The following is a 114364-nucleotide window of genomic DNA, read 5'->3' on the forward strand; positions in this document are numbered from 1 at the left end:
TGGCGTCCCCTAGGGGATTCGAACCCCTGTACTCACCGTGAAAGGGTGATGTCCTAGGCCTCTAGACGAAGGGGACATGATCTTTTCAGATCTGTCTGACTTTCGCTATCACTTACGGTCAACAGCGAAGGCCGAAATTCTAACTGCTTTGAATCATTTTGTGAAGCATTTATTACTACCGCTGCTTCGCAAATCAATCCAGCTTGTTCTGTTGGTGGAGGTAAGCGGGATCGAACCGCTGACCTCTTGCATGCCATGCAAGCGCTCTCCCAGCTGAGCTATACCCCCTTGCAGAACAGAAATGAGATTATATGGACCTACTTTGAACTTGTAAATACCCTTTTTGCGATTCGCACGAAATATTTTGCGAAGCTGCCGTGCGCTCACGCGCAGACAGCTTCACTGACGCACGAACCTCAGGCGAGCGCGCCCTCGATGCGCGACACCACGACGTCACGACCGAACAGCACCAGCACCGCGTCGATCGACGGCGTGTGCGTGGTGCCCGCCACCAGCAGGCGCACCGGCATCGCGAGTTGCGGCATCTTCAGCTTGTGCGTGGCGAGCGTCGCCTTCAGCGCCGCGGACACCGCTTCCTTCGTCCAGTCGGCCGCCTTCAGCGCGGCGGCGAGATCGGCCAGCGCCGGCCGCACCGCATCGGTCACGTGCTGCGCGAGCGCGTCGGATTCCGGTGCCGGCACACGGTAGAACATCGCCGCGCCTTCCGCGATCTCCTTGACCGTCGTCGCGCGATCCTTCATCAGGCCGACCACCGCATCGAGCGCGGGGCCCGTCGCGATCGCCGCGTCGTCGACGCCGAGCGCGTCGAGGAACGGCTTCGCGAGTCCGGCGAGGCGCGCGTTGTCGGCTTCCTTGATGTAATGCGCGTTCAGCCAGCTCAGCTTGCTATGGTCGTACTGCGCGGGCGACTTGCCGAGATGCTCGAGATCGAACCACTCGACGAACTGCTCGCGCGAGAAGATCTCGGCATCGCCGTGCGACCAGCCGAGGCGCGCGAGATAGTTGACGACCGCTTCGGGCAGGAAGCCTGCGTCGCGGTACGCCATCACGCTCATCGCGCCATGGCGCTTGCTCATCTTCTCGCCCTGCTCGTTCAGCACGGTCGGCAGGTGTGCATAGACGGGCGCTTCGCCGCCGAGCGCATTCAGGATGTTGATCTGGCGCGGCGTGTTGTTCACGTGGTCGTCGCCACGGATCACGTGCGTGATGCCCATGTCCATGTCGTCCACCACCACGCAGAAGTTGTAGATCGGCGTGCCGTCCGGGCGCGCGATCACGAGGTCGTCGAGCTCTTCGTTCGAGATCTCGACACGCCCCTTCACCGCGTCTTCCCAGACGACCGTGCCCGTCAGCGGATTGCGGAAACGCAGCACGGGCTTCACGCCGGCCGGCGGCTCCGGCAGCACCTTGCCGGGCTCCGGACGCCACGTGCCGTCGTAGCGCGGCTTCAGGCCGGCTTCGCGCTGGCGTTCTCGCAGCGCGTCGAGCTCTTCGGCCGACATGTAGCACGGGTACGCGAGGCCCTTCTCGAGCATTTGCGCGAGCACTTCGCGATAGCGGTCCATCCGCTGCATCTGGTAGATCGGGCCTTCGTCGAAATCCAGGCCGAGCCATTGCATCCCTTCGAGGATCGCATCGACCGCTTCCTGCGACGAACGCTCGACGTCGGTATCCTCGATGCGCAGCACGAACGTGCCTTCCATCTTGCGGGCGAACGCCCACGGATAGAGTGCGGAGCGGATGTTGCCGAGGTGAATGAAGCCGGTGGGACTCGGCGCGAAGCGGGTACGGACAGGACGGGTCATAAACGGTAACTCGAACGCCTGGGGCGCATGAATGATTCGACGCGGGACGGCAGCAGCAGCCCGGACAGCAACGGAGCCGGCGACGCCCGGAACGGGAAAGAAGCCGGAATTATACTCGCGCCGGACAGCGCGCCAAGCGCACCGCTTGCTTTATGATGTGCGCGCCGCGGCCGCCAGCCGGCGCGGCGCCGGTCGCACGGAACCCGCCGCGCGGCCGCTCGAAACCTATCGCCGCCGCGGGCCGTGTAACCCGCCGCCAAGCCGCCGGAGAACCATTCGATGTCGTCCCCTCGCCTGTCGCGCCGCCACTTCACGATCGCCTGCGCGTCCGCCAGCCTCGCCGCCTGCACGTCATTCGGCGACAAGTCCCGCCCCAACACGGCGCAGCCGCAAGAGAAGCCCGTGAAGATCGGCATCGCGCTCGGCGGCGGCGCCGCGCGCGGCTTCTCGCACATCGGCGTGCTGAAGGCGCTCGAGGCGCGCGGCATCCCGGTCGAGATCGTCGCCGGCACGAGCGCGGGCTCGGTGGTCGGCGCACTCTACGCGTCGGGCATGAGCGCGCTGCAGATCAACAAGATCGCGCTCGACATGGATCAGGCGGCGATCAGCGACTGGGCGCTGCCGTTCCGCTCGCGCGGCCTGCTGCAAGGCGTCGCGTTGCAGAACTTCCTGAACAAGACGCTGAACAACCGGCCGATCGAGAAGATGGCGAAGCCGCTCGGCATCGTCGCGACGGATCTGCAGAGCGGCCAGCCGATCCTGTTCCAGCAGGGCAACACGGGGCTCGCGGTGCGCGCGTCGTGCAGCGTGCCGTCGGTGTTCGAGCCGGTGAAGATCGGTAACCGGGAATATGTGGACGGCGGCCTCGTGAGCCCGGTGCCCGCGTCGTACGCGCGCAAGATGGGCGCGAGCTTCGTGATCGCGGTCGACATCTCGGCCCGGCCGGACGGCGCCGCGACCAACAACCCGATCGAGATGCTGCTGCAGACCTTCACGATCATGGGCCAGACGATCAAGACCTACGAGCTCGACAAGTACGCGGACGTCGTGATTCGCCCGAACCTCGCGGCGATGGGCGGCAGCGACTTCAACCAGCGCAACGCGGCGATCCTCGCGGGCGAGGAAGCCGTCGCGCGCATCATGCCGGAGCTGCAGCGCAAGCTCGCGGCCGCGCGCGGCATGGCTGCTGCGTAAGCACGCGCGTCACGGGAAGGGGCGCTCCATGCCGGCGCCCCGCTGCTGCCCGCAGAGCGATGTCCGCCGCGCCGCCGGCGCCGGCCCAAAAACAAAAAACCCTGCCGCCTTTCGGTGACAGGGTTTTTTTCCGGCCTGGCTGACCGGCAAACGTCAGTTGTTGCCGTTCGCCGAATCGTCGCCGATCGTCGCGCGCACGCGCTGACGGAGGTCTTCTGCCTTCATCGGGAATTCCGACTCGATCCGGCGCGCGCCGGTGAACCGCTTTTCCCAGTAGCCGCTATCGAGATCGTCGACGCGAACGGTGCTGCCCGTCGACGGCGAGTGCACGAACTTGTTGTCGCCGATGTAGATGCCGACGTGCGAGAACGTGCGGCGCATCGTGTTGAAGAACACCAGATCGCCCGGCTTCAGGTTGCTCATGCTCACCTTCTCGCCGACGCGGCTCATCTCTTCCGCGCGACGCGGCAGCGACATGCCGAGCGTGTCCTGGAACACGTAGCGCACGAAGCCGCTGCAGTCGAGGCCCGAATCCGGCGAGTTGCCGCCCCAGCGATAACGCACGCCGATCATGTTCAGCGCGCCGACGACCACGTCGCCTGCCTTGCCCGCCATGCCGGCAAGGAACGACTTCGCGCCGCCGCTCGACGGCTGTGCACTGGTCTGCTGGAGGGAGGAACCCGACCCGATCTGAGTCGAATTGGTGACATTCTGGTTAAAACTGCTGACTTCGTCGGCGAACGCGCCGGGAGCTGCTGCGAACAGGGCGCCGATGAACAGCCCGGCGATGGTGCGCGCGCATGCCTGGGTCAGGGATCGATGCTGCATTGGTCGATGGAATGTGCTTAAAAATCAGCTGATTGGCGGAAAATTTCGGTCGATACTAGCCAGCGCGTAATCGTTTGTCAAAACAAATTAAAAAATACAATCGAGATGGTCAGACCATTGGACACCTATCACGCTTTCCAGACCGCTTTCAACAGCTTTTGTGTGTAAGGATGTGACGGTCTCGTGAAAATGTCGGACACCTCTCCCGACTCGACGACGGCACCGTCCTGCATCACCGCGACGCGGTGCGCCATCGCGCCGATCACCTCCAGGTCGTGGCTGATGAACACGTAGCCGAGGTTGTATTTCTGTTGCAAATTCGCGAGCAGTTTCAGCACCTGCTGCTGGATCGACACGTCGAGCGCCGACGTCGGCTCGTCGAGGATCAGGATCCGCGGCTCCAGCACCAGCGCCCGCGCGATCGCGATCCGCTGGCGCTGCCCGCCCGAGAATTCGTGCGGATAACGGTGCAGCACCGTGCGGTCGAGGCCCACTTCGCGCAGCACCGCGAGCGACTTCGCGCGGCGCGCATCGGGCGTCATGTCCGGGCGATGCAGCTCGAGCCCCTCGCCGACGATCCGCTCGATCGTGTGCCGCGGCGAAAGCGAACTGAATGGATCCTGAAAGACCACCTGCATGTTCGAGCGCAGCGCGGTCTGTTCGCGGCCGCGATAGGTCGACAGCGCGCGCCCCTGGAATTCGATCTCGCCGCCGGCCGTCTTCTGCAGCCCGAGCAGCGCCATCGCGAGCGTCGACTTCCCCGACCCCGATTCGCCGACGATGCCGAGCGTCTCGCCCTGCCGCACCGACACCGACACGTCCGCGACGGCCGTCACCGGCAGCGTGCCGAACCAGCCCGCGATGCCCGGCCGCTTGCGCGCGAACTGCACGCTCACGTGCCGCGCGTCGAGCACGACGGGCGCGATCGGCATCACCGGCATGACGGCGCGCTGCGGCCGGCTGTTCAGCAGCCGCTGTGTATACGGATGCTCGGGTTCCGCGAAGATCCGCTCGACCGGCCCGCTCTCGACGAGCCGGCCGCGCTCCATCACCGCGATGCGCTCGGCGAAATGTCTGACGAGATTCAGGTCGTGCGTGATCAGCAGGATCGCCATCCCGCGCTTTTCCGCTTCCTCGCGCTGCAGTTCCAGCAGCAGGTCGACGATCTGCGCGCGGATCGTCACGTCGAGCGCGGTGGTCGGTTCGTCGGCGAGCAGCAGCCGCGGCCGACATGCGAGCGCCATCGCGATCATCGCGCGCTGCCGCTGGCCGCCCGACAACTGGTGCGGGTAGCTGTCGACGCGCTTGTCCGGCTCCGCAATGCCCGTGCGGGCGAGCAACGCGATCGCGCGCTTGCGCGCCTCGACCGCCGAGACGCCGTCGTGCAGCACGATCGTCTCGCCGATCTGCACGCCGATCGTATACAGCGGATTGAGCGCCGTCATCGGCTCCTGGAAGATCATCGCGATGTCCGAGCCGCGCAGCCCGCGCATCTCGCGCTCGCTCTTGCCCACCAGGTCCTGCCCCGCGAAACGGATCGCGCCGCTGACGTCGGCGTCGCGCAACAGGCGCAGGATCGACAGCGCGGTCACGCTCTTGCCGGAACCCGACTCGCCGACGAGCGCGACGCGCTCGCCGCGGCCGATCGCGAGCGTCACGTCGTCCACCGCGACCGTGTCGCCGAAGCGCACGTGCAGATGCTCGAGCGACAGCAGCGGTTCGCGTTGCGCCGATACGGTCGACTCGCTCATCGCTGGCCTCCCGCTGCGCGCACCGAATCGGCGATCCGCGTGTCGAGCGCGTTGCGCAGCGCGTCACCCATGAAGGTCAGCAGCAGCAGCGTCGCGACCAGCACGCCGAACGTCGACAGCGAGATCCACCATGCGTCGAGGTTGCCCTTGCCTTGCGCGAGCAGCTCACCGAGGCTCGGCGTCGGCGGCGGCACGCCGAGCCCGAGGAAATCGAGGCTCGTGAGCGCGAGGATCGAACCGCTCATCCGGAACGGCAGGAACGTGATCACCGGCGTAAGACTGTTCGGCAGCACGTGGCGCCAGATGATCTGCCCGTTCGTGAGCCCCATCGCGCGGGCCGCGCGCACGTAGTCCTGCGTGCGGTTGCGCAGGAATTCCGCGCGCACGTAGTCGGCCAGCCCGATCCAGCCGAACAGCGACAGCAGCACGATCAGCAGCAGGAAGCTCGGCTCGAAGATCGACGCGAAGATGATCAGCAGGTACAGCTCGGGCAACGAGCTCCAGATCTCGATCAGCCGCTGCCCGACGATGTCGATGCGCCCGCCGAAGAAGCCCTGCACGGCGCCCGCGGCGATCCCGAGCAGCGTGCCGATCACGGTCAGGATCAGCCCGAACTCGACCGAGATGCGGAACCCGTACACGAGCCGCGCGAGCAGGTCGCGCCCCTGTGCGTCAGTGCCGAGCCAGTTCTCGCGCGACGGCGGCGCCGGGTTCGGCACGTTCGAGAAGTAATTCAGCGTGTCGTAGTAATAGTGGTTCGGCGGATAGACGACGAAGTTGCCGGGTGCCTCGAGCCGCTTGCGCACGTACGGATCGAGATAGTCGGCCGGCGTCGGGAAATCGCCGCCGAAAGTCGTCTCCGGATACGCATGGAACATCGGGAAATAGGTCTGGCCGTCGTAGCGCACGACGAGCGGCTTGTCGTTCGACCACAGTGGCGCCGCAAGGCTCGCGGCGAACGCGACGACGAAGATCACGAAGCTCCAGTAGCCGAGGCGCTGCTGCCTGAAGCGCTGCCACACGCGGCGCGCCGGTGACGGCGACACGCGCGCCCGCGCGGCGTCGATGCGGGATGATGCAACGGCCCGGTTCATCGCGCTCCTCGCCCCATGGCGCCCGGCATGCGGATGGATCGTTTCATGTCAGCGCTCCAGGTTGTCGAATTGAATGCGCGGATCGACCCACACATAGCAGAGATCGGAGACCAGCTTGGTCGCGAGCCCGATCAGCGTGAACAGGTACAGCGTGCCGAGCACGACCGGATAGTCGCGCCGCACGACCGACTCGTACGACAGCAGCCCGAGGCCGTCGAGCGAGAACAGTGTCTCGATCAGCAGGCTGCCCGTGAAGAACGCACCGATGAACGCGGCCGGGAAGCCGACGATCAGCGGCAGCATCGCGTTGCGGAACACATGCTTCCACAGCACGCTGCGCTCGGAGAGCCCCTTCGCGCGCGCGGTCAGCACGTATTGCCGGCGGATCTGGTCGAGAAACGCATTCTTCGTGAGCATCGTGACGACCGCGAAGCTGCCGACGACCGACGCCGTGATCGGCAGCGCGATGTGCCACAGGTAGTCGAGCACCTTGCCGACGAGCGACAGCTGCGCGAAGTTGTCCGATGTGAGGCCGCGCAGCGGAAAGAGCTGCCAGAACGAGCCGCCGCCGAACAGCACGAGCAGCAGCACGCCGAGCACGAAACCCGGGATCGCATACCCGACGAGCACGACGAGGCTCGTCGCGACGTCGAACGGCGAACCGTTGCGCACGGCCTTCGCGATGCCGAGCGGCACCGAGATCAGGTACGTGAGGAAGAACGTCCACAGCCCGATGCTGATCGACACGGGCAGTTTCTGCACGACCAGCGACCACACGCTCTGGTGGCGGAAATAGCTGTCGCCGAGATCGAAGCGCGCGAAGCGCTTCAGCATCAGCCAGTAGCGTTCGAGCGGCGGCTTGTCGAAGCCGTACAGCGCCTTGAGCTGCGCGAGCTGCTGCGCGTCGACACCGGTGTGCGCGCGCATTCCGAACGGCACCGCGCCCTGCTCCGTCGCGCCCTTGCGCAGCTCCTGCACGGCCTGCTCGACGGGCCCGCCCGGCACGAACTGGATCACCGCGAACGTGAGGGTCAGCACGCCGATGAGCGTCGGGATCATCAGCAGCAGGCGTTTGAGGATGTAGCTCCACATAGGGCGTCGACTCGTGATCGGTGGCGGGTTGGACGAAGGGGCGGCGCGGGTCAGTGATCGGGCTTCGCCCACCAGGTCGACACGACCCAGCCCTCGGCCGAATAGTACAGCGGCAACGTCTGCGGATAGGCCAGCGTGTGCCGGTACGCGATCCGGTGCGTCGTGCTGTACCACTGCGGCACCGCGTAATAGCCGTGCATCAGCACGCGGTCGAGCGCGTGCGTCGCGTCGAGCAGGTCTTCGCGCGTCTGCGCGGTGCCGAGCGCGTGCAGCAACGCGTCGACGGCCGGCGACTTCAACCCGATGAAGTTGTCGGAGCCCGGTTCGTCGGCGAACTTGCTCGCGTAACGCGAGTATTGTTCGGCACCCGGCACCTGCACGCCCGGCAAGCGGATCGTCGTCATGTCGTAGTCGAACGCATCGAGGCGCTTCTGCAGCAGCGCGAAATCGGCCGTGCGAAAACGTGCGTCGATGCCGAGCTTCGCGAGATTGCGCTGATAGGCCGTTACGACACCTTCCATCGCGGCGCCCGAATCGTCGAGGATCTCGAACGTGAACGGTTCGCCCTTCGCGTTGCGCAGCGCACCGTCGCGATAGGTCCAGCCGGCCTGTGCGAGCAATGCGCGCGCCTTCAGCAGGTTCGCACGCAGCGAGCCCGGCGGGTTCGTGTCCGGTTGCGTGACCATCGGGCCGAACACGGCCGGGTCGAGCTGCGCGCGCAGCGGCTCGAGCAGCTTCAACTCGCCTTCACCCGGCGTACCGGTCGCCTGCAGGTCCGTGTCGGCGAAATAGCTGTCGAGGCGCGTGTACGCGCTATAGAACAGCTGGCGGTTCAGCCATTCGAAGTCGAACGCGAGGTCGAGCGCCTGGCGCACGCGCACGTCGCGAAACAGCGGCCGGCGCAGGTTCATGAAGAAGCCCTGCATGCCGGCGCCGTTGTGCTGGCGGAATTCGCGCTTGACGAGCTCGCCGCTGTCGAAGCGCTTGCCGACGTCGCGCCGTGTCCAGTTGCGTGCGATGTACTCGACGAGCACGTCGTATTCGCCGGCCTTGAACGCCTCGAGCCGCGCGACGCCGTCGCCGTACAGCTTGTAGACGATCCGCGCGAAATTGTTGGTGCCGATCCGCACCGGCAGGTCGGCGCCCCAATACGCAGGATTGCGCCGGTAGGTGATCGTGCGGCCGTTGTCGTAACGCTCGATCAGGTACGGGCCGCTGCCGATCGGCTGCTCGAACGCGAGCTGGTCGAACGGGATGCGCGAGCCGTCCGCGCGCAAGCCCCACTTGCGCGAGAACACCGGCACGCCGCCGGCGATCAGCGGCAGCTCGCGATTCGCGCTGCGGAACTCGAAACGCACGGTGGCCGGATCGACCACCACGGCCTTCGCGATCTCCGCGAAATATGCGCCGAACTGCGGCGCGGCCTGTTTGCTCTTCAGCGTATCGAATGAGAATTTGACGTCGTCGGCGGTGACGCGGTCGCCGTTCGAGAAGCGCGCGCGCGGATTCAGGTGGAACGTGACCGAACGGCGGTCGGGCGCGACGTCGATGTCGTCGGCGAGCAGCCCGTAGGCGGACGCCGGTTCGTCCGAACTCCCCGTCGCGAGGCTCTCGAACAGGTTGTCGATGCCGGGTGCGGGATTGCCGCGCATCGTGAACGGATTGAACTTGTCGAACGACGTCAGCCGGTTCGGGTTCGCGAGCACGAGCGTGCCGCCCTTCGGCGCGTCGGGGTTGACGTAGTCGAAATGCTTGAAACCCGGCGGATACTTCGGCTCGCCGTACTGCGCGATCGCATAGGCCGCGTGTGCGGCCGGCGCGGCCAGCGCCGCGTACAGCGCAAACGCCGCAGCGACGCGGCCGGCGGCCCGTACGCCACGCTGCGCGCCGAGGCAGGCTCGCGCGGCGGCGGCCCGGGGCGAACCCTTCGTCATAGAGGCCCTGTCGGTCGAATGGGGGATGTAACGTGGACCGATTCTACCCATTCAATCCGTCGGGCCAAAAGAAAACCGCCACGCGGGCGGTTTTCTCGTTGACCGGCAGTCGCGGCGCACGCGTCACGCGTGCGCGACGCGCCGATCAGCGCCAGCCGTTGTGGCGGCCGTGATCCCAGTGACCACGATCGTCGCCCCAGCCGCGACCATGGCGGCGATACCACTCGTCGCGGCCCCAGTAGCGGCGGCCGTCCCAGTAACGATCGCCGTGCCAGCCGATCACGATCGTCGGCGCCGGCGCATAGGCCGGCGCATACACCGGCGCAGGCTGATAGACGACCGGCGGCGGGGGCGGCGGCGCATACACGGGTGCGGGCGCGACGTAGACCGGGGCCGGCACGCCGACGTTGATCCCGACATTGACTCCCGCCATTGCTGCGCCCGACACGAGCAAGGCCGTCATACCGGTCAAGAGCGAGGCAACACGCAAAGTCTTCATGGATTCCTCTTCTGGTTGTGTCATGTGTGATTCGACTATAACGGCAAGCCCCGTTTCCGCATATTTCAAGTTTGTAAGAACTGATGCGCCGCATCGCAACGGGAAGCTCGCGCTAACGTCTTGTAACAATCGGCGCCCGTTTGCCCTCTCCGCACCCATTCCTAAAACATCTTTCATCCTGCCCCGCGCCCGGCGTTAAGCGGCGCCACGCACACTGCGCGAGCCGAATCGGGCTCCCGCCACGCTTCGGCACTTCGCTGACAGGCCGGCGCCCGCGCCGGCGGAGACCTCGCCGATGCTGAAACTCGTCCGACTCGCGCTCGCGCGCCCCTATACGTTCATCGTCCTCGCGCTGCTGATCCTGATCGCGGGGCCGCTCGCGGCGCTGCGCACGCCGACCGACATCTTCCCCGACATCCGGATTCCGGTCATCAGCGTCGTATGGAACTACGCGGGCCTGCAGCCGGCCGACATGTCCGGGCGCATCGTCACCTATTACGAGCGCACGCTCGGCACGACGGTCAACGATGTCGCGCACATCGAGTCGCAATCGTTCCGCAGCTTCGGGATCGTCAAGATCTTCTTCCAGCCGAGCGTCGATATCCGCACCGCGACCGCGCAGGTCACGTCGATCTCGCAGACCGTGCTCAAGCAGATGCCGCCCGGCACCACGCCGCCGCAGATCCTCAACTACAACGCGTCGACGGTGCCCGTGCTGCAACTCGCGCTGACGAGCGACACGCTGAACGAACAGCAGCTCGGCGACTACGCGACCAACGTGATCCGGCCGCAGTTGCTGTCCGTCGCGGGTGTCGCGATTCCGTCGCCGTACGGCGGCAAGGTGCGCCAGGTGCAGATCGATCTCGATCCGCAGGCGCTGCAGGCCAAGGGGCTGTCCGCGCAGGATGTCGCGACCGCGCTCGCGCAGCAGAACCAGATCATTCCGGCCGGCACGCAGAAGATCGGCGGCTTCGAGTACAACATCCGCCTCAACGACAGCCCGCTGTCCATCGACCAGCTCAACGCGCTGCCGATCCGGACCGTCAACGGCGCGGTGATCTTCATGCGCGACGTCGCGCATGTACGCGACGGCTTTCCGCCGCAGGGCAACATCGTGCGCGTCGACGGCCGCCGCGCGGTGCTGATGAGCGTGCTGAAAAGCGGCTCGGCGTCGACGCTCGACATCATCGCGGGCGTCAAGGCGCAGTTGCCGCGCATCGAGGCGACGCTGCCGCCGTCGCTCCGGCTCGTCGTGATGGGCGACCAGTCGGTGTTCGTCAAGGGCGCCGTGAGCGGCGTCGCGCGCGAAGGCCTGATCGCCGCCGCGCTCACGTCCGCGATGATCCTGCTGTTCCTCGGCAGTTGGCGCTCGACGCTGATCATCGCCGCGTCCATTCCGCTCGCGGTACTGGCGGCGATCGCCGCGCTTGCCGCCGCGGGCGAGACGCTCAACGTGATGACGCTCGGCGGGCTCGCGCTCGCGGTCGGCATTCTGGTCGACGACGCGACCGTCACGATCGAAAACGTCAACTGGCATCTGGAACAGGGCAAGGACGTGCGCAGCGCGATCCTCGACGGTGCGTCGCAGATCGTCGCGCCGGCCTTCGTATCGCTGCTGTGCATCTGCATCGTGTTCGTGCCGATGCTGCTGCTCGACGGCGTCGCGCGCTTCCTGTTCGTGCCGATGGCCGAAGCCGTGATCTTCGCGATGATCGCGTCGTTCGTGCTGTCCCGCACGTTCGTACCGATGATGGCCCGTTACTTGCTGAAACCGCATGCCGCGCATCCGGTGGCCGTGCTCGCACCGCACGGCGCACCGTTCACGCCGCCGCGCGCACGCAATCCGCTCGTCGCGTTCCAGCAGGGTTTCGAGCGCCGCTTCGCCGCACTGCGCGCCGGCTACCGGGTCTTGCTCGGCCTCGCCCTCACCTGCCGCGCCCGCTTCGTCGTGTGGTTCCTCGCGGGGGTCGCCGTATCGTTCGCGCTGGTGCCGGGGCTCGGCCGCAATTTCTTCCCGTCGGTCGACTCCGGCGAGATCGTGATCCACGTGCGCGCACCGATCGGCACGCGCATCGAGGAAACGGCCGCGCTGTTCGACCGCGTCGAGCGCACGGTGCGCGCGGTCGTGCCGCCGCATTCGCTCGCGAGCATCGTCGACAACATGGGGTTGCCCAATAGCGGGATCAACCTCACGTACAGCAACAGCGGCACCATCGGCCCGCAGGACGGCGACATCCTCGTGTCGCTCACGGGCGACCACGCGCCGACGGCCGGCTACGTGAAGCAACTGCGCACCGAGCTGCCGCGTGCCTTTCCGGGCGTGACGTTCTCGTTCCTGCCCGCCGACATCGTGAGCCAGATCCTCAACTTCGGCGCACCGGCGCCGATCGACGTGCAGGTGACGGGCCCCGACCGGGCGGCCAACCGCGCGTATGCGACCGCGCTGTTGCGGCGCATACGCGCGGTGCCGGGCGTCGCCGATGCGCGCGTGCAGCAGGCGTCGACCTATCCGCAGTTCACGGTGTCGGTCGACCGCGCGCGCGCCGCGCCGCTCGGCATCACCGAGCAGGACGTCACCAATGCGGTGGTCGCCAGCCTGTCCGGCACGAGCCAGGTGTCGCCGACCTACTGGCTCGATCCGCGCAACGGCGTGTCCTATCCGATCGTCGCGCAGACGCCGCAATACCGGATGACGTCGCTGTCGGACCTGCGCGCGCTGCCCGTCACGGGCCGCACGGGCGCCCCGCAACTGCTCGGCGGTCTCGCGACGATCGTGCGCGGGCAGACCGACGCGGTCGTGTCGCACTACGACATCGCGCCGCTCTACGACATCTTCGCGACCACACAGGATCGCGATCTCGGCGCGGTCAGCGCCGACATCGAACGCGTGCTGCGCGCGAGCGCCGCCGATCTGCCGAAGGGATCGCGCGTGACCGTGCGCGGCCAGGTGCAGACGATGAACGGCGCATTCGGCGGGTTGCTCGCCGGCCTCGCCGGCGCGGTGCTGCTGATCTACCTGCTGATCGTCGTGAACTTCCATTCTTGGCGCGACGCGTTCGTGATCGTGAGCGGCCTGCCTGCCGCGCTCGCCGGCATCGTCTGGATGCTGTTCGTCACGCGCACGCCGCTGTCGGTGCCGGCGTTGACGGGCGCGATCCTGTGCATGGGGGTCGCGACCGCGAACAGCATTCTCGTCGTCACCTTCGCGCGCGAACGGCTCGCGCACACCGCCGACGCGGCCGCCGCCGCGCTCGAGGCCGGCTTCACGCGCTTTCGGCCCGTGATGATGACCGCGCTCGCGATGATCATCGGCATGGCGCCGATGGCCCTCGGTCTCGGCGACGGCGGCGAACAGAATGCGCCGCTCGGCCGTGCGGTCATCGGCGGCCTGCTGTGCGCGACCGTCGCGACGCTGGTGTTCGTCCCCGTCGTGTTCAGCCTCGTCCACCGGCGCGATCGCGCGCCGCGCTCCGATTCCCTTTCCGTCACTCCGGGAGAACAGCATGTCCACTGAATTCGAAGTCCGCCCCCCCGGCACGCCGCGCTATCTGAAGCCGCTCGCGATCGCAGGCGCCGTCGCCGCGCTCGCCGTCGCGGCCGCCGGTGTCTTCGCCCGCATGCATGACGCGCACGCGGTCGCCGCGTGGACTGCGCAGCAAGCGATCCCGACCGTCGCAACGGTCGCGCCGCAGCCGGCCGCGGCCGACGCACTCGTGCTGCCGGGCCGCCTCGACGCGTATGTCGACGCACCGATCTATGCACGCGTGCCGGGCTACCTGCATGCGTGGTACGCGGACATCGGCGCGCATGTGAAGGCCGGCCAGCTGCTTGCGTCGATCGATACGCCCGATCTCGACCAGCAGTTGCAACAGGCCCGCGCGGACCTGCAAAGCGCGAGCGCGAACGAACGGCTCGCCGCCATCACGGCCGCACGGTGGGCCGAGATGCTTGCGCAGGATTCCGTATCGCAGCAGGAGGCCGACGAGAAGCGCAGCGATCTCGACGCGAAACGCGCGGCCGTCGCAGCGAGCACCGCCAACGTACGGCGGCTCGACGCGCTCGAATCGTTCAAGCGGCTCGCCGCGCCGTTCGACGGCATCGTGACGGCCCGCAAGACCGACGTCGGCGCGCTGATCGACGCGGGAAGCGGCAGCGGCGCCGAACTCTTCACCGTGTCGGATGCGCGGCGGCTGCGACTGTACGTCCACGTGCCGCAAGACGACGCGGCCGCGATCCGTGCGGGCATGCAGGTCGCGCTGACCGTGCCCGAGCGCCCCGGCACGACGTTCAACGCAACGCTCGCGGATTCCGCGCAGTCGATCGACCCGGCTTCCGGCACGCTGCTCGCGCAGTTTTCGATCGCCAATCCGGCAGGCACGCTGTTTCCCGGCGAATACGCGCAGGTGCGGATCGCGATGCCCGGCGCCGCGCATGCGTTGACGATTCCGGCCAGCACGCTGATCTTCCGCCAAGACGGGTTGCAGGTCGCGGTGCTCGACGCGAACGGGCACGCCAGGTTGCGCAACGTGTCGATCGCGACCGACCTCGGCACGCGTGTCGAGATCGCATCCGGGCTCGCAGCCGGCGATCGCGTGATCGACAATCCGCCGGATTCGCTCGCCGATGGCGACCCCGTGCGCGCCGCCGGCACCGCGACGACGGAGCACGCGCATGGCTGACCGACCGCTTGCTGCATTGTTGGGCAGTGTCGCGCTGCTTGCCGGCTGCTCGCTCGCACCGACCAGTCGCGCGCCGGATGTTCCGGTGCCGGCCGCGTTTCGCGAAACGGGCCCGTGGGTCGATGCCGCCCCGGCCGACCGGCTGCCTCGCGACGGCTGGTGGCGCGTGTATGGCGATGCGACGCTCGACCGGCTCGAACCGCTCGTCGCACGCGCGAATCCCGATCTCGCGGTCGCCGTCGCGCGGCATGACGAAGCTGCCGCGCTGTTCGACGCAGCGCATGCGGCATTGCTGCCGACCGTGGGCATCGATGCCGAACCCGACCGCGACCGGCAGTCGGCGCGCCGGCCGCTGCGCGGCAGCGGCCAGCCCGACGTCTACGAGTCGAACACGCTCGAAGCCGGCATCGGCTATGACGTCGATCTGTGGGGCAAGGTCCGCAACACGGTCGCGGCCGACCGCAACGAGGCGCAGGCGGCCGACGATGATCTCGCGTCGGTCCGGCTCAGTCTGCAGGCCAGCGTGGCCGGCACCTACTTCGACCTCGCGGGCCTCGACCGCGAAGCCGATACGCTCGCGCAAACGATCGATACGTACCGCCGCGCGTGGCAGCTGACGGTCAGCCGTCATCGAGGCGGCCTCGCATCGGGGCTCGACGTGTCGCGTGCGCAAACGCAACTCGCGCTCGCCCAGGCGCGCGCATCCGACATCGCCGCGCGCCGCGCACTCGACGAACACGCGATCGCGGCGCTCGTCGGCGCATCCGCGTCGACGTTCACGCTGCCGCCCGTCGCGGCGCTGCCGGGCGTGCCGTCGATTCCGACCGGGCTCGCGTCGACGCTGCTCGAACGCCGGCCGGACGTCGCCGCCGCCGAACGCCGCGTCGCAGCCGCGAACGCACGCATCGGCGTCGCCCGCGCGGCCTATTTCCCCGACCTGTCGCTCGGCCTCGACGCCGGCTTCCAGAGCGATACGTTTTCGCCGTGGCTCGCCGCGCCGAACGAGATCTGGTCGATCGGGCCACGCCTCGCGATGACGCTGTTCGACGGCGGCCTGCGTGCCGCGGGCGTACGCAAGGCACGTGCGCAGTTCGCCGAACAGGGCGCGCGCTATCGCGCCGTCGTGCTGCAGGCGTTCCGCGAAGTCGAGGACGATCTCGCGCTGCTGCATCGCCTCGGCGACGAATCGGACCAGGACGACGCCGCGCTCGTCGCGGCGCGACAGTCGCTTGCACTCGCGATGTCGCGCTATCGCGACGGTGCGGTCAGCTATCTCGACGTCGTCACGGCGCAGACGACCGAACTCGATACGCAGATCGCGTCGCTCGATGCCGACGCGCGGCGCCTGCAGGCATCCGTCGGGCTCGTGCGCGCGCTCGGCGGCGGCTGGCACCGCGCGCATTCATGAACGTTTCTTCATCGGCACGCCCGGCGCCTGCACTGACGCACCCGATAACGTGGTTCCTGCCGGCATCGCCCTCGCGGCACCGGCCACCGACACTTGAAAAGGACTCCGCCATGAAGACCCTGATGTTCGCCACCCTTCTCTCTGCGCTCTGCGTCGCGCTGCCCGGCCGGGCCGGCGCGACGCCGCCCGGTGCGGCGACGGCATCGCAGACGCTCGCATCTACCGCGCCCGCGCCACTGCCGTCTCGACCGGCATGGAACTGGAACGCCTCGCCAGCCACGCCGCTGACACGTGCGCAGGTCTATCGTGAACTCGTCCACGCCGAACGCGACGGCCAGCTCGCGCAACTCGATCGCGAACTCTATTCGCACTGACTGTATGCAAGCGAGTGTGCCGTGCGGCGCGCGGCACCTCTGCGATACGGACGCGCGGCGCAATGCCGTCCCGTCATCCGCCCGCGTCGAACCGGAACCCGAATCGCGCGACCGTTTCGATCCGCGCGGAGAACGCATGCGCGGCCAGCTTGCGCCGCAACCTCACGACCAGCGCATTGACCGTTTCGGGTTCGATGTCGGCATCGCCCCATGCGTAACGCAGCACGGCATCGCGCCCGACCGGCCGCCCCGCTTCGCGCAGCAGGCATTCGACGAGACGGAATTCCCGTGCGCTGAGCGCCAGCCGCCTGCCACGCTCCTCGAGTGCGCGCGTCGCCGTGTCGAGCCGGACCGATTCCCGCGTTTCGATCGCGCCCGTCCGGCGCCACAACGCGCGCAGCCGCTCGTGCAGCTCCACGAACGAACACGGATGGGCAAGACACACGTCGCAGCCGGCCTGCAGCATCCGCGCACGCTGCGCGGGCGTTGCGCCGCTGACGATCGCGGCGATCGTCGCGCCGCCGGCCGATACGGCGAGTCGCGGCAATCCTGCGAGGATCGCCGGGTCGGCCGCCGCATCCGGTGCGGCAATCACGATGGCATCGAACCGGTCCTGGGTCGCCGCGAAGCAGCCGTCGCGCCATCCGTCGACGCGCTCGACGCCGTGCATGCTCTCGCGAAACGCCTTGTCGAGCCGCGCAGCCTCCGGCGTCGGCGGCGCAATCAGCAGGATGCGCATCGAGCGGTCTCCTGCGCCGTCATGCGAGCGAGCGCGGCCAGCATTCGACCGTAATCGCTGCGCCGGCCGGCTGCGCATCGCCAATCCGCAGCGCGAAACCGTGCACGCGCATCACGGCCGACACGATGCTCAACCCGAGCCCCGACCCGTTCACGTGACGCGTGCGCTCGCCGCGATAGAAGCGTTCGAGCACGGCGTCGCGCTCGCCTGGCGGGATGCCCGGCCCGGTGTCCTCGAACCGGACGAGCGGGCCGCCCGGTGTCGTGTGAAGCACGACGCGCACGCGACCGCCGGGCGGCGTGAACTTGATGGCGTTGTCCGCGAGATTGCTGAACGCCTCGAACAGCAATGCGCGGTCGCCATGAATACCGTCGACCGGCAAGGCTTCGAGTTCGAACGACACGTCGACGGCTTCGGCCAGCGGCTCGTATAGGTCGCACACGTCGCGCAGCAATGCCGCGACGTCGACCGCGGCAAAGCCGCCGCGCCGGCTCAGCGTGCCGATCTCGGAGATGCGCAGCATCGCGCGAAAGCGTTCGAGCAGCCGGTCGGTCTCGTCGCGCGCGGAAGCCAGCAGTGCCGCCGACGCAGGATCGTCCGCGCAGAACGGCTGGTCGGCGAGCCGGGCCAGCATCGTATGGACCCGCGCGAGCGGCGTGCGCAGGTCGTGCGCGATGCCGTCGCAGGTATGACGCACCTCGCCCATCAGCCGCTCGACTTCGTCGAGCATGTGGTTCACGAGATGCGCGAGCAGATCGAGTTCGTCGTAGCGGCCGACCGGCAGCCGCTTGCCGAGATCGCCCTCGGCGATCTGCCGCGTGACGCGCCGGATCGCGGCGACGCGGCGCATCTGCCGCATGCCGAGCATGCTGCCGCCTGCAATGCCCGCGATCAGGATCATCACGCCGCCGATCACGAGCCCGCGGATCGCGACATCGCGGATCTGGATGAAATGCGACAGGTCGCGCGCGACGACCAGCGTCATCCCGTTGTCGCGGCGCACGGCCATCGCGCGCGTGATCGGCGCGGGCTGGCCGTCGAGCGGCGCGAGCGTGCGGTTCAGCGTGCGTCCGTCGCGATCCGTGCGCAGCGCGGGCGGTGTCGCGATGTCGCCGGCCACACGGCGACCGGCCGCATCGAACAGCCCGTAGAAACTCGTATGCATGTGCTCGTGCTCGAGCCGCCGGTGAATCGCGAGCGGCAGCTCGGCATCGGGGATCGAATCGAAATAGATCAGCTGCCACGCGAGCACCTCGTCGGTGTCGCGCGTCATCGTGTGCGTCGCGGCGACGTTGATCACGCCCGCGAGCAGCAGCAGCGACACCGAGAAGATCGCCGCATACGCGCACAGCCAGCGAAACGTCGTCGTATGCCAGCGGCGCGTGAAATTCGCCGCGCGAGCCGCGTCCATGCCCGCCTCCGTCACGCGAGCATGTAGCCCGAGCCGCGCACCGTCTGGATCATCGGTTGCGCACCGGGCGGATCGATCTTCTTGCGCAGCCGGCCCATGTGGACGTCGATCAGGTTGGTACCCGGATCGAAGTGATAGCCCCATACGGTTTCGAACAGCATCGTGCGCGTGATCGTCTGGCCCGCGTTGCGCATCATGAATTCGAGCACGCGGAATTCCGTCGGCAGCAGCGGAATCTCGTCGCCGCCGCGGCGCGCGCAGCGCGAAATGAGGTCGAGCTCGAGTGCGCCGACTTTCAGCAGCGTCTGCTGCGGCACGCCCGATGTCTGGCGGCGGCGCAGCAGCACCTCGATGCGCGCGCTCAGCTCGCCGGAATCGAACGGCTTCGTCAGGTAGTCGTCGCCGCCCGCGCGCAGCCCGCGGATGCGCTCGTCGACGTCGCCGAGCGCGCTCAGCATCAGCACCGGCGTATCGATGCCGACCGTGCGCATCGCGGTCAGGATCGCGAGGCCGTCCGCGCCCGGCAGCATCCGGTCGAGCGTGATCGCATCGTACGAAGCGCTCATCGCGCGCATCATCCCTTCGCGGCCGTTGTCGATCCAGTCGACCTCGAACCCGCGCGCGGTCAGTTCGCCGACGATTTCGTTCGCGGTCACCGCATCGTCCTCGACCGTCAGTACTCGCATGCTTGTCCTCGCAATGAACGTCACGACGGGCGCACACGATGCGCCCGCGACTATCGTAGGCGACGCGGTCGCCCTTCGGCGTTACATGAAAAATGCTTCATCGGATGACACGGCAGGCATGCGTGAAACTTGTTTCATCCGTGCGTCGCCCGCGCGGCGGCACGCGCCGCCTACGCTGACGTCATGCGGCATCGGGCCGCCAAACCAGGAGTTACCGGATGAAACTGTCGACCACCGTCGCCTGCATGCTGCTCGCATGCGCCAGCACCGCCGCGTTTGCGGGACCGCACCTCACCCCGCAGGAATGCCACGCGTACCCGTTCGTTCACACCGGCCATGACATCACGCATGCGGATCTCGTGCGCGAGCTGACCGAACTCGAACAGGTCGGCTACGATCCGGCGCACGCGAGCCCCTACTACCCCGACGATCTCGATGGCGCGAAGCATCGCCTCGCCGCCGAATACCGCGCGGACTGCACGCATGCGCTGACGGCCGACGCGGGCGGGCCGTACTGACCGCATGGCCGGGCTCAACGCGGCCGGAAAAAACGAAAAGGCGGCACTCGCGTGCCGCCTTTTTTCATGAACGCGCATGGATATCGACCGCTGCGCCGCGACACCGCTCAGCGCGACATCATGTTCATGCTGACGTTGTGCATCACCCACAACGTGCCGACGATCAGGATCGCCGCGGTCAGCACCGTGTAGCTGAACGCCATGACGTTCCAGCGCTGGCCCGACGAGCCGTTCATGTGCAGGAAGTACACGAGGTGCACGACGATCTGCACGAAGGCGAGCACGGCGAGCGCGATCAGCGACGCATGCGGCGACAGCACGCCGCCCATCACGAGGCCGAACGACGCGGCCGTGAGCAGCACCGACAGGATGAAACCGGCGACATAGCCGCCGACGCTGCCGTGCCCTTCTTCGAGTTGAGACGAATGCGAATGGGCCATTTAGATCACGCTCGCGAGATAGACAAAGGAAAACACGCAGATCCACACGATGTCGAGGAAGTGCCAGAACAGGCTCAGGCACGTCAGGCGCCGCAGGTCACGATCGGTCAGGTCGCCGCCGCGGAACACGATCTGCCCGGCGAGCACGATCATCCACAGCAGGCCGGCCGTCACGTGCAGCCCGTGCGTGCCGACCAGCGTGAAGAACGCCGACAGGAACGCGCTGCGCTGCGGGCCCGCGCCTTCCGCGATCAGGTGCGAGAACTCGCGCAGTTCCATCGCGAGAAACGCCGCGCCGAGCACGAACGTCACCGCGAGCCACGCGAGCAGCGCGCCGCGCCGCTGCTTGTACGCCGCGAGCATCGCGAAACCGTACGTGATGCTCGACAGCAGCAGCGCGGCGGTTTCCACCGCGACGCCCGGAATGTCGAACAGCTCCTTCGCGGTCTGGCCGCCCGCATACTGGTGGCCGAGCACGGCGAACGTCGCGAACAGTGCCGCGAAGATCACGCAGTCGGTCATCAGGTACAGCCAGAAACCGAACACCGAATGCGACGGCGGATGGTCGTCGTGCTCGAGCAGGGTTGCGCTCAAGGTTTTCTGCAACATCAGTTGGCCTCCAGTTCCACGTCGTCGACGCGCGCGGCCACGCGCTGCGTCGGCTGCTTGTCTTCGATCTTCCGCACCGTCGACGCGGGGATGTAATAGCCGTCGTTATCGCGCGAGCTGTAGATCACGAGCGTCGCGATGATCCCGACGAGCCCGCCGATCGCCATCCACCAGATGTGCCATACCAGCGCGAAGCCGAGCACCAGGCTGAAGATCGCGATCACGAGGCCCGCGCAGGTATTCGACGGCATGTGGATATCGCGGATCGTCGCCGGGTTCGGCCGGCCTTCGCCGCGCGCCTTCATGTCGGCGTACGCGTCGAGCGTGCGCACCTGCGGAATCACCGCAAAGTTGTAGTCGGCCGGCGGCGACGACGTCGCCCACTCCAGCGTGCGGCCGCCCCACGGATCGCCCGTCGTGTCGCGGTACTCGGGCAGGTGGCGGTTGCGGATGCTGACCACCAGCTGCAGCAGCTGGCATGCAATGCCGACCGCGATCAGCACGGCGCCGAACGCGGCGACCAGCAGCCACGGATGCCATGCCGGGTTGTCGTAGTGGTTCAGGCGGCGCGTCATGCCCATGAAGCCGAGCACGTAGAGCGGCACGAACGCGACATAGAAACCGATCTGCCAGAACCAGAACGCGGCCTTGCCGAGCTTCTCGTTCAGCTTGAAGCCGAACGCCTTCGGGAACCAGTAGTTGAAGCCCGCGAGATAGCCGAACAGCACGCCACCGATGATCACGTTGTGGAAGTGCGCGATCAGGAACAGGCTGTTGTGCAGCACGAAGTCGGCGCCGGGAATCGCCATCATCACGCCGGTCATGCCGCCGAGCGTGAACGTGACCATGAAGCCGATCGTCCACAGCACGGGCGTCGTGAATTCGATCCGGCCGCGATACATCGTGAACAGCCAGTTGAACACCTTCACGCCGGTCGGAATCGCGATGATCATCGTCATGATCCCGAAGAACGCGTTCACGTTCGCACCCGAGCCCATCGTGAAGAAGTGATGCAGCCACACGAGGAACGACAGCACCATGATCGCGCAGGTCGCGTACACCATCGTCTTGTAGCCGAACAGCGGCTTCTTCGCGAACGTCGCGATGACTTCCGAGAAGATCCCGAACGCCGGCAGGATCAGGATGTACACCTCCGGATGGCCCCACGCCCAGATCAGGTTCAGGTACAGCATCGCGTTGCCGCCGGCATCGTTCGTGAAGAAGTGCATGCCGAGGTAACGGTCGAGGCCGAGCAGCGCGAGCGTCGCAGTCAGGATCGGGAACGACGCCATGATCAGCACGTTCGTGCACAGCGCGGTCCACGTGAACACCGGCATCTTCATCAGCGTCATGCCCGGCGCGCGCATCTTGATGATCGTCACGAAGAAGTTCACGCCGGTCAGCAGCGTGCCGACGCCCGAGATCTGCAGCGCCCACAGATAGTAGTCGACCCCTACCCCCGGACTGAACTGCAGCTCCGACAGCGGCGGGTATGCGAGCCAGCCCGTCTGCGCGAATTCGCCGATCACGAGCGACACGTTGATCAGGATCGCGCTGACGGCCGTCATCCAGAACGAGAGCGAGTTGATGAACGGGAACGCGACGTCGCGCGCGCCGATCTGCAGCGGCACGATCAGGTTCATCAGGCCGACCATGAACACCATCGCCATGAAGAAGATCATGATCACGCCGTGCGCCGTGAAGACCTGGTCATAGTGATGCGGCGGCAGGTAGCCGGGCCCGTTGTACGCGAGCGCGAGCTGCATGCGCATCATGATCGCGTCGGCGAAGCCGCGCAGCAGCATGATCAGCGCGACGATGATGTACATCACGCCGAGTCTCTTGTGGTCGACCGTGGTCAGCCATTCCGTCCACAGCCATTTCCACCGGCCGGTGATCGTCAGCGCGGCGAGAATGCCCAGCACGACCAGCCCCATGAAGGCGCCTGCCCCCATGATGATGGGCTGATCGAACGGGATCGCCGAGAGTGTGAGTTTGCCGAACATGCGTTACCCCTTCGTGCCGCAGGCGGCGTCCTTCAGGTCGAGGACGTGGCCATCGTTGTATTTCGCGATGATGTTGTGGAAGAGCCGCGGATCGACCGACGAGAAGTAGCGCACCGGCGCCTTCTCGCTCGGCTGCGCGACGTTGCCGTACACGGTCGCGTCGAGCCGGTCCGGCGACGCCTTCACCTTCTGCACCCATGCATCGAACTGTTCGCGCGGCTCGGCGAGCGTGCGGAATTTCATGTCGGAGAAGCCGCGGCCGCTGAAGTTGGCGGACGTGCCCGCGTAGTTGCCGGGTTCGTCGGCGATCAGGTGCAGGCGCGTCTGCATGCCGGCCATCGCGTAGACCTGGCCGCCGAGCTGCGGGATGAAGAACGAGTTCATCACCGAATCCGACGTGATGTGGAAGTTCACCGGCGTGCCCACCGGAATCGCGAGCTGGTTCACCGACGCGATGCCGAGTTCCGGATAGATGAACAGCCACTTCCAGTCGAGTGCGACCACCTCGACGTCGATCGGCTTCACCGACGACTCGAGCGGCTTGTACGGGTCGAGCTCGTGCGTGGTCTTCCACGTGAGCACGCCGAGGAACAGGATGATCAGCGTCGGCACCGTCCAGATCACGACCTCGATCGCGGTCGAGTGCGACCAGTTCGGCGCGTAGGTGGCGTTGCGGTTCGATGCGCGGTAACGCCACGCAAACCACAGCGTCAGCAGGATCACCGGCACGACGACGATCAGCATCGCCCAGGTGGACGTCGCGATCAGCGCCTTTTCGGCGGCACCCACGCTACCTTTCGGATTTAGTACATCTAAATTACAGCCTGACAGGCTCAAAGCCGCGCCGATTGACATCAGCGCCGACCAGCCTCTTGAAGCTCTTCTTTTCATCACACAGCCCGAGGGTCATTGAATCCGTTTGCGTATGCCCGATGCGCATTCGATCCACGAAAGTGGCCGAATCATACGTCGCGCGAGTGCGATGAAAAACCGGTGGATGCGGCAAATCATCATTGCAAAATCTGCCGTGAGTCACATTGTCGCGGGGCAATTTCACGCAGCCGGAAGCGGGCCCGGCACACGCCGTGCCGGACCTCGATCGATGCGTGCGCAACGGGCCGCATCGCCGTGCGATGCAGCCCGCTTGCGCGGACCGGCGTGCCGCGATCAGTCGTGCGTCGACGCCATGTACGACGGCACCGGCCCGGCACCATCCCCTGCCGGCACCTTCGAATGGCTCGCTTCCTCGATCAGCTTGCCGACGGTCGGATCGATCGCGTCGGTGAACGGTTTCGGATCGATGCCGATTGCCAGCACGATCAGCGCAAGCGACGCGAACATCACGATCTCGCGACGATTCAAGTCGGCGAGCTTTGCGATCCGCTGGCTCGCGACCTTGCCGAACACGACGCGCTTGAGCATCCACAGCGTGTACGACGCGCTGAGGATCAGCGTGAGCGCCGCGATCGCGCCGATCCAGAAGTTGAAGCGGATCGCGCCCATGATGACCATGAACTCGCCGACGAAGCCCGACGTGCCCGGCAGGCCGACGTTGGCCATCGCGAACAGCACCGTGAAGGTCGCGAAGCGCGGCATCACGCCCGCCACACCGCCGTATGCGGCGATCTCGCGCTGCTTCGTGCGATCCGCGAGCACGTTTACGCACAGCAGCATCGCGCCCGCGACGAAGCCGTACGACACGAGCTGCACGATCGCGCCTTCGACGCCGATCCGGTTGAACAGGAACAGCCCGAGCGTGACGATCCCCATGTGCGCGACCGTCGAGTACGCGAGCAGCTTGCCGAGATCGGTCTGCGCGAGCGCGATCAGGCTCGCATAGACGATCGCGAACAGCGACAGCGCGATCACCGCCGGCGCGAAGAAGTGGCTTGCATCGGGCGTGACCGGCAGCGCGAAGCGCAGGAACCCGTAGCCGCCGAGCTTGAGCATCGCGAGCATCAGCGCGGCACCGGTCGGGCCGTCGGTGTAGACGTCGCTCAACCACGTATGGACCGGCCACATCGGCACCTTGACCGCGAACGCGGCGAAGAACCCGAGGAACACCAGCAGCTGCGGCGCGAAACCGAGCTGCAGCGTGCGCCACACGGCCATGTCGAACGTATGCGACTGCGCGTACAGGTACAGCATTGCCATCAGCAGCAACAGCGAGCCGGCGAACGAGATGAAAAAGAACTTCACGGCCGCATAAACGCGACGCTCGCGCCCCCACGTGCCGATCAGCAGATACAGCGGGATCAGCGTCGCCTCGAAGAAGATGAAGAACAGCAGCCCGTCCTGCGCGACGAACACGCCGACCATCAGCCCCGACAGGATCAGGAACGACGCGTAGTACTGCGCGACGCGCACCGTGACCGACTCCCACGACGCGATCACCACCACGAGCGTCGTGAAGGCGGTCAGCACGACGAGCCACAGCGACGCACCGTCGATGCCGACCCGCCATCCGGAATTGAACGCCGCCAGCCAGTCGCGGCTTTCGACGAACTGCATCGCCGCCGAATGCGTGTCGAAGCCCGCAACCAGCGGAACGACGGCCGCGAGCCCCACGATCGCGCCCGCGAGCGCGATCAGCCGCGTCCGGCGCGGGTGATGGTCGGAACCGGCACGCAGCAGGCACGCGCCGAACAGGATCGGAGCCCAGATGGCCAGGCTCAGGAAGGGGAAATCATGCATGTCAACAAGGCCTTGAGGAGGTCGCGCACTGCATCTGTGACAGGCGAGACGAAAGGAACGAAATCAAATCGACAGGTAGATTTCGTGAATCGCCAGTGTTGGCAAAATGTAAAGCGACATCACGGAAAAACTTGATGCCGCTCAAACGCGATCGGGTTAACCAGCATAAGGCGATTGATTATTTTCTGCAGCGCAGCAGAGCCTCAATTTTCCACACCGACGCACAACACTGATTTTATTGAGTAATTTTTTGTATTGCGCGTCATGGCAAATCGCGAAAAACGACGCAATGCCGCATTTTTGGCGTCAACGCGTCATTCCGAAGGGCCGGAACAGGATTATCTGGATCGCGCAGGGCGTTGATCCTGCACCTCAGTTTTCCTTACAACAATACTTACATGTGTATTTCACATCGCCGATGCGATACAGGCCGGGTGAATGCCCCCTACCCGCCCGGCGTCGTAGCGGGCATCGCATCCTTCACGCTCCCGGCCGTCAGCGCTGATGACTCAGCCGGTCCCAGACGCGCATCGTCACCGCACGATAGTGATCGTGTTGGGCGGGGAAATGAACGAAGCGGCTGTCGCGCGTTGCATAAACCGGCGATGACGCGAGCGTCGTCGCATCGACGATATGGCGCGCATCGATCATGCCGGACTCGAGCAGCTCCACATAGATCGCCTGCTGGTCGCCGCCGCTCGCGTAGACCGACGAACGATCGTCGAAACGCTCGATGCGTGCGCAGATGCGCTCGACCAGTTCGCGCATCGGCGCCACGTTGCGCACGCCGATCATGCACGAGTTGATCGCCCAGGCCGTGTGATCGGTGCCGATCACGAAGTCGCGGCCGTCGATCGTACTGTCGACGGTCTGGCTCTGGTCGATTGCCAGGATGTCCGCATCGACCCAGAACACGAACGCATGATGCGGCAGATGTTCGCGAATCAGATGCAGCTTCGCCCAGTTCGCACCGATGCCGTCCGGCAGGAATGCAGGCGCCTCGCGATACGTGTGATACGCATAGCCATGCCGTGTGCAGTAGCGCACGAAGTTCTCTTCGTGCAGGTCGCCGTAGCCGGCAATATGCGGCGTATGCAGGCTCACGAACGCAATACGCGCCTGCGGATTCACATGCCGCTCCGGTTCGCGTGTTCGCTGCTGCGCGGCGCGCCACTCATCCATGGCGTGCGGATGGTCGCCGCGCTGGTACCGTCCGGCATCGTCGACGAGCGCTGCCACGTAACGGAAGTCGTAATCGGCCGCCGGCGCCCAGGCCCCGTTCACCTCGCGCCACTCGGGCGCCTGGTGCGCGACGAGCGGCCGCGCACCGGCAATCGAATCGATCGAGATACCGTCGCTCCAGACCGTCTGGGCCGACGCGAAATGACCGTTCGCAAGCGGCGCATCGAACGGCAGCGGCGGAAAGAACGCCGCAAGCAGCGTCGCCTCGCACGCATGCTGCCGCTCCGGAAGGTGCATCGCCCACTTGCCCAGTTCGACCGCCAGCCTCCGCAAGCGCTCGCGCACGTCGGGCACGTTGCGGAAGATCATTCCGCTTGCGGCGGGCAGTGCCGATTTCGTCGCCTGCGTCGTGACGATGGCATCGTATCCGTGCGCGACATCCGCCAGCACGTGCGGATCGAACACGACGGAGAACGGATCGAGCACGAGCAGCAATGCCCCCTGCTCCATCGCGACGAGCTGCGCGATGATCGCGTGGTACTTGTACAGGATCTGCTGGCGCTCGCCGTACACGTGCATGCCGTCGACGATCGCATGCCGATAGCCGTGCAGCTGTGCGTAACGCGCGTGGTTGTCGACGAGTCCGTCGACAGGCCGATGGGAGAGGAAGGTCAGAACGGCATGCGGGCTTGCCAAGAGCATCACCTTGAGTTGCGCCAGACGATACGCGATATGTAGCGCATGACAGGTGCTCAAGTCGAGCATTCATTGCCCGAGGGGGCACGACGAAGGCCGCACGAGGATGCGATCCGGCAGCATCGAACCTGTCGCGCGCGACACGGCGCGAAATGGGCCCGCAAAAGAAAAAGCCCCGCAAGTCCGAGAACTTGCGGGGCTTTGTCACCGCTTTTGGCGGAGACGGAGGGATTCGAACCCTCGATCCAGGTTTTGGCCCAGATGCTCCCTTAGCAGGGGAGTGCCTTCGACCTCTCGGCCACGTCTCCCAAACCTTCGCTCGCACCAGGGAGGCAGTGCGACGAGAACAAGATCATATAGGGTTTGGAGCCGTTGGTCAATTTCCTTGATGCATTTTCTTCAATGCATCACGAAAAATTCACGATGCCTGGTCGAGTTCGAATGCCTTGTGCAGCGCGCGGACGGCCAGCTCCATGTATTTCTCGTCGATCAGCACCGAAATCTTGATTTCGGACGTCGAGATCATCTGGATGTTGATGCCCTCTTCCGACAGCGTGCGGAACATCTTGCTCGCGACGCCCACGTGCGAACGCATGCCGACGCCGACGACCGACACCTTCGACACCTTCGGGTCGCCCTGCACGCGCTCGGCGCTCACATGGCCCTGCACCTGGTTCGTGAGGATGTCCATCGCACGCTGGTAGTCGCCGCGGCCGACCGTGAACGTGAAGTCGGTTTTGCCTTCGACGCTCTGGTTCTGGATGATCATGTCGACGTCGACGTTCGCGTCGGCGACCGGACCGAGGATCTGATATGCGATGCCCGGCTTGTCGGGCACGCCCATCACCGCAATGCGTGCTTCGTCGCGCTGGAACGCGATGCCGGAAATGACTGCCTTTTCCATGGTCTCGTCTTCTTCAAAAGTAATCAGGGTGCCCGAGCGCATTTCTTCGTCGAGCGGAATCAGCGGATCGGTCAGGCTCGACAGCACACGCGTCTTCACCTGGTATTTGCCGGCGAATTCGACCGAGCGGATCTGCAGGACCTTCGAGCCGAGGCTGGCCATTTCCAGCATCTCTTCGAACGTCACGCGATCGAGGCGGCGGGCCTCTTCGACGACGCGCGGATCGGTCGTGTAGACGCCGTCGACGTCCGTGTAGATCAGGCACTCTTCGGCATCCAGCGCAGCCGCGACCGCCACCGCCGACGTATCGGAGCCGCCACGGCCCAGCGTCGTGATGTGGCCATCCGGATCGACGCCCTGGAAGCCCGTGATGATCACGACCTTGCCGGCGTCCAGATCGGCCTTCACGCGCTCGTCGTCGATCGAGTGAATGCGCGCCTTCGTGAACGCACTGTCGGTCTTGATCGGCACTTGCCAGCCGGCATAGCTCACGGCCTCGACGCCGATTTCCTGCAACGCGATCGACAGCAGGCCGACGCTGACCTGCTCGCCGGTCGACGCGATCATGTCGAGCTCACGCGGGCTCGGCTGGCTCGAAATCTCTTTCGCGAGACCGAGCAGACGGTTGGTTTCGCCGGACATCGCCGAAGGCACGACCACCATCTGGTGCCCGGCCTGATGCCATTTTGCGACGCGTTTCGCGACGTTCTTGATGCGCTCGACCGAGCCCATCGAAGTGCCGCCGTATTTGTGTACGATGAGTGCCATTGTCGTTCTGAACTGAAGGAGAAACCGCACGGGCGCGCTGGGCAGGCCGGGTAGCCGTTCGGTCACGCGGCTTGTGGCTGTGGACGGACGACGAGGGGGACGGCTGGGACGCAACACGCAAGCGTGACGGATTTTGCCCGGAAGGCCGATCAGGCCGCGCAAACCGGGTACGTCACGCGGAAAACCTGCACAAAACGCTCAAAAATCGAGCCGAGCAAACGACCGAGCGTACCCGATAGAAGCCCGCTTGACAAGCCGCTCGCCGTGTTGGCAGCCGTTCCGGCGCTGTTTACCAAATGGTGAAAATGGGCGCGCCATCGCGCCGCCGGAAGCCAGTCCGCCGCTATGCGATCAGCAGGTCGGGACGCCATTCGATCCGGCGCCATCCGGTGTCGCCCGGCGCGTCACTGTCCAGCGGGCCGACATCGCAATTGATGCCGAGCCGCGGCACGTAGATCAGCCGGTCGCCCGCGAACAAGAGCGGCACGTCGCGCTGCCAGGCCGGCACGCCGCGCTCCTGGAACAGATTCTTCAGCGTCCGGCCCGGCCCGCCCGGCGACGTACGCATCCGTTCGCCGCCGGCACGGGCGCGCGCCGCGAGCCGCGCCCCGCGCAGCAACGCCTCCGGCACCGCATCGGCGCCGTGCGCGTCGGCTGGCGCGAACACGAACGTGCCGCGCCAGCCCGGCAGGTGCCAGACTTCCTGTCCGCCCCACGCGAGCACCGCTTCCGGGTGCGGCGCGCCCGTGCCGTCGTCGGCCGGTTCGCTGCTGTCGCCCGCTTCCCAGTAGACGACATCGCGATAGAGCCGCAGGCACTGCCCCGCATGATCGACGCGCAGCGCGTGTGCGTCATGCGCGGCACGCAGCTGTCGCATCATGTTGGCGAGCCGGGCGGCCGACGCGCCCGGCAAGCCCAGCCGGCGCATCCAGAAACGCAGCAGGTTCGCACCGCGCGTGTCGTCGAACGCGACCAGCGCGTCGCGCGACAGCGCATGCCCGTCATCGCGCGCGGCGGCGGCGAAATCCAGTTCGGCCAGATCGTCGAGCAGCCGCTGCGCGGCGGCCGCATGCTGGGCCGCGCGGCCGAGCGCGTCGCGAAAACCCGGGAAATGCACGGCCAGCGCGGGCAGCACGTCGATCCGCAGCGCATTGCGCGCATAACGCGTATCGCCGTTCGATTCGTCGTCGATCCACACGAGCGCGTGCTGCTCCGCATAGCGCTCAAGTTGTGCGCGCAACAATCGCAGCAACGGACGGACGCGCTCGACGCTCACGCCGTCGGGGCGATAGCGCGGCGCCATCGCGGCGAGCCCGGCGATGCCCGCCCCGCGCAGCAATTGAAGCAGCACGGTCTCGGCCTGGTCGTCCGCGTGCTGCGCGAGCCACAGCGTGTTCGCGCCATGGCGTTCGCACATCGCGTCGAGCGCCGCATAACGACGCTCGCGCGCGGTTGCCTCGATACCGAGACCGCTGTCGCGCGGCACGTCGACGCGCCTCGATTCGAATGCGACACCGAGCCGCGCCGCTTCCGCTTCGGCATGCGCGAGCCACGCGTCGGCGTTCGCGCTCAGGCCGTGATGCACGTGCAGCGCGACGCAACGCGCAGCGCCCGCGACACGCACGGCCGCATCGAGCAGCACCGTCGAATCGAGGCCGCCGCTGTAGGCAATCGCAATGCACGCATCCGGCGGCAGGCCGGAAAGCGCAACGCCGACCGCGTCGAGGACGACGCGGTCGGCGGAGAATTCGGTCGGCGGGATCACGAGAGGCACGCGCGCGCAGCGGCGCGCGTATTGAATACGCAGCCGGTCATGCGCCGGGCGTGGTTTCCTTGAACTTGCCGTAGGCCATCAAGCGCTCGAAGCGGCGCTCACGCACGGCATCGATGCTCATGCCCTGGAACTGGCGCAGCGAATCGGCGAGCGCACGACGCAGCAGCGCGGCCATGCCCTTCGGATCGCGATGCGCGCCGCCGAGCGGCTCGTTGATGATCTTGTCGATCAGGCCGAGCGCCTTCAGGCGGTGCGCGGTCAGGCCCAGCGCTTCCGCGGCTTCCGGCGCCTTCGCCGCGCTCTTCCACAGGATCGACGCGCAGCCTTCCGGCGAGATCACCGAATAGGTCGAGAACTGCAGCATCATCACGGTGTCGGCCACGGCGATCGCCAGCGCGCCGCCCGAACCGCCCTCGCCGATCACGGTCGTGATGATCGGCGTCTTCAGCTCGGCCATCACGTACAGGTTGCGGCCGATCGCTTCCGACTGGCCGCGCTCTTCCGCGCCGATGCCCGGGTACGCGCCCGGCGTGTCGACGAACGTGAAGATCGGCAGCCCGAACTTCTCGGCGAGACGCATCAGGCGCTCGGCCTTGCGATAGCCTTCCGGACGCGGCATCCCGAAGTTGCGCGCGGCGCGCTCCTTCGTGTCGCGGCCCTTCTGGTGACCGATCACCATGCACGGATGACCGCCGAAGCGCGCGAGGCCGCCGACGATCGACAGGTCGTCCGCGAACGCGCGGTCGCCGTGCAGCTCGTGAAAATCGGTAAACAGTTCCGCGACGTAATCGAGCGTGTACGGACGCTGCGGGTGCCGCGCGATCTGCGAAACCTGCCACGGCGACAGGTTCGCGTAGAGGTCTTTCGTCAGTTGCTGGCTTTTCTTCGACAGCCGCTCGATTTCTTCCGAAATATCGACAGCCGAGTCGTCCTGCACGAATCGCAGCTCTTCGATCTTGGCCTCGAGTTCGGCGATCGGCTGTTCGAAATCCAGAAACGTGGTCTTCATGTGTTCGAATCCTTGGGTCTTGCGGCAGCGCGTATTCTACCCGCGCGAGCGACGCTCAAAACCAGCTCTCAACTATTGATGTTTAAAACCCGATAGCCGACGCTCAGGCACCGGTGTCAGGCGCGTCGAGGCTGCGCCACATGTACCAGGTCGCGACGGTGCGCCACGGCTCCCAGTTGGCTGCGACTTCCCGCGCCTCGCTGCGCGTGACGGGTTCCCCGCTGAAATAATTGACGCTGATCGCGCGGATCAGGCCCGGATCGTCGAGCGGCAGCACGTCCGGCCGCGACAGGTTGAAGATCAGGAACATCTCGGCCGTCCAGCGGCTGATGCCGCGGATCTGCGTGAGTTCCGCGATCACGTCCTCGTCGTCCATCGACGTCCATTTGTCGACGTGCAGCGCCCCCGATACGAAATGCTGCGCAAGATCGAGGATGTATTCCGTCTTGCGTTTCGACAGCCCGCACGCGATCAGCTTGTCCGCGCCGAGCCGGATCACCGGCTGCGGTGCGAGCTTCGGACAGGCGTCCTCGATGCGCGCCCACAGCGACTGGGCGGACGTCACCGAAATCTGCTGGCCGACGACCGAGCGTGCCAGCGTGACGAACGGGTCGCCGCGCTTCACGAGATGCGCGGGACCGAACTTCGGAATCAGTTTCTTCAGGATGCGGTCGCGCTTGACGAGGTCGGCGCATGCCTTGTCCCAGTATGCAGGACGCACGACGACCTCCTCGCCGTCCGCTTCGGACGCACGTGTCTTGCGGGCCGCGTCGGCGGCCGGCAACGCAGCCGCCGGCTGCGCATGACCGTTCAGCGCGCCGTTCGGCACGGCGCGCGTCGCGTCCGCCTTCGCCGCCGGCACGCGCTTGGCTGCCGGACGCGCGGCGACCGGGGTCGCGCGCCTGACCGGCGCTTTTCTGGCCGTTGCCATCTTGCCTCCTACCTGACGGATCGGTCAGTGGAACGCACCGCGCTCATACGCGACGCCATTCGGTCGATCCGCCCGGTTTGTCTTCAAGTGCGATGCCGGCTTCGAGCAGTTCCGCCCGGATCCGGTCCGCTTCGGCATAGTCCTTCGCTTGCTTCGCCGCGACGCGCGCGGCGATCTTCGCTTCGATCTCGTCGGCAGCGAGCCCGCCCGCCTGCGCGGCGCCGGACGCCTGCTGCAGGAACGCGCGCGGTTCGCGGCCCAGCAGGCCGAGCAGGCCCGCCAGCTGTTTCAGCTGCCGTGCGAGCGACGCGTCGCGCGTGCGATTCACCTCGCCCGCGAGTTCGAACAGCGTCGCCACTGCCACCGGCGTGTTGAAGTCGTCGTTCATCGCGGCCGCGAAACGCTGCGCGTGCGGCTCGTTCCAGTCGAGCGCGAGCGTATCGGCTTCGACATCCTTCAGCGCCGTGTACAGACGCGTGAGCGAGGCACGTGCATCGTCGAGATGCACGTCGCTGTAATTGAGCGGCGACCGGTAGTGCGTGCGCACGATGAAGAAACGCATGACTTCCGCGTCGTAGCGCTCCAGCACTTCGCGGATCGTGAAGAAGTTGCCGAGCGATTTCGACATCTTCTCGTTGTCGACCTGCACGAAGCCGTTGTGCATCCAGTAATTGACGAACGTCTCGCCGGTCGCGCCTTCGCTCTGCGCGATCTCGTTCTCGTGGTGCGGGAATTGCAGATCCTGCCCGCCGCCGTGGATGTCGAAATGATTGCCGAGCAGCGAGCAGCCCATCGCCGAGCACTCGATGTGCCAGCCCGGGCGACCCGTCCCGTACTTCGACGCCCACGACGCGCCCTCAGGATCTTCCGGCTTCGCACGCTTCCACAGCACGAAATCGAGCGGATCTTCCTTCGCGTCGTTCGCGGCGACGCGCTCGCCCGCGCGGAGATCGTCGAGCGACTTGCCCGACAGCTTCCCGTAGTTCATGAACTTGCGCACCGAGTAATTGACGTCGCCGTCGGTCGCCTGGTACGCGTAGCCGTTCGTCTCGAGCGTTTCGATCATGCCGAGCATCTGCGGGATGAACTGTGTCGCGCGCGGCTCGATGTCGGGCCGCTGGATGCCGAGCGCACTTTCATCCTCGTGCATCGCGCCGATGAACCGGTCGGTCAGCGACCGGATCGTCTCGCCGTTCTCGACCGCGCGGCGGATGATCTTGTCGTCGATGTCGGTGATGTTGCGCACATACGTGACCCGGTAGCCGATCGCACGCAACCAGCGCTGGACGAGGTCGAACACGACCAGCATGCGCGCGTGGCCCACGTGACAATAGTCGTAGACGGTGATCCCGCATACGTACATCCGCACTTCGCCGGACTGGCGCGGCACGAAAACTTGCTTGTCACGCGCGAGCGTGTTGTAGATGCGCAGTGATTCCATAGAGATGAACCGTGAGCCGAAGGAAACCGCCCTGGCGAAGCTCGCCCAGCATGCGACACGGACGGACCATCTGCTGCGGCGCCAGGCCGAGCGTCCTCGTATCACATGGGGCGGTCAGGCTGCAAGCACAGCGGTGACGGCCACAGAGGCTAAGAAAGACTGTCTGACGCTCGCCGGAACGCGCAGACGTTTTGTTAGAATGGCTCGGAGTATAACATTCCGATTTAGGCCTATGAAACCTCATCGCGGCCGCGCGCAGAGCGCTGCGACCCTCGTTGCGACCACCGTCATGGGCGTCGCGCTGACGCTTTTCGCGGCCCCCGCGGCGCATGCGCAGAAGGCCCCGCCCGTGGCCGACGGCACCCCCGAGGTCGATGCGTCGATCGCCGGCAAGCAGTGGAAACAGGCACTTGCGCAGCTCGACGCGCGCATCGCGTCGAACCCGCACGACGTGCAGGCGCAGTTCAAGCGCGGCACCGTGCTGGCCCGCCTGAACCGCGACGACGACGCGATCCAGCAGTTCGTCGCGATCACGCAGGCCTACCCCGAGCTGCCCGAGCCGTACAACAACCTTGCGGCGCTTTACGCGAAGCACGGCCGCTACGACGAAGCGCGCGCCGCGCTCGTCACCGCGACGCAATCGAACCCGGGCTACTCGCTCGCGTACGAGAACCTCGGCGATCTTTACCTCCGGCTCGCGGCCGAATCGTACAAGCGCGCGCAATCGCTCGGCCGCACGAGCGGCGCGACCGCGCAGCGTCTCGCCGATCTCCAGAAGATCGTGTCGCCGGCAAAGGCCGCGCCGGGCGCCCGCGCGGTGACGCCGGCCACGCGCGCCTACACCGACCGCGCAGCCGCGAACGTGGGCACCACCACGCTGCCGATGTCGCCGACGTTCCAGTTCAACGGTCCGTCGGGCGCACTGGCTGCGCCATACGTCGCGCCGTCGCAATAAGCGGCGCGGCCTTTCTTCCCTCCCAACCTGAGGATCGCAATGAAACGTCTGTTGCTGGCGCTTGGCGGCGCCGCCCTTCTCGCGACCGCGCCCGCATTCGCGCAATCGGCTACCGCGCACCCCGTCGTGCAGCTGAAGACCTCGCAGGGCGACATCCGCGTCGAGCTCTACCCGGAGAAGGCGCCGAAGTCGGTCGCCAACTTCCTCGATTACGTGAAGGCCGGCCAGTACAACGGCACGATCTTCCATCGCGTGATCAAGGGCTTCATGATCCAGGGCGGCGGCTACAAGACCAACTTCGAGGAGAAGCCGACCCGCGCGCCGATCCCGCTGGAGAGCCGCAATGGTCTGAAGAACCTGACGGGCACGATCGCGATGGCACGCACGAGCGATCCGAATTCGGCCACCGCGCAGTTCTTCATCAACACGGTCGACAACGGCGGCCTCGACTACCCGAACCCGGACGGCAACGGCTATGCGGTGTTCGGCAAGGTCGTGTCGGGCCTCGACGTCGTGAAGAAGATCGAAGGCGTGGCGACGACCTCGCGCGGCCCGATGCAGGACGTGCCGGCGCAACCGATCGTGATCGAATCGGCCAGCATCGTCTCGAAGTAAGAACCTGCCGGCACGTCCGGCGCCACACGCGGCCGCGTCGCACGACCGGCCGCGTGCCATTTAAACCGCCTCACCGAAGGAATTCATCATGGTTGAACTGCATACGAACCACGGCGTGATCAAGCTCGAGCTCGACGCCGCGAAGGCACCGAAGACGGTCGAGAACTTCCTGAACTACGTGAAGAAGGGCCACTACGACGGCACCGTGTTCCACCGCGTGATCAACGGCTTCATGATCCAGGGCGGCGGCTTCGAGCCGGGCCTGAAGCAAAAGCCGACCGACGCGCCGATCGACAACGAGGCGAACAACGGCCTGAAGAATGACAACTACACGGTTGCGATGGCGCGCACGAACGATCCGCACTCGGCCACCGCCCAGTTCTTCATCAACGTGAACGACAACGACTTCCTGAACCACTCGTCGCCGACGCCGCAGGGCTGGGGCTACGCTGTGTTCGGCAAGGTCGTCGAAGGTCAGGACGTGGTCGACAAGATCAAGGGCGTCAAGACGGGCAACGCCGGCTTCCACCAGGACGTGCCGGCCGACGACGTCGTGATCGAAAAGGCCGTCGTGGTCTGACGCACGGTTACGGAGACACTTCGATGTTGCAGGAGAGTCCGCCGCGAAGCGTCTCCGCGGGCGTGCCCGGCGAGCGCGAGTACGCGCAAGCCGCACGCCCGTTCCTGTTTCTCTCCGATCTGCATCTGAGCGAAGCGATTCCGAAGACGGTCGCCGCGTTCGAGCATTTCGTGAAATACACCGCCGACAGCGCCGACTCGGTGTTCATTCTCGGCGACCTGTTCGAATACTGGATCGGCGACGACATCCTCGACGACGATCCGTTCGCCGCACGCATGGCCGCGTTGATGCACACGTTCTCCGAGCGCGGGATCGCGCTCTACGTGATGCACGGCAATCGCGATTTCCTGCTCGGCCGGCGCTTCATGAAGGCAGCCGGCGCGATGCTGCTGCACGACCCGTCGCTGATCATGGCGTTCGGCCAGCGCATCGTGCTCGCGCACGGCGACGCGCAATGCACGGCCGACCGCGGCTACCAGGTGTTCCGCCGCTTCGCGCGCAACCGGGTCGCGCAATGGCTGTTCCTCGCGTGGCCATTCCGCATGCGCCGCGCGCTCGCGCAGCGCATGCGCTCGAACAGCGAAGCAGGCCGGATGCGCCCTGCTTCGGCCATCTACGATGTCACGCGTGAAGGTGTGGCCGCACTGTTCCGGAAGAGCCGGGCGAGCGTGATCATTCACGGTCATACGCACCGCCCCGCTTGCCACACGGAACCCGGCGGCATTCGCTGGGTGCTGCCCGACTGGGATCTCGATCACGGCACGCCGCGCGGCGGCTACCTGCGCGTCGACGCGGAAGGCATCCACCCGATGCCGCTCGACTGACGCCGCCGCGGCTGCCGCCGTACTTCGCACGACCGGCAGCCATCGGCGCCCGTCGCGTTACACCTGACGTTCGACCGTCTTTCCTTCCAGCACCGCCGACAGCCTGCGCAGGTCGAGACGCGCCGCATCGGCGCCCTGCAGCGTTTCCAGATGCGTGCCGAGCCGCTCGAGCGCGGCGACGATTTCGTCGACACGGCGGCTTTCCTTCGCCGCGTGATCGATCAGCCCGTGGATCGCGAGCGACATCGGATCGTCGGCGTTCGGCGTGATCCCGTACGCGCAGAATGCCGCGCGCTCGGGCTGCGGCTTCGGCTGCGCCGGCATCACGACGCGCGCCGGATTGCCGACCGCCGTGCCGCCTGCCGGCACCGGCTTCACGACCACCGCGTTCGAGCCGATCTTCGCCCCCGCCCCGACCGTGAAACCGCCAAGCACCTTCGCGCCCGCGCCGACGATCACGCCGGCTTCGAGCGTCGGGTGGCGCTTCGCGCCGCGCGTGAGCGACGTGCCACCCAGCGTCACGCCCTGATAGATCGTGCAGTCGTCACCGATGATCGCCGTCTCGCCGATCACGACACCCATGCCGTGATCGATGAACACGCGCCGGCCGATCGTCGCGCCGGGATGGATCTCGATACCCGTCATGAACCGGCCGGCCTGCGACGCGAACCGCGCGAGCCAGTAACGCTTCGCGCGCCAGCATGCGTGCGCGAAACGGTGCAGCACGAGCGCATGCAGCCCCGGATAACAGGTCAGCACTTCCCACGCACTGCGAGCGGCGGGATCCCGCTCGCGAATCGTTGCAACGTCTTCGCGCAGTCTCGTGAACATGATGTGGTCTGGGAAAAAGCCGGCGCGCATCGCCGGCAATGACCGGCCGTTATCGCGCCGGGTAATTTGCTTATGACGTCCGGCGATTGTAGGGCCAGTCGCGCACGGCCGCACGCGGTCGCGTGTTCACCCCGCCGCCGGCACGGGTATTCGGGCGGGAGGCTGGCTGGAGCGGGCTTCCGGGGAGGATTGGCCGGGTGGAATGCGCCGGACCCGGCGGCTCCGGCCGGCCGTCGCAGGACCCGCCCAGCCCGAAGCGGCACGCGGGCTGCGACCGAACGACCGGCAGCCGGTACGCCGGCCGCCTACGCGTCGCCGTCGGGCTTGCCCGACTTCAGCAGGATGTGCTTCGCGACGCCGCGCAGGATGTTGACCTCCTCGCGCTCGAGGCCCGTGCGCGCGAACAGGCGCCGCAGCCGCGGCATCAGCTTCTTCGGATTGCGTGGATCGAGGAAATCGAGCGCGATCAGCGCGTTCTCGAGGTGCATATACATCCGCTCGATCTCGTCGCTCTGCGCGAGCGTGCCGGCTTCGGCCGACGGTTGCGCCAACGGCCCGCTCGCCTGCTCGAGAAACGCGACGCGCAGCTCGTACGCGAGCACCTGCACGGCCTGCGCGAGATTCAGCGAACTGTAGGCCGGGTTCGCCGGGATGTGCGCGAGCGCGCTACACTGCTCGACATGCTCGTTCGCGAGACCGGTACGCTCGTTGCCGAACACGAGCGCGATGTCGCCCGTGCCGACCTGCGCACACGCCTGCGTGGCAGCCGCGCGCGGCGCGAGGCGCGGCGGCCCGTACTCGCGCGTGCGCGCGGTCAGCGCGATCGACCAGTGGACGCCGGACAGCGCGTCGCCGAGCGTCGGCACGACATGCGCGGATGCGAGGACGTCGTCCGCGCCGCTGGCCATCGCGATCGCCTCGGGATCGCTCTGCACGTGCGGCACGCGCGGCGCGACCAGCACGAGACGCGAAAAGCCCATCGTCTTCAGCGCGCGGGCGGCCGCCCCGACATTGCCGGGATGGCTCGGCTCGACGAGCACGAAGCGGGTGGACGTGAAGCCGCCGGACGGCGGCCGGGACGAGGCCGCGCCCGGCTCGGACGGCGCGGCGGTGTTCTGCGGGGTTTCCACTACGTGACGACTCGGTTCATCAGAATGGCAGTATGGTATCGCCATCGCCGCGGCAAACCCACTCGTCCGGACGGACAGTGGGGGTTTCCCCGTATTCCGGCTGCCTGAAACTGCCGAAAATCGGGTAAAATCATGCCTTTACGCGTCGTGCACCTTGTACGGCGCGGGTCGTACCCCGCTCTTTGTCAATTCGCGTCTCATCTCGCCCGGCATGCTTGCGCCGTTCCGGGCGGTTGTTCCACTTCGTGGCGGCCCGTGCCGCCGGCTACAGGATCCAGGCTCATGCATCCCATGCTCAACATTGCTGTCAAGGCTGCGCGCCGCGCCGGACAGATCATCAATCGCGCGTCCCTCGATCTCGACCTGATCGAGATCCGCAAGAAGCAGCAGAACGACTTCGTCACCGAAGTGGACAAGGCCGCAGAAGACGCGATCATCGAGACGCTGAAGACCGCCTACCCCGACCACGCGATCCTCGCGGAAGAATCGGGCGAATCCGACAACGAATCCGAATTCAAGTGGATCATCGATCCGCTCGACGGCACGACCAACTTCATCCACGGCTTCCCGTACTACTGCGTGTCGATCGCGCTCGAGCACAAGGGTGTCGTCACGCAGGCCGTCGTCTACGATCCGAACAAGAACGACCTGTTCACGGCCACCCGCGGCCGCGGCGCGTACCTGAACGACCGCCGCATCCGCGTCGGCCGCCGCGACCGCCTGGCGGACGCACTGGTCGGCACGGGTTTCCCGTTCCGTGAAAAGGACGGCCTCGACGCGTATGCACGCCTCTTCACCGAAATGACGCAGGCCTGCACGGGCCTGCGCCGCCCGGGCGCGGCGGCACTCGACCTCGCGAACGTCGCGGCCGGCCGCCTCGACGCGTTCTTCGAGCAAGGCATCAACGTGTGGGACATGGCCGCGGGCAGCCTGCTGATCACCGAAGCCGGCGGCCTCGTCGGCAACTACACGGGCGACGCCGATTTCCTGCATCGCCATGAGATCGTCGCCGCGAACCCGAAGATCTACGCGCAGATGATCCCGATCCTGAACCGCTACAGCCGAGTGCACCCGGCAGCGGAGTAAGCCCGGGCCGCGCCCGCATGGCGCGGCTTTCGCGCAAACCGCTCGCAGGCATCGTCGTGACCGCGCGCCGCCCGTCGCCCGGGAGGCCGGAAATCTTCCGTGCGCAAGGGGCGCTTCGTGCGCCTATCCTGAAGGTGCCTGAGTCGTTCGGGCGGGTCGGCATATTGCCGCCGCCCATACCGGTTGGCCGGCAACGACAATGAATGGCTTGCGTCCGGCATGCCCGCGCGGCGAACGACGCCGCCCGTCTGCCGGCCCCCGCACGTATCAACACCGCCACGACGCCGTGGCAATCGCATCCGAGTCCCCATGTTACGGCTAAGCGAAATTAAACTCCCCCTCGACCACCCCGAAAGCGCGCTCGAGGCCGCGATTCGCGCGCGCCTCGACGAGCTTGGCGTGGCGGCGGACGAGCTCCTCCGTTACACCGTGTTCCGCCGCGCGCACGATGCGCGCAAGCGTTCGGACATCAAGCTCACGTATATCGTCGATCTCGAGGTCAAGGACGAAGCGGCCGCGCGCAAGCGCATCGCCGGCAAGCCGCATTGCGGCGTGACGCCCGACATGGCGTACCACTTCGTCACGAAGGCGCCCGAGCACGCCGATTTCCTGCGGCCGGTCGTCATCGGCATGGGGCCGTGCGGCCTGTTTGCCGGGCTGATCCTTGCGCAGATGGGGTTCCGCCCCATCATCCTCGAGCGCGGCAAGGCCGTACGCGAGCGCACCAAGGACACCTTCGGCCTGTGGCGCAAGAGCGTGCTCAACCCCGAATCCAACGTGCAGTTCGGCGAAGGCGGCGCCGGGACGTTTTCCGACGGCAAGCTGTACAGCCAGATCAAGGATCCCAACCACTATGGCCGCAAGGTGCTGGACGAATTCGTCAAGGCCGGCGCGCCCGAGGACATCCTGTATCTGAGCCGGCCGCACATCGGCACGTTCCGCCTCGTCAGCATGGTGGAGAAAATGCGCGCGTCGATTCACGAACTGGGTGGCGAAGTGCGCTTCGAAACCCGCGTCGACGACATCGAAATCGATCAGGGCAAGGTGCGCGCGCTCAAGCTGTCGAACGGGGAAACGCTGCGGTGCGACCGCGTGGTGCTGGCCGTCGGCCACAGCGCGCGCGACACGTTCCAGATGCTGCACGATCGCGGCGTCTATATCGAAGCCAAGCCGTTCTCGCTGGGTTTCCGGATCGAACATCCGCAGGGGCTGATCGACCGCAGCCGCTTCGGCAAGTTTGCGGGCCACAAGCAGCTCGGCGCGGCCGACTACAAGGTGGTTCACCACAGCAGTAACGGACGGGCCGTCTACAGCTTCTGCATGTGCCCGGGCGGCACGGTGGTCGCGGCGACCTCCGAGCCCGGCCGCGTGGTCACCAACGGGATGAGCCAGTATTCGCGCGCCGAGCGCAATGCGAATGCGGGCATCGTGGTCGGCATCACGCCGGACGACTACCCCGGCGGCCCGCTCGCGGGCATCGCGTTCCAGCGCAAATGGGAAGAGCGTGCGTTCGAACTCGGCGGCGGCGATTACCGCGCGCCGGGCCAGCTGGTCGGCGACTTCATCGCAGGCCGGCCGTCGACGTCGCTCGGCTCCGTGGAGCCGTCGTACAAGCCCGGCGTGAACCCGACCGACCTCAGCACCGCGCTGCCTGACTACGTGATCGAAGCCATCCGCGAAGCCCTGCCCGAGATCGACAAGAAGATCTCCGGCTTCGCGATGCACGATGCGGTGCTGACCGGCGTGGAGACGCGCACGTCGTCGCCGATCCGGATTCGGCGCAAGGACGATTACCAGAGCATGAACGTCGAAGGGCTTTATCCCGCCGGCGAAGGCGCCGGTTATGCGGGCGGTATCTATTCGGCAGCCATTGACGGTATCGAGGTCGCGCAGGCGGTGGCGCTCAGCATGACGCCGGCGCACGCGTCCTGACGTGCTGTACGGAGCCGGCGCGTGCAGGTCCGTGACCTGAGCGACGCCGGCTTTCGTATGGTCACCCGGGAACGCGATCGGGCAGCGGCATGAGGACGGCCGCTGCCCGATCGCGCAAGCTCCGGCAACCTGGCCAAACGGCGAACTTCGCACGTGCACGGCGTAGCCACTGGCAAACTCGGGTCTCGTCCCGCAGGGGCGCCATATGCGGATGCGGTGCCTGGCGATCTCCGAACCTTGATCAGACTTCCGAACGCTCCACCACCACTTCGCTGATTTGCAGCACGGGTTGGATATCCGTGTAATTGGCGATGTCGGCCATGATCTCCTGCGCGTGCGGGTCGCGCGCCGCCTGGAAAGCTTCGACGGAAGTGCAGACGAAGTCGCACTTGGCCACGTAAACCGGATCAACGCCCGGAGCACCGCCTGCGATGCCCTTGTCCACCGTGTAATACAGACATGCAGCGCCGAGCCGCTGTTTCACCATTGGCATATGGCTCTCGCGGTAGTACGCATGATCGAATCGCGCACCTGCGGCGTACGGGTACATGACACTGACTTTGATCATCGGGTTCTCCTGTTGCTGTACGGTAATCGGGGCGGCGCCGCCCGCGAGACGACGTCGAGGTCGCCGATATAGGGCGTGGCCAGGGCTTCTTCCAGAATCGGGATACTCATTCTTCCGATTGTAAGCACCGGTGACCCCGTCTTGCCAGTTTGGCGGCGCTGGGAGTCCAACGATGCGGGAGCCGTTCGGCGACATCGGACGCTTTGTGGGTCGGCAGTGGGATGAGTACGCCCCTCAGATAGCGGCAGATCGCCATCACCCACACCCGGCCAAACGGCCCACTTCGCGCGCCTGCATCGAAGCCATTGGCAAACCCGGGCAACCCAAGCAACAACTTCATGCCCGACCTGTGACCACGCTGTCGCCCGAAGCCATCGCCGGCCACCCCCAACGATGCAGCAGTCCCTGCGCCAAGCCAGACAAGGCATGACAGCCGCATAAGTCAAACACACTCACGGCGTACGAATTGGCCATGAATCGACTGGAAACGTGGTGGATATAGGCGAATTTGCCCGACTGCCGGCGAGCATACTTGAGACCCCAATGCCCCTGCCGGACACATCCATGGCTTCCTCAAACCTGCAAGCGATCGTGTGCGGCAAGACTATCCAGGTTGTCTTGATGGCTGATGCTGGAACGGCCAGTATTTTTGTCGTGGACAATGATGACGGTTCCCATCAGTCAAAAATCATGAACGTCCGCCAGTACTTTGATGCCGGCATGGCTGATGAGGGTGTTGCCCGTCACGTACTCAATGTTGTCGTGGCGGCGATCGAGCGGCGTGGTCAGCGCTGGGCGCACTGAACTTCAGCTTGCTCGTTCGTCGGACCGTACAAGACTCACCCGCGCGTTGACGTCAGAGGGTCGTCAACAATCGCAACTGGTGCTCGGTTTCGGTTCCCTTAACCAGCGCATAGCACCGCGTCTCCCGCCGCTCGACGACAGAAAGGCCCTCCGCATCGGAGAAGGTGTTCCATACGACGCCGTCAATACTTGCAAATTCGCCGCGCGTTCGCGCAAAGGCACGCAACAGCGGACTTGCCTCACGACGAAGAACGACACGGTCCGCATTGAGCACATAGGTCGACCAGCCACCGCGGAGGATCAGGTAATAGGGTATCGAGCGGTGGTCAATTTTCATGAGCGGATCTGTTTCTTTCATTGTCATCGCTACGCGGTCTGACCGTTCGCCTTGCCGGTGACGTTACTGACTCGAGCAGTGCGCGACCGCGGCCGGATGGTGAAACTGGCCAGATCGCGGCGCTTCTCGATGGCGGACGCTTCTGCTTGCGCTGCCCCAACGGCCTCTCCGCTCGTGACAACCAAACAGGGAGGAGCAAATGCGCTTCAATACACCCCGATTCCGCATCGACCCGACGCCCCGCAGGGCCGACGGAGAGTACATCGCACACGCGAGAATTACGACGACACTGCTGGACGGAGGTGAGAGCGAGGTGCATTCCAGCGGCGATCTGGCGGGTAGCGACGCGCGCGACGATGCGATTGCGTACGCGACGCAATGGGCACAAGGATGGCTGGCCGCTCAGCCCGGCTGAAGACACAAGGGAGGTAGCGCAACTGCGGCTTGAGCTTCGGGCATCGTGGATGCGTTACCGCCTGGGGTGCTTCATTTCCTCGGCTTCCATCGCGGCGAGTCGCTCTTCACTTGCGGATACGGATTCCATGACTTCGTTGATCGAAGCCAATGCATATTCGCAGGCCAGCTTCGCTTCTTCGACGGTAGCCTCCGGCTTGTCATCGTCGCTTGGCGGAGGGGAAAGCATGTCTCCGAGCATCATCGCCAACTCGAGGGTGTCCCATTGCTCACCCTTATGCTCTTTCTTCTTTATGTAGTGCCGGATTTCCGCGTCTTGCTCGGGCGAGAGTGGAAGGTGTCGAAACGTGTTGCTTGGGTTAGCGTCAATCATGATGTTGCTCCGACGATCGAATGCGACTCCCTTGAACTGCGGCCTTCAATGCGAGCGCACCCGATAAAAAGATGAGCGTGATGGCGCAGGTTCCTATTTTCGGCCGCGCGAATCGTGAATGCGGTCGAGGCGACCCCAAAGCTCGTCCACTTGGAGTGCGAGGACCTTGTTTCGCACGGATTGTGTGCGGAGCCTGATGAGCTTGACTCGCCAATACGCTGGATCGCTCACGGACGATCTGTTGACGAACGCGTGTTGCGCTTGCTCAAGCATCCCGATCGATCGTCTGATATGGGCTAACTCGCGTTCCATGTCGCAGTACCAGCTCATGTTTGTCGCCTTCTGATTACGATCTTCATCTTGACGCGCCGCACGTCGAGCGCACATGCGCTCAATCGAAAGGCGATGCGCGAGTCAGTTTCGAGCAGTGTCACTGCCGCACGGCGCGACGGGCGCGCCAATCATTCTTCTTGCCGCTGCGAGGCGGCCGGCCGGCATGCCACCTGCGTCGTCCAGCCGCCTTACCTCATGCTGGGGGTCAAGATGGCGACGTGAGAAGGCCCCTCGGCCGGCACGTCGTGCACGATGTTCGTCTAGAACATCTTGCGGGGCGGCAGCATGCGCTTCGCCCGTAAGCGCTGCCTGGCAACGGCACTGGCTTTTTTCCGCTTGCGTTCCGTCGTGGGCTTTTCATAGCTCGTGCGACTGCGCAACTCCCGAATCAACCCGGTCTTCTCAATACCGCGCCGGAATCGCCGCAGCGCGACATCGATTGGTTCATTGACCTTCAGTGTGACGGTTGTCATGTAGCTCCTGTTTGAAAACGTTTGACTGGAAAACTAGCCGAGTCGTGTCATGACGGTGCTGGCTATCTCGTCAGATTCGAACTCCGAATACCCGGCTCCAATTGAAAATGCACGCACAGCCGCAAACATCTGCAGCTCTTGTTGATGGCACAGCGCAGAATGCGTCACTCCGGCGGGCAGTACAGCGCCGCTCCGAGCGACCTTGCACCGGCTGATCAGATCAAGAAGTTCGTCGACAATCATTTCGTCCTCCAAATTGCTCGCAGGTCACGTTGCCATAGCGAGTCGCGTTAGAGGGCGCTCGAAAAAAAGCCCTGTTTCTCGCGATTGTCGTCAATGACGCTCTCGGCATAGCGCAGCGACGCACGACGTGCGTTACCGGCGGTATCGAACGGGCCGTCGTCGAGAAGCCTGAACGTCTGGCTCTGCGTCAGCGTGTCGGTGGTGCCGCGAAGACAGATCTTGACCGCTGCATCGAAGCCGGCATCGTAGTTATGCGGGCAGCCATCCAACGCAGGCACGTGCGGGTAAATCAGTGGATAGATCTCGAATCCACGGTAGATATGCATGCTCACAATGAACTCCCAGCGATCGATTGCGGCGACTCGCAAGGACGAGCGTATGCAGCCAGCATCGCCTGATGCATGGCGCGACGGGTCGGGGTGAAAGGGACAAACGTTGCGAGCGAGGAAATGCGCGACGCAACACGGTGGCAGGTGGAGGGCGAGCGGTCAAACGGCAAACGGGTGCTCGAACGAAACCATCATACGCGCATCGTCGATTGGGCGTCCATCTTATTTCGACTGCGACCCGGCGGATGACGAAGTGCCTTGCCGCACCGCGCCAATGGGACACCACATGCCGTCGCGCCCTCGTTCACCGAGGCGCTTACGCCGTGGCCTGTTGACCGGATGAAGGCCACGCCGAGTGCAGCCGACGCGCTGAACATGTCGATCACTGTCGTCGATGAGGCTTGAGCACGCGCTCGCCCTGCTCAACCCCGGGTTGCGGGCAATCCGTGCGGCCACCGCCAACGGTCGGTCGCAATCGCCTACAACTGACCGGGCGTCGAACTTCGAGCAGTGCCGTACGGGCCACTGATCAACTTGGGCAGCCCAAGCAACTTTTCGCGGTCACATGAGCACGCCTCTGCCGCAGTACCCGCTACCGCCACTCCCATGATGCAGCAGTACCTGCGCCTTATCTGATAAGGCCCTATCGCAAAAGCTACGCTTCAACCTACGCCGGGTCGTTCGATCTAACGGCATTCATTCGACCACCGTGTGCCGGTCGGGCATACCAAGGACATCGCGCTTCCCTTTCCAGGCGACCAACACGAACATGGCAGCCCCCCCTGACCCGGTATCACGACTTCAAAAGCTACGTTTTGTTGTCTGCCCCAGACGACTTCCCCGCAGAAGACTATTTGTCAGCGGACGAGCAAATGACGCTTGAGAAGGCTTTTGTCGAGTTGCTAAGCGCCTTGCCTGTTGTCGTGCCCAAGGTTTCCTCAGATTGCCTCCCTCTTCTGAGAACAATGCTTGAGATGTCGCTGGAGGCGTACCAATGCGGCGACCCCATCCGCGGCGCTCACATCCTCCAGGAATTCGAGGGGCTAATTTGGCCCAGCCGCGTACTTCCCGAGCGGTTCGCCATTGAAGCAAAAAACCGACTGAGTCGGTAGCCAACTGTCCCTCATCTTCGGGCATCAATCCTATTCTTGCGGCCTCGGTGGCTCCGGCGGATGTGGCGGATCGTGCGGACCATTTGATGCACCACCGTGATCCGGATCGGGTGTCGGCGTTTGAGGCCCCCCAAGGCGTTCGCCATTGAGCAACCCCTTCTGCTGCGCGTGCATTTTTTTTGGCTTGACCACCGGATGGCCCAAAATTGGTCCGTGCCCCGAAGGTTGAGGCAGATCGACCAGGCCCGCTGACCACGCGAACGGCAATGCGACGACTAGCATTGCTCCAACGGCTAAACGTTTCGTCGCAGAACGACCCATATCGCCTCCTTACGTCTTCTATGCGATCAGCTTCAGGGGCATGCGCACGCGCGATAACGCGTCCATACAGACACAATCTAGACCGTCGACCGCAACCCGCCCCTCGGGGTTAGCACTACGTTGCGGGTTGCATTCGCGCTATGAAACGTGGGGCAGGGGTTCTGAAATTTGGGCGAAGGCACTGGAACATTCCGGCGCGCAAAGCAACTTTTTCCCGTCAAATGAGCACCAACCCTATCGCAGTCGCTGCAAACGTCACTCCAATGATGCAGCAGTACCTGCGGCTTATCTGACAAGACCATCTGCGCAAACCTACGCTTGATATTCAGACGGCAGGTCCTTGTCTCACGCGATCGCTTCTTCGCAAAAGTCTCCACTCAACATTCCGCACTGCTGTTGGATTGCGCCTGACTCGGCGCCGACTCATTTTTCTCCGGCGCGTGCATCCAATCACCGACCTTGAACGTACATGAGCTGACTGGCTCGGAGCGGTCCTGGGATCGCGATACGATGGCAGGTGCAGACCATTGCTATCGTTCCCGACTTCGTGACACCTCAAAGGCCGCTACGGATTCAGACCACCCGGTGGAGCATACAGTGCACATGAGAAGCAATCTCGCGTCTGAAGGTGATAGGTCGACCGGCGATTCCGAGAACCGCCGGCGCGAAGAACTCAACCGGCTTCTCCTCGACGTGGGTACCGGCGATCAAGATGCGTTCAGCATCCTCTACCGCCGCACCTCTGCAAAAATGTTCGGAGTGTGCGTGACGATGCTGCGAGATCGCGGTGAAGCCGAGGAGGTGTTGCAGGAGGTCTATGTCACGGTATGGCATCGGGCCGGGACGTTCGATCCGGCACTGGCCAGCGCAATTACATGGCTGGGGGCCATCGCGCGCAATCGGGCGATCGACTGCCTTCGACGTCACCGCGAGGTGCGCGTCGACGAGTCGACGATGGAAGAAGCGGTCGACGAACGACCGTCACCCGTCACAGTGGCTGAAAGCAGCGAGGAACGGCGACGGCTGGAGCATTGCCTGGAAAATCTGCCGGTCACGCAGCGGAGCGTCGTGCGAGAGGCATTCTTTTCGGGCGCAACGTATGCGGAACTGGCTGACCGCCTTCGTGTTCCGCTCGGTACGTTGAAAAGCTGGATTAGGCGCAGTTTGCTCCAACTCAAAGCTTGCCTCGAACGATGAACACCCCACTTTCCGGCCCGAATGACATTCGTTGTGCCGAATACGTGTTGGGCGTGCTCGACGGGACGGAGCGCTGGCAGTTCGAACAGGCCATGCAGCGCGATCCCCAACTGGCCACGAGTGTTGTCAACTGGCAAAACTATTTGATGCCGCTAAACGACGATATTGTCGACATCGAGCCTCCGTCGTACGTGTGGGTACGCGTCCAGAAAGACTTGGGATTGGCACCCGCCAACCGGCCCCGACCACGAGCCGGTTTCTGGAACAATCTGCGTGGCTGGCGCTGGATCGGTATCGGTTCAAGCATCGCGGCTGTTGCACTAGCCGTCCTGCTCGTTCTACCGCCCCGCGCACCCACCGTTACGGAAACCGGTCACGATGGCTACAGGATTGCAAGCCTCATCCGTGAAGGTGGCACCGCCGGCTGGACCGCGATCGTCGATGTGGAGCACGCGCGCATGCTCGTTGCGCCAGCTGGCAATATCCCCTTCGTGGCCAATCGCTCTACCGAACTGTGGTTGATTGCACCAGGTGGGCAACCCGCTTCCCTCGGCTTGATCGCCGCAGACCGTCCGACCGTCGTGGCGATTTCGAAAGCGACGCTCGCCTCGCTTGATGCCCACGCAGTGCTGGCCGTGTCGCTTGAACCGCGCGGCGGCTCGTCGACCGGGCAACCGACTGGCCCAGTGCTCGCACAAGGTGCCATCGGCGGCGTATAGGCCAGGCACACGGGCCGTCCATCGCAGTCGCGGATTAGCAAGGACGCATGCATCCGTCTCCGGGTTCGTCTCGTATCTTCGATTGCTTCCAGCCGGAAGCATCGATCTTTCGGGAGAACCCAGATGGAATCCTGCAGCAAACTGAGAATGACCGCCATGATGCTCACGCTGGCGATCGCCCTGGGCGCTACACATGCCTCTAACGCGGGTTCGATGTCCATGGAAAAAACCGTGGAGGTGGGCGGCGCAGCGATGTATCCGTCGAAGAATATCGTCGAGAACGCTGTGAACTCGAACGACCACACGACGCTGGTTGCAGCCGTGAAGGCCGGCGGACTGGTCGATACCTTGTCGAGCAAGGGCCCGTTCACGGTTTTCGCGCCAACTAACGAGGCATTCGCCGCGCTACCGACCGGAACGGTGCAGACATTACTTAAGCCGGAAAACAAGGCGACGCTGGTCAAGATACTCACGTATCACGTCGTACCCGGACGCCTCACCGCACATGATCTGGCCGTGGCGGTTGACCAAGGCGGCGGAAAGGCAATGCTGAAGACGATCGAGGGTGACTCGCTGATCGTCAGCCATGACGCAAAGGGATGGGCTATCACCGACGACAAGGGCAATGTCGCACATGTGACGATCGGCGACGTCATGCAGTCCAACGGAGTGATTCACGTGGTCGATACTGTACTGTTGCCGTGATACCCGTAAAGTGCCAAGGGAACGGGCCGCGATCGACTGATCTCCAATATGTCGCCCCGTTCCCGATACGAGCGTGCCCGACCACATTAGCCGCTGGCAAACAGAAGCAGCCAAAGCACCTTTCCCCGGCCACATGAGCACATAAACCGCCGCCGTACCTGCAACCGCCCCCCCGATGATGCAGCAGTACCTGCGCCTTAACTGACAAGGCTCAACGCGCAAACCTACGCCAAGACCTACGCTGAAGTTTTTCCGAATCGGCGCTTATCGCACCCGGTAAATCTCGGCTTTCCAGTCGAGCAGGAATTCGGCAACTCGCGTGGAATGTCCCGGATTCCCGTTCAGACCCATCCTCTCAGTGGCAACGTTATCCAAGTATGCCGCGATGGATGAGACGTCCGCTCCCCCCTGCAACATTGAGAACACTTCCGGCAAATAACTTTGGTATTCGTCACGTGTAACAGCATTTGGTGCAACACCGATAGGGTCCCATACGTAGTACAGAACCTCATCGACTCGTCGGTATAGCTCCAACTCAGTACCGCCCAGCTTCTGTCCCATACCGCCTCAATTCGCTTTCCGCGATCGCCCCTCAGCGAAGGGGCACGCCAATTGTCAACGATCTAGACCTCGATGCCGGCTGACCGCTCCTGGCTGGTAGCGGCGTCGGCCGACGGGAAGTGAGTGGGTTGCATCTCATGGCCAACCTCGTTCACTCGGAAGCCCCCTCGATAGCCTTTAAAATCATTTGTTGGTCGTCGATTACACTCTCATCTCCGGAAAAGCGGGACATCTCCATATGCCCATCGTCGAACACGTCGATCTCGATACGCTCACCTGGCACAGTTATCGAGATCAGAATGGTGTCCGGGCGATGTCGGCCCAATGTATAAAAGAGGCGGCGTTCGTCGAGGTTACTAAGCAATTCGTACAAGGGATGCGTCATATGTCCTCCGTCACGGTCGGCAGATCACGACAAAGCCGAAAATGACACGGTAGGTCGATTCGTTCACGTAGCGGTCTCCGGTCGACATATCGAGGAAATGGACAGAACGTCCGATGTTCGATCAGCGAACCCGTACAGTCACAATCTAGACTGCCGACCGCAACTGGTGTGCCGGGGTTAGCACTACGTGGCGGGTAGCGCCCGCAGCGCAAAGCCCACGAGCTGGGGCAGGAACACGGGTCGCTGCCGATTCCCAACGTCTGCAACTGGCCGAACGGCGAACTTCGCGCAGTCGTGTCCGGCCCGCTGGTAAACTCGGGCAACCAAAGCAACAACCTCATGCCTGACCTATGACCACGCTGTCGCCCGAAGCCTTCGCCGGCCACACCCCCATGATGCAGCAGTACCTGCGCATCAAGGCAGATCACCCCGACACGCTCGTCTTCTACCGGATGGGCGACTTCTACGAGCTGTTCTTCGAAGACGCGGAAAAGGCCTCGCGCCTGCTCGACCTGACCCTCACGCAGCGCGGTGCATCGGCCGGCACGCCGATCAAGATGGCCGGCGTGCCGCATCACGCGGTCGAACAGTATCTGGCGAAGCTCGTGAAGATGGGCGAATCGGTCGCGATCTGCGAGCAGATCGGCGATCCGGCCACGTCGAAGGGCCCCGTCGAGCGCAAGGTCGTGCGCGTCGTCACGCCCGGCACGCTGACCGATGCCGCGCTGCTGTCCGACAAGAACGACGTGTATCTGCTCGCGATGTGCACGGGCCACAACAAGCGCGGTGTCGCGGTCAATGTCGGCCTCGCGTGGCTGAACCTCGCCAGCGGCGCACTGCGGCTCGCCGAAATCGAACCTGAACAGCTCGCCGCCGCACTCGAGCGCATCCGGCCGGCCGAAATCCTGACGCCGGACGGCGCGACCGACGCCGTGCCCGCGGGCGCGGGCGCGAGCAAGCGCGTGCCGGCCTGGCATTTCGACATCGCATCCGGCACACAGCGCCTGTGCGACCAGCTCGATGTCGCGAGCCTCGACGGCTTCGGCGCACACTCGCTGACGAGCGCGTGCGGCGCGGCCGGCGCGCTGCTGCTCTATGCCGCGGCGACGCAAGGTCAACAACTGCGGCACGTGCGCAGCCTGAAGGTCGAGAACGAAACCGAATACATCGGGCTCGACCCGGCCACGCGCCGCAACCTCGAACTGACCGAGACGCTGCGCGGCACCGAGTCGCCAACGCTGTATTCGCTGCTCGACACCTGCTGCACGACGATGGGCAGCCGCCTGCTGCGTCACTGGCTGCATCACCCGCCGCGCGCGTCGGTCGCCGCGCAGTCGCGCCAGCAAGCGATCGGCGCCCTGCTCGACGCGCCGGCAAACGCGAGCCTCGATGCGCTGCGCAGCGCGCTGCGCCAGATCGCCGACGTCGAACGGATCACCGGACGTCTCGCGCTGCTGTCCGCGCGGCCGCGCGACCTGTCGAGCCTGCGCGATACGTTCGCCGCGCTGCCAGCGCTGCGCGAGCGCATCAGCGCGATCGTCGCGAACGCGGATGCGCTCACGCGCGTCGACGCGGCGCTCGCACCGCCCGCTGAATGCCTCGACCTGCTCACCAGCGCGATTGCGCCCGAGCCGGCCGCGATGGTGCGCGACGGTGGCGTAATCGCACGCGGCTACGACGCCGAGCTCGACGAACTGCGCGACATTTCGGAGAACTGCGGGCAGTTCCTGATCGATCTCGAAGCGCGCGAGCGCACGCGCACCGGCATCGCGAACCTGCGCGTCGAATACAACAAGGTGCATGGCTTCTACATCGAGGTCACGCGCGGCCAGACGGACAAGGTGCCCGACGATTACCGCCGCCGCCAGACGCTGAAGAACGCCGAGCGCTACATCACGCCCGAGCTGAAGACCTTCGAGGACAAGGCACTGTCCGCGCAGGAGCGCGCGCTCGCGCGCGAGCGCGCGCTGTACGACTCGGTGCTGCAGGCGTTGCTGCCGTTCATCCCCGAGTGCCAGCGCGTCGCGTCCGCACTCGCCGAGCTCGACCTGCTCGCCGCCTTCGCCGAACGCGCGCGTGCGCTCGACTGGGTTGCGCCGACTTTCACCGACGAGATCGGCATCGACATCGAACAGGGCCGCCACCCGGTCGTCGAAGCGCAGGTCGAGCAGTTCATCGCGAACGACTGCCGGTTCGGCACCGAGCGCAAGCTGCTGCTGATCACCGGTCCGAACATGGGCGGTAAGTCGACGTTCATGCGGCAGACCGCACTGATCGCGCTGATGGCGTACGTCGGCAGCTACGTGCCGGCGAAGTCGGCCTGCTTCGGGCCGATCGACCGGATCTTCACGCGCATCGGCGCAGCCGACGATCTCGCGGGCGGCCGCTCGACGTTCATGGTCGAAATGACCGAAGCCGCTGCGATCCTCAACGACGCGACGCCGCAAAGCCTGGTGCTGATGGACGAGATCGGCCGCGGCACGTCGACGTTCGACGGCCTCGCGCTCGCGTGGGCGATCGCGCGCCACCTGCTGGCGCACAACACGTGCTACACGCTGTTCGCAACGCACTACTTCGAGCTGACGCAACTGCCGGCCGAATTCCCGCAAGCGGCCAACGTCCACCTGTCGGCCGTCGAGCACGGCCATGGCATCGTGTTCCTGCACGCGGTCAACGAAGGCCCGGCGAACCAGAGCTACGGCCTCCAGGTCGCGCAGCTCGCGGGCGTCCCGGCGCCGGTGATCCGCGCCGCGCGCAAGCACCTCGCGTATCTCGAACAGCAGTCGGCATCGCAGCACACGCCGCAACTCGACCTGTTCAGCGCGCCGCCGGCCGCTGTCGACGGTCTCGAATGCGCGGACGCGCCGGCCCTGCCCGACACGCCGCATCCGGCGCTCGAAAAACTGCGCGACATCGATCCCGACGATCTCAAGCCGCGCGAGGCGCTCGACCTGTTGTACGAACTGCGCACGCTGGTCCGGTCGCATGATGCCGACGGGCACGCGTAAGCGCATTGCGCGGGGCCTGCCGGCTCGCGCCGTCGCCGCGCTCGTCGCGGCGGTACTCGCGCTCGCGCAGGCCGGTGCGCAGGCTGCACCGCCGAAGCGCACCGCCGCGCCCTACTCGTTCGCGGTCGTGTCGGGCGTCATCAACGCCCCGGCAGACGAGCCGTCGGCCCAGCGGCTGCTCGATTCGATCGCGCGCGAGCGCAACCTCGCTTTCGTCGTCTATGCGGGCGATCTCAAGGGTTCGAAGGAAGCGTGCCGCGATGCGCTGTATTCGCAGCGCGGCGCGATCCTGGATTCGGCGCGCGTGCCGCTCGTGTTCATTCCCGGCCACGACGACTGGCTGACGTGCAACACCGCGGCCGGCGGTGGCTACGATCCGGTCGAGCGGCTCGATTTCCTGCGGCAAACGCTGCTCGCCGATTCGGCGCTGCCCGACCCCGGTGCGCTGCAGATCACACGAGAGAGCGAAGTCGCCCGGTTCCGGCCGTATCGCGAGAACGCGCGCTGGATGCGCGACGACATCGTCTACGTTGCACTCAACGCGCCGGCGCCGAACAACCACTACCTGACGGCCGGCGGCCGCAACGGCGAGTTCGAGGACCGCATCATCGCGAACGGCTTCTGGATCGACCACGCGGCCGAATATGCGAAGCGTCGCGAGGCGCGCGCGATGGTCGTGATTTTCGAGGGCGATCCGCAGTTCGAACGCTATGAACGCTCGGAGCGCTTCGCATGGCTGCGCTTCAACCGGCCGCGCGTGCGCGACGGCTTCCGGGAACTGAAACGAACGCTGGTGAAGGCAGCGGCGACGTTCCGCGGCCCGATACTGGTGATGCACGCGAGCGGCGAACCGCTGGCGAACGGCTTTCTGATCGACCGTCCGCTACACGCTGACGACGGTGAACTGGTCGGAAACCTGACGCGCGTCGCGATCGGACCGCGCCATCCGGCGAATCAGTGGGTTAAGGTGAGCGTGTCGCCGTCACGGCAGACGATCTTCAACGTGAGCCTGCAGGAGGTGCCGAAGAACCTGCCCGTGCCGCCCGCATTGCCGCTCGTGCCGCGTGACGACGTGCCGCTGCCGCAGATGCCGGAAATCCCCGCGTTGCCGGCGCTGCCCGACTCGTCGTCGGTCGCGCCGCCACTGCAGGGCGACGGCGCCGCCCCGGGCGGCGCGTCGTGGCCGTCGCCGCCCCCTGCATCGGGGCCGGCGCCCGGCCTGCCTGCAAGCTCAGTGCAGGGTACGCCCTGACGGTGCTTCGCCGTCTTCGTCGTCATCCTCGTCGACGATCTCGAGCCCTTCCGCGCCATGCGCATGCTCATGCTCGATTTCGTCTTCGGTGGCTTCGCGAACGTCCTTCACGGTGAGCGCGAAACGCAGCGCCATGCCTGCCAGCGGGTGATTGCCGTCGAGCACGACCTTGTCTTCGGCGATGTCGGTGACCGTGTAGATCAGCGAATCGACTTCCTCGTCGCCGTCTTCCGGCGTGCCTTCGAACTGCATGCCCACTTCCAGCGGCTCGGGGAAACGATCACGCGGCTCGATCTTCACGAGTTCGGGATCGTAGTCGCCGAACGCGTCCTGCGGCTCGAGCTGAACCTCTGCCTCGTAGCCCGGCTCATGGCCGTCGAGTTGTTCCTCGATCTTGGGGAACGTGCCATCATAGCCGCCGTGCAGATAGACCATCGGCTCGTCACTTTCCTCGATCAGATTGCCCTGTGCATCCGACAGCTTGTAAGTGACCGACACGACGGTGTTTTTTGCGATTTTCATCCAATTCTCCCAAATACAACTGTCATTATACGATGCGCAACCGGTCTCAAGCCGAACCGCGGGATGCCGCTGCCGCCCCGCTCGGCGCGCCGCCTTCCGATCTTCCCACACCGCTGCTCGGCGGCCTTACGCCGGCGCAATTCATGCGCGGCTACTGGCAAAAGAAGCCGCTGCTGATCCGCCAGGCGATCCCCGGTGTCGCCTCGCCGGTTACGCGCGACGCCTTGTTCGAGCTGGCTGGCGACTATGACGCCGAATCGCGACTGATCACCCATTTTCGTAACAAGTGGCAACTGGCGCACGGTCCGTTCGAACCGGGCGCGCTGCCTGCCGTCACGCGCAAGTCCTGGACCCTGCTCGTGCAAGGGCTTGATCTGCACGTCGACGCGGCCCGCACGCTGCTCGACCGCTTCCGCTTCATCCCCGACGCGCGCCTGGATGACCTGATGATCTCGTATGCGACGGACGGCGGCGGCGTCGGCCCGCATTTCGATTCGTACGACGTCTTCCTGCTGCAGGTCGAAGGCCGGCGCCGCTGGCGCGTCGGTGCGCAGAAGGACCTGTCGCTGCAGCCGGACGTGCCGCTGAAGATCCTCGAAAACTTCGAACCGGGCGACGAATGGGTGCTGGAGCCCGGCGACATGCTGTACCTGCCGCCGCACATTGCGCACGACGGCGTCGCCGAAGGCGAGTGCATGACCTGCTCGATCGGCTTCCGGGCCCCGTCCGCCGGCGAACTGGGCGCCCAGTTCCTGTACTATCTCGCGGAGCGCGGCGGCCTGCGCGACGGGGGCGGCGACGATCTCTACCGCGACCCGAAGCAGCCGGCCGTCGACACGCCCGCGCAGTTGCCGCCGGCGATGGTCGAGCGTGTCGCCGAGATCGTCGACGCGATCCGCTGGCGCAAGCGCGACGTCGCAGAATTCCTCGGTTGCTACCTGAGCGAACCCAAACCGAACGTCGTTTTCGACCCGCCCGAGCGTCCGCTGTCAGAATCCGCGTTCGTCACGCAAGCGTCACGGCGTGGCGTGTGTCTCGACAGAAGGGCCGCATTGATGTATAACGCGCGCTCGTACTTCATTAATGGCGAGGAAGGACCGCTCGAGCAGGCCGGTGAATGGCTGCCCGAACTGGCCAATCAACGCCAGATGGAGGCGAAACGGTTTGTAACACTATCCCGGGTTCCCTCAATGACAGCCTTATTGCACGAGTGGTATCGTGCGGGCTGGATACGGGTCGGAAACCGGAATTAGTGTGAGTCGCCCCGTATGCCCGTACGGATCAAATTCTGTATGGGAAAGACAACGTATTGACCCCGCATTTGTCGACGGTCGATAGGAAAGTGCATATAATTTCCGCCCAAGCCGTAGGGAAGATTCACGCTCTAAGAAGTGCATCTCCACCAGCGGCCCAGGTCGGTGTTGGAGCACATTACCGGTATTGTTTCGCGCTGTTGCTTACCTTTAACCATAAAAGGACGTGATCATGAAGAAATCCCTCCTCGTAGCTTCCCTGTTGGCTGCTGTTGCACTGGCTGCTTGCAACAAGAGCGCTGATCAAGCTGCTTCGTCGGCTGCAAGCGACGCGGCTGCTGCTGCTTCGACGGCTGCTTCGGCAGTTGCTGGTGCAGCGAGCGACGCTGCTGCCGCTGCTTCGTCGGCAACGGCTGCTGCGAGCGACGCTGCTGCTGCAGTGGCGTCGGCTGCTTCGGCAGCGACGGCTGCTCCGGCTTCGGGCGCAAGCCAGTAAGCCTCAGCGTCAGCTGAAAAAAAACCGGCCCGAGGGCCGGTTTTTTTGCGTCTGCCGTTTCCGTACACATCGCCCGGCCGCCGCAGCGGGCCGCCGTAACGGCCCCGTCCTGCTCACCCGAGCATCAGCCAGTCGAAGCCCGCGTCCTGCGAGGCCACGATCACGTCCTCCCCATCCGTCCCCAGTACGCCGCCGAACGCCCGGCGAGCCAGTTCCGGCAGGTTGTTCTGCTGGCTCAGGTGCGCCGCGACCAGGTGCTGGAGGCGGCTGCGTTCGAGCGACGCGAGGATGTCGGCCGCCGCGTCGTTGCTCAGGTGGCCGTGATTGCCGCCGATCCGCGCCTTCAGCGACTGCGGATAGCGGCTGCCGGCCAGCATCGCGGTATCGTGGTTGGATTCGAGCACCAGCGCGTCACAACCGCTCAGGACGGCCGTAATGTGCGGCGTGGCCATCCCGACGTCCGTCAGCACGCCGAGCCGGCTGCAGCCGTCCATGAAGACGAACTGGAGCGGTTCTCGCGCATCGTGGGGGACCGTGTAGGGCATCACGGCCAGATCCTGTATCGCGGCCGTCTCGTCGCCCCACAGCACGTGGAGATCGACATCGGCCTCGTCCGCGCCGACCGCGCGCGCGGTACCCCAGCTCATATAGAGCGGCAGCGATGCGCGGCGGGCGAGCGTCAGCGCACTGCCGACGTGGTCGCTGTGTTCGTGGGTGATGAGGATCGCATCGAGATCATCGATGCCGAGATTCAGTCGGCCGAGCCGGCGCTCGACCTCCTTGGCGGAAAAACCGCAGTCGAGCAGCACGCGCGTGGTTGTCGTGCCGCTCGAGGCCTCGACAACCAGCGCGTTACCTTCGCTGCCGCTTCCGAGGCTGGCGAATCTCACGCGCTCAGTTCAGCTGAGCGTGCAGCAGCGAAATGATCCGCTGCGCGTCCGACGAGTTGTCGACCTGGCCGTTTGCGCCGACCACCGCGACCTGCGTGCCGCCGGCGCCTTGCGCGCGCACGTTGACGAGGTATTCCTTGCCCGGCTTCGCTGCCGACGGGCCGCCGTAGAACAGCTTGCCGAACAGGCCGTCACGCTTGAGCTCTTCCATCGTATTCGCATAGCGGACCGTGTACACGCCCTTCTCGCGGTCGCGATTGTCGACCGTGAAGTTGGTGCGGTCGAGCGCCAGGCCCACGCGCAGCCACGCACGGTCGAACGACTCGGCCAGCTGCAGCGTCGCCGCGCCGCCACTCGTGTCGCTAACCTGCGCGGGTGCCGTCGCAGGATGCGCATCGGTCAGCAGCTGTTTCGCCTGCGCGTCGGTCAGGCCGAACTTCTGCATCAGCTTCGACAGGAACACGGCTTCGAGCACCGGGTTGCGCGGACGCTCTTCCCAGCGCGACGACGTGCCGCCCTGCGGGCCGACCATCATTTCTTCCATCGCGCTGTGCGTGATCGAGATGTCGGTGTTGCCGTCCGACGTGCGGTTCACGAGCGTGCGGAAGCGGTCGCGCGTGCCCGACGAGTACGCGAAATCGATGACCTTGCCGATCGTGCGGCGGAACCAGTCATCCGGAATGTTCGCGCGGTTTTCAGCCCAGTCGGTGGCCATGATGCCCGTCGACGGCGCATCGGTCTTCAGCGAGAAGCCGTTCTCCTGCCAGAATTCCTTCAGGATCGGCCACAGTTGCTCGGGCGTGCGGCCATCAACGACCAGCCAGCGGCGATCGCCGTCGCGCTCGATGTGCATGCCGAGCGGATCCTGCGCGCTCGGGATGCCGTCGGTCGCATTGCCGGCCTGCGTCGTGACCCGCGGCGGCAGCGTGCCGAGCCCCGCGTTGCTCGGCGGCGCGACGAACTGCTGCGTCGTCGGCACCGGCTTCAGGTCGCTCGGCACGGCCAGCGGCGGCGCCGAACCGGTGTTCTTGTAGTTGACCCGGTCGGGGGCCAGGTAGTCGTTCAGCGTATCGCAGCCAGCGAGCGCGCCCAGCGCCAGCACCATCACCGACAGCTGGATGGTGCGAGAGGAAATGGCGAAACGTTTCATGAAATCCTTCGTCTTGCTAGAACGCTCGTCAGGAGCGGCGCCGGACGGAGCCGGCCGGTGCGGGTTGATCAGGGGTCGAGCCGGCGGCCGCAGGACGCGGCCGCCTCGGCATCAGAGGACGCCGGCCTCGACGAGGGCCGAACGCACGGCATCGTGGCAGCGCTCGTCGAGCGCCGTGAGCGGCAACCGGATGCCGCCCTGCATCTTGCCCATCGCCTGCAGCGCCCACTTCACCGGGATCGGGTTCGCTTCGATGAACAGGTTCTTGTGCAGCGACAGCAGCTTCATGTGCAGCGCGCGTGCCGTCTGGACATCGCCAGCCAGCGCCGCGCGGCACAGGTCGCTCATCGCACGCGGTGCGACGTTCGCCGTCACCGAGATGTTGCCGTGGCCGCCGAGCAGCATCAGCGCGATCGCGGTCGGATCGTCGCCGCTGTAGATCGCGAAATGCTTCGGTGCGGCCTTGATCAGGTGCGCGGCGCGATCGATGTTGCCGGTCGCTTCCTTCACGCCGATGATGCCCGGCACTTCCGCGAGGCGCAGCGTCGTCTCGTTCGCCATGTCCGCGACCGTGCGGCCCGGCACGTTGTACAGGATCACCGGCAGGTCGACCGCTTCGGCGATCGTCCGGAAGTGGCGGTACATGCCTTCCTGTGTCGGCTTGTTGTAGTACGGCACGACCTGCAGCGTCGCGTCCGCGCCGACAGCCTTCGCGTGCTTCGTCAGCTCGATCGCCTCGGCGGTCGAATTGCCGCCCGCGCCCGCGATGATCGGGATGCGTTTTGCCGCATGCTCGACCGCCGTGCGGATCATCAGGATGTGCTCTTCGACGTTGAGCGTTGCCGACTCGCCGCTCGTACCGACCACGACCAGCGCATCGGTGCCTTCCGCGATGTGCCAGTCGATCAGTTTGCGAAACGCCGGCAGGTCGAGACTGCCGTCTTCGAGCATCGGGGTGACGATCGCGGGGATGCTGCCGCGGATTTGAATGCCGTCTTGGGTGCCGTTAGCCATGAAACGCGATTGAATGTGTACCGGTAAACGTTGAGATTGTAGCGGATTAGCCGGGCAGTTCGTAACGTGGAATTCCCGCCCCCGCCTTCGGGGTCGCGCCCTCGCGCACCGCGCAGAGACGCTGGACGAACGCCTCGCGCGGCGCGGCGACGAAACCGTCCTCGTACGCAACCACCCGCAGGCGGCCGTGTACGGCGTCCAGCAGCTCGCCCGGGGCGAGCAGGAACGCGGGGTTGGACGGTTTGCCGACCGTTTCGTTTCCTTGCGCGAAGGTTTCGTAGATCAGCACGCCGCCCGGCGCCACTGCATCGAGCAGATGGGGCCAGAGCGGACGATGCAGGTAATTCGTGACGATCACGGCCGCAAACTGCTCGCCGGCCGGCAGCGGCCACCGCGCGCCTTCGAGATCGGCCGCGCGGGCATCGACGCCGGGAATCGCGCGCAACGCGGCCAGCGCGGCCGGATCGCGGTCGAGCGCGACGACCGGATGCCCGTGCGACGCGAACCAGCGCGCATGGCGGCCACCGCCCGCGGCGACGTCGAGCGCCGCGCCGCCGGCCGGGACGAGCCGCGACCATTGGGCGACCCAGCGCGACGGCTCGGCCTGCGCGACGTGGCCGCCCGCGGCGGCGATGACGGATTCGCTCATGCGCCGGATCAGTTGTACGACAGGCCCATCGCGTCGCGCACGTCACGCATCGTTTCCGTCGCGTACTTGCGCGCCTTGTCGCAACCGTCCGCGACGATCGCGCGCAACAGCGACGGATCGTCCATGTACTTCTGCGCGCGCTCGAGCATCGGCTGCTGTTCGCGCAGGATGCCTTCGACGACCGGCTGCTTGCAATCGAGGCAACCGATGCCCGCCGAGCGGCAACCCTTCTGCACCCACTCGTGCGTCGCTTCGTCCGTATAGACCTGGTGCAGCTGCCACACCGGGCACTTGTCCGGATCGCCCGGATCGGTGCGGCGCACGCGCGCGGGATCGGTCGGCATCGTGCGGACCTTCTTCGTGATCGTCTCCGCGTCTTCGCGCAGGCCGATCGTGTTGCCGTACGACTTGGACATCTTCTGGCCGTCGAGGCCCGGCATCCGCGATGCTTCGGTCAGCAGCGCCTGCGGCTCGACCAGGATGATCTTGCGCGCGCCTTCGAGATAGCCGAACAGGCGCTCGCGGTCGCTCATCGACAGGCTCTGCGATTCCTGCAGCATCGCGCGCGCCTGTTCGAGCGCCTCGTCGTCGCCCTCCTGCTGATAGGCGTTGCGCAGCTCGTGATAAAGCTTCGCGCGCTTGCCGCCGAGCTTCTTCGCGGCTTCGAGCGCCTTCTCCTCGAAGCCGGGCTCACGGCCATACAGGTAGTTGAAGCGCCGCGCGATCTCGCGCGTCATCTCGACGTGCGGCACCTGGTCTTCACCGACCGGCACGAGCGAGCCGCGATACAGCAGGATGTCGGCCGCCATCAGCACCGGGTAGCCGAGGAAGCCGTAGGTGGACAAGTCCTTGTCCTTCAGCTTCTCCATCTGCTCCTTGTAGGTCGGCACGCGTTCGAGCCAGCCGAGCGGCGTGCTCATGCCGAGCAGCAGCGCGAGTTCGGCATGCTCGGGCACCTTGCTCTGGATGAACAGCGTCGCCTGTGCCGGATCGATGCCGGACGCGAGCCAGTCGATCAACACGTCCCACACGTTCTTCTCGATGACCTCGGGAGTCTCGTAGTGCGTCGTCAGCGCATGCCAGTCGACGACGCAGAAGAAGCACGGGTACTCGGACTGCAGCTTCACCCAGTTTTTCAGCACGCCGTGGTAATGACCGAGGTGCAGCGACCCGGTAGGTCGCATGCCGGAGAAAATACGTTCTGGGAACATGATTATCGTTAGAAAAGCGAGGCGAATGGGGACAGGATGGCGCTCAGGACGGCGTAGCCGACGTTGACGAGCGGACGCAGCCAGAAGTTCGTCAGCACGCCCGTCGCGACCAGCGCGAGGACGATGATGAAACCGTACGGCTCGATGCGCGACAGCGCGATCGATTGCTTCGGCGGCAGCAGCGCCGCCAGAATGCGGCCGCCGTCGAGCGGCGGCAGCGGAAACAGGTTCAGCACGCCGAGCACGAGGTTCGCGCTGACGCCGGCAAACGCCATCCGCGTGAAGAACGGCTCGTCGACGCCGACGGCGGGCAGCACGAGGGTCAGCAGGCCCCAGACCAGCGCCTGCACGAAGTTGCAGGCCGGGCCCGCGAGCGATACCCACAGGCTGCCCCAGCGCGGATTGCGCAGGTTGCCGAACGACACCGGCACCGGCTTCGCATAGCCGAACAGGAACGCGCCGCCCGTCAGGAAGTACATCACGAGCGGGATCGCGATCGTGCCGAGCGGATCGATGTGGCGCATCGGGTTGAACGACACGCGCCCCATCACGTAGGCGGTGTTGTCGCCGAGCAGGCGGGCGGCATAGCCGTGCGCGGCCTCGTGCAGCGTGATCGCGAAGATCACGGGCAGCGCGTAGACAGCGATGGTCTGTATCAGGGAAGCATCCATATCGCGTTATTGTAACAAGCGCACTCGCGCAAAAATGAACGGCTCGCTTATGCGGCCGAGAGGCCGAACGGTTCGAGCGCGCCGCGCCCCATCCGCACGAGTTCGGGCTCGTCGCCGGTCAGGTCGATCACCGTCGACGGTTCCCGCGGGCACGCGCCGCCGTCGATCACGAGATCGACCTGCTTCTCGAGCCGCGTGCGGATTTCTTCGGGATCGTTGAGCGGCTCGTCATCCGGCGGCAGGATCAGCGTCGTGCCGAGCAGCGGCTGGCCGAGCGACTCCAGCAACGCGAGCGTGATCGCATGGTCGGGCACGCGCAGCCCGATCGTCTTGCGCGACGGGTGCGACAGCCGGCGCGGCACTTCCTTGGTCGCCTGCAGGATGAACACGTACGGGCCCGGCGTCACCGACTTGATCTGCCGGTACTGGCGGTTGTCGACCATCGCGAAGTTGGCAAGCTCCGACAGGTCGCGCACGAGCAGCGACAGATGCTGCTTCTCGTCGAGGCCGCGGATCCGGCGCACGCGCTCGACCGCATCCTTGTCGTCGAGATGGCACGCGAGCGCATAGCTCGAATCGGTCGGCATCGCGATCACGCCGCCCTTGCTGACGATCTCCACCGCCTGCTTGATCAGGCGCGGCTGCGGATTATCCGGATGAATCCTGAAGAACTGGGACATGGGGGTACGTAAAGGGGGAGAAATCGGCAACGCACGGCGGCACGGGCGGCGGTCAGCCGCCCGGCGTCAGAGCCAGCGCTCCCAGACCGGTGTGAGATCGGACGGCAACGGCGGCAGGCTGCCGAGCTCGACGCGGCCCTCGCCCGGCGCATGGAAATCCGAGCCGCGCGACACTTCGAAGCCGAAGCGGCGCGCAACGTCCGCGTATTCACGGTACTGGTCGGGCGTGTGGCTGCCCGTGATGACCTCGATCGCGCGGCCGCCCAGATCGATGAATTCGCCGAAGAACGCGTCGAATTCGACAGGCGTATAGCGGTAGCGGCCCGGATGCGCGACCACGGCTTCGCCGCCTGCCGTACGGATCCAGCCGACCGCGTCGGGCAGCGACGCCCAGCGATGCGGGACGAAGCCGGGCTTGCCGTCGCCGAGCAGGCGGTCGAACACGTCGGACGTCGATTCGGCGTGGCCGTTTTCGACGAGAAAGCGCGCGAAATGCGTGCGCGAGATCAGGTCGGGATTCGAGACGTACTTGAGCGCCCCTTCGTACGCGCCGGGGATGCCGAGCGTCGCGAGCTGCTCGCCGATCGCCACCGCGCGCGCCGCGCGGCCATGGCGCGTGCGGTACAGGCCGTCGACGAGCGCCGGGTTCGCGGGATCGATGTTCAACCCGACGATGTGCACGGTGCGCGACGCCCACGTGACCGAAATCTCGACGCCGCTCAGGTAGCGCATGCCGAGTGCTTCCGCCTCGCTGCGCGCTGCCGCCTGGCCGCCGATCTCGTCGTGGTCGGTCAGCGCCCACAGGGTCACGCCGCCGGCATGCGCACGGCGCGCGACGTCGGCAGGCGACAGCAACCCGTCGGATACATTGGAATGGCAGTGGAGATCAGCGTTCATTGTCGGCATGGCAGGTAAGGCTTCATTCTACTGCAACGCGGCAATCGCGCCGCCCGCCTGCCCCGCCGCCGATGTCGCGCCTACGCGCAGAACGCCTCGATCAGCGCCGCGACCTGCTCGGGCTGGTCGTGATGCACCATGTGACCGGCATCGTCGATGAGCTTTTCGCGCCAGTCCGGAAACGCGTCGAAGCGCGCCTTGAATTCCGGCAGCGGGATGTCGCCGGCGATGTACGCAAGCGTCGGCGAATTGACGGCCTCGACGTGCAGCACCTTCGCACGCACCTGCTTCCAGGTGGCCATCACCTCGTCGAGCCGGTACAGCTGCGGGCCCGGCATCTTGTGCGCGGGGTCGGCCAGCAGGTGGTACAAGCCGTCGTCGCCGCGCTTCGACCAGTGCTCGGCGAGGAACGCGGCCCGACGCGGGGCGAGCCGCGGGTTGGTCTTGATCAGGCGCGCCGCCACGTCGTCGAGGGACGCATAAGGCCGCAGCGCCGGCGGCGCGCGCAGTTCGTCCAGCCAGCCGCGCAGCCGGCGCGGCGCCTGTTCCGCCCGAGACGGCGCAAGCCCGAAACCCTCGAGGTCGACCACGCGCCGCACGCGCTCCGGCCGTGCGCCGGCGTACAGACAGACGACGTTCGCGCCCATGCTGTGCCCGACCAGGTTGACTTCGCCGGCCGGCGCGTAGTGGTCGACGAGCGCATCGAGGTCGCTCAGGTATTCATGGAACCAGTAGTGGCCGCCGCCCTGCCGCGCGACCGGCCAGTCGGACAGCCCGAAGCCGCGCGCATCGGGTGCGATCACCTGCCAGTCGCCCGCCAGTGCATCGACGACGAACTGGAACGACGCCGCGACATCCATCCAGCCGTGCAGCATGAACAGCATCGGCGCATCGGGCCGGCCCCAGCGCCGCACATGCAGCTTGACGCCGCGCACCGTGACGAAATCGGAAACAGAACTCGAGGCACTCATTGCAGCCGCCAAAAAAAGAATGGTCGTTCGATTATAGCGACGACGCCCCCGTTCGGGCGGCCGGCAATCGAGGCTCCGCTCTAGCGGCGACGTGCGCAGGCCAGCAGGAAACCCGCTCGGCCGGGTGCGCGGGCCGGTGGCCGGCGAGAAGCGGCCGACCGCGATCCGGCTATGGCGCGGCGGTGCCGTCCGCCGCGTCCTGCGCGGCCAGCGCGTCGAGTTCGGCCTGCTCGAAGCCGGCGTCGCGCCGCGCATCGAAGTTGAACGGGCCGCGCAGCCGCGGCGCCTGATATTGCTCGGCGAGCTGCCGGTAGGTCGGCACCGGATCGCGGCCGGCGTCATCGCACAAATGCCGGAACCAGCGGTTGCCGATCGCGACATGGCCGATTTCGTCGCGCAGGATCACGTCGAGGATCGCGGCCGACGCGTCGTCGCCCGCCTGAAGGAGCCGCGCGCGGATCGGCGGCGACGCGTCGAGCCCGCGGGCCTCGAGCGTGCGCGGCACGAGCGCCATGCGCGCCAGCACATCGCGCCGGGTCCGCTCGCACATCTCCCACAATCCGTTGTGCGCGGGGAAATCGCCGTACGCGTGCCCGAATGCCGCGAGACGGTCCGACAGCAGCGTGAAGTGATAGGCCTCCTCGGCCGCGACCTTCAGCCAGTCCGCATAGAACGCGTCGGGCAGGCCCGCGAAACGCCAGACCGCGTCGAGCGCCAGGTTGATCGCGTTGAACTCGATATGGGCGAGCGCGTGCAGCAGCACGGCGCGCCCTTCGGGCGAACGCATGCTGCGCCGCTGGAGCTGGCGCGGCTCGACGAGCGGCGGGCGCGCCGGGTGCCCGGGCAGATCGGCCGGTTCGGGCAGCTCGCGCGACGCCGCGATCTCGGCGCGCCCGGCCCGCCATGCCTCGTGCAGCGCGCGCACCTGCGCGGCCTTGGCCGCGGGTTCGGACACGCGCAGCGCGTCGAGCGCCGCGCCGCGCACACAAACCGGCGCATTGCCGAAGGAAGAAGACGCCATGCTCATAAACGGGGACACCCTGCGTACGCGTCGCGGGAGCAGTTGCACGCGACGGTTTACAATATGCGATTGTTCCGCGGCGCCATGCGCCGGGCAAACCGGACGCGCCATTCTACCGGCGCCCATCATCGAAGAGACAAGGAGACTCCGTGACGATCTACAAGCTGGGCGATACGGCCCCGACGATCCACGAAAGCGTATTCGTCGCCGATACGGCGGCCATCATCGGCAAGGTCGTGCTCGAGGAGAACGCGAGCGTGTGGTTCGGCGCGACGATTCGCGGCGACAACGAGACGATTACGGTCGGCCCGGGCAGCAACGTCCAGGAAGGCGCGGTCCTGCATACGGACCCGGGCTTTCCGCTGACGATTGCCGAAAACGTGACGATCGGGCACCAGGCCATGCTGCACGGCTGCACGATCGGCGAAGGTTCGCTGATCGGGATTCAGGCGGTGGTCTTGAATGGGGCGGTCATCGGCCGCAACTGTCTGGTTGGTGCCGGCGCGGTCGTGACGGAAGGCAAGACGTTCCCGGACAACTCGCTGATTCTCGGCGCGCCGGCGAAGGTCGTGCGCGAGCTGTCGGCGGAAGACATCGCGCGGCTGCGCGCAAACGCGAAGACGTATGTCGAGCGGCGCGCGCATTTCAAGGAGCAACTCGTGCGGATCGGGTGATTCGCACGGATTTCAAGGAAGAAGAGTGAGCGACCAGTTACAGAAGTTCATGTTCAATGCGGCGCCCGTGCGCGGCGAGATCGTTTCGCTGCGCAATACGTGGCAGGAAGTGCTCGCCCGCCGCGACTACCCTGCCCCGGTGCGCACGGTGCTCGGCGAGATGATGGCCGCGTGCGCGCTGCTGTCCGCGAACCTGAAATTTCACGGCACCCTGATCATGCAGATCTTCGGCGACGGGCCGGTCCAGATGCTGGTCGTCCAGTGCGGTTCGGATCTGTCGATGCGGGCCACCGCGAAATTCGCCGGCGACGCGGCGCAGACGATCGGCGACGACACGAGCTTCGCGTCGCTCGTCAACGCAAGCGGCCACGGCCGTTGCGTGATCACGCTCGACCCGGCCGACAAACTGCCGGGCCAGCAGCCGTACCAGGGCATCGTGCCGCTGAACGGCGTCGACGGCCCGCTCGAATCGGTGTCGCAGGTGCTCGAGCACTACATGCACCACTCGGAGCAGCTCGACACGCGGCTGTGGCTCGCGGCCGATCGCGACCGCGCGGTCGGCATGCTGCTGCAGAAGCTGCCGGGCGACGGCGGCATCGTGCCGCGCAACGCCGAAACCGATATCGACACGTGGGAGCGCGTCTGCACGCTCGGCGGCACGCTGTCCGCGAAGGAACTGCTCGAGGTCGAACCGGAAGTCGTGTTCCGCCGGCTGTTCTGGCAGGAAAACGTGCAGCACTTCGAACCGGCCGGCACGCGCTTCCAGTGCTCGTGCTCGCGCGAGAAGGTCGGCGCGATGCTGCGCATGCTCGGCCGCGAGGAAGTCGACAGCGTGATCGTCGAGCGCGGCCACGTCGAGATCCACTGCGAGTTCTGCAATCAGCGCTACGAATTCGATCCCGTGGACGTCGCGCAGTTGTTCGCGGCGCCCGGCGTCGAAACCGGCATTGCGCCGGCCACCGACCAGCGTCACTGAGCGGCGCGCCCGCCGCCCGCGATCCGGGCACGGGCGCATAATGACGCACGAGCGCCGTACGCATGGCTTCGGCGCCGGAGGCTCGGCCTCCGGCGCAAGCCGCTTCCCGCCACCGGCGCGCTGCTGGAGAAACCCATGAATCGCCTCCGCCCGTTTCGCACCCTCATCCTGACGAGCGTTGCCGCCGGTACGCTCGCGCTCGCCGGCTGCGCGATGCCGCCGCCGACGTCCACGCTCCTGAGCCGCCTGCCCGAGCCGGGCGCGTCGAACGGCCAGCCGCCCGCGCTGTCGAGCGCCGAACGCAAGCGCTACGACGAGATCGACCGGCAGGTCCTGCGCGAGCAGAACAGCGCGATGGCCGCCGAAGCGGCCGCGCGCGCGTGGGCCTATTACTCGCCGCCGCCCGTGACGGTCTACGGCGGGTACTACGGCGGATGGGGAAATCGCTGGGGAACGGGTGTCGGCTACGGCTACCCGGGCTGGTGGTAAGCGGTCGCCCGGCCGATTGACGACTGGCAGGAAATAAAAAAGCGCGGCATTTCCCGCGCTTTTTCAATGGATACGGCGTATCGCGATCAGTGATGCGCCGTCTTGCCCTTGTCGCCGCCATGATGCCGCGACGGCTTCGCGATCGACTGCGGATTCGGCACGACACGCACCGGCGCCGCGGAGACGGTACCGCGCGTGGACGTGTCCGCCGGCGTGGTGTTCAGCGGTCCTGCAGGTGCATTGGGCGACACGAACTGCACGAAGACTTCGCCGTCCTTCACCATGCCCATCTCGTAGCGCGCACGCTCCTCGATGGCCGCGGTGCCGCTCTGCAGATCCTGCACTTCGCCCGCAGTACGCTCGTTGCGCAACTTCTCGTCCGCATTCTTCTGGAGCTGGTCGTCGAGCTGCTGACGCAATTCATGCACCCGCAGCCAGCCGCCGTGTCCCCACCATAGGGGGTACTGAATGAGCGCCAGCAAGGCAATCAGGACGACAGTGACAAGCCGCATGTAAGAGACGCAGATATAAGAAGCGCCGCTCCGCGCACATGCGCAGAGCGGCGTCGATATGACGAACCCGATAGTAGCGCGTTAGCGCAGGTTATAGAAAGCCGATTTACCCGGGTAGCTAGCGATGTCGCCGAGGTCTTCCTCGATGCGCAGCAGCTGGTTGTACTTCGAGATGCGGTCGCTGCGCGACAGCGAACCCGTCTTGATCTGACCGGCGTTCAGGCCGACCGCGATATCGGCGATCGTCGAATCTTCCGTTTCGCCCGAGCGGTGCGAGATCACGGCCGTGTAGCCCGCGCGCTTCGCCATCTCGATCGCCGCGAACGTTTCGGTCAGCGTACCAATCTGGTTGATCTTGATGAGAATCGAGTTCGCGATGCCCTTCTCGATGCCTTCCTTCAGGATGCGCGTGTTCGTGACGAACAGGTCGTCGCCGACCAGCTGCACCTTCTTGCCGAGGCGGTCGGTCAGCAGCTTCCAGCCTTCCCAGTCGCTTTCGTGCATGCCGTCCTCGATCGACACGATCGGGAACTTGTCGGCGAGCGTCGCGAGGTAGTCGGTGAATTCGGCCGACGACAGTTGCAGGCCTTCGCCCGCGAGCTGGTACTTGCCGTCGTGGTAGAACTCGGATGCCGCGCAGTCGAGCGCGAGCAGCACGTCTTCGCCCGCACGGTAGCCGGCCTTCTCGATCGCTTGCAGGATCGTCGACAGGCACTCGTCGTTGCTGCCGAAGTTCGGTGCGAAACCGCCTTCGTCGCCGACTGCCGTGCTCATGCCGCGGTCGCTCAGGATCTTCTTCAGTGCGTGGAACACTTCCGCGCCGCAACGCAGGGCTTCACGGAACGTCGGCTGGCTCACCGGGACGATCATGAATTCCTGGATGTCGAGGCTGTTGTTCGCGTGCGCGCCGCCGTTGACGATGTTCATCATCGGCACCGGCAGTTGCATCGCGCCCGAGCCGCCGAAATAGCGGTACAGCGGCAGGCCGGCTTCCTCAGCGGCTGCCTTCGCGACGGCCATCGACACGGCCAGCATCGCGTTCGCGCCGAGGCGCGACTTGTTGTCGGTGCCGTCCAGCTCGAGCAGCGTCTTGTCGAGGAACGCCTGTTCCGACGCGTCGAGGCCCATGATGGCTTCGGAGATTTCGGTGTTGATGTGCTCGACTGCCTTCAGCACGCCCTTGCCGTTGTAGCGGCCGGCTTCGCCGTCGCGCAGTTCGATCGCTTCACGCGAGCCGGTGGACGCGCCCGACGGCACCGCCGCGCGGCCCATCGTGCCCGATTCGAGCAGCACGTCGCATTCGACGGTGGGGTTGCCGCGCGAATCCAGAATCTCGCGGCCGATGATATCTACGATGGCACTCATGGGTTTCCTCTGAGAATGACGATGGATTCTTCAAACTGCGACGGCGTGCGCGCCGGAACCGCTTTCGCTACAGACGCGCGAAGCCGCCGCAAGGTTCATTCGATCTTTAATTGAAATCGTTTTCCAGGAACGGATTGCGCTTCACCGCCTGGTCGAGCGTGACGAGGGTCTCCAGCAGCGCACCCATCCGGTTCAGCGGCACCGCGTTCGGGCCGTCCGACTTCGCTTCGGCCGGATTCGGGTGGGTTTCCATGAAGAGGCCGGCGACGCCCGTCGCGACCGCTGCACGCGCGAGCACCGGCACGAATTCGCGCTGGCCGCCGGAGCTCGTGCCCTGCCCGCCCGGCAACTGCACCGAGTGGGTCGCATCGAACACGACCGGCGCGTTCGTTTCGCGCATGATCGCGAGCGAACGCATGTCCGACACGAGATTGTTGTAGCCGAACGAGACGCCGCGTTCGCATGCCATGAAACGGTCTTCCGACAGCCCCGCCTCACGTGCCGCGTCGCGCGCCTTGTCGATCACGTTCTTCATGTCGTGCGGCGCGAGGAACTGGCCCTTCTTGATGTTGACCGGCTTGCCCGAACGCGCGCACGCGTGGATGAAGTCGGTCTGGCGGCACAGGAACGCCGGCGTCTGCAGCACGTCGACGACCGACGCGACCTGTTCGATCTCGTCGATCGAATGCACGTCGGTCAGCACCGGCAGGCCGAGCTGGCGCTTCACCTCGGACAGGATCCGCAGGCCTTCGTCCATTCCGAGGCCGCGGAACGACTTGCCCGAGCTGCGGTTCGCCTTGTCGTAGGACGACTTGTAGATGAACGGAACGTTCAGCTTCTCGCAGATCTCCTTCAGGCGGCCCGCCGTGTCGATCGTCATTTGCTCCGATTCGACGACGCAGGTACCCGCGATCAGGAAGAAAGGCTTGTCGAGTCCGACCTCGAAATCGCACAGCTTCATGCTTTACACTCCGCGCGCTTGCTTGTTGGCGAGCGCGGCTTCGACGAACGACTTGAAGAGGGGATGACCGTCACGCGGCGTGGACGTGAATTCCGGGTGGAACTGGACGCCGACGAACCACGGGTGCATCGAACGCGGCAGTTCCATCATTTCCGGCAGATCCTCGCTCGGGGTACGGGCGCTGATGATAAGGCCGCCGGCTTCGAGCTGGGGCACGAAGCGGTTATTGACTTCATAACGGTGGCGATGGCGTTCGTTCACGTCCTTGCCATAGATTTCTTCCGCCATCGTGCCCGGCTTGATCGGGCAACGCTGCGAACCCAGGCGCATCGTGCCGCCGAGATCGGATTCCTCGGTGCGCGTCTCGACCTTGCCGTCGCGGTCGTACCACTCGGTGATCAGCGCGACCACGCGTTCCGGCGTGTCCGGCTCGAATTCCGTGCTGTTCGCCTGCTTCAGGCCGACGACGTCGCGCGCGAATTCGATCACCGCGAGCTGCATGCCGAGGCAGATGCCGAGATACGGCACCTTGGCTTCGCGCGCATAGCGGATCGCCGCGATCTTGCCTTCCGTGCCGCGACGGCCGAAACCGCCCGGCACCAGCACGGCGTCGAGATGCTTCAGGCTGTCGACACCGTTCGCCTCGATCTCTTCCGAGTCGATGTACTCGATGTTGACCTTGGTCGACGTGTGCAGCGATGCGTGGCGCAGCGCCTCGATCAGCGACTTGTACGACTCGGTCAGGTCGACGTACTTGCCGACCATGCCGATCGTCACTTCGTGCTTCGGGTTCTCGAGCTTCTCGACGAGCGCCGACCACATGCTCAGGTCGGCATCCTTCGGCGACAGCTTCAGTTCCTCGCAGATGATCCGGTCAAGGCCCTGGTCGTGCAGCATCTGCGGAATCTTGTAGATGCTGTCGGCGTCCCACACCGAGATCACGGCGTCTTCCGGCACGTTCGAGAACATCGAGATCTTCTTCGATTCGTCGTCCGGGATGCGGCGGTCCGCACGGCACAGCAGCACGTGCGGCAGGATGCCGATCTCGCGCAGCTTCTGCACGCTGTGCTGGGTCGGCTTCGTCTTCAGCTCGCCGGCCGTCGCAACGTACGGCACCAGCGTCAGGTGCACGAAGCACGCGCTGTTGCGGCCGAGGCGCAGGCTCATCTGGCGCGCAGCCTCGAGGAACGGCAGCGACTCGATGTCGCCGACCGTGCCGCCGATCTCGACGATCGCGACATCCGGCTCGCCGCAGGTCGCCGACGCGGCCCCGCGCTCGATGAACGCCTGGATTTCGTTCGTGATGTGCGGGATGACCTGCACGGTCTTGCCGAGATAGTCGCCGCGGCGTTCCTTGCGGATCACCGATTCGTAGATCTGGCCGGTCGTGAAGTTGTTGGCCTTGCGCATCTTCGTGCTGATGAAGCGCTCATAGTGGCCGAGGTCGAGGTCCGTCTCCGCCCCATCCTCCGTCACGAACACTTCCCCGTGCTGGAACGGGCTCATCGTGCCGGGGTCGACGTTGATGTACGGATCGAGTTTGAGGAGGGTGACTTTCAGACCGCGCGATTCAAGGATCGCGGCGAGGGAAGCGGCGGCAATACCCTTGCCAAGGGAAGAAACTACGCCGCCGGTGACGAAAACATATTTGGTCATCGCTGGATGCTCGCGGGAAAAACGGATTATACCGTAAAGCCCGCCCTTCTCTCAGCAATTGGCGTGATGATCGCGCCCTTTCGCGCCGACCCGCGCCAGCCGTGCGCGCCTGGACGAACCGGCCGGCCGGTCTGCGTGCGGCGCCCGCGCCGGGGCGCAGCCCGGCGGCCCGTGCGACGCGTCAGGCGCGCTTCGCGAGCGGGGCGCTGCCCTGTGAAACGCCGCCCTCCTCCGCCTTCAGCGAATTCAGCATCCGCTGCAATGCGCGCGCGGTTTCGAGCGGCCGCTCCATCGGGAACAGGTGACTGCCTTCCAGCCATTCGACGCGGCCGCGCGCCGCACGTCGCGTCGCATCGAGCCCGACCTGCCGCACCTCGCGCGATCGCGTGCCGGCGAGGAAACCGAGCGGCACCGGCGCGCCGTGCGCGAGCCGCGGGCCGAGCGTGTGCGGCAGCGTCCGGTAGATCAGGTATTCGACCTGCCGGTCGAACGCGAGCGCCCGCTCGCCATCGGCGCCCGCCTGCGGAATCCCGTAGTCGATGTAGTCGGCCAGCATCCGTTCGTCCCAGCGCGCGAACGCCGGCTTCTCGCGGAAGTGGCGCCAAACTTCGTCGCGGCTCACCCAGCGCGTGCGCCGGTTGCGCGTCGCGGCGGCCGGCGACAGCCGCTCGTCGAGCCCCGCCCACTGGCTCGCGCGCAGTGCGCCGGCACGCCAGCCCGCGATGATCGGCGAATCGATCATCACGACGCCGCGCACCCATTGCGGCTTCCTCAGCGCGGCCATCAGCGACAGGTAGCCGCCGAGCGAATGGCCGACGAGCCACACCGGGCGCTCGTAGCGGCGGCCGATGTCGTCGAGCAGCTGCTCGACGAGGTGCGGCCAGTCGCGCGTCACCGGGTAACGGCGGTCGTGGCCGATCCGTTCGATGTAGCGCAGCTCGTAGTCGTCGGCCAGTTCGGCGAAGATCGTCCGGTACGTCGACGCCGGGAAGCCGTTCGCATGCGAGAAGTGGAGGATGTCCTTCAAACGCCGATGTCTCCTTTGTCGGCCGGCGTTAGCGCTTGAGCGCTGACGCCGGCCCCATGCTTCGCGGTCGACGGGAGTGATGCTTGAGCACCGACTCCCGCCCCATGCTTCGTTTTCTGCCGGGGCCGTGCTTCGGTACTTCACGCCGGCCCCGCGTCTTTTTTCTGATACGCCGGCCTTCGCCGCGTTCACCGGTCCATCCAGTACCGGCGCTGCTCGTCGCGATAACGCACGAATGCGAACCCGCCATCGGCCGGTGCGACGTCGAACCGTATGGCGCCGTCGCGATCGGTGCGCGGCAGCGGAATCCCGCGCGCCTCGTAGCGGGCGAGAACGCTCCGGTGCGGATGCCCGAAACGATTGCGATAGCCTACAGGAAATACCGCAACGCGCGGCCCGACCGAATCGAGGAAAGGCTCGACCGACGACGTGCGGCTGCCGTGGTGCGGCACGACCAGGATCTGCGCGGCCAGCGCGTCGCGCGCGGTGCCCACGAGCTGACGCTCGCCGCGTGCATCGACGTCGCCCGTCAGCAACGCGGAAGTGCCGCCCGCGTCGATGCGCAGCACGCACGATTGCCCGTTCGACGAGCCCGTGCTTCGACCGCCCGGCGGCCACAGCATCGTGAAGACGACGCCGTCCCAGCGCCAGCGCTGCCCGGCCGCGCATGGCAGACGGTCGGCGACGCCCGCGGCTGCCGCGTCGCGCCACAGCCGGCTGTTCGACGGAATGCCGGCCAACAGCTGGCGCACGTCGGCCGCCGCATAGACGGCCGGTGCGCCGCCCGCATGATCGGCATCCGCGTGGCTGAGCACGAGCGAATCGATCGTCGCGATGCCGCGTGCACGTAACATCGGCGCGACGATTCGCGTACCGGCATGGGTCGATTCCGCGCCCGGCCCCGCGTCGAACAGCAAGGTTCGCCGTGCGGTTTCGACCAGCACCGACGCACCCTGCCCGACATCGAGCACGGTCAACCGGAAACCGCCCGGCGGCGGCGTGTCAGGTGCGGGCGCAACGAGCGGCAGCCACGTGAGCGGCGCCGCCCAGCGCAACGGCCAGCCGCGCGGCATCAGCGCCCAGACGACACCCAGGCAAGCCAGCGCGACCACCGGCCAGTCGGGCATGCGCACCCGGAACACGCCGGCCGGCCAGCCGGCGAGGTATCCGAGCAACGTCATCATCGGTTCGAGCGCCACATGGGCGAGCCGGAACGCATAGGCATCGAATGGTGCGGGCATGGCGATGCCGGCCAGCACGACCGGCGTCACGACCGAACTGACCCACGGAATCGCGAATGCATTGCCGAACGGGCCCGACAGGGAAATCTGCGCGAACCATGCGGCCGTGAGCGGTGCGAGACCGATCGTCACCGCGTACTGCACGCGCGTCGCCTCGGCGATGCGGCGTCCGGCGTGCATGCCCCGCGCGCGCAACCGGCTCGACAGACGAGCCGCGCCGCTGCCCTCGTCGCCTTCCGCGTCCGCCTCACGCACCGCTCGCCAGCCGGCGACGGCCAGCAGGATCACGGCGACTGCACCGAACGACAGCCAGAACCCGGCCGACAGCACGGCCCACGGATCGGCGAGCAGCACGCCGCCGAGCGCGGCGCACAGCACTGCGGACGTCGGCACGCTGCGTCCGGCCAGATACGCGATGCCGCCGCCCGCGATCATCCACCACGCGCGCTGCGCCGGCACGTTGAAACCGGCGAGCGCCGCATAGCCGGCCGCAGCCGTCAGCGCGGCAAGTGCGGCCGCGTAAGGCGCAGGCAACGCGAGCGTCGCGGCCCGCGCGCGCCAGCGCAGCCGGCGCCAGACCATCGACACGAGCCCGCCCGCCATCGCGCCGACCAGCCCGACATGAAGACCGGAAATCGCGACCAGGTGGCTCGTGCCCGTGTTGCGCAGGACGCGCCAGTCGTCGTCGCCGATACCCGACTGGTCGCCGATCGCCAGCGCGGCGACGATGCCGCGATGCGCTGCATCGCTACCGAGCGTTTCGCCGATGCGCGTCCGCAACCTATCGCGCACCCGGTCGATCGTCGCCCGCCATCCCGAGGCGCGCGCATCGAGCAATGCCGCCCGGCGCGGCGCGCTGACATGGCCGATTGCCCGAATGCCCGCGGCGAGCCACGCCGCCTCGCCGTCGCGCACGCCGGGATTGGCCTCGGCATGCGGGCGTTTCAGGCGCACGACGAAACGCCAGCGCTGTGCGGCACGCAGGTCGGGACGTGCTTCGCGTGTCGCGGCCGCGCCATACGCGCGCCACGACAGCCGGATCAACGGCGGAAAACGGGCCAGCCCCGCATCGTTCGACTCGACCGCGAACAGCAGCCGCGCACCGGTCTCGTCGACGACGGGCAGCCCCCGGATCACGCCGGTCACGACGATGTCGCGCCCTTCCCATTCCGCAGGCAAGCGGTCGCTCAACCGCCATTCGGCCCGAGCAGCTGCATAACCGAACCCCGCGATGCAGGCCGCGAACGCGCACAGCATCCAGCCGAGTGCGGCAGTCGTACGCGTGCGCCGGCGACGCATGCACCACGCCCCCAGCACCGTGCAACCCGCGAACAGGATTGCCCCGATCGTCCATGCGATCGCCCCCGGCAACGCCGCCTGCCGCTGCAGCACGACGACGCCGAGCGCGAACGCGACCCACCCCACGCGCATTCCGCCTCCTCGTCGACCTGGCGCCGCTCCACAAAACGCAGCGCCTTCCGGCAACGATTATGCGGACGAAAGTGCGAGTCGCGGCAGCGCGGCGAGCGCGTTAGCCGAAGTGCATACGGACATTTCGCCCGTATCGAGCCCGCGCAGTTCGGCGAGCACAGCACCGATGCGCGGCACCTGGTCGGGCGTGTTGCGGGACTTGTACGCCCATTCGGGCGCGATGTCGGGGGCGTCGGTCTCGACCACGAGCGCGTCGAGCGGCAACTCCGTCGCGAGCCGGCGGATCTGCAGCGCACGCGTGAACGTCACGTTGCCGCCGAAGCCGAGATGCAGCCCTTGCGCGAGATACGCTTCGGCCTGCTGGAAACTGCCGTTGAACGCATGCGCGATGCCGCGCCGCACGCCGAAACGGCGCAGGCCGGCGAGCACGCGGTCCTGCGACTTGCGCACGTGGCACAGCACGGGCAAATCGAATTCGCGCGCCAGCTTGAGCTGCCCCTGATAGAAGAATTGCTGCCGGTCTTCGTCGAGCCCCGGCACGAAGTAGTCGAGGCCGATTTCGCCGATCGCGACGAAGCGCGGATCGTCGAGGCTCGCCTCGATCTCCATGCGCAGGCGGTCGAGATCCTCGTCGCGCGCCTGCGGCGTATACATCGGATGGATGCCGAGCGCATAAACGGCACCCGGCGTGCGCTGCGCGAGTTCGCGCACCGTCGTGAAGTTGTCGCGCCCGATGCTCGGAATCACGATGCGCGACACGCCGGCCGTGTGCGCAGCCTGCGCGACCGCGGCGCGGTCGGCGTCGAACTCGGCGGCATCGAGATGGCAATGCGTGTCGATCCACATGGCGGCAGTCCTGCACCCTTGCGCCGCGCCGGGGCGACCCCGGCAGCAGGCCAAAGGCGTTCGCTTCTTACACCGGCAGCGCCGGCTCCTCGTGCAACACACCGTCGCGCAGCCGCATGATACGGTCGCAGCGCGCGGCAAGATCGGGATCGTGCGTGACGATCACGAAGCTCGTTTCGAGCGTCTCGGACAGTTCGAGCATCAGGTTGAACACCGTGTCGGCCGTCGTGCCGTCGAGGTTGCCGGTCGGCTCGTCGGCGAGCACGCACGCGGGCTTCGTGACCAGCGCGCGCGCGATCGCGACACGCTGGCGCTCGCCGCCCGACAGCTCGCCCGGCCGGTGCTTCGCGCGCGGACCGAGACCGACGCGTTCGAGCATCGCCTGGGCCTGCTCGCGCGCGTCCTCGGTCGTCATCCGGCGGATGCGCAGCGGCATCGCGACGTTGTCGAGCGCGGTGAATTCGGGCAGCAGGTGATGGAACTGGTAGACGAAACCGAGCGCGCGGTTGCGCAGCTCGTTGCGCTCGCGCTCGGCGAGTTGCGTAAACGGCTTGCCGAGCAGCGACACTTCGCCCGCGCTCGGCTCGTCGAGCCCGCCGAGCACGTGCAGCAGCGTGCTCTTGCCCGAACCCGACGCGCCGACGACCGCGAGCTTCTCGCCGCGCCGCACCGTCAGCTCGGTATTGTTGAGCACCTGCACGTTGAAGCCGCCCTGCACGAACGCCTTCGTGACCCCGCGCGCCTGAAGCACGTATTCCTGCATACTGGCCGAATCCTGTCTGTTGTGTTGTCGTGAATCCGCGAATGCGGTCGCGCGATCATTCATAGCGGAGCGCCTCGGCCGGCTTCACCTTCGCGCCGCGCCAGCTCGGATAGAGCGTCGCGATGGCCGACAGCGCGAACGCGATCAGCCCGATCCGGATCACGTCGCTCGCGACGAGTTCGGACGGCAGCTCGCTGATGAAGTACACGGACGGCGGCAGGAACTGCACGCCGAACAGGTGCTCGATCATCGGGATCAGCCACGGGATGCTCCACGCGATCAGGCAGCCGAGCGCGACGCCGGACGCGGTGCCGACGAAGCCGATCGTCACGCCCTGCACGACGAAGATCTTCATGATCGACCCCGGCTGCGCGCCGAGCGTGCGCAGGATCGCGATGTCGGCCTGCTTGTTGGTCACCGTCATCACGAGCGACGACACGAGGTTGAACGCGGCCACCGCGATGATCAGCGTGAGGATGATGAACATCATCCGCTTCTCGATCTGCACGGCCGAGAACCACGTCTTGTTCTGCTGGGTCCAGTCGCGAATGTACAGGCTGCCCGACAGCGTGTGCGACAGCTCGACCGCGACTTCCGGCGCCTTCTGCATGTCCTTCAGCCGCAGCCGCACGCCGGTCGGCGCAGACATCCGGAACAGCGCCTCGGCGTCGCGGATGTTGATCATCGCGAGCGTGCTGTCGTATTCGTAGTGACCCGATTCGAACACGCCGACGACCGTGAACTGCTTCAGGCGCGGCATCATGCCGGCCGGCGTGATCGATCCTTCGGGCGCGACGAGCGTGACCTTGTCGCCGACCGTCACGCCGAGGTTGCCGGCGAGCGCATCGCCGAGCACGATGCCGAACTGGCCCGGCACGAGCGCGGCGAGCTGGCCGGCCTTCATGTCCTTGCCGATGTCGGACACTTGCGGCTCGAGCGTCGGCTCGACGCCGCGCAGCATCACGCCGCTCACCGCGTCCTGGCGCGTAAGCAGCGCCTGCGCGTCGACGTACGGCGCCGCGCCGATCACCGACTGGTTGCGGCGCGCCTCTTGCGCGGTCAATTGCCAGTCGGGCATCGAGCCCGTCGGCGAAAACACCTCGACGTGCGCGAGCACCGACAGCATGCGGTCGCGCACTTCCTTCTGGAAGCCGTTCATCACCGACAGCACGACGATCAGCGCCGCGACGCCGAGCGCGATCCCGAGCATCGACACGAGCGCGATGAAGGAAATGAAGCCGTTGCCGGTCGTGCGTTTGCCGGCGCGCGTGTAGCGCCAGCCGATCTGCCATTCGTACGGAAGTTTCAAGCGAATCCTTTCTGCTGGTTACGGCGGGGAGGCGCCCCGCGGCCGGACCGCCGCCCGGCGGCGGCCACCGGCCCGGGCACGGTCGAAAAACGGCCGCCGGACGCAAACGGGCCGTCAGCCGGCCCGATCACGCGCGCAGTTTGCCATACAATGCGCACCATCATGCACGACCGACGCCTCCATTTTCTCGTTCCGTTCGCGCTGCCGTCGGCGGCCGATGCGGCCTCGTCCCTGCATACGCTGGACAGCCCCGCGCTCGAAAAGTTGCTCGCCCGCGCCAGCCTCGTCGAGCGCGTGGCCGGCGAGGACTTCCAGCGCACACTGCCGCACGAGCGCTGGCTGGCCCGCCAGTTCGGCGCGACCCAGGGTAACGCCGCAGACGAGGCGCCGCTCGCGCCCTACATGCTGCTGGCGGACGGCGGCGAACCCGGCACGCACGCGTGGGCGTGCGTCGAGCCCGTGCACGTCGAAATCGCGCACGATCACCTGGTGCTCGTCGATCCGGCCGCCCTCGCGCTCGACGACGGCGACGCAGCCGCCCTGCTCGCAGTTGCGCGCCCGCTGATCGAGGAGCTCGGCGTGCGGCTCGAAGCGCCGAACCCGGCGCGCTGGTACCTGTCGAGCGACCAGCTCGCCCGGCTGGCCGGCGCCGCGCCGCTGCGCGCCAGCGGCCGCAACATCGAGATCTGGCTGCCGCACGAGGCCCACACCGGCGAACGTTCGCGGATGTGGATGAAGCTGCAGAACGAAGTGCAGATGGCGTGGTTCCAGCACCCGGTCAACGAAGCCCGCGAAGCGCGCGGGCTGCCGGCCGTCAATTCGATCTGGTTCCATGCGCAGGGCACGCTGAAGCCGGTCGGCAAGCCGTTCGCGCGCGTGCTGTCCGCGTCGCCCGCCGCGCTCGGACTCGCGCGTGCCGCGCAAACCGGCACCGGCAACGCACCGGCGACGTTCGGCGCGCTGCCGGCCGCCAACGGCGCAACGCTCGTCGAATTGCCGACGCTGACCACCCCGTTCATCGAGCAGGACTGGACGCGCTGGCACGACGGGCTCGCCGCGCTCGAGCGCGACTGGTTCGCGCCGGCCCTCGCCGCGCTGCAGAACGGCGAACTGGCGAGCATCGATTTCACGCTGTGCGGCGACACGAGCTCCGTGACGCTGCACGCGACGCGCGGCGACCTGCGCAAGTTCTGGCGCCGCCGCGCGCTCGCCTCCCTGTTCGAATAACCTGCCCACCGCGTATGACCCGGATCGTTACCCGCCCCGTCGCGCCCGCCGACGCCGAAGTGCTCGCGCGCCACGGCCTGCACCCCGTTCTCGCGCGCCTGTACGCGTCGCGCGGCGTGCAGTCGCCCACCGACATCGAGACCGCGCTTGCGCGCCTCGTTCCGCCCACCGAGCTGAAGGGTTGCGCCGATGCGGCGTCGCTGCTCGCCGACGCGATCGCCGACAAGCGGCGCCTGCTCGTCGTCGCCGACTACGACTGCGACGGCGCAACGGCATGCGCGGTCGCGGTGCGCGGCCTGCGGATGTTCGGCGCGCAGATCGACTACCTGGTACCGAACCGCTTCGAGTACGGCTACGGCCTCACGCCCGAGATCGTCGAGCTCGCGGCAGCGCGCAAGCCCGACCTGCTGATCACCGTCGACAACGGGATCGCGAGCGTCGCGGGCGTCGAAGCCGCGAACGCGCGCGGCATCGACGTGCTCGTGACCGATCACCACCTGCCCGGCGACGCGCTGCCCGCCGCCCGCGCGATCGTCAACCCGAACCAGCCCGGCTGCGCGTTCCCGAGCAAGCACCTCGCCGGCGTCGGCGTGATGTTCTACGTGCTGCTCGCGCTGCGCGCCGAGCTGCGCCGCCGCGGCGCGTTCGCGAGCAAGGAAGCCGAGCCGCGCCTCGACGGCCTGCTCGACCTCGTTGCGCTCGGCACCGTCGCCGACGTCGTGCGGCTCGACGGCAACAACCGCGTGCTCGTCGCGCAGGGGCTGCAGCGCATCCGCAACGGCCGCATGCAGCCGGGCATCGCCGCGCTGTTCCGCGCCGCCGCGCGCGAAGCGCGCACCGCGTCGGGCTTCGACCTCGGCTTCGGCCTCGGCCCGCGCCTGAACGCCGCGGGGCGATTGTCCGACATGTCGCTCGGCATCGAGTGCCTGATCACCGACGACATCGGCCGCGCGTGGGATCTCGCGCAGCAGCTCGACGTGATGAACCGCGAGCGCCGCGAGATCGAGGCCGGCATGCAGCAACAGGCGCTCGCCGATCTCGCCGACGTCGACCCGGCCGACGCGTGCACGATCACGCTGTTCAACCCCGAGTGGCACCAGGGGGTGATCGGCATCGTCGCCGGCCGGCTCAAGGAAAAATTCCACCGGCCGTCGTTCACGTTCGCGCACGCCGATGAAGAAGGCAAGCGGGTCAAGGGTTCCGGCCGGTCGATCGCCGGCTTCCACCTGCGCGACGCGCTCGATCTCGTGTCGAAGCGCGAGCCCGACCTGATCGTTGCATTCGGCGGCCACGCGATGGCGGCCGGCCTCACGCTGGACACCGCGAACGTGCCGCGCTTCGCGGCCGCGTTCGAGGCCGTCGCGCGCGAATGGCTGTCGGACGACGCGCTCGCCCGCGTGATCGAGACCGACGGCGAACTCGAGGACGCGTACTTCACGCCGCAGTTCGTCGGCCTGCTCGACGAAGCCGTGTGGGGACAAGGGTTTCCGGCCCCGCTTTTCTCGGGCGAATTCGACGTCGTGTCGCAATCGCTCGTGAAGGAAAAGCACCTGAAGCTGCAGCTGGCACGCGGCCGCCAGCGCTTCAACGCGATCTGGTTCAACCACACCGAGCCGCTGCCCGCGAGCGCCCTGGTCGCGTACCGGCTCGTCGCCGATACGTGGAACGGCGTCACGCGCGTCCAGCTGATCGTCGAGCACGCGGCCGGCTGAGCACGGGCCGCCCGGCCCGCTGTAGCGCCCTCCTCCGCACGCACGCCGCGCCGGACGGGGCCGCGGCGCGCGCGTGCGCACCGTTTGCGTCACCGGGCAAGCCTGCCGATCGGCTATAATTCCGCTTTTTTACGAAGCAAGAATAGCGAACGATCATGGAAGCGGAACGTCTCAACGCGATCGAAAGCTCCCTGCTTGACCTGCGCACCCGCGCGGGCGAGCTTCGGGGGTATCTTTGACTACGACGCCAAAGCTGCGCGTCTGACCGAAGTCAACAAGGAACTCGAAGACCCGAACGTCTGGAACGATTCGAAGAACGCCCAGGCGCTCGGTCGCGAGAAGAAGCTGCTCGAAGGCGTCGTCACGACGCTCACCGCGCTTGATGGCGACCTGCGCGACGCGCTCGACCTGTTCGAGCTGGCTCGCGAGGAAGGCGACGAGGACACGCTGCTCGCGTCGGAAGACGACGCCGCGAAGCTCGAGGCGCGCGTCGGCGACATCGAGTTCCGCCGGATGTTCTCGAACCCGGCCGACCCGAACAACTGCTTCATCGACATCCAGGCCGGCGCCGGCGGCACCGAGGCGTGCGACTGGGCATCGATGCTGCTGCGCCAGTACCTGCGCTACTGCGAACGCAAGGGCTTCAAGGCCGAAGTGCTCGAAGAGTCCGACGGCGACGTCGCCGGCATCAAGAACGCGACGGTCAAGGTCACGGGCGAATACGCATACGGCTTCCTGCGCACCGAAACGGGCATCCACCGCCTCGTGCGCAAGTCGCCGTTCGACTCGTCGGGCGGCCGTCACACGTCGTTCTCGTCGGTGTTCGTCTATCCGGAAATCGACGACTCGATCGAAGTCGAGATCAATCCGGCCGATCTGCGCATCGATACGTACCGCGCATCGGGCGCGGGCGGCCAGCACATCAACAAGACCGACTCCGCGGTGCGGATCACGCACATGCCGACCGGTATCGTCGTGCAGTGCCAGAACGACCGCTCGCAGCACCGCAACCGTGCCGAAGCAATGGCGATGCTGAAGTCGCGCCTGTACGAAGTCGAAATGCGCAAGCGCCAGGCCGAACAGGACAAGCTCGAATCGAGCAAGACCGATGTGGGCTGGGGCCACCAGATCCGCTCGTACGTGCTCGACCAGAGCCGCGTGAAGGACCTGCGTACGAACGTCGAAATGAGCAACACGCGTGCGGTGCTCGACGGCGATCTCGACGACTTCATCAGCGCGAGCCTCAAACAGGGCGTGTAAGCGCCGCGGCGCGGCCTGGTCCGCGCCGCCCTTCCCGTTTGCGTTGCCGCACCCACTCCGAATTCCGACCATCATGACCGAACCGACCCAAACGCAGCCCGCCGTCACGGCGGACGAAAACCAGATCATCGCCGAGCGCCGCGAGAAGCTGCGCGCCCTGCGCGAGCAAGGCGTCGCCTACCCGAACGACTTCCGGCCCGAGCACCACGCAGCCGACCTGCAGGCGAAATTCGCCGATTCGGACAAGGCCGCGCTCGAAGCGAACCCGGTCGAGGTGTCGGTGGCCGGCCGCATGATGCTCAAGCGCGTGATGGGCAAGGCAAGCTTCGCGACGGTGCAGGACGGTTCGGGCCAGATCCAGTTCTTCGTGACGCCGAACGACGTCGGCGCCGAAACCTACGACGCATTCAAGAAGTGGGACCTCGGCGACATCGTCGCCGCGCGCGGCGTGCTGTTCCGCACCAACAAGGGCGAGCTGTCGGTCCAGTGCAAGGAGCTGCGCCTGCTGTCGAAGGCGCTGCGGCCGCTGCCGGACAAGTTCCACGGCCTGTCCGACCAGGAAATGCGCTACCGCCAGCGCTACGTCGACCTGATCGTCACGCCGGAAACGCGCGACACGTTCCGCGCCCGCACGAAGACGATCGCGTCGATCCGCAAGTTCATGGACAACGCCGAGTTCATGGAAGTCGAGACGCCGATGCTGCACCCGATCCCGGGCGGCGCAGCGGCCAAGCCGTTCGTCACGCATCACAATGCGCTCGACATGCAGATGTTCCTGCGCATCGCGCCGGAGCTGTACCTGAAGCGCCTGATCGTCGGCGGCTTCGAGCGCGTGTTCGAGATCAACCGTAACTTCCGGAACGAAGGCGTGTCGCCGCGTCACAACCCGGAATTCACGATGATGGAGTTCTACGCCGCGTACACCGACTACCGCTGGCTGATGGACTTCACCGAGCAACTGATCCGCCAGGCGGCGATCGATGCGCTCGGCACCGCGACGATCCAGTATCAGGGCCGCGAGCTCGACCTCGCAAAGCCGTTCCATCGCCTGACGATCACGCAGGCGATCCAGAAGTACGCACCGGGCTACACCGACGGCCAGCTGTCGGACGATGCGTTCCTGCGCACCGAACTGAAGCGCTTCGGCGTCGACGTGTCGCAGCCGGCGTTCCTGAACGCAGGCATCGGCGCGCTGCAGCTCGCGCTGTTCGAGGAAACGGCCGAAGCGCAGCTGTGGGAACCGACGTTCATCATCGACTACCCGGTCGAGGTGTCGCCGCTCGCACGCGCATCGGATACGGTGCCGGGCATCACCGAGCGTTTCGAGCTGTTCATGACCGGCCGCGAAATCGCGAACGGCTTCTCGGAGCTGAACGATCCGGAAGACCAGGCCGCACGCTTCAAGAAGCAGGTCGAGCAGAAGGATGCCGGCGACGAGGAAGCGATGTTCTTCGACGCCGATTACATCCGCGCGCTCGAATACGGGATGCCTCCGACGGGCGGCTGCGGGATCGGCATCGACCGTCTCGTGATGCTGCTGACCGACAGCCCGACGATCCGCGACGTGCTGCTGTTCCCGCACCTGCGCCGCGAAGACTGATCCGCCGCACCCGCGTGTGCGCCGCGCCCTGCGGCGCGCACGCGACAGCTTTGTAACGACGCGTAAGTCCCGCCAGCCGGCGTTCGCCGGCTTTCGATCCTCCCCCGTTTTATTCCCTCGTCGCGACGACCTTCTCCGGGTTTTCCCTGGAACGACCGCCGGCGCCTCGCTGCAATTCGTTACACCTTGATACGGCGCGCCGCTTGCCGGTAGACGACACTCCTTTTGCGTCACCACGCATGACCACGGGACCAGAACCAGGCGCAGGAACGCCCGGTCTGCTCGCTCCCGAGCGTGGGATCCGGCCGGGCACCGAAGTGCCGCCCCGGATCGACATCGGAGAAAAAAATGGACAACCAGAATCAGACCACGCCGCAAAAACAACGCCTCCACCCGCTCATCGCCACTGCCGCCGGCGCCGTCATCGTCGCCAGCCTCGCGGCGACGGCAGCCATCACGGGCATCTTTCCGAAGGCCAGCAGCAGCAACGCACAGAACGGCCAGACCCAGGCCGCGCTGATCGCGTCGCAACCGGCCGTCGATACGGCTGCCGCCGCCAGCGCCGCGCTCGCCGCGCAAGCGCAGCAGCAGGCAGCGGAACAGGCCGCCGCGCAACAGAAGGCTGCCGCCGTCGCGCAGGCCGAGCCGAAGCCCGCGCCGCGCCCGGCAGCGCCGCCGCACCGCCGTCATACGACGGCACCGCAGCCGCCGCAATACGCGCAGCAGCCGTCGGCGCCGGCCCAGGCCTACTGCCAGAGCTGCGGCACGGTCGTCGCGATTTCGCAGACGCGCACGCCGGGCCAGAGCTCGGGGATCGGCGCCGTGGGCGGCGCTGCAGCCGGCGGCCTGCTCGGCAACCAGTTCGGTCACGGTAACGGCCGCACCGCGATGACGATCATCGGCGCGCTGGGCGGCGGTCTCGCCGGCAACCAGGTCGAGAAGCAGGTGCGCGCGGAAACCGACTATCAGGTGCAAGTGCAGATGGAAAGCGGTGCGACGCGTACGTTCACGTACCACAACCCGCCGCCGTTCGGCCAGGGCCAGCGCGTGCGGATCGAGAACGGCACGCTGGTCGGCGCGTAATCGCCCGATCGCATCGGTGCCCCCTGCCCGCGTGTCGTGCGCGGGCCAGCGGCCTGAAAAACGAAAACGGCTCGAGAGCAATTGCCCTCGAGCCGTTTTTTCATTGGCGCCATGCGTGCCGATGCGGCACGCGCGGTGCCCGGTCCGTCAGTCCTCGTCGTCGAAATCCGACTCGTCGATCCAGTGTGCCTGGATCGCCTCGAGGATCTTCTCGCCCGAGTGTTTCGGATCGTCGTCGAAGCCGTCGAGTTCGAGCACCCACTGGCGCAGGTCGACGAAGTTGATCCGCTGCGGGTCGATGTCCGGGTGCTTGTCCGCCAGCGCAATGGCTATTTCACGCGAATCGGTCCATTTCATCGCCTGCCTCCGGTTTGGGTCAGTGGTTTTCCTTCGCGTGGTTGATCGAGTACTTCGGAATCTCGACCACCAGGTCCGAATCTTCCTTCACGATCGCCTGGCACGACAGGCGCGACGTCGGCTCGAGGCCCCACGCCTTGTCCAGCAGATCGTCCTCGTCCTCTTCGGACGGCGTCAGATCGTTGAAGCCCTCGCGGATCACCACGTGGCACGTCGTGCATGCGCACGACTTCTCGCATGCATGCTCGATCTCGATCCCGTGATCGAGCAGGTTGTCGCAGATACTCTTGCCGGGCGTCGCGTCGATCACTGCGCCATCCGGGCACAGTTCGACGTGAGGCAGCACCACCAGTTGAGGCATGTCCGTTCCGTCAGTCAGGGTGCGGCGCGAGGCGCCGCACGGTTCATTATCGCGCGCAGGCCGTCGCCGGCCGATGCGCGGTTCGCAAGTTCAGATCTCGTCGAGCCGGCGGCCCGACAGCGCGCGCTTGATGCTCTTGTCCATCCGGCGCGCCGCGAATTCATCGGTGCCGTCGGCCAGCGTCTTGGTCGCCGCTTCGATCGCATTCGTATCGTCGCCCTGTGCGACCGCGCGCAGCGCCGCGGCCAACGTGTCGACCTGCGCGCGCTCGTCCGCGTCGAGCAGTTCGCCATCGGTCGCCAGCGCGGCCTGCGTCGCCTCGAGCATCCGCTCGGCCTCGACCTGTGCTTCGCGCAGCGCGCGGGCACGCATGTCGATTTCGGCGGTCTTGAAGCTGTCCTCGAGCATCTTCGCGATGTCGTCGTCGGCGAGGCCGTACGACGGCTTCACGACGACCGACGCCTCGACGCCCGACAGCTGTTCACGTGCGAACACCGACAGCAGGCCGTCCGCGTCGACCTGATAGGTCACGCGAATGCGTGCGGCGCCGGCCGTCATCGGCGGAATGCCGCGCAACTCGAAGCGCGCGAGCGACCGGCAGTCGGCGACGAGCTCGCGCTCGCCCTGCACGACGTGGATTGCCATCGCGGTCTGGCCGTCCTTGAAGGTCGTGAATTCCTGCGCACGCGCGATCGGAATCGTCGAGTTGCGCGGAATGATCTTCTCGACGAGGCCGCCCATCGTCTCGACACCGAGCGACAGCGGAATCACGTCGAGCAGCAGCCAGTCGTCGCCGGTGCCGCGATTGCCCGCGAGCAGGTCGGCCTGGATCGCCGCGCCGAGCGCGACGACCTGGTCCGGATCGAGGTTCACGAGCGGCGGCTGGCCGAAATATTTCGCAACGGCGTCGCGAATCACCGGCATGCGCGTCGCGCCGCCGACGAGCACGACACCCTTGATGTCGGCCGGCGTGACCTGCGCGTCGCGCAGCGCCTTGCGGGTCGGCGTGAGCGTACGCTGCACGAGCGGCTCGACGAGCGACGCGAACGTATCGTGCGAGATCGTCTGCACGAGGTGCGCACCGCCCGACAGCGTGACGTCCAGCGACGCCTGCGGCGCGGCGGACAGCGCTTCCTTCAGCACGCGCACGCGGTCGAGCAGCAGGCGCACGTCTTCGGGCGCGAGCGTCTTCGCATCGATGCCGGCCTGCGCGAGCACGTGACCGAACAGCGCATGGTCGAAATCGTCGCCGCCGAGCGCGGAATCGCCGCCTGCGGCCAGCACTTCGAACACGCCCTTCGTCAGCTTCAGGATCGACAGGTCGAACGTGCCGCCGCCCAGGTCGTACACCGCGTAGAGGCCTTCGGCGCCGTTGTCGAGGCCGTAGGCGATCGCCGCGGCGGTCGGTTCGTTCAGCAGGCGCAGCACGTTGAGGCCCGCGAGGCGCGCCGCATCCTTGGTCGCCTGGCGCTGCGCGTCGTCGAAATACGCGGGCACCGTGATCACCGCGCCAACCAGATCGTCGCCGAGCGAATCCTCGGCGCGATAGCGCAGCGTCGCGAGAATCTCGGCCGACACTTCGACCGGGCTCTTCACGCCGTCGATCGTACGGATCTGCACCATGCCCGGCGCATCGACGAATTCATACGGCGCGTTCGCCGCGCCTTCGACCTCGGCCTTGCCTCGGCCCATGAAGCGCTTGACCGACACGATCGTGTTGCGCGGATCGGTGGCGGCCTGCTCTTTCGCTTCGTGACCGATACGGCGGCCGCCCTTCTCGAGGTAACGGACCACCGACGGCAGCAGCATGCGGCCCGCTTCGTCCGGCAGCACTTCCGGCACGCTGTTGCGCACGGCCGCGACGAGCGAGTTCGTCGTGCCGAGATCGATCCCGACGGCGAGTCGCCGCTGGTGCGGCGCCGGCGCCATGCCCGGTTCGGAAATTTGCAGTAAAGCCATCTTGGTTCGTTCGGGCGCTCGGCCCGTTTGCTGCGCGTGCCGCGAGGCACGCGGTTAAGTTTCGAGGCGCTCGATCTGCGCGCCCACTTCCGATGCGACGCGTTCGATGAACATCAGCTGGCGCACGGCTTCCGCGGCGGCCTGGTCGGCGCCGCTGTCGAGCAACGTGCCGAGGCGCTCGACACGCACGCGCTTCTCGTCGCGCAACTCGGCAAGCAGCGCATCGAGCGCGTCGACGTTGCGGGCGGCGGCGGCATCCTCGATGCCTTCGCGCCACTCCATCTGCTGCATCAGGAACGCAGGTTCCATCGCCGTGTTGTTTTCCGCGCCGATGTCGACGCCGCGCAGCGACAGCAGATAGGACGCGCGCTTCAGGGGATCGCGCAGCGTGCGGTATGCCTCGTTCGCGCGGGTTGCCCATTGCATCGCGATGCGCTTTTGCGCGTCGCCGGCCGCCGCGAAGCGGTCCGGATGCACCTGCGTCTGCACCGTCCGGTAGGCGGTGTCGAGCGCCGCTTCGTCGAGCGCGAATTGCGCCGGCAGGTGAAACAGGTCGAAGTGGCTGTCTTTCAGCGAGACCATCGTCGCGTTCAATTCCGGTTCGTCGCGCGGCAAACGCCGCACATTAAAAAGGCGGCCCGTGCCGCCTCTTGCCCGCATCGCGCGGAGGTCCGCGTCACACGCGGAACGATTCGCCGCAACCGCACTCGTCCTTCACGTTCGGGTTGTTGAACTTGAACCCTTCGTTCAGGCCTTCGCGGGCGAAGTCGAGCTCGGTACCGTCGATGTACGCGAGGCTCTTCGGATCGACGATCACCTTCACGCCATGGCTCTCGAACACCTGATCCTCGGGAGCCAGCTCGTCGACATACTCGAGCTTGTACGCGAGCCCCGAGCACCCGGTCGTGCGAACGCCAAGCCGCAGGCCCACACCCTTGCCGCGACGGACGAGGTATTTCTGGACGTGCTGTGCTGCTTTTTCGGTCAGTGTAATTGCCATGATGTCCTTGCCGCGGCGCGCCACCGGGGCCCGCCGCGTTTCCTTCTCTAGCCGCTCGATGCCGCTCAGGCTGCTGCCTGATCGCCTTCCGTGGTGTCGTGGCGCTTCTTGTAGTCGGCCACGGCTGCCTTGATCGCGTCTTCCGCGAGGATCGAGCAGTGAATCTTCACCGGCGGCAGCGCGAGTTCTTCGGCGATCTGCGTGTTCTTGATCGACAGTGCCTCGTCGAGCGTCTTGCCCTTCACCCACTCGGTGACGAGCGAGCTCGACGCGATCGCGGAACCGCAACCGTAGGTCTTGAACTTCGCGTCTTCGATCACGCCGTCCGCGCCGACGCGGATCTGCAGCTTCATCACGTCGCCGCAAGCCGGCGCGCCGACCATGCCCGTGCCGACCGTGTCGTCGTCCTTTGCGAACGAACCGACGTTGCGCGGGTTTTCGTAGTGATCCAGAACCTTGTTGCTGTAAGACATGACTCAGACTCCTTGACTCGTTACGTCTGCGTGCGTCATCCGCCCGCGGGTGTATTCAATGCGCTATTAGTGTGCGGCCCATTCGATCGTCGACAGATCGATGCCTTCCTGGTGCATTTCCCAGAGCGGCGACAGTTCGCGCAGCTTCGCGATCTTGCTGTTCAGCAGGTCGATCACGAAGTCGACTTCCTGCTCCGTCGTGAAGCGGCCGACCGTGAAGCGGATCGAGCTGTGCGCGAGTTCGTCGTTGCGGCCGAGCGCACGCAGCACGTACGACGGCTCCAGCGACGCCGACGTGCACGCGGAGCCCGACGACACCGCGACGTCCTTGATCGCCATGATCAGCGACTCGCCTTCGACGAAGTTGAAGCTGATGTTCAGGTTGTGCGGGACACGGTGTTCCATGTCGCCGTTCACGTAGGTTTCCTCGATCTGCGACAGGCCGCGCAGCAGCTTGTCGCGCAGCATGCGGACGCGCTCGTTCTCGGTCGCCATTTCTTCGCGGGCGATGCGGAACGCTTCGCCCATGCCGACGATCTGGTGCGTCGGCAGCGTGCCCGAACGCATGCCGCGCTCGTGGCCACCGCCGTGCATCTGCGCTTCGATCCGCACGCGCGGCTTGCGGCGCACGTACAGCGCGCCGATGCCCTTCGGGCCGTAGGTCTTGTGCGCCGAGAACGACATCAGGTCGACCTTCAGCTTCGCGAGATCGATCCCGACCTTGCCGGTCGACTGCGCGGCGTCGACGTGGAACACGATGCCCTTCTCGCGGCAGATCTCACCGATCGTCTCGATGTCCTGGATCACGCCGATCTCGTTGTTCACGTGCATCACCGACACGAGGATCGTGTCCGGGCGCAGCGCGGCCTTGAACACGTCGAGGTCGATCAGGCCGTCATCCTTCACGTCGAGGTAGGTGACTTCGAAACCGTCACGCTCGAGCTCGCGGCAGGTATCGAGCACGGCCTTGTGCTCGGTCTTCACCGTGATGATGTGCTTGCCCTTGCCCTTGTAGAAGTTCGCGGCACCCTTGATCGCCAGGTTGTCCGACTCCGTTGCGCCGGACGTCCAGATGATCTCGCGCGGATCCGCGTTCACGAGTGCGGCAACCTGTTCACGCGCTTCCTCGACTGCACGCTCAGCGTCCCAGCCGTAAGCGTGGCTGCGCGACGCCGGGTTGCCGAACTGCTCGCGCAGGTACGGCACCATCTTGTCGACCACGCGCGGATCGACGGGCGTCGTCGCGCTGTAATCCATGTAGATGGGCAGGTGGAGAGTCTCTTGGGTCATCTGTCGCTCCGGGTATTCTGTGCAGGGACTATGTGCGTTATGGGGTATGGCGGGCGCCTTCGCGCTCACGAACTCGCGATGTTGAACACCGAATTGGGGCCGAGCGGCATCGTGCGCACGGGCTCGGCCGGTGCGGCGACGGGCTCCGGTGTGCGACGATCGCGCAGCACCGCAGGGGCGCCCTCGCGTGCACGCTGCTGATCGACGAGATCCTGCAGCGACACGGAATCGAGGTATTCGACCATCTTCTGGTTCAGGGTCGACCACAGCTCGTGCGTCATGCAATGGCCGTCGGGCTGCTTCGAGCCGTCGCACGTGCCTTTGCCGCCGCACTGCGTGGCGTCGAGCGGTTCATCGACCGCGATGATGATGTCGGCAACGGTGACGTCCTGCGCGCGACGCGCGAGGTTGTAGCCGCCGCCCGGGCCGCGCACGGATTCGACGATTTCATGCCTGCGCAGCTTGCCGAACAGCTGTTCGAGATACGAGAGCGAAATCCGCTGGCGCTGGCTGATGCCTGCAAGCGTCACCGGGCCCTGCTCCTGGCGCAGTGCCAAGTCAATCATCGCCGTGACGGCGAAACGGCCTTTGGTGGTGAGTCTCATAGTGTCTAGGGGACTGCAATCTTGACGATTTTGGTCAAGTATAAATATTTGACGATTTTAGTCAAGTATCCATGCCTTTGGTAGGGTATTCGCAGACCGCTGAATACCGTGCGATCAGCGCGCCGTACGGGCCCGCAGCGTCTCCAGCAGGCCCGCGCACGCGCGTTCGACCTGGTCGAGCACCTGTTCGAAACCCTGCGCACCGCCGAAATACGGATCGGCCACTTCGGTTTCGGCCGAATCCGGCGCGAATTCCATCAGCAGGCGCACCTTGTCGCGATGCTGCGGCGGGCAGCGGCGCTGCAATTCCGCGAGATTCGCCTCGTCCATCGCGAGCAGCAGGTCGAAGCGCTCGAAATCCGCCGCACTCACCTGCCGCGCGCGCAGCGCCGACAGGTCGTAGCCGCGGCCGAGCGCGGCCGCCTGCGCCCGCGTATCGGGCGGCTCGCCCACGTGCCAGTCGCCGGTGCCGGCCGAATCGATCGCGATCCTGTCCGCCAGCGCGGCCGCATCGACCTGGTGGCGCATCACGCCTTCGGCGGTGGGCGAACGGCAGATGTTGCCGAGACAGACGAAACAGATCGCAACGCGGGTCATCGCACTATCGCAAAGTTGCGGCGGACCGCGTGGGAGAAGAGCACGCCATTATACAAAGACGGCCGAAACCGCGCCGCCGCGCAAAGCGACGGCGCCGTGCATTACAGCGCCTTCGGCGCGGCGAGCACGACATCGCCGGATGCGGCCGGCAGCGGCTTCGCCGCGTCGCCGACCAGCCCGAACGACACCGCGCGCGCCAGCTCGGCAGACGCCTGGTGCACTGCCAGCGGGCCACGCGACGGCGCATCGGCCATCGCATGCAGATAGGCTGCCGCTGCAAGCGGGACGACGATTGCCAGCGGCCAGTACATCGATATTGTCTTTCTCATGATGCGGACCTCCTTGACCGGGTACCCCGAAACCCAATTCCGGGGACTACAGACAGGATTCTATAGACCGCACCTATCGAGATAAATATGCAAATAGCGAACGCACTGTTGCCGCCCGATGAACAGTCGTCAGCCGAGGTGGCTTTGGGACGCCGCGTACAGCTCGCGGAACGTGCGCCCGGTCGGCGTCGGCATGTCGCGCGTATCCATCCAGCCGCCCATCATCGGCAGGCGGCGCAGCGTGCCGCCGCTGCCGCCCAGCCGCTCGAGAACGCGCACCGCGAGCTTGGTCGTCAGCGCATACAGCATCGGCCGCCGCGCGAAGAAGCCCCAAGTGGCGAGCGCCGCCCGCTCGCGCCACGGCCGCAGATGGCGCTCGACCTGCTTCTCGCGCAGCGTGCGCAACAGGTGCGACAACGGAATCCCGGCCGGGCACACGCTGTCGCATTCGCCGCATAGCGTCGCGGCCTGCGGCAGGTCGAGCGTGCGGTCGAGCCCGACGTAGCTCGGCGTCAGCACCGACCCCATCGGCCCCGGATAGACCCAGCCATACGCATGGCCGCCGACCTTCTGGTACACCGGGCAGTGGTTCATGCATGCGCCGCAGCGAATGCAGCGCAGCATCTCCTGGAATTCGCCGCCGATCAGGCCCGTGCGTCCGCCGTCGACCAGCACCACGTAGTTGTGCTCGGGGCCGTCCTCGTCGCCGGGGCCGCGCGGCCCGGTCAGCAGCGAGAAATAATTCGACGTCTTCTGCCCGGTCGCGGAACGCGGCAGCAGGCGCATCACAGTCGCGAGATCCTCGAGCGTCGGCAGCACCTTCTCGATGCCCGTCACCGCGACGTGCACGCGCGGCATCACCGTGCACATGCCCTCGTTCCCTTCGTTCGTCACGATCGCGACCGAGCCGGTCTCGGCGATCACGAAGTTGCCGCCCGTCACGCCCATGTCGGCCGACATGAAATGCGGGCGCAGCACCTCGCGTGCCTCGCGCGTCATGTCCGGAATCTCGGTGAGCCGCTCGCGGTGGTGCGTGCGCGCGAACAGGTCGGCGATCTCGTCCTTGTCCTTGTGCACGACGGGCGCGATGATGTGGCTCGGCGGCTCGTTGTCGTTGATCTGCAGGATGTATTCGCCGAGGTCCGTCTCGATCGACTGCACGCCCATCTCCGCGAGCACCGCGTTCAGGCGCATTTCCTCGGACACCATCGACTTGGTCTTGATGACCTTCTTCACGTCGTGCCGGCGCGCGATGTCGGCCACGAGCCGCGCGGCATCCGCGGTCGTTTCGGCGAACAGTACCGTCGTGCCGCGCCGCGTCGCTTCGCGCTCGAATGCTTCGAGCCACACGTCGAGGTTCTCCAGCGCGCGGTTGCGGCGCGCCTTCAGCGCGGCGCGCGTGGCCGGGAAGTCGATCGCGGTCATCGCGTCGGCGCGTGCCGACACGAACTTCGTCGACAGCTTCTTCAGGTTCTGCTGCAGGCGCTGGTCGGCCAGCTTCTGGCCGGCGCGCGCCTTGAAATGCATCGATTGGACTTGCATCGCGGTATCGGGGAATAAGTGAGCGGAACCGGGCGTCAGACGTCGCCCGCCAGCACCTGCGCGACGTGCAGCACGCGCGTGTCGCGGTCGCCGGTGCGGCGCAACCGCCCTTCGATGTTCAGCATGCAGCCGAGATCGCCGAGCACGACGGTGCCCGCGCCCGACGCGCGCACGTTCGCGCATTTCTCGTCCGCGATGGCCGCCGAGATGTCGCCGTACTTGACCGCGAACGTGCCGCCGAAGCCGCAGCAGTGCTCGCAGTCCTTCATCTCGGTAACCGCGACGCCGCGCTGCGCGAGCAGCGCGCGCGGCTGTGCCTTCACGCCGAGTTCGCGCAGGCCCGAGCACGCGTCGTGATAGGTGACGGGGCCCGTGAATTCGCCCGGCGCGAGCGACACCTTCGCGACGTTCGCGAGGAAATCGGTCAGCTCATGGACTTTCTGCTGGAACCGCGTGTAGCGTCCCATCAGTTCGGGGTCGTCGCGGAACAGGTCGCCGTAGTGCGCGCGGATCATCCCGCCGCACGAACCCGACGGGGCAACGACGTAATCGAACTGCTCGAATTCGCGCAGCGTCTTTTCCGCGAGGTCGCGCGCGAGCGCGCGGTCGCCCGAGTTGTAGGCCGGCTGGCCGCAGCAGGTCTGCGCGGGCGGCACGATCACCTCGTAGCCGGCGTCGCGAATCAGCTTGAGCGCCGAGAAACCGATTTCGGGGCGCATCAGATCGACCAGGCAGGTCACGAACAAACCGACTCGCATACGTGCTCCTTCGAGAAAACGGCACTCATTATCCGCCGTTTGGCCGGCAAGACCAACGCCGGTTCGCGCGCAAGCCCGCCGTGCGCGAAACGAGGACTTCCTCGAACGGCGTTCGCTTTTTTCACAATACGAGATACAATCGTTGCAACACCGCTTGACGCGTCAACCGATTTCTCCCCCGACATGAGCCAACCCACCCCGGATTCAAAAACGTCGATCCAGGTGATCGAACGCATGATGCGGCTGCTGGACGCGCTCGCCGCGCACAGTGATCCTGTCAGCCTGAAGGAACTGGCGCAGCGCACGGAGCTGCACCCGTCGACCGCGCACCGCATCCTCAACGACATGGTGACCTGTCGCCTCGTCGACCGCTCCGATCCCGGCACCTATCGCCTCGGCATGCGGCTGCTGGAGCTCGGCAACCTCGTGAAGGCGCGCCTGTCGGTGCGCGACGCGGCGCTGATGCCGATGCGCGAGCTGCACCGTCTCACCGGGCAGACCGTGAACCTGTCGGTGCGTCAGGGCGACGAGATCGTCTACATCGAGCGCGCGTATTCGGAGCGCTCGGGGATGCAGGTCGTCCGCGCGATCGGCGGCCGTGCGCCGCTGCACCTGACGTCGGTCGGCAAGCTGTTCCTCGCGGCCGACGAAACATCGCGCGTGCGCGCCTATGCCACGCGCACGGGGCTGTCCGGCCATACGCAGAACAGCATCACCGACATCGCAAAGCTCGAGCGCGAGCTGACGATCGTCCGCCAGCAATCGTGCGCGCGCGACAACGAGGAGCTGGAGCTCGGCGTGCGCTGTATCGCGGCCGGCATCTACGACGATTCGGGCAAGCTCGTCGCGGGCCTGTCGCTGTCGGCACCGGCCGACCGCCTGCAGGACGCATGGCTCGGCCAGCTGAGCCGCACCGCGCTCACCATCTCGGAATCGCTCGGCTACCGGCCGGCGCCCTCGAAGGACGTGGACGGGCTGCAGCGGCAGGCGTAAGGCTGCCCTCGCCGCTCCGGTTCCGGTTCCGGTTCCGGTTCCGGTTCTGCCGGACGAAAAAAAGCCCCGCGATTGCGGGGCTTTTTCGTTGCAGCCTGCGAAGCGGCCATGAAGCGCCGCGGCGCGATCAGGTCCCGCCGTTCGGCGTGTTGGCTGCCGTCAGGCGCTCGCCGCCGCCGGCGTCGAGCCAGTTGCGCAGGCGCGATGCGTCGGCGAAGCGCGAGTACTTGCCGAACGAATCGAGCAGCACCATCACCATCGGCCGGCCGTGGATCGTCGCCTGCATCACGAGGCATTCGCCCGCTTCGTTGATGAAGCCCGTCTTCTGCAGGCCGATGTCCCACGAGCCGTTGCCGCGGATCAGCGCATTGGTGCTGTTGTAGACCAGGTTGCGCTTGCCCGTGTACACCTCGTAGGTGCGATCGGTCGAGAACTGACGAATCATCGGGTACTGGTACGCCGCATTGACCATCTTCACGAGATCACGTGCGCTCGACACGTTCGAGCTCGACAGGCCCGTCGAATTCTCGAAGTGCGTATCGGTCATGCCGAGTGCCTTCGCCTTCGCGTTCATCGCAGCGATGAACGCCGGACGGCCACCCGGGTAGTAGCGCGACAGCGACGCGGCCGCGCGGTTTTCCGACGCCATCAGCGCGATGTGCAGCATGTCCTCGCGCGACAGCACCGAGCCGACCGACAGGCGCGAGCCCGTGCCCTTCTCGTAGTCGCGGTCTTCGTCGGTGACTTCGATCTGGTCGGTCATCGGCGACTTCGAGTCGAGCACGACCATCGCCGTCATCAGCTTCGAGATCGACGCGATCGGCACGACGGCGTGCGAATTCTTGTCGAACAGCGGCTCGCCGGAATTCTGGTCGACGACGTACGCGACGCTCGAACGCAGCGCGAGCGCGTCGGGCGTGTCGTGCAGGCCGAACGCCTGGCCGACCGTCGGCCGGCGCGGCTGGAACGCGACCTTGCGGACCGCGCCGCGATGGCCGCCATGCAGGTTGTTCGCCGTGAGCGTCACGCGCTTTCGCGACGCTTTCGCGCGCGGCGCATCGGCCGCAGCGACCTTGGCGGATTTGTCGGACGTCGCCTTGGCCGACTTCTTCTTCGCTGACGAAGCAGGAGCGACGGCCTTTTTCTTGGCGGCTTGTTGGGTCTTCGCAGTGGCGGCAAAGGCGTCAGCAGGCACGACGGACGCGGTGGTCGCCAGCAAGGCGACTGCGACCGACACAGCCGTGCCGAGCGTCATGCTCTGCAACAATCTGCGGGGTGAAAACGATTCGGCTTTCATTGGGGTCTGGACAAAGCGGGCGGGAGGTTCCCGCAAGTGTAGTTAAAGCTGAAAAAAAGAGCAATATTAGGCACTTACCGATCGTCGTTAAACCGGAATGTAAGGGTCGGTCAACCTCAGACCAATGAACCCTCCCGCCCCCATCGAAAAAACTCATGGGTGCACTGCCCGACAGCGCCCGTCTCCCGATTACCACACGGTTAATTGAGATAACGTCACTTTGGAGGCGATTTAAAGCGGGGAAACTACGTATCCGGTGCCCGGCGTGCCAAAGGCGCCGGTCTCGACCGTGGCGGCGGCACGTCGCAACGGCACGCGCATCAAAAACAGCGCGTTTTTCGACAAGGACAGAAGGATAACGTTCCATGGGCCTGTCAGGTTTACCTGTGCATGATCATGGTGCGCCGCGCTTGCCCCGCGGTCGTGCGCACCATCTGGGATCACGCGTGAAACCGATTCCGGACGACCACGATAACTCGTTGTTTTATCGATAATTTGTCGCGATTGTGCAACGCACAAATAATACTTGACATCCGTTTTCTCTGCCCTAAAATACGCCTCATTGCTGCGTTGCACAAAGCACGCACATCCGAGGTTCCCCTGCGTAGTGCCCTTTACCCTGCGATCGACGTGATCGCTTTTCAGGAGCTTGACATGTCCTTGCTGACCCCCGAGCAAATCGCCGCTGCACAAAAAGCCAACCTCGAAAGCCTGTTCGGTCTGACGACCAAGGCGTTCGAAGGCGTCGAAAAGCTGATCGAACTCAACCTGCAGGTCGTGAAGTCGACGCTGGCCGAGAGCCAGGAAAACGCACAGCGTCTGCTGTCGGTGAAGGACGCTCAGGAACTGATCGCACTGCAAGCCAGCCTGTCGCAGCCGGTCGCTGAAAAGGTGCTGTCGTACGGCCGTCACCTGTACGAAATCGCATCGTCGACGCAAGCCGAGTTCACGAAGGTTGCCGAAGCGCAATTCGAAGAGCAGAACAAGAAGGTCCAGGCACTCGTCGACAACGTCGCGAAGAACGCCCCGGCCGGTTCGGAAACGGCTGTCGCCGCGCTGAAGTCGGCACTGAACGCTGCGAACACCACGTACGAAACGGTTCAGAAGGCCACGAAGCAAGCCGTCGAAATCGCTGAAACGAACTTCAACGCTGCTGCTGCCGTCGCAACGAAGGCTGCTACCGCCGCTGCTGCACGTCGTTCGAGCAAGCCGGCTGCGTAAGCGTCCCCTGCTCCTGAAAAAGCCGCGCCCAGCGCGGCTTTTTCGTTTCTGACGCCGGAACGTGTGCGAACCGGCAGCCGCCAGCCGGCTTCGAACGGCTGCTTGACCCTCGCGCCAGCTGCGTACAAAAGAAAACGCCGCCGCCCGGATTGCCCGGGCGGCGGCGTTTTTTCGCGGCCGGCGCATGGCCGGCCGTGCCGGCTGCGTTACTTCTTGCGTTGCGGCGGCAGGTCCGTACAGACGCCTTCGTACAGTTCGGCGGCCATGCCGACCGATTCGCCGAGCGTCGGGTGCGGATGGATCGTCTTGCCGATGTCTTCCGCGTCCGCGCCCATCTCGACGGCGAGGCACACTTCGCTGATCAGGTCGCCCGCGTTCAGGCCGACGATGGCGCCACCGATCACGCGATGGGTTTCCTCGTCGAAGATCAGCTTCGTGAAGCCTTCGTCACGGCCGTTCGCGATCGCGCGGCCCGAAGCGGCCCACGGGAACACGGCCTTGCCGTACTTGATGCCTTCGGCCTTGCACTGGTCTTCCGTCTTGCCGGCCCACGCCACCTCCGGATCGGTGTAGGCCACCGACGGGATCTGCAGTGCGTCGAAATACGCCTTCTCGCCGTGCGCGGCTTCCGCTGCGACGTGGCCTTCGTGCACGGCCTTGTGCGCGAGCATCGGCTGGCCGACGATATCGCCGATTGCGAAGATGTGCGGCACGTTCGTGCGCATCTGCTTGTCGACGTCGATGAAGCCGCGGTCCGTGACTGCGACACCGGCCTTGTCGGCACCGATCTTCTTGCCGTTCGGGCTGCGGCCCACTGCGACGAGCACGAGGTCGTAGCGCTGCGCTTCCGCCGGCGCCTTCTCGCCCTCGAACTTCACGTAGATGCCGTCTTCCTTCGCTTCCGCGCCGACCGTCTTGGTCTTCAGCATGACGTTGCCGAAGCGCTTCGCGTTGTACTTTTCCCAGACCTTCACGAGATCGCGGTCGGCGCCCATCATCAGGCCGTCCATCATTTCGACGACGTCGATCTCGGCGCCGAGCGTCGAGTACACCGTGGCCATTTCGAGGCCGATGATGCCGCCGCCGATCACGAGCATGCGCTTCGGCAGCTGGCGCAGTTCGAGAGCGCCCGTCGAATCGACGACGCGCGGGTCTTCCGGCATGAACGGCAGCTTCACGGCTTGCGAGCCCGCGGCGATGATCGCCTGCTTGAACTTGACGACCTTCTTGCCGTTTTCGCCCTGCACTTCCATGTGGACCGGATCCACGAATGCGCCGACGCCGGTGACCACTTCGACCTTGCGTGCCTTGGCCATGCCGGCGAGGCCCGTCGTCAGTTTCTTGACGACGCCGCCCTTGAAGTCGCGCAGCTTGTCGAGGTCGACTTCCGGCTTGCCGAACGTGATGCCGTGCGACGCGAGCGCCGCGGCTTCCTCGACGACGAGCGACGTATGCAGCAGCGCCTTCGACGGGATGCAGCCTACGTTCAGGCACACGCCGCCGAGCGTCGAGTAGCGTTCGACGAGCACGGTCTTCATGCCGAGATCGGCCGCGCGGAACGCGGCCGAGTAGCCGCCGGGGCCGGCGCCGAGCACGAGCATGTCGCACTCGATGTCGGCTGCGCCGGCGTAGCTGCCGGCTTGCGGCGCGGGCGCCGGAGCGGCTGCGGCCGGCGCCGGTGCAGCGGCTGCGGGCTTCGCTGCCTCAGGTGCCTTCGTGGGCGCCGCGGCGCCTGCCGAGGCTTCGACGATGGCGATGACGGTGCCTTGCGAGACTTTCTCGCCGGCTTTGACCTTGATTTCCTTGACGGTGCCGGCGACGTCGCTGGGCACTTCCATGGAGGCCTTGTCGGATTCGAGCGTGATGAGCGTTTGCTCTTTTTCGATCACGTCGCCGGGTTTGACGTTGACTTCGATGACATCGACGCCGCTGAAATCGCCGATATCCGGAACCTTGACTTCGATGAGACTCATTACTGTCCCCTTCTTGATTAGCTGCAGACAGAGGAGGAGAAACCCGCGAAAAACCCGCTACTACGGCCTGACAGAAGGACGGGAACCTGGGCAGGACCACCTTTGCCGTCCGCCCAAGGACGCGCCTTTCTTTTGGTTACTTTTCTTTGGAAGACAAAGAAAAGTGACCGCCGCCCCGCGCAGGGGCGACGCCAATAGACCGTTAGCGAAACAGGTTCAATGACAAAGGCGTGGAGAACCTACACAAAACCACGCCCCCGCGAGCCATCCCCCCGCTCATCAAAGAGCGATGCGACGGAAATCGCCGAGCAACGCGCCGAGATACGCATTGAACCGCGCGGCTTCCGCGCCATCGATCACGCGATGGTCATACGACAGCGACAGCGGCAGCATGAGACGCGGCACGAACTGCTTGCCGTCCCACACCGGCTTCGTCTGCCCGCGCGACAACCCGAGGATCGCCACTTCCGGCGCGTTGATGATCGGCGTGAAGTTCGTGCCGCCGATCCCGCCGAGCGACGAGATCGAGAAGCAGCCGCCCTGCATCTGGTCCGGCTTCAGCTTGCCTTCGCGCGCGGCCTTCGACAGGTCGCTCATTTCCTTCGCGATGTCGACGAGGCCCTTCTTGTCCGCATCGCGGATCACCGGCACGACCAGGCCGTTCGGCGTATCGGCCGCGAAACCGACGTGGAAGTACTGCTTGAACACGAGGTTGTCGCCGTCGAGGCTCGCGTTGAAGGTCGGGAACTTCTTCAGTGCGGCGACGACTGCCTTGATCACGAACGCGAGCATCGTGAACTTCACGCCCGCCTTTTCGTGCTCCTTGTTCAGCTGGACACGCAGCGCTTCGAGCTCGGTGATGTCCGCTTCGTCGTTGTTCGTGACGTGCGGGATCATCACCCAGTTGCGATGCAGGTTCGCGCCCGAGATCTTCTTGATGCGCGACAGCGGCTTCGCCTCGAACGGGCCGAACTTCGAGAAGTCGACCTTCGGCCACGGCAGCAGGTTCAGCTCGCCGCCGCCTGCCGGCGCGGCTGCCGCGCTCGGTGCCGCGCGCTGGCCCGTCATCACGCCCTTCACGAAGCCCGTGACGTCTTCCTTCGTGATACGGCCCTTCGGACCGGAACCCTGCACGCGAGCGACTTCGACGCCGAGTTCGCGCGCGAACTTGCGCACCGACGGCGACGCGTGGCTGGCGCGGTATTCACCCGACGGCGCGGCGGCCGGTGCGGCAGCAGCCGGTGCCGGCGCAGCCTTCGCGGGTGCCGGTGCGGCAGCCGGTGCCGGCGCGGCAGCGGCCGGAGCCGGTGCGCTCGCCTGCGGGGCGGCGGCCGGTGCGCCTGCGGCTTCGAGCAGCACGATCAGCGTGCCTTCCGATACCGAATCGCCCACCTTGACCTTGATGTCCTTCACGATGCCGGCGGCCGGGCTCGGCACGTCCATCGTCGCCTTGTCCGACTCGAGCGTGACGAGCGACTGTTCCTTCTCGACCGTGTCGCCGATCTTCACGCCGATCTCGATCACCGGCACGTCCTTGTAGTCGCCGATGTCGGGCACCTTCACTTCGAGCGTGCCGCCGGCTGCGGCCGGTGCGGCCGCCGGGGCTGCTGCGGCCGCCGGGGCTGCTGCGGCCGGTGCCGGCGCTGCTGCCGGAGCCGGTGCTGCGGCCGGCGCAGCCGCGCCATTGGCCTGCGCCGCGGCGCCCCCTTCGAGCAGGATGATCAGCGAGCCTTCCGAAACGGAATCGCCCACCTTGACCTTGATTTCCTTCACGACGCCGCCTACCGGGCTCGGGACGTCCATCGTCGCCTTGTCCGACTCGAGCGTGACGAGCGACTGCTCGGGCTCGACCGTATCGCCGACCTTCACGCCGATCTCGATCACCGGCACGTCCTTGTAATCGCCGATATCCGGCACCTTCACTTCGATCGCTTGACTCATCTGTTTCTGTCTCCATGGCTGCGCGCGCTCCCTCGCGGGAGCGGCGCGCGGCATCACACGGCGTGTGCGTTAAACGGTCATCGGGTTGGGCTTGGACGGATCGAGGTTGTACTTGGCAATCGCGTCCGCGACCACCTTGCGCTCGATCGTGCCTTCGTCGGCCAGCGCGTTGAGCGCGGCGACGGTGACCCAGTGACGGTCGACTTCGAAGAAGTGACGCAGCTTCTCGCGGGTATCCGAGCGGCCGAAGCCGTCCGTGCCCAGCACGACGAAGCGGCGATCGATCTGGCCGCGGATCTGGTCGACCAGCGCGCGAACGTAGTCGGTCGACGCGATGACCGGGCCCTGCGTGTCCTTCAGGCACTTCTGCACGTGCGACAGGCGACGCTCTTCGGTCGGATGGAGCAGGTTCCAGCGTTCGACCTGGTGGCCTTCACGCGCGAGCTCGGTGAAGCTCGGCACGCTCCACAGATCGGCGGCAACGCCCCAGTCGTTCTTCAGCAGGTCGGCGGCAGCGATCACTTCGTTGAAGATCGTGCCCGCGCCGAGCAGCTGGACGCGCGGCGCCTTCTTGTCGGCGTCGGCCTTCTTGAACGCGTACATGCCCTTGATGATGTCGGCCGCCACGTGCTCGCCCTGCGGAATCGCCGGGTGCTCGTAGTTCTCGTTCATCACCGTGACGTAGTAGTACACGTCTTCCTGGTCCTGCACCATGCGGCGCAGGCCGTCCTGGATGATCACCGCGAGTTCATAGCCGAACGTCGGGTCGTAGCTCACGCAGTTCGGCACCGATGCCGCCCACAGGAGCGAGTGGCCGTCTTCGTGCTGCAGGCCTTCGCCGTTCAGCGTCGTGCGGCCCGCGGTACCGCCGAGCAGGAAGCCGCGCGAACGCATGTCGCCTGCGGCCCAGGCGAGGTCGCCGATCCGCTGGAAGCCGAACATCGAATAGAAGATGTAGAACGGCACCATGATCTCGCCGTGCGTCGAGTACGACGTCGCCGCCGCGATCCAGTCGCACATGCCGCCCGCTTCGTTGATGCCTTCCTGCAGGATCTGGCCGGTTTGCGATTCCTTGTAGAACATCAGCTGGTCGGAATCTTCCGGCACGTACTTCTGGCCTTCCTGGTTCCAGATACCGATCTGGCGGAACAGGCCTTCCATGCCGAACGTACGCGATTCGTCCGGGACGATCGGCACGACGCGCTTGCCCAGCGCCTTGTCCTTCAGCAGGATGTTCAGGATCCGCACGAACGCCATCGTCGTCGAGATCTCGCGGCCTTCGCCCGTGCCCTTCAGCAGCGGCTCGAACGCGTCGAGCGCCGGCACCGGCAGCGACGTCGCCTTCTCGCGGCGATGCGGCAGGTAGCCGCCGAGGTCCATGCGCTTCTGGCGCATGTATTCGAGTTCCTTCGAGCCTTCCTCGAACTTGAGGTACGGCACGTCGGCGATCTGCTCGTCGGTGATCGGCAGGCGGAACTGGTCACGGAACTTCTTCAGTTGCTCGACCGGCAGCTTCTTCTGCTGGTGCGTGATGTTCATCGCCTGGCCCGACTCGCCCATCCCGTAGCCCTTGATGGTCTTCGCGAGGATGACGGTCGGTGCGCCCTTCGTGTTCGTGGCTTCGTGGAACGCCGCGTAGATCTTGTGCGGATCGTGGCCGCCGCGGTTCAGCGCCCAGATGTCGTCGTCCGACCAGTCGGCAACCAGTGCCTTCAGTTCAGGCGTGTTGAAGAAGTGCTCGCGAACGAACGCGCCCGACTCCGACTTGTACGTCTGGTATTCGCCGTCGACGGCTTCCATCATGCGGCGCATCAGCGCGCCCGACTTGTCGCGGGCGAACAGCGCATCCCAGCGGCTGCCCCAGATGACCTTGATCACGTTCCAGCCGGCACCGCGGAATTCCGATTCGAGTTCCTGGATGATCTTGCCGTTGCCGCGCACCGGGCCGTCGAGACGCTGCAGGTTGCAGTTGATCACGAACACGAGGTTGTCGAGCTTCTCGCGGCTCGCCATCCCGATCGCGCCGAGCGATTCCGGTTCGTCCGTCTCGCCGTCGCCGAGGAATGCCCACACCTTGCGGCCTTCCGTCTTCGCGATGCCGCGTGCTTCCAGGTACTTCATGAAGCGCGCCTGGTAGATCGCCATGATCGGGCCGAGACCCATCGACACGGTCGGGAACTGCCAGAAGTCCGGCATCAACCACGGGTGCGGATACGACGAGATGCCCTGGCCGTCGACTTCCTGGCGGAAGTTGTCGAGCTGCTCTTCCTTCAGGCGGCCGAGCAGGAACGCGCGCGAATATACGCCCGGCGACGAGTGGCCCTGCACGAACACGAGATCGCCGCCGTGCTGGTCGGACGCTGCGTGCCAGAAGTGGTTGTAGCCGACGTCATAGAGCGTCGCGGCCGATGCGAACGACGCGATGTGGCCGCCGACGTTCGTGTCCTTGCCTGCGCGCAGCACCATCGCCAGCGCGTTCCAGCGCGTGTACGAACGGATGCGGTGCTCGATGTCCTGGTCGCCCGGGATCTTCGCCTGGCCGGCGACCGGAATCGTGTTGATGTACGGGGTATTGGCGGAGAACGGCAGGTGTTCGCCGTGCATGCGGGCGAACTCGATCTGCTTTTCGATCAGGTAATGCGCACGGCCGGTGCCCACGGAGGAGATCACGCCATCGAGCGACTCCAGCCACTCGACGGTTTCTTGCGGGTCGTCGTCACGTTCGGCGGCGACATATTTCATCACTTCGTTCGGTACAGCGGACATTCTCGTCTCCTGGGTCCTGGAATGTGAGGATCGCTCTCGTGCAGACGACGCGACACGGCCGGCTGCGGGCAAGCTCCAGCGGATTGTAATGAGCGTGCACGGGCCTGCGCAACAAAATTTTCGAATTGTGAGATCTTTTCTCGCAATGCGAAATATTGCTGCGCTGCACCCATATTTCGGGGCTCTCCGGCACGTGTCGTCGGAACAAAACCGTTTCCGTTCAACATATCCGGTATAGGTTTTCCATGTATTGCGCTGCGCTACAATCCTGCCATGTTGACCGATCGGCTTTTCGCACGCTCGGCGCGACCGCCGGGCCCGCCGGCGGAGTCGCAGCCGTCCCGTTGGCACCACGGACCGTGGTGGTCCAACTCCTATTTGTTGACGCCGCTGCTGTCGATCCTGGTGTTCCTCGTGGTGATGAGCCTCATCCTGTGGAGCCTGAATCGCCGCGAACAGCAGCAGCAGGAAGACACCCTGTTCCGTAACGTCGCGTGGGCGCAGCAGCAGATCCGCCTGTCGATGACGGGTGCGCAGGAACAGCTGCAGGCGCTGTCGCGCGATCTCGCATCGGGCCGCCTCGACCAGAACGCATTCCAGATGGCCGTCGCGGACGTGATGCAGACGCATCCGGAAATCCTCTACCTGAACTGGTACACCGCGCCCGGCGTGCAGCGCTGGCCGACCGTGCACCCGCCGTTGCTCGGCCAGCGGCTCGCGAAGCCCGGCGACGCGCAGATGCAGGACGCCGTGCGCGGCGCGTACGACGAGGCGCGCAGCACGCGCCGCCAGGCCTATTCGCCGCTGATCTACGACGACTTCGGCAACGGCTTCATCACGCTGCAGACGCCGGTGATGCGCGGCGACCGCGAATATCTCGGCTCGATTGCCGCCGTGTTCTCGGTCGAGGGCATCCTGAAGCACGACATCCCGCAGGAACTGTCGTCGAAGTACAAGATCTCGATCACCGACGCGAACAACCGCGAGCTGTCGTCCACGTCGACGCGCCCGCGCCTGCCGCGCGATTCGCACTACGACCTGCCGCTCGACCCGCCCGGCCAGGGGCTGACGGTGCGCGTGTACGCATTCCCGCAGCTCACGAACCTGACCAACAACACGCTCGTGTGGCTCGTCGCCGGCCTGTCGTGCTTCGTGCTGTGGAGCCTCTGGAGCCTGTGGAAGCACACGCGCCAGCGCTTCGAGGCGCAGCAGGCGCTGTACGCCGAGGCGTTCTTCCGCCGGGCGATGGAGAACTCGGTGCTGATCGGCATGCGCGTGCTCGACATGCACGGCCGCATCACGCACGTGAACCCCGCGTTCTGCCGGATGACCGGCTGGGACGAAACCGACCTGGTCGGCAAGGTCGCACCGTTCCCGTACTGGCCGCGCGACGCCTACCCGGAAATGCAGCGCCAGCTCGACATGACGCTGCGCGGCAAGGCGCCGAGTTCGGGCTTCGAGCTGCGCGTGCGGCGCAAGAACGGCACGCTGTTCCACGCGCGCCTGTACGTGTCGCCGCTGATCGACAGCTCGGGCCGCCAGACCGGCTGGATGTCGTCGATGACCGACATCACCGAGCCGAAGCGCGCACGCGAGGAACTCGCGGCCGCGCACGAGCGCTTCACGACGGTGCTCGAAAGCCTCGACGCCGCGGTGTCGGTGCTGGCCGCCGACGAAGCCGAGCTGCTGTTCGCGAACCGCTACTACCGCCACCTGTTCGGCATCCGCCCGGACGGCCATCTCGAGCTGTCGGGCGGCGGCTTCGACCGCGCGCAGGCCTCGTCCGACTCGATCGACATGGTCGACGCGTTCGCGGGCCTGCCGGCCGCCGCGCTGACGAGCAGCACCGCCGATGCGCAGGAGGTGTACGTCGAGAGCATCCAGAAATGGTTCGAAGTGCGCCGCCAGTACATCCAGTGGGTCGACGGCCACCTCGCGCAGATGCAGATCGCCACCGACATCACCACCCGCAAGAAGGCGCAGGAACTCGCGCACCAGCAGGAAGAGAAGCTGCAGTTCACGAGCCGATTGATGACGATGGGTGAAATGGCGTCGTCGATTGCTCACGAATTGAATCAGCCGCTCGCCGCGATCAACAACTACTGCTCCGGCACGCTCGCGCTCGTCAAGAGCGGCCGCGGCACGCCCGAGACGCTGCAGCCCGCGCTGGAAAAGACCGCGCAGCAAGCGCTGCGCGCCGGGATGATCGTCAAGCGGATTCGCGAATTCGTGAAGCGCAGCGAGCCGAAACGCCAGCCGGCAAGGGTCGCGGACATCGTCGCCGACGCGGTCGGGCTTGCCGAAATCGAGGCCAGAAAGCGCAGGATCCGGATCGTCACGGAAATCCTCGCAAGAATGCCTATTATTTATGTCGACCCCGTGCTGATCGAGCAGGTGTTGATGAACCTGATGAAGAACGCGGCCGAGGCGATGGCCGACGTGAAGCCGGCGGCGGCGGACGGCGTGATCCGCGTCGTCGCCGACATCGATGCGGGCTTCGTCGACATCCGCGTGATCGACCAGGGTCCGGGCGTCGACGAAGCGACCGCCGAGCGCCTGTTTGAACCGTTTTACAGCACCAAGTCCGATGGCATGGGCATGGGGCTGAACATCTGCCGTTCGATCATCGAATCGCATCGGGGGCGTCTGTGGGTGGTCAACAACGTCGAGCCGGATGGCCGCATTTCCGGCGCGACGTTCCACTGCAGCCTGCCCATTGGGGAACCCGCTGATCTCGGCCAAGGGGGGCGCGAGGCATCGGCATCACATACCGTTACGGGAGAACTATGAATAGCCCTGTCACCACCACTCAGGAAACCGTCTTTGTCGTTGACGACGACGAGGCCGTACGGGACTCGCTGCGCTGGCTGCTGGAGGCGAACGGCTATCGCGTGCAATGCTTCTCGAGCGCGGAGCAGTTCCTCGATGCATACCAGCCGGCGCAGCAGGCCGGCCAGATCGCATGCCTGATCCTCGACGTGCGGATGTCGGGCATGAGCGGTCTCGAGCTGCAGGAACGCCTGATCGCCGACAATGCCGCGCTGCCGATCATCTTCGTCACGGGTCACGGCGACGTGCCGATGGCCGTGTCGACGATGAAAAAGGGTGCGATGGACTTTATCGAGAAACCGTTCGACGAAGCCGAGTTGCGCAAGCTCGTCGAGCGGATGCTCGACAAGGCCCGAAGCGAAAGCAAGAGCGTCCAGGAACAGCGTGCCGCGAGCGAACGCCTGTCGAAGCTGACCGCGCGCGAGCAGCAGGTGCTCGAACGCATCATCGCGGGCCGCCTGAACAAGCAGATCGCCGACGATCTCGGCATCAGCATCAAGACGGTCGAAGCGCACCGCGCGAACATCATGGAAAAGCTCAACGTCAACACGGTGGCCGACCTGCTGCGCCTCGCGCTGTCGAAGAAGCAGGCCTGAGCGTCGACGCCGGCCGCGGCGGCGCTGCCCGCCCGGCCTGCAACCGGTGTTTGCCGCCCCGCGCGATGCGGCCCACTCGCGCGGCGGCGGCCTTTCCTCCCGGCGCACGCGCCGCGGTCATGACGCTTCCCGTTGATTCCCTGTCGGACGGCAGCAGGCGAACGGTATAATTGCGTGCTTTGCTACGGCGCTTCGGGTGCCGTACGCCCGCATTCCAACTTCCCGGCAGGACCACCACCATGACAGCCCTCCTCATCGACGGCAACGCCCTTTCGAAGACCCTGCGCGCGCAGGCTGGCGAACGCGCCGCCGCCCTGACCGCACGCGGCCACCAGCCCGGTCTCGCGGTGATCCTCGTCGGCGAAAACCCGGCGAGCGAAGTCTATGTGCGCAACAAGATCAAGGCGTGCGAGGACAACGGTTTCTTCTCGCTGAAGGATGCGTACCCGGCCACGCTGTCGGAAGCCGGCCTGCTCGCGCGCATCGACGAACTGAACCGCGACCCGAAGATCCACGGCATCCTCGTCCAGCTGCCGCTGCCCGCGCATATCGACAGCCACAAGGTGATCGAGGCGATCGCGCCGGAGAAGGACGTCGACGGCTTTCACGTTGCGAACGCCGGCGCACTGATGACCGGCAAGCCGCTGTTCCGTCCGTGCACGCCGTACGGCGTGATGAAGATGTTCGAAGCGCATGACATCGCGCTGCAGGGCGCGAACGCGGTCGTGATCGGCCGTTCGAACATCGTCGGCAAGCCGATGGTGATGATGCTGCTCGACGCCGGTGCAACCGTGACGATCTGCCACAGCAAGACGCGCGACCTCGCCGCGCACACGCGGCAGGCCGACATCGTGGTCGCCGCGGTCGGCAAGCGCAACATCCTGACCGCCGACATGGTGAAGCCGGGCGCGACGGTGATCGACGTCGGCATGAACCGCGACGACGCGGGCAAGCTGTGCGGCGACGTCGATTTCGCGGGCGTGAAGGAAGTTGCCGGCCACATCACGCCGGTGCCGGGCGGCGTCGGCCCGATGACCATCACGATGCTGCTGATCAACACGATCGAAGCGGCCGAGCGCGCCGCTGCTGCCGCAGCCTGACACCCCGCCCGTTCAGCCGGCGCGCAGTTCCGTGCGCCGGCGTCTCGCCAGCCGCATCGCCGCGGCTGCGCCGCACCGGTCGCCAGCGGCCGGCCTCCTCCGCCGGCCGCCCGTCGCCGGAAGCCCGTCGCCGGAAGCCCGTCGCCCCGCATCCGACCCTGCGTCAATCGCGTCATTAGAAACTAACGATTGGAAAGCGCACGATGCGCCCCAATAATGTCGGTATCGGGCGCCATCGCGCCTAGCCGCCGTTACCCTTTTCATCCCGGTTCATCCGGCAACAGACAGGGAGTCTTATGTCCGCCAGCGCCACTACCAATCCGCTCCTCGACTTCTCCGGCCTGCCCCGTTTCGGCGAAATCCGCCCGGAACACGTGACGCCCGCGCTCGACACGCTGCTCGATGCCGCCAGCCGCGCGGTCGAAGCCGCGAGCGCGAACGCGACGCCGCCGACCTGGGCCGCCGTCGTCGAGACGGTCGAGCACGCGACGGAGCCGCTCGGTCGCGCATGGGGCATCGTCGGCCACCTGAACGCAGTCGCCGACACGCCCGAACTGCGCGCCGCCTACGGTGAAAACCTGCCGCGCGTGACCGAATTCTGGTCGAGCGTCGGCCAGAATCTCGCGCTGTACGAGAAGTACAAGGCGATCGCCGCGAGCGCCGAATACGCGACGCTGTCCGCCGAGCGCAAGAAGATCCTCGACAACGCGCTGCGCGATTTCCGCCTGTCGGGCGCCGAGCTGCCCGAGGACCAGAAACCGCGCTTCGCGGAACTGCAGGAGCAACAGGCCGCCCTGTCGAAGGCGTTCTCCGACCACGTCCTCGACGCAACCAACGCGTACGCGCACTTCGTCGAGGACGAGGCCGACCTGGCCGGCCTGCCCGGCGACGCGATCGAAGCCGCCCGCGAAGCCGCGCAGAAGGACGCCAAGGACGGCTGGAAATTCACGCTGCACTTCCCGTCGTACTTCCCGGTGCTGCAGTACGCGGACAACCGCGCGCTGCGCGAGACGCTCTACCGCGCGTATGCAACGCGCGCGTCGGAGCTCGGGCCGCAGTACGGCGACGGCAAGGCCGAATGGGACAACACCGCAATCGTCGCCGACGAGCTGAAGCTGCGCCGCGAAGAGGCGCAGATGCTCGGCTACCGCAACTTCGCCGAAGTGTCGCTCGCGCCGAAGATGGCCGAATCGCCGCAACAGGTGATCGCATTCCTCGAGGATCTCGCGACGCGCGCGCGCCCGCACGCAGACAAGGACTGGGACGAGCTGCGCGCATTCGCCGCGAAGGAACTCGGCCTGACCGAACTCGCGCCGTGGGACGTCGCATACGCAGCCGAAAAGCTGCGCCAGCAGCGCTACGCGTTCTCGGAAAACGAGGTCAAGCAGTACTTCCCTGAGCCGGCCGTGCTGAAGGGCCTGTTCAACGTCACCGAGACGCTGTTCGGCGTGCGGATCAAGGCGGACGATGCGCCGGTATGGCACAAGGACGTGCGCTTCTTCCGCGTCGAAAACCGCGACGGCTCGCTCGTCGCGCAGTTCTATCTCGACCTGTACGCACGCGAAGGCAAACGCGGCGGCGCATGGATGGACGACGCACGCTCGCGTGCGAAGCGCGGCGGCGACGTGCAGACGCCGGTCGCCTACCTCACCTGCAACTTCTCGGCACCGATCGGCGGCAAGCCCGCGTGCTTCACGCACGACGAAGTCATCACGCTGTTCCACGAGTTCGGCCACGGGCTGCACCACATGCTCACGCGCGTCGACGAGCTCGGCGTGTCGGGCATCAACGGTGTCGAATGGGACGCGGTCGAGCTGCCGTCGCAGTTCATGGAAAACTTCTGCTGGGAATGGGACGTGCTGTCGTCGATGTCGTCGCACGTCGATACGGGCGCCACGCTGCCGCGTGAGCTGTTCGACAAGATGATCGCCGCGAAGAACTTCCAGAGCGGGCTCGGCACGCTGCGCCAGATCGTGTTCTCGATGTTCGACATGCTGCTGCACGTCGACTTCGACCCGGCCGGCGCCACCGGCGTGACCGCGTTCGCGCGCGAGATCAACGAGCGCTATCACGTGATCCCGCAGGCAGCATTCTCGCGCTGGCCGAACACGTTCAGCCACATCTTCGCGGGCGGCTACGCGGCCGGCTACTACAGCTACAAGTGGGCCGAGGTGCTGTCGGCCGACGCGTACGCGGCGTTCGAGGAAGCGGCCGCCCAGAGCGGCAGCGTGCTCGACGCGGCCACCGGCACGCGCTATCGCCGCGAGATCCTCGAGGTCGGCGGCAGCCGCCCGGCGATGGATTCGTTCAAGGCGTTCCGCGGCCGCGAGCCGGAAATCGATGCGCTGCTGCGCCACAACGGGATGGCCACGCCCGCGCACTGAGCGCGCCGCCCGGCCGTTCCGGCCACATCGACAGGCACCGCTTCGGCGGTGCCTTTTTTCATGGTGCGGGCGGGTCGTCGTCGAACAGCGAGAATTGCCCGTGGCGCTCGGCCGTGTCCTCGTCGATGCGCACGCCGACGCCGAGCAGACGCACGGCCTGCGCGCGGCGCTGCAACCCCTTCGCGAGCAGCGTGACGGCCATCTCCGCATTCGTCGCATCGGCCACGCACTCGACCGTCGTGCGCTGGAAATCGGCGAAACGGATCTTCACGTACAGCTTGCGGATCGACCGCGCGGCGCCCGCGCGCGCAATCCGCGCGTCGAGCTGCACGACGAGGCGGCGGATTTCGTCCGCGCATTGTTCGAGCGTCGTCAGGTCGGTCACGTAGGTCGTCTCGACGCTGACCGACTTGCGCTCCTGGTCGGCCTGCACGGGCCGTTCGTCGATCCCGCGCGACAGTTCGTACAGCCGCCGCCCGAATGCGCCGAACTCGCGGTGCAGGTCGATCAACGGCCAGTCGCGCAACTGCGCGCAGGTCTGAATGCCGAGCCGGTCGAGCCGCGTAGCCGTCACCTTGCCGACGCCGTGCAGCTTGCGCACCGGCAGCGCCGCGACGAACGCGTCGATCTCGTGCGGCCGCACGACGAACAGGCCGTCCGGCTTGTTCCAGTCGGACGCGATTTTCGCGATGAACTTGTTCGGCGCGACGCCGGCCGATACGGTCACGCCGACCGTGTCGAACACGCGCTGGCGGATCTCGCGCGCGATCAGCGTCGCACTGCCCTGGCACCGGTCCGACCCGCTGACGTCGAGGTACGCCTCGTCGAGCGACAGCGGCTCGACGTCCGGCGTGTAGTCGCG

At 66.0% G+C, this 114364-nt stretch carries 103 protein-coding genes, 3 tRNA genes and 2 pseudogenes (1 of these 108 cut by a window edge); 37 read left to right on the forward strand and 71 right to left on the reverse strand.

Annotation, left to right across the window (positions count from 1 at the left end):
• From BLA15945_RS23780 to gltX, 3 genes are all read right to left on the reverse strand, one after another.
• A tRNA-Glu gene (locus BLA15945_RS23780) sits at nt 1-76 on the reverse strand.
• Between the two features lie 136 nt (nt 77-212).
• Nucleotides 213-288: transfer RNA gene (locus tag BLA15945_RS23785), tRNA-Ala, on the reverse strand.
• Between the two features lie 128 nt (nt 289-416).
• The gene (gene gltX / locus BLA15945_RS23790; RefSeq protein ID WP_174993499.1) at nt 417-1826 is read right to left on the reverse strand and encodes a glutamate--tRNA ligase; all 1410 of its coding nucleotides are present in this window, start codon (nt 1824-1826) and stop codon (nt 417-419) included.
• A 279-nt stretch (nt 1827-2105) separates the two neighbouring features.
• On the opposite strand from gltX, the gene BLA15945_RS23795 reads away from it, so the two are divergent.
• Complete coding sequence (locus tag BLA15945_RS23795) at nt 2106-3020, forward strand: patatin-like phospholipase family protein (RefSeq protein ID WP_059233819.1); 915 nt, start codon at nt 2106-2108, stop codon at nt 3018-3020.
• Nucleotides 3021-3173: 153 nt separating this feature from the next.
• Here BLA15945_RS23795 and BLA15945_RS23800 read toward each other — a convergent pair whose 3' ends face one another.
• The 6 genes from BLA15945_RS23800 to BLA15945_RS23825 form a co-directional block, all read right to left on the reverse strand.
• Nucleotides 3174-3848, reverse strand: coding sequence for a C40 family peptidase (locus BLA15945_RS23800; RefSeq protein WP_059233818.1), 675 nt, complete (start codon nt 3846-3848; stop codon nt 3174-3176).
• Between the two features lie 128 nt (nt 3849-3976).
• Nucleotides 3977-5599 carry an ABC transporter ATP-binding protein gene (locus BLA15945_RS23805; RefSeq protein WP_174993500.1) on the reverse strand — a complete coding sequence of 541 codons (1623 nt, stop codon included), beginning with the start codon at nt 5597-5599 and terminating at the stop codon, nt 3977-3979.
• Complete coding sequence (locus BLA15945_RS23810; protein WP_059233816.1) at nt 5596-6693, reverse strand: ABC transporter permease; 1098 nt, start codon at nt 6691-6693, stop codon at nt 5596-5598. Before BLA15945_RS23810 ends, BLA15945_RS23805 begins: the two co-directional genes overlap by 4 nt.
• A 48-nt stretch (nt 6694-6741) precedes the next feature.
• Nucleotides 6742-7785 (reverse strand): microcin C ABC transporter permease YejB, encoded by a 1044-nt coding sequence (locus tag BLA15945_RS23815; protein WP_059233815.1) that lies wholly within the window; start codon nt 7783-7785, stop codon nt 6742-6744.
• Between the two features lie 50 nt (nt 7786-7835).
• On the reverse strand, nt 7836-9719 hold the full coding sequence (locus tag BLA15945_RS23820) for an extracellular solute-binding protein (RefSeq protein ID WP_059233814.1): 1884 nt from the start codon (nt 9717-9719) through the stop codon (nt 7836-7838).
• 145 nt (nt 9720-9864) lie between these two features.
• The gene (locus BLA15945_RS23825; protein ID WP_059233813.1) at nt 9865-10218 is read right to left on the reverse strand and encodes a hypothetical protein; all 354 of its coding nucleotides are present in this window, start codon (nt 10216-10218) and stop codon (nt 9865-9867) included.
• 295 nt (nt 10219-10513) lie between these two features.
• On the opposite strand from BLA15945_RS23825, the gene BLA15945_RS23830 reads away from it, so the two are divergent.
• The 4 genes from BLA15945_RS23830 to BLA15945_RS23845 all read left to right on the forward strand — a co-directional run bounded on the left by BLA15945_RS23830 (nt 10514) and on the right by BLA15945_RS23845 (nt 16679).
• Nucleotides 10514-13732: an efflux RND transporter permease subunit gene (locus BLA15945_RS23830; protein WP_174993501.1), complete on the forward strand. Its 3219-nt coding sequence runs from the start codon at nt 10514-10516 to the stop codon at nt 13730-13732.
• Entirely contained in the window at nt 13722-14897 is a 1176-nt protein-coding gene (locus BLA15945_RS23835) for an efflux RND transporter periplasmic adaptor subunit (RefSeq protein WP_174993502.1), read from the forward strand. Before BLA15945_RS23830 ends, BLA15945_RS23835 begins: the two co-directional genes overlap by 11 nt.
• Nucleotides 14890-16305: an efflux transporter outer membrane subunit gene (locus BLA15945_RS23840; RefSeq protein WP_174993503.1), complete on the forward strand. Its 1416-nt coding sequence runs from the start codon at nt 14890-14892 to the stop codon at nt 16303-16305. Before BLA15945_RS23835 ends, BLA15945_RS23840 begins: the two co-directional genes overlap by 8 nt.
• Before the next feature lie 110 nt (nt 16306-16415).
• Nucleotides 16416-16679, forward strand: coding sequence for a DUF4148 domain-containing protein (locus tag BLA15945_RS23845; protein WP_059233810.1), 264 nt, complete (start codon nt 16416-16418; stop codon nt 16677-16679).
• A gap of 73 nt (nt 16680-16752) precedes the next feature.
• Here BLA15945_RS23845 and BLA15945_RS23850 read toward each other — a convergent pair whose 3' ends face one another.
• Genes BLA15945_RS23850 through BLA15945_RS23860 form a run of 3 tightly spaced genes read right to left on the reverse strand, consistent with a single transcriptional unit; the run spans nt 16753 to nt 19515 of the window.
• Entirely contained in the window at nt 16753-17418 is a 666-nt protein-coding gene (locus tag BLA15945_RS23850; protein WP_174993504.1) for a response regulator transcription factor, read from the reverse strand.
• Nucleotides 17419-17437: 19 nt separating this feature from the next.
• The gene (locus tag BLA15945_RS23855; RefSeq protein WP_174993505.1) at nt 17438-18829 is read right to left on the reverse strand and encodes a sensor histidine kinase; all 1392 of its coding nucleotides are present in this window, start codon (nt 18827-18829) and stop codon (nt 17438-17440) included.
• An 11-nt stretch (nt 18830-18840) separates the two neighbouring features.
• Nucleotides 18841-19515, reverse strand: a complete 675-nt coding sequence (locus BLA15945_RS23860) for a response regulator transcription factor (RefSeq protein ID WP_059233808.1) — start codon at nt 19513-19515, stop codon at nt 18841-18843.
• A 218-nt stretch (nt 19516-19733) separates the two neighbouring features.
• Between BLA15945_RS23860 and BLA15945_RS23865 the strand changes: the two genes are divergently transcribed.
• Entirely contained in the window at nt 19734-20033 is a 300-nt protein-coding gene (locus tag BLA15945_RS23865) for a DUF4148 domain-containing protein (RefSeq protein WP_059233807.1), read from the forward strand.
• Nucleotides 20034-20140: 107 nt separating this feature from the next.
• On the opposite strand, the gene cyoD is transcribed toward BLA15945_RS23865, so the two are convergent.
• The 8 genes from cyoD to BLA15945_RS23905 all read right to left on the reverse strand — a co-directional run bounded on the left by cyoD (nt 20141) and on the right by BLA15945_RS23905 (nt 29332).
• The gene (gene cyoD / locus BLA15945_RS23870) at nt 20141-20473 is read right to left on the reverse strand and encodes a cytochrome o ubiquinol oxidase subunit IV (RefSeq protein ID WP_011352504.1); all 333 of its coding nucleotides are present in this window, start codon (nt 20471-20473) and stop codon (nt 20141-20143) included.
• Nucleotides 20474-21082, reverse strand: a complete 609-nt coding sequence (gene cyoC / locus BLA15945_RS23875; RefSeq protein ID WP_034188894.1) for a cytochrome o ubiquinol oxidase subunit III — start codon at nt 21080-21082, stop codon at nt 20474-20476.
• Complete coding sequence (gene cyoB / locus BLA15945_RS23880) at nt 21082-23088, reverse strand: cytochrome o ubiquinol oxidase subunit I (protein WP_059233806.1); 2007 nt, start codon at nt 23086-23088, stop codon at nt 21082-21084. Before cyoB ends, cyoC begins: the two co-directional genes overlap by 1 nt.
• Before the next feature lie 3 nt (nt 23089-23091).
• Complete coding sequence (cyoA, locus tag BLA15945_RS23885; protein ID WP_059233805.1) at nt 23092-23979, reverse strand: ubiquinol oxidase subunit II; 888 nt, start codon at nt 23977-23979, stop codon at nt 23092-23094.
• A gap of 276 nt (nt 23980-24255) precedes the next feature.
• Nucleotides 24256-25782 (reverse strand): complex I subunit 4 family protein, encoded by a 1527-nt coding sequence (locus BLA15945_RS23890; RefSeq protein ID WP_059233803.1) that lies wholly within the window; start codon nt 25780-25782, stop codon nt 24256-24258.
• A gap of 495 nt (nt 25783-26277) precedes the next feature.
• Complete coding sequence (locus tag BLA15945_RS23895; protein ID WP_174993544.1) at nt 26278-27666, reverse strand: hypothetical protein; 1389 nt, start codon at nt 27664-27666, stop codon at nt 26278-26280.
• A 208-nt stretch (nt 27667-27874) separates the two neighbouring features.
• Nucleotides 27875-27968 (reverse strand) — tRNA-Ser (locus tag BLA15945_RS23900).
• A gap of 110 nt (nt 27969-28078) precedes the next feature.
• A complete protein-coding gene (locus BLA15945_RS23905; RefSeq protein ID WP_059233802.1) occupies nt 28079-29332 on the reverse strand; it encodes an aspartate kinase in 1254 nt (417 codons plus the stop codon).
• On the opposite strand from BLA15945_RS23905, the pseudogene BLA15945_RS38045 reads away from it, so the two are divergent.
• A pseudogene (locus BLA15945_RS38045) lies at nt 29315-29552 on the forward strand (hypothetical protein); the annotation flags it as partial. The gene BLA15945_RS23905 and the pseudogene BLA15945_RS38045 overlap by 18 nt on opposite strands.
• A 123-nt stretch (nt 29553-29675) precedes the next feature.
• Here the strand turns inward: BLA15945_RS38045 and tilS are convergent.
• The 4 genes from tilS to cysS form a co-directional block, all read right to left on the reverse strand.
• Nucleotides 29676-31097 (reverse strand): tRNA lysidine(34) synthetase TilS, encoded by a 1422-nt coding sequence (gene tilS / locus BLA15945_RS23910; protein ID WP_174993545.1) that lies wholly within the window; start codon nt 31095-31097, stop codon nt 29676-29678.
• 46 nt (nt 31098-31143) lie between these two features.
• Nucleotides 31144-32115 carry an acetyl-CoA carboxylase carboxyltransferase subunit alpha gene (locus tag BLA15945_RS23915; RefSeq protein WP_048248707.1) on the reverse strand — a complete coding sequence of 324 codons (972 nt, stop codon included), beginning with the start codon at nt 32113-32115 and terminating at the stop codon, nt 31144-31146.
• 103 nt (nt 32116-32218) lie between these two features.
• Nucleotides 32219-33046: a DNA-3-methyladenine glycosylase family protein gene (locus BLA15945_RS23920; protein ID WP_174993506.1), complete on the reverse strand. Its 828-nt coding sequence runs from the start codon at nt 33044-33046 to the stop codon at nt 32219-32221.
• 43 nt (nt 33047-33089) lie between these two features.
• Nucleotides 33090-34487 (reverse strand): cysteine--tRNA ligase, encoded by a 1398-nt coding sequence (gene cysS / locus BLA15945_RS23925; protein WP_174993507.1) that lies wholly within the window; start codon nt 34485-34487, stop codon nt 33090-33092.
• 232 nt (nt 34488-34719) lie between these two features.
• On the opposite strand from cysS, the gene BLA15945_RS23930 reads away from it, so the two are divergent.
• The 4 genes from BLA15945_RS23930 to BLA15945_RS23945 all read left to right on the forward strand — a co-directional run bounded on the left by BLA15945_RS23930 (nt 34720) and on the right by BLA15945_RS23945 (nt 37461).
• Nucleotides 34720-35442 carry a tetratricopeptide repeat protein gene (locus BLA15945_RS23930; RefSeq protein WP_059233798.1) on the forward strand — a complete coding sequence of 241 codons (723 nt, stop codon included), beginning with the start codon at nt 34720-34722 and terminating at the stop codon, nt 35440-35442.
• 39 nt (nt 35443-35481) lie between these two features.
• Complete coding sequence (locus BLA15945_RS23935) at nt 35482-36057, forward strand: peptidylprolyl isomerase (RefSeq protein ID WP_059233797.1); 576 nt, start codon at nt 35482-35484, stop codon at nt 36055-36057.
• Nucleotides 36058-36145: 88 nt separating this feature from the next.
• Complete coding sequence (locus BLA15945_RS23940) at nt 36146-36637, forward strand: peptidylprolyl isomerase (protein ID WP_011352518.1); 492 nt, start codon at nt 36146-36148, stop codon at nt 36635-36637.
• Nucleotides 36638-36660: 23 nt separating this feature from the next.
• Nucleotides 36661-37461, forward strand: coding sequence for a UDP-2,3-diacylglucosamine diphosphatase (locus BLA15945_RS23945; RefSeq protein WP_174993508.1), 801 nt, complete (start codon nt 36661-36663; stop codon nt 37459-37461).
• Between the two features lie 57 nt (nt 37462-37518).
• Here the strand turns inward: BLA15945_RS23945 and cysE are convergent, their stop codons facing one another.
• Nucleotides 37519-38322 (reverse strand): serine O-acetyltransferase, encoded by an 804-nt coding sequence (cysE, locus tag BLA15945_RS23950; RefSeq protein ID WP_059233795.1) that lies wholly within the window; start codon nt 38320-38322, stop codon nt 37519-37521.
• 275 nt (nt 38323-38597) lie between these two features.
• Nucleotides 38598-39422, reverse strand: a complete 825-nt coding sequence (locus BLA15945_RS23955) for an RNA methyltransferase (protein ID WP_174993509.1) — start codon at nt 39420-39422, stop codon at nt 38598-38600.
• 282 nt (nt 39423-39704) lie between these two features.
• Here BLA15945_RS23955 and BLA15945_RS23960 point away from each other — a divergent pair, with 282 nt between their 5' ends.
• Together BLA15945_RS23960 and BLA15945_RS23965 are read left to right on the forward strand one after the other, a co-directional pair.
• The gene (locus tag BLA15945_RS23960) at nt 39705-40508 is read left to right on the forward strand and encodes an inositol monophosphatase family protein (protein WP_006493635.1); all 804 of its coding nucleotides are present in this window, start codon (nt 39705-39707) and stop codon (nt 40506-40508) included.
• Between the two features lie 309 nt (nt 40509-40817).
• Nucleotides 40818-42440, forward strand: coding sequence for an NAD(P)/FAD-dependent oxidoreductase (locus BLA15945_RS23965; protein WP_174993510.1), 1623 nt, complete (start codon nt 40818-40820; stop codon nt 42438-42440).
• Nucleotides 42441-42681: 241 nt separating this feature from the next.
• Here the strand turns inward: BLA15945_RS23965 and BLA15945_RS23970 are convergent, their stop codons facing one another.
• A complete protein-coding gene (locus tag BLA15945_RS23970; protein ID WP_059233792.1) occupies nt 42682-43008 on the reverse strand; it encodes an EthD family reductase in 327 nt (108 codons plus the stop codon).
• Between the two features lie 564 nt (nt 43009-43572).
• Here BLA15945_RS23970 and BLA15945_RS23975 point away from each other — a divergent pair.
• On the forward strand, nt 43573-43812 hold the full coding sequence (locus tag BLA15945_RS23975) for a hypothetical protein (protein WP_059236703.1): 240 nt from the start codon (nt 43573-43575) through the stop codon (nt 43810-43812).
• A 52-nt stretch (nt 43813-43864) separates the two neighbouring features.
• Here BLA15945_RS23975 and BLA15945_RS23980 read toward each other — a convergent pair whose 3' ends face one another.
• Nucleotides 43865-44149, reverse strand: coding sequence for a hypothetical protein (locus BLA15945_RS23980; protein ID WP_174993546.1), 285 nt, complete (start codon nt 44147-44149; stop codon nt 43865-43867).
• Between the two features lie 199 nt (nt 44150-44348).
• On the opposite strand from BLA15945_RS23980, the gene BLA15945_RS23985 reads away from it, so the two are divergent.
• On the forward strand, nt 44349-44564 hold the full coding sequence (locus BLA15945_RS23985; RefSeq protein WP_174993511.1) for a hypothetical protein: 216 nt from the start codon (nt 44349-44351) through the stop codon (nt 44562-44564).
• Between the two features lie 54 nt (nt 44565-44618).
• Here BLA15945_RS23985 and BLA15945_RS23990 read toward each other — a convergent pair whose 3' ends face one another.
• The 4 genes from BLA15945_RS23990 to BLA15945_RS24005 form a co-directional block, all read right to left on the reverse strand.
• Nucleotides 44619-44936 carry a hypothetical protein gene (locus tag BLA15945_RS23990; protein ID WP_174993512.1) on the reverse strand — a complete coding sequence of 106 codons (318 nt, stop codon included), beginning with the start codon at nt 44934-44936 and terminating at the stop codon, nt 44619-44621.
• Nucleotides 44937-45529: 593 nt separating this feature from the next.
• The gene (gene rpsU / locus BLA15945_RS23995) at nt 45530-45742 is read right to left on the reverse strand and encodes a 30S ribosomal protein S21 (protein WP_059233790.1); all 213 of its coding nucleotides are present in this window, start codon (nt 45740-45742) and stop codon (nt 45530-45532) included.
• A 33-nt stretch (nt 45743-45775) separates the two neighbouring features.
• Nucleotides 45776-45985: a hypothetical protein gene (locus BLA15945_RS24000; protein WP_081051811.1), complete on the reverse strand. Its 210-nt coding sequence runs from the start codon at nt 45983-45985 to the stop codon at nt 45776-45778.
• A gap of 47 nt (nt 45986-46032) precedes the next feature.
• Nucleotides 46033-46317: a hypothetical protein gene (locus tag BLA15945_RS24005; RefSeq protein WP_174993513.1), complete on the reverse strand. Its 285-nt coding sequence runs from the start codon at nt 46315-46317 to the stop codon at nt 46033-46035.
• A gap of 2033 nt (nt 46318-48350) precedes the next feature.
• Between BLA15945_RS24005 and BLA15945_RS24010 the strand changes: the two genes are divergently transcribed.
• The 3 genes from BLA15945_RS24010 to BLA15945_RS24020 all read left to right on the forward strand — a co-directional run bounded on the left by BLA15945_RS24010 (nt 48351) and on the right by BLA15945_RS24020 (nt 50368).
• Nucleotides 48351-48944 (forward strand): sigma-70 family RNA polymerase sigma factor, encoded by a 594-nt coding sequence (locus BLA15945_RS24010; RefSeq protein WP_059233787.1) that lies wholly within the window; start codon nt 48351-48353, stop codon nt 48942-48944.
• Nucleotides 48941-49663 carry an anti-sigma factor gene (locus tag BLA15945_RS24015; protein ID WP_174993514.1) on the forward strand — a complete coding sequence of 241 codons (723 nt, stop codon included), beginning with the start codon at nt 48941-48943 and terminating at the stop codon, nt 49661-49663. The genes BLA15945_RS24010 and BLA15945_RS24015 overlap by 4 nt, the downstream gene beginning before the upstream one ends.
• A gap of 123 nt (nt 49664-49786) precedes the next feature.
• Nucleotides 49787-50368 carry a fasciclin domain-containing protein gene (locus BLA15945_RS24020; RefSeq protein ID WP_174993515.1) on the forward strand — a complete coding sequence of 194 codons (582 nt, stop codon included), beginning with the start codon at nt 49787-49789 and terminating at the stop codon, nt 50366-50368.
• Between the two features lie 712 nt (nt 50369-51080).
• On the opposite strand, the gene BLA15945_RS24025 is transcribed toward BLA15945_RS24020, so the two are convergent.
• Nucleotides 51081-51314, reverse strand: coding sequence for a hypothetical protein (locus BLA15945_RS24025; RefSeq protein ID WP_059233783.1), 234 nt, complete (start codon nt 51312-51314; stop codon nt 51081-51083).
• 350 nt (nt 51315-51664) lie between these two features.
• Between BLA15945_RS24025 and mutS the strand changes: the two genes are divergently transcribed.
• Both mutS and BLA15945_RS24035 read left to right on the forward strand, forming a co-directional pair.
• Nucleotides 51665-54322, forward strand: coding sequence for a DNA mismatch repair protein MutS (mutS, locus tag BLA15945_RS24030; protein WP_174993516.1), 2658 nt, complete (start codon nt 51665-51667; stop codon nt 54320-54322).
• Nucleotides 54303-55574: a hypothetical protein gene (locus tag BLA15945_RS24035; protein ID WP_174993547.1), complete on the forward strand. Its 1272-nt coding sequence runs from the start codon at nt 54303-54305 to the stop codon at nt 55572-55574. The genes mutS and BLA15945_RS24035 overlap by 20 nt, the downstream gene beginning before the upstream one ends.
• On the opposite strand, the gene BLA15945_RS24040 is transcribed toward BLA15945_RS24035, so the two are convergent.
• Nucleotides 55554-56096 (reverse strand): FKBP-type peptidyl-prolyl cis-trans isomerase, encoded by a 543-nt coding sequence (locus BLA15945_RS24040; RefSeq protein ID WP_059233742.1) that lies wholly within the window; start codon nt 56094-56096, stop codon nt 55554-55556. The genes BLA15945_RS24035 and BLA15945_RS24040 overlap by 21 nt on opposite strands.
• Before the next feature lie 32 nt (nt 56097-56128).
• On the opposite strand from BLA15945_RS24040, the gene BLA15945_RS24045 reads away from it, so the two are divergent.
• The 3 genes and pseudogenes from BLA15945_RS24045 to BLA15945_RS24050 all read left to right on the forward strand — a co-directional run bounded on the left by BLA15945_RS24045 (nt 56129) and on the right by BLA15945_RS24050 (nt 57845).
• Nucleotides 56129-57349 (forward strand): cupin domain-containing protein, encoded by a 1221-nt coding sequence (locus BLA15945_RS24045; RefSeq protein ID WP_059233741.1) that lies wholly within the window; start codon nt 56129-56131, stop codon nt 57347-57349.
• Between the two features lie 56 nt (nt 57350-57405).
• A pseudogene (locus tag BLA15945_RS37960) lies at nt 57406-57652 on the forward strand (hypothetical protein).
• Nucleotides 57582-57845, forward strand: a complete 264-nt coding sequence (locus tag BLA15945_RS24050) for a hypothetical protein (RefSeq protein WP_034195863.1) — start codon at nt 57582-57584, stop codon at nt 57843-57845. Before BLA15945_RS37960 ends, BLA15945_RS24050 begins: the two are co-directional and overlap by 71 nt.
• Before the next feature lie 113 nt (nt 57846-57958).
• Here the strand turns inward: BLA15945_RS24050 and BLA15945_RS24055 are convergent, their stop codons facing one another.
• From BLA15945_RS24055 to BLA15945_RS24100, 10 genes are all read right to left on the reverse strand, one after another.
• On the reverse strand, nt 57959-58735 hold the full coding sequence (locus BLA15945_RS24055; RefSeq protein WP_059233740.1) for an MBL fold metallo-hydrolase: 777 nt from the start codon (nt 58733-58735) through the stop codon (nt 57959-57961).
• 4 nt (nt 58736-58739) lie between these two features.
• Entirely contained in the window at nt 58740-59885 is a 1146-nt protein-coding gene (gene bamC / locus BLA15945_RS24060; RefSeq protein ID WP_059233739.1) for an outer membrane protein assembly factor BamC, read from the reverse strand.
• Nucleotides 59886-59996: 111 nt separating this feature from the next.
• Nucleotides 59997-60899, reverse strand: a complete 903-nt coding sequence (gene dapA, locus BLA15945_RS24065; RefSeq protein ID WP_059233738.1) for a 4-hydroxy-tetrahydrodipicolinate synthase — start codon at nt 60897-60899, stop codon at nt 59997-59999.
• Nucleotides 60900-60945: 46 nt separating this feature from the next.
• On the reverse strand, nt 60946-61548 hold the full coding sequence (locus BLA15945_RS24070; RefSeq protein WP_174993517.1) for a class I SAM-dependent methyltransferase: 603 nt from the start codon (nt 61546-61548) through the stop codon (nt 60946-60948).
• A gap of 8 nt (nt 61549-61556) precedes the next feature.
• A complete protein-coding gene (locus BLA15945_RS24075) occupies nt 61557-62759 on the reverse strand; it encodes a tryptophan--tRNA ligase (protein WP_006487046.1) in 1203 nt (400 codons plus the stop codon).
• Between the two features lie 8 nt (nt 62760-62767).
• Nucleotides 62768-63430 carry a site-2 protease family protein gene (locus BLA15945_RS24080; protein ID WP_059233736.1) on the reverse strand — a complete coding sequence of 221 codons (663 nt, stop codon included), beginning with the start codon at nt 63428-63430 and terminating at the stop codon, nt 62768-62770.
• Between the two features lie 47 nt (nt 63431-63477).
• The gene (locus BLA15945_RS24085) at nt 63478-64110 is read right to left on the reverse strand and encodes an L-threonylcarbamoyladenylate synthase (protein WP_059233735.1); all 633 of its coding nucleotides are present in this window, start codon (nt 64108-64110) and stop codon (nt 63478-63480) included.
• Between the two features lie 66 nt (nt 64111-64176).
• Complete coding sequence (locus tag BLA15945_RS24090; RefSeq protein WP_059236689.1) at nt 64177-65007, reverse strand: 3',5'-nucleoside bisphosphate phosphatase; 831 nt, start codon at nt 65005-65007, stop codon at nt 64177-64179.
• 80 nt (nt 65008-65087) lie between these two features.
• Nucleotides 65088-65978: an alpha/beta fold hydrolase gene (locus BLA15945_RS24095; protein ID WP_174993518.1), complete on the reverse strand. Its 891-nt coding sequence runs from the start codon at nt 65976-65978 to the stop codon at nt 65088-65090.
• A gap of 169 nt (nt 65979-66147) precedes the next feature.
• A complete protein-coding gene (locus tag BLA15945_RS24100) occupies nt 66148-67005 on the reverse strand; it encodes a ferritin-like domain-containing protein (RefSeq protein ID WP_174993519.1) in 858 nt (285 codons plus the stop codon).
• A 143-nt stretch (nt 67006-67148) separates the two neighbouring features.
• Between BLA15945_RS24100 and BLA15945_RS24105 the strand changes: the two genes are divergently transcribed.
• The 3 genes from BLA15945_RS24105 (at nt 67149) to BLA15945_RS24115 (ending at nt 69138) form a co-directional block, all read left to right on the forward strand.
• Entirely contained in the window at nt 67149-67673 is a 525-nt protein-coding gene (locus tag BLA15945_RS24105) for a gamma carbonic anhydrase family protein (RefSeq protein WP_059233732.1), read from the forward strand.
• Nucleotides 67674-67698: 25 nt separating this feature from the next.
• Entirely contained in the window at nt 67699-68649 is a 951-nt protein-coding gene (gene hslO, locus BLA15945_RS24110) for an Hsp33 family molecular chaperone HslO (protein ID WP_034188925.1), read from the forward strand.
• A 135-nt stretch (nt 68650-68784) separates the two neighbouring features.
• Nucleotides 68785-69138 carry a hypothetical protein gene (locus BLA15945_RS24115; RefSeq protein ID WP_174993520.1) on the forward strand — a complete coding sequence of 118 codons (354 nt, stop codon included), beginning with the start codon at nt 68785-68787 and terminating at the stop codon, nt 69136-69138.
• Between the two features lie 86 nt (nt 69139-69224).
• On the opposite strand, the gene ftsB is transcribed toward BLA15945_RS24115, so the two are convergent.
• The 9 genes from ftsB to BLA15945_RS24160 all read right to left on the reverse strand — a co-directional run bounded on the left by ftsB (nt 69225) and on the right by BLA15945_RS24160 (nt 80249).
• A complete protein-coding gene (ftsB, locus tag BLA15945_RS24120) occupies nt 69225-69650 on the reverse strand; it encodes a cell division protein FtsB (protein ID WP_059233730.1) in 426 nt (141 codons plus the stop codon).
• Nucleotides 69651-69731: 81 nt separating this feature from the next.
• Complete coding sequence (gene eno / locus BLA15945_RS24125) at nt 69732-71015, reverse strand: phosphopyruvate hydratase (protein ID WP_011352544.1); 1284 nt, start codon at nt 71013-71015, stop codon at nt 69732-69734.
• A gap of 106 nt (nt 71016-71121) precedes the next feature.
• Nucleotides 71122-71976 carry a 3-deoxy-8-phosphooctulonate synthase gene (kdsA, locus tag BLA15945_RS24130; RefSeq protein ID WP_047898480.1) on the reverse strand — a complete coding sequence of 285 codons (855 nt, stop codon included), beginning with the start codon at nt 71974-71976 and terminating at the stop codon, nt 71122-71124.
• Nucleotides 71977-71979: 3 nt separating this feature from the next.
• Complete coding sequence (locus BLA15945_RS24135; protein ID WP_059233729.1) at nt 71980-73632, reverse strand: CTP synthase; 1653 nt, start codon at nt 73630-73632, stop codon at nt 71980-71982.
• Between the two features lie 181 nt (nt 73633-73813).
• Nucleotides 73814-74659, reverse strand: a complete 846-nt coding sequence (locus tag BLA15945_RS24140) for an alpha/beta fold hydrolase (RefSeq protein ID WP_059233728.1) — start codon at nt 74657-74659, stop codon at nt 73814-73816.
• Between the two features lie 188 nt (nt 74660-74847).
• Nucleotides 74848-77331 (reverse strand): DNA internalization-related competence protein ComEC/Rec2, encoded by a 2484-nt coding sequence (locus BLA15945_RS24145; protein ID WP_174993521.1) that lies wholly within the window; start codon nt 77329-77331, stop codon nt 74848-74850.
• 57 nt (nt 77332-77388) lie between these two features.
• Nucleotides 77389-78177, reverse strand: a complete 789-nt coding sequence (locus BLA15945_RS24150) for a TatD family hydrolase (protein ID WP_059233726.1) — start codon at nt 78175-78177, stop codon at nt 77389-77391.
• A 67-nt stretch (nt 78178-78244) separates the two neighbouring features.
• The gene (gene lolD / locus BLA15945_RS24155) at nt 78245-79003 is read right to left on the reverse strand and encodes a lipoprotein-releasing ABC transporter ATP-binding protein LolD (protein WP_392387930.1); all 759 of its coding nucleotides are present in this window, start codon (nt 79001-79003) and stop codon (nt 78245-78247) included.
• Complete coding sequence (locus tag BLA15945_RS24160) at nt 78996-80249, reverse strand: lipoprotein-releasing ABC transporter permease subunit (protein ID WP_059233724.1); 1254 nt, start codon at nt 80247-80249, stop codon at nt 78996-78998. Before BLA15945_RS24160 ends, lolD begins: the two co-directional genes overlap by 8 nt.
• Nucleotides 80250-80399: 150 nt before the next feature.
• Here BLA15945_RS24160 and BLA15945_RS24165 point away from each other — a divergent pair, with 150 nt between their 5' ends.
• The 5 genes from BLA15945_RS24165 to BLA15945_RS24185 all read left to right on the forward strand — a co-directional run bounded on the left by BLA15945_RS24165 (nt 80400) and on the right by BLA15945_RS24185 (nt 87131).
• Entirely contained in the window at nt 80400-81476 is a 1077-nt protein-coding gene (locus BLA15945_RS24165) for a regulator (protein ID WP_174993522.1), read from the forward strand.
• 14 nt (nt 81477-81490) lie between these two features.
• On the forward strand, nt 81491-83188 hold the full coding sequence (recJ, locus tag BLA15945_RS24170) for a single-stranded-DNA-specific exonuclease RecJ (protein ID WP_059233722.1): 1698 nt from the start codon (nt 81491-81493) through the stop codon (nt 83186-83188).
• 155 nt (nt 83189-83343) lie between these two features.
• A protein-coding gene (gene prfB, locus BLA15945_RS24175) for a peptide chain release factor 2 (protein ID WP_174993523.1) occupies nt 83344-84448 on the forward strand; the annotation gives its coding sequence in 2 pieces (ribosomal slippage) (nt 83344-83424 and nt 83426-84448; 1104 coding nt in all).
• A 73-nt stretch (nt 84449-84521) separates the two neighbouring features.
• Complete coding sequence (gene lysS, locus BLA15945_RS24180; protein ID WP_059233721.1) at nt 84522-86048, forward strand: lysine--tRNA ligase; 1527 nt, start codon at nt 84522-84524, stop codon at nt 86046-86048.
• Nucleotides 86049-86396: 348 nt separating this feature from the next.
• Nucleotides 86397-87131 carry a glycine zipper 2TM domain-containing protein gene (locus BLA15945_RS24185; RefSeq protein WP_059233720.1) on the forward strand — a complete coding sequence of 245 codons (735 nt, stop codon included), beginning with the start codon at nt 86397-86399 and terminating at the stop codon, nt 87129-87131.
• Nucleotides 87132-87278: 147 nt separating this feature from the next.
• On the opposite strand, the gene iscX is transcribed toward BLA15945_RS24185, so the two are convergent.
• From iscX to BLA15945_RS24245, 12 genes are all read right to left on the reverse strand, one after another.
• Nucleotides 87279-87488 carry a Fe-S cluster assembly protein IscX gene (gene iscX, locus BLA15945_RS24190; protein WP_021157676.1) on the reverse strand — a complete coding sequence of 70 codons (210 nt, stop codon included), beginning with the start codon at nt 87486-87488 and terminating at the stop codon, nt 87279-87281.
• Between the two features lie 19 nt (nt 87489-87507).
• On the reverse strand, nt 87508-87849 hold the full coding sequence (gene fdx, locus BLA15945_RS24195; RefSeq protein WP_006478392.1) for an ISC system 2Fe-2S type ferredoxin: 342 nt from the start codon (nt 87847-87849) through the stop codon (nt 87508-87510).
• Nucleotides 87850-87939: 90 nt separating this feature from the next.
• Entirely contained in the window at nt 87940-89808 is a 1869-nt protein-coding gene (hscA, locus tag BLA15945_RS24200) for a Fe-S protein assembly chaperone HscA (protein ID WP_174993524.1), read from the reverse strand.
• Nucleotides 89809-89862: 54 nt separating this feature from the next.
• Nucleotides 89863-90390: a Fe-S protein assembly co-chaperone HscB gene (hscB, locus tag BLA15945_RS24205; protein WP_059236685.1), complete on the reverse strand. Its 528-nt coding sequence runs from the start codon at nt 90388-90390 to the stop codon at nt 89863-89865.
• Between the two features lie 94 nt (nt 90391-90484).
• Nucleotides 90485-90808: an iron-sulfur cluster assembly protein IscA gene (iscA, locus tag BLA15945_RS24210; RefSeq protein ID WP_014896627.1), complete on the reverse strand. Its 324-nt coding sequence runs from the start codon at nt 90806-90808 to the stop codon at nt 90485-90487.
• A gap of 65 nt (nt 90809-90873) precedes the next feature.
• A complete protein-coding gene (iscU, locus tag BLA15945_RS24215; RefSeq protein WP_011352562.1) occupies nt 90874-91281 on the reverse strand; it encodes a Fe-S cluster assembly scaffold IscU in 408 nt (135 codons plus the stop codon).
• 66 nt (nt 91282-91347) lie between these two features.
• Nucleotides 91348-92571: an IscS subfamily cysteine desulfurase gene (locus BLA15945_RS24220; protein WP_059233718.1), complete on the reverse strand. Its 1224-nt coding sequence runs from the start codon at nt 92569-92571 to the stop codon at nt 91348-91350.
• Between the two features lie 65 nt (nt 92572-92636).
• Nucleotides 92637-93176 carry a Fe-S cluster assembly transcriptional regulator IscR gene (gene iscR, locus BLA15945_RS24225; RefSeq protein ID WP_009691731.1) on the reverse strand — a complete coding sequence of 180 codons (540 nt, stop codon included), beginning with the start codon at nt 93174-93176 and terminating at the stop codon, nt 92637-92639.
• 114 nt (nt 93177-93290) lie between these two features.
• Nucleotides 93291-93773: a low molecular weight protein-tyrosine-phosphatase gene (locus BLA15945_RS24230; RefSeq protein WP_059233717.1), complete on the reverse strand. Its 483-nt coding sequence runs from the start codon at nt 93771-93773 to the stop codon at nt 93291-93293.
• Between the two features lie 101 nt (nt 93774-93874).
• Nucleotides 93875-94102, reverse strand: a complete 228-nt coding sequence (locus tag BLA15945_RS24235; RefSeq protein WP_043190346.1) for a hypothetical protein — start codon at nt 94100-94102, stop codon at nt 93875-93877.
• Between the two features lie 129 nt (nt 94103-94231).
• Nucleotides 94232-95644, reverse strand: a complete 1413-nt coding sequence (locus BLA15945_RS24240) for a lactate utilization protein B (RefSeq protein ID WP_174993525.1) — start codon at nt 95642-95644, stop codon at nt 94232-94234.
• 35 nt (nt 95645-95679) lie between these two features.
• Entirely contained in the window at nt 95680-96402 is a 723-nt protein-coding gene (locus BLA15945_RS24245) for a (Fe-S)-binding protein (RefSeq protein WP_174993526.1), read from the reverse strand.
• Between the two features lie 183 nt (nt 96403-96585).
• Between BLA15945_RS24245 and BLA15945_RS24250 the strand changes: the two genes are divergently transcribed.
• Nucleotides 96586-97395: an IclR family transcriptional regulator gene (locus tag BLA15945_RS24250; RefSeq protein ID WP_059233713.1), complete on the forward strand. Its 810-nt coding sequence runs from the start codon at nt 96586-96588 to the stop codon at nt 97393-97395.
• A 127-nt stretch (nt 97396-97522) separates the two neighbouring features.
• Here BLA15945_RS24250 and pbpG read toward each other — a convergent pair whose 3' ends face one another.
• Nucleotides 97523-98692 carry a D-alanyl-D-alanine endopeptidase gene (gene pbpG, locus BLA15945_RS24255; RefSeq protein WP_059233712.1) on the reverse strand — a complete coding sequence of 390 codons (1170 nt, stop codon included), beginning with the start codon at nt 98690-98692 and terminating at the stop codon, nt 97523-97525.
• A 231-nt stretch (nt 98693-98923) separates the two neighbouring features.
• The gene (locus tag BLA15945_RS24260) at nt 98924-99268 is read right to left on the reverse strand and encodes a hypothetical protein (RefSeq protein ID WP_174993498.1); all 345 of its coding nucleotides are present in this window, start codon (nt 99266-99268) and stop codon (nt 98924-98926) included.
• A 78-nt stretch (nt 99269-99346) separates the two neighbouring features.
• On the opposite strand from BLA15945_RS24260, the gene BLA15945_RS24265 reads away from it, so the two are divergent.
• The gene (locus BLA15945_RS24265) at nt 99347-99913 is read left to right on the forward strand and encodes a phasin family protein (protein ID WP_059233711.1); all 567 of its coding nucleotides are present in this window, start codon (nt 99347-99349) and stop codon (nt 99911-99913) included.
• 206 nt (nt 99914-100119) lie between these two features.
• On the opposite strand, the gene lpdA is transcribed toward BLA15945_RS24265, so the two are convergent.
• The 3 genes from lpdA to aceE all read right to left on the reverse strand — a co-directional run bounded on the left by lpdA (nt 100120) and on the right by aceE (nt 106593).
• A complete protein-coding gene (gene lpdA, locus BLA15945_RS24270; protein WP_174993527.1) occupies nt 100120-101886 on the reverse strand; it encodes a dihydrolipoyl dehydrogenase in 1767 nt (588 codons plus the stop codon).
• A 279-nt stretch (nt 101887-102165) separates the two neighbouring features.
• The gene (gene aceF / locus BLA15945_RS24275; RefSeq protein ID WP_174993528.1) at nt 102166-103827 is read right to left on the reverse strand and encodes a dihydrolipoyllysine-residue acetyltransferase; all 1662 of its coding nucleotides are present in this window, start codon (nt 103825-103827) and stop codon (nt 102166-102168) included.
• Between the two features lie 69 nt (nt 103828-103896).
• Nucleotides 103897-106593 carry a pyruvate dehydrogenase (acetyl-transferring), homodimeric type gene (gene aceE / locus BLA15945_RS24280; RefSeq protein WP_174993529.1) on the reverse strand — a complete coding sequence of 899 codons (2697 nt, stop codon included), beginning with the start codon at nt 106591-106593 and terminating at the stop codon, nt 103897-103899.
• A 273-nt stretch (nt 106594-106866) separates the two neighbouring features.
• Here aceE and fixL point away from each other — a divergent pair, with 273 nt between their 5' ends.
• The 4 genes from fixL to BLA15945_RS24300 all read left to right on the forward strand — a co-directional run bounded on the left by fixL (nt 106867) and on the right by BLA15945_RS24300 (nt 113502).
• Nucleotides 106867-109383, forward strand: coding sequence for an oxygen sensor histidine kinase FixL (gene fixL / locus BLA15945_RS24285; RefSeq protein ID WP_059233707.1), 2517 nt, complete (start codon nt 106867-106869; stop codon nt 109381-109383).
• Nucleotides 109380-110018, forward strand: a complete 639-nt coding sequence (fixJ, locus tag BLA15945_RS24290) for an oxygen response regulator transcription factor FixJ (protein ID WP_006493245.1) — start codon at nt 109380-109382, stop codon at nt 110016-110018. Before fixL ends, fixJ begins: the two co-directional genes overlap by 4 nt.
• Nucleotides 110019-110257: 239 nt before the next feature.
• Nucleotides 110258-111118: a bifunctional methylenetetrahydrofolate dehydrogenase/methenyltetrahydrofolate cyclohydrolase FolD gene (gene folD, locus BLA15945_RS24295; protein WP_174993530.1), complete on the forward strand. Its 861-nt coding sequence runs from the start codon at nt 110258-110260 to the stop codon at nt 111116-111118.
• A gap of 296 nt (nt 111119-111414) precedes the next feature.
• Nucleotides 111415-113502, forward strand: a complete 2088-nt coding sequence (locus tag BLA15945_RS24300) for a M3 family metallopeptidase (RefSeq protein WP_059233705.1) — start codon at nt 111415-111417, stop codon at nt 113500-113502.
• 58 nt (nt 113503-113560) lie between these two features.
• Here the strand turns inward: BLA15945_RS24300 and dinB are convergent, their stop codons facing one another.
• Nucleotides 113561-114364, reverse strand: the 3' portion of a protein-coding gene (gene dinB / locus BLA15945_RS24305; protein ID WP_174993531.1) for a DNA polymerase IV. 360 nt of this gene lie beyond the right edge of the window; 804 of the gene's 1164 nt are visible here — the last part of the coding sequence; the start codon falls outside the window, past its right edge; it ends in the stop codon at nt 113561-113563.

Source organism: Burkholderia arboris, from assembly GCF_902499125.1.
Taxonomy (GTDB): domain Bacteria; phylum Pseudomonadota; class Gammaproteobacteria; order Burkholderiales; family Burkholderiaceae; genus Burkholderia; species Burkholderia arboris.

Bases quoted from the DNA above. Each gene is read 5' to 3' on its own strand.
- gltX (WP_174993499.1), bottom strand. From the start codon at position 1,826: ATGACCCGTCCTGTCCGTACCCGCTTCGCGCCGAGTCCCACCGGCTTC.
- BLA15945_RS23795 (WP_059233819.1), top strand. From the start codon at position 2,106: ATGTCGTCCCCTCGCCTGTCGCGCCGCCACTTCACGATCGCCTGCGCG.
- BLA15945_RS23800 (WP_059233818.1), bottom strand. From the start codon at position 3,848: ATGCAGCATCGATCCCTGACCCAGGCATGCGCGCGCACCATCGCCGGG.
- BLA15945_RS23805 (WP_174993500.1), bottom strand. From the start codon at position 5,599: ATGAGCGAGTCGACCGTATCGGCGCAACGCGAACCGCTGCTGTCGCTC.
- BLA15945_RS23810 (WP_059233816.1), bottom strand. From the start codon at position 6,693: ATGAACCGGGCCGTTGCATCATCCCGCATCGACGCCGCGCGGGCGCGC.
- BLA15945_RS23815 (WP_059233815.1), bottom strand. From the start codon at position 7,785: ATGTGGAGCTACATCCTCAAACGCCTGCTGCTGATGATCCCGACGCTC.
- BLA15945_RS23820 (WP_059233814.1), bottom strand. From the start codon at position 9,719: ATGACGAAGGGTTCGCCCCGGGCCGCCGCCGCGCGAGCCTGCCTCGGC.
- BLA15945_RS23825 (WP_059233813.1), bottom strand. From the start codon at position 10,218: ATGAAGACTTTGCGTGTTGCCTCGCTCTTGACCGGTATGACGGCCTTG.
- BLA15945_RS23830 (WP_174993501.1), top strand. From the start codon at position 10,514: ATGCTGAAACTCGTCCGACTCGCGCTCGCGCGCCCCTATACGTTCATC.
- BLA15945_RS23835 (WP_174993502.1), top strand. From the start codon at position 13,722: ATGTCCACTGAATTCGAAGTCCGCCCCCCCGGCACGCCGCGCTATCTG.
- BLA15945_RS23840 (WP_174993503.1), top strand. From the start codon at position 14,890: ATGGCTGACCGACCGCTTGCTGCATTGTTGGGCAGTGTCGCGCTGCTT.
- BLA15945_RS23845 (WP_059233810.1), top strand. From the start codon at position 16,416: ATGAAGACCCTGATGTTCGCCACCCTTCTCTCTGCGCTCTGCGTCGCG.
- BLA15945_RS23850 (WP_174993504.1), bottom strand. From the start codon at position 17,418: ATGCGCATCCTGCTGATTGCGCCGCCGACGCCGGAGGCTGCGCGGCTC.
- BLA15945_RS23855 (WP_174993505.1), bottom strand. From the start codon at position 18,829: ATGGACGCGGCTCGCGCGGCGAATTTCACGCGCCGCTGGCATACGACG.
- BLA15945_RS23860 (WP_059233808.1), bottom strand. From the start codon at position 19,515: ATGCGAGTACTGACGGTCGAGGACGATGCGGTGACCGCGAACGAAATC.
- BLA15945_RS23865 (WP_059233807.1), top strand. From the start codon at position 19,734: ATGAAACTGTCGACCACCGTCGCCTGCATGCTGCTCGCATGCGCCAGC.
- cyoD (WP_011352504.1), bottom strand. From the start codon at position 20,473: ATGGCCCATTCGCATTCGTCTCAACTCGAAGAAGGGCACGGCAGCGTC.
- cyoC (WP_034188894.1), bottom strand. From the start codon at position 21,082: ATGTTGCAGAAAACCTTGAGCGCAACCCTGCTCGAGCACGACGACCAT.
- cyoB (WP_059233806.1), bottom strand. From the start codon at position 23,088: ATGTTCGGCAAACTCACACTCTCGGCGATCCCGTTCGATCAGCCCATC.
- cyoA (WP_059233805.1), bottom strand. From the start codon at position 23,979: ATGAAAAGAAGAGCTTCAAGAGGCTGGTCGGCGCTGATGTCAATCGGC.
- BLA15945_RS23890 (WP_059233803.1), bottom strand. From the start codon at position 25,782: ATGCATGATTTCCCCTTCCTGAGCCTGGCCATCTGGGCTCCGATCCTG.
- BLA15945_RS23895 (WP_174993544.1), bottom strand. From the start codon at position 27,666: ATGCTCTTGGCAAGCCCGCATGCCGTTCTGACCTTCCTCTCCCATCGG.
- BLA15945_RS23905 (WP_059233802.1), bottom strand. From the start codon at position 29,332: ATGGCACTCATCGTACACAAATACGGCGGCACTTCGATGGGCTCGGTC.
- BLA15945_RS23915 (WP_048248707.1), bottom strand. From the start codon at position 32,115: ATGAAGACCACGTTTCTGGATTTCGAACAGCCGATCGCCGAACTCGAG.
- BLA15945_RS23920 (WP_174993506.1), bottom strand. From the start codon at position 33,046: ATGGCAACGGCCAGAAAAGCGCCGGTCAGGCGCGCGACCCCGGTCGCC.
- cysS (WP_174993507.1), bottom strand. From the start codon at position 34,487: ATGGAATCACTGCGCATCTACAACACGCTCGCGCGTGACAAGCAAGTT.
- BLA15945_RS23930 (WP_059233798.1), top strand. From the start codon at position 34,720: ATGAAACCTCATCGCGGCCGCGCGCAGAGCGCTGCGACCCTCGTTGCG.
- BLA15945_RS23935 (WP_059233797.1), top strand. From the start codon at position 35,482: ATGAAACGTCTGTTGCTGGCGCTTGGCGGCGCCGCCCTTCTCGCGACC.
- BLA15945_RS23940 (WP_011352518.1), top strand. From the start codon at position 36,146: ATGGTTGAACTGCATACGAACCACGGCGTGATCAAGCTCGAGCTCGAC.
- BLA15945_RS23945 (WP_174993508.1), top strand. From the start codon at position 36,661: ATGTTGCAGGAGAGTCCGCCGCGAAGCGTCTCCGCGGGCGTGCCCGGC.
- cysE (WP_059233795.1), bottom strand. From the start codon at position 38,322: ATGCGCGCCGGCTTTTTCCCAGACCACATCATGTTCACGAGACTGCGC.
- BLA15945_RS23960 (WP_006493635.1), top strand. From the start codon at position 39,705: ATGCATCCCATGCTCAACATTGCTGTCAAGGCTGCGCGCCGCGCCGGA.
- BLA15945_RS23965 (WP_174993510.1), top strand. From the start codon at position 40,818: ATGTTACGGCTAAGCGAAATTAAACTCCCCCTCGACCACCCCGAAAGC.
- BLA15945_RS23970 (WP_059233792.1), bottom strand. From the start codon at position 43,008: ATGATCAAAGTCAGTGTCATGTACCCGTACGCCGCAGGTGCGCGATTC.
- BLA15945_RS23975 (WP_059236703.1), top strand. From the start codon at position 43,573: ATGGCTTCCTCAAACCTGCAAGCGATCGTGTGCGGCAAGACTATCCAG.
- BLA15945_RS23980 (WP_174993546.1), bottom strand. From the start codon at position 44,149: ATGAAAATTGACCACCGCTCGATACCCTATTACCTGATCCTCCGCGGT.
- BLA15945_RS23985 (WP_174993511.1), top strand. From the start codon at position 44,349: ATGCGCTTCAATACACCCCGATTCCGCATCGACCCGACGCCCCGCAGG.
- BLA15945_RS23990 (WP_174993512.1), bottom strand. From the start codon at position 44,936: ATGATTGACGCTAACCCAAGCAACACGTTTCGACACCTTCCACTCTCG.
- rpsU (WP_059233790.1), bottom strand. From the start codon at position 45,742: ATGACAACCGTCACACTGAAGGTCAATGAACCAATCGATGTCGCGCTG.
- BLA15945_RS24000 (WP_081051811.1), bottom strand. From the start codon at position 45,985: ATGATTGTCGACGAACTTCTTGATCTGATCAGCCGGTGCAAGGTCGCT.
- BLA15945_RS24010 (WP_059233787.1), top strand. From the start codon at position 48,351: ATGAGAAGCAATCTCGCGTCTGAAGGTGATAGGTCGACCGGCGATTCC.
- BLA15945_RS24015 (WP_174993514.1), top strand. From the start codon at position 48,941: ATGAACACCCCACTTTCCGGCCCGAATGACATTCGTTGTGCCGAATAC.
- BLA15945_RS24020 (WP_174993515.1), top strand. From the start codon at position 49,787: ATGGAATCCTGCAGCAAACTGAGAATGACCGCCATGATGCTCACGCTG.
- BLA15945_RS24025 (WP_059233783.1), bottom strand. From the start codon at position 51,314: ATGACGCATCCCTTGTACGAATTGCTTAGTAACCTCGACGAACGCCGC.
- mutS (WP_174993516.1), top strand. From the start codon at position 51,665: ATGACCACGCTGTCGCCCGAAGCCTTCGCCGGCCACACCCCCATGATG.
- BLA15945_RS24035 (WP_174993547.1), top strand. From the start codon at position 54,303: ATGCCGACGGGCACGCGTAAGCGCATTGCGCGGGGCCTGCCGGCTCGC.
- BLA15945_RS24040 (WP_059233742.1), bottom strand. From the start codon at position 56,096: ATGAAAATCGCAAAAAACACCGTCGTGTCGGTCACTTACAAGCTGTCG.
- BLA15945_RS24045 (WP_059233741.1), top strand. From the start codon at position 56,129: ATGCGCAACCGGTCTCAAGCCGAACCGCGGGATGCCGCTGCCGCCCCG.
- BLA15945_RS24050 (WP_034195863.1), top strand. From the start codon at position 57,582: ATGAAGAAATCCCTCCTCGTAGCTTCCCTGTTGGCTGCTGTTGCACTG.
- bamC (WP_059233739.1), bottom strand. From the start codon at position 59,885: ATGAAACGTTTCGCCATTTCCTCTCGCACCATCCAGCTGTCGGTGATG.
- dapA (WP_059233738.1), bottom strand. From the start codon at position 60,899: ATGGCTAACGGCACCCAAGACGGCATTCAAATCCGCGGCAGCATCCCC.
- BLA15945_RS24070 (WP_174993517.1), bottom strand. From the start codon at position 61,548: ATGAGCGAATCCGTCATCGCCGCCGCGGGCGGCCACGTCGCGCAGGCC.
- BLA15945_RS24075 (WP_006487046.1), bottom strand. From the start codon at position 62,759: ATGTTCCCAGAACGTATTTTCTCCGGCATGCGACCTACCGGGTCGCTG.
- BLA15945_RS24080 (WP_059233736.1), bottom strand. From the start codon at position 63,430: ATGGATGCTTCCCTGATACAGACCATCGCTGTCTACGCGCTGCCCGTG.
- BLA15945_RS24085 (WP_059233735.1), bottom strand. From the start codon at position 64,110: ATGTCCCAGTTCTTCAGGATTCATCCGGATAATCCGCAGCCGCGCCTG.
- BLA15945_RS24090 (WP_059236689.1), bottom strand. From the start codon at position 65,007: ATGAACGCTGATCTCCACTGCCATTCCAATGTATCCGACGGGTTGCTG.
- BLA15945_RS24095 (WP_174993518.1), bottom strand. From the start codon at position 65,978: ATGAGTGCCTCGAGTTCTGTTTCCGATTTCGTCACGGTGCGCGGCGTC.
- BLA15945_RS24100 (WP_174993519.1), bottom strand. From the start codon at position 67,005: ATGAGCATGGCGTCTTCTTCCTTCGGCAATGCGCCGGTTTGTGTGCGC.
- BLA15945_RS24115 (WP_174993520.1), top strand. From the start codon at position 68,785: ATGAATCGCCTCCGCCCGTTTCGCACCCTCATCCTGACGAGCGTTGCC.
- ftsB (WP_059233730.1), bottom strand. From the start codon at position 69,650: ATGCGGCTTGTCACTGTCGTCCTGATTGCCTTGCTGGCGCTCATTCAG.
- eno (WP_011352544.1), bottom strand. From the start codon at position 71,015: ATGAGTGCCATCGTAGATATCATCGGCCGCGAGATTCTGGATTCGCGC.
- kdsA (WP_047898480.1), bottom strand. From the start codon at position 71,976: ATGAAGCTGTGCGATTTCGAGGTCGGACTCGACAAGCCTTTCTTCCTG.
- BLA15945_RS24135 (WP_059233729.1), bottom strand. From the start codon at position 73,632: ATGACCAAATATGTTTTCGTCACCGGCGGCGTAGTTTCTTCCCTTGGC.
- BLA15945_RS24145 (WP_174993521.1), bottom strand. From the start codon at position 77,331: ATGCGCGTGGGGTGGGTCGCGTTCGCGCTCGGCGTCGTCGTGCTGCAG.
- BLA15945_RS24150 (WP_059233726.1), bottom strand. From the start codon at position 78,177: ATGTGGATCGACACGCATTGCCATCTCGATGCCGCCGAGTTCGACGCC.
- lolD (WP_392387930.1), bottom strand. From the start codon at position 79,003: ATGAATGATCGCGCGACCGCATTCGCGGATTCACGACAACACAACAGA.
- BLA15945_RS24165 (WP_174993522.1), top strand. From the start codon at position 80,400: ATGCGCACCATCATGCACGACCGACGCCTCCATTTTCTCGTTCCGTTC.
- recJ (WP_059233722.1), top strand. From the start codon at position 81,491: ATGACCCGGATCGTTACCCGCCCCGTCGCGCCCGCCGACGCCGAAGTG.
- lysS (WP_059233721.1), top strand. From the start codon at position 84,522: ATGACCGAACCGACCCAAACGCAGCCCGCCGTCACGGCGGACGAAAAC.
- BLA15945_RS24185 (WP_059233720.1), top strand. From the start codon at position 86,397: ATGGACAACCAGAATCAGACCACGCCGCAAAAACAACGCCTCCACCCG.
- iscX (WP_021157676.1), bottom strand. From the start codon at position 87,488: ATGAAATGGACCGATTCGCGTGAAATAGCCATTGCGCTGGCGGACAAG.
- fdx (WP_006478392.1), bottom strand. From the start codon at position 87,849: ATGCCTCAACTGGTGGTGCTGCCTCACGTCGAACTGTGCCCGGATGGC.
- hscA (WP_174993524.1), bottom strand. From the start codon at position 89,808: ATGGCTTTACTGCAAATTTCCGAACCGGGCATGGCGCCGGCGCCGCAC.
- hscB (WP_059236685.1), bottom strand. From the start codon at position 90,390: ATGGTCTCGCTGAAAGACAGCCACTTCGACCTGTTTCACCTGCCGGCG.
- iscA (WP_014896627.1), bottom strand. From the start codon at position 90,808: ATGGCAATTACACTGACCGAAAAAGCAGCACAGCACGTCCAGAAATAC.
- iscU (WP_011352562.1), bottom strand. From the start codon at position 91,281: ATGTCTTACAGCAACAAGGTTCTGGATCACTACGAAAACCCGCGCAAC.
- BLA15945_RS24220 (WP_059233718.1), bottom strand. From the start codon at position 92,571: ATGACCCAAGAGACTCTCCACCTGCCCATCTACATGGATTACAGCGCG.
- iscR (WP_009691731.1), bottom strand. From the start codon at position 93,176: ATGAGACTCACCACCAAAGGCCGTTTCGCCGTCACGGCGATGATTGAC.
- BLA15945_RS24230 (WP_059233717.1), bottom strand. From the start codon at position 93,773: ATGACCCGCGTTGCGATCTGTTTCGTCTGTCTCGGCAACATCTGCCGT.
- BLA15945_RS24235 (WP_043190346.1), bottom strand. From the start codon at position 94,102: ATGAGAAAGACAATATCGATGTACTGGCCGCTGGCAATCGTCGTCCCG.
- BLA15945_RS24240 (WP_174993525.1), bottom strand. From the start codon at position 95,644: ATGCAAGTCCAATCGATGCATTTCAAGGCGCGCGCCGGCCAGAAGCTG.
- BLA15945_RS24245 (WP_174993526.1), bottom strand. From the start codon at position 96,402: ATGCGAGTCGGTTTGTTCGTGACCTGCCTGGTCGATCTGATGCGCCCC.
- BLA15945_RS24250 (WP_059233713.1), top strand. From the start codon at position 96,586: ATGAGCCAACCCACCCCGGATTCAAAAACGTCGATCCAGGTGATCGAA.
- pbpG (WP_059233712.1), bottom strand. From the start codon at position 98,692: ATGAAAGCCGAATCGTTTTCACCCCGCAGATTGTTGCAGAGCATGACG.
- BLA15945_RS24265 (WP_059233711.1), top strand. From the start codon at position 99,347: ATGTCCTTGCTGACCCCCGAGCAAATCGCCGCTGCACAAAAAGCCAAC.
- lpdA (WP_174993527.1), bottom strand. From the start codon at position 101,886: ATGAGTCTCATCGAAGTCAAGGTTCCGGATATCGGCGATTTCAGCGGC.
- aceF (WP_174993528.1), bottom strand. From the start codon at position 103,827: ATGAGTCAAGCGATCGAAGTGAAGGTGCCGGATATCGGCGATTACAAG.
- aceE (WP_174993529.1), bottom strand. From the start codon at position 106,593: ATGTCCGCTGTACCGAACGAAGTGATGAAATATGTCGCCGCCGAACGT.
- fixL (WP_059233707.1), top strand. From the start codon at position 106,867: ATGTTGACCGATCGGCTTTTCGCACGCTCGGCGCGACCGCCGGGCCCG.
- fixJ (WP_006493245.1), top strand. From the start codon at position 109,380: ATGAATAGCCCTGTCACCACCACTCAGGAAACCGTCTTTGTCGTTGAC.
- folD (WP_174993530.1), top strand. From the start codon at position 110,258: ATGACAGCCCTCCTCATCGACGGCAACGCCCTTTCGAAGACCCTGCGC.
- BLA15945_RS24300 (WP_059233705.1), top strand. From the start codon at position 111,415: ATGTCCGCCAGCGCCACTACCAATCCGCTCCTCGACTTCTCCGGCCTG.